The organism is Rhodothermales bacterium (genome assembly GCA_041391505.1).
GTDB lineage: Bacteria > Bacteroidota > Rhodothermia > Rhodothermales > JAHQVL01 > JAWKNW01.
In genome coordinates, this window is the sequence record JAWKNW010000006.1 from 1 (window position 1) to 115,343 (window position 115,343).

The following is a 115,343-nucleotide window of genomic DNA, read 5'->3' on the forward strand; positions in this document are numbered from 1 at the left end:
CCGGCAAGACCCCGAAGGCGCAGCCGTATATCTCGCCGCGCTTCGGGTTTAATTACGATGTGTCGGGCGACAAGACGACGCAGATCCGCGGCGGCGCCGGCGTGTTCCTGGGCCGCGTCCCGTTCGTCTGGCCGGGCGGCATGTTCCTGAACAACGGCACCAACACCGGCGAGGTATCCGCCACGGCCCTGCCGGACGGCGGCGCCATCCCGTTCGTCCCGGATCCGGACAATGCGCTCGACGTGACCGACTTCGGCCGGCAGGCCTCCGAGCTCGTCCCGAGCGGCCGTCTCGAGATCTTCGCGAACGACTTCCGTTACCCGCAGGTCTTCCGGACCAGCCTCGCCGTCGATCACGAAATCGGCGCCGGATGGATCGGGACCCTCGAAGGGCAGTACACGAAAACGCTGAACAACATCGTCGTCACCAACTACAACCGGAAGCCGGCCAGCACTTTCCTGGATGGCCCGGACACGCGACCGGTGTTCGTGAGCAGCGACGTGATCGACAGCCGGTACAGCGCCATCCACTGGGTGGGCAATACGAGCGACGGGTATTCCTTCGACGTCACGGGCCGGCTTCAGAAACAGTTCGGCGACCACTGGTACGCGAGCTTCTCGTACACCTACGGCGATGCCTTCGCCGTGAACGACGGCACGTCCTCCCAGCTCAACTCGCTCTGGCGCTTCGTCGAGAACGTCGATACGGCGAACGATCCGGGGATGGCGCGTTCGGACTTCTCCCTGGGCTCGCGCGTGCTCGCCCTCGTTTCCTACCGGAAGGAATTCCTGAACAACCTGGCCACCACGTTTTCGCTCTACTACGCGGGAGAGTCCGGCCGGCCGTTCTCGTATTCCATCGGCAACAGCTCCCGGCTCGTGAACGAAGGCGGCCGCAACTCGTCCCTCTTCTTCATTCCCGAGAGCGCGAGCGACCTCGTCTTCACCGACTACGACGGCCTCACGCCGGCGCAGCAGGCGTCGCAGCTCGAGACCTTCATCAACAACAACGACTACCTGAGCAGCCATCGCGGCGAATATGCCGACCGCAACGGCGATCGCACGCCGTTCGAATCGATCCTCGACCTCAAGATCGCGCAGGAGTTGTTCGGCAACGTCGCCGGCCGGCGCCAGAAGGTCGAGGTGACGCTGGATATCTTCAACCTCACCAACCTGCTGAACAAGGATTGGGGCCGGCGTTACCTGATCCCGTCGGACGATCGCGGCGACGTCGGGCGGTTTGCGGTGGTTCGGTTCGAGCGGTTCCAGGATGCGGCCAACGGCGACTACACGCCGGTGTACACCTTCCGGAACGGCGACATCACGGATCAGAGCGATCTGTTCAATACCGAGTTGAACGACATCGGGACCTACAGCTCGCGCTGGCAGATTCAGTTCGGCGTCCGCTATACGTTCTGATCGGCGCGAACGACCTTCGCTGAGAACGATGGGAGCCCCGTGGCGGGTGGCGCGTTTACTGCGTCACCCGCCTCGCGGCGCCCCGGAACCCGACCGGCGCGGGGCCGGCTGCTTCACACATTTCGTGGCGTACCACGCTGCGGTTGATGACCGGTTCGGCGACGAAAATCGGTTAAGGGACGCAAAATCCCCCCAAGAATGTCCGATCTATAGCGTATTTACGGGATAGCGCGCCCTTAAAGTATGTGTTATACTTTGCATTGTGATCTATCGGAAACCGGGAGCCTATCTATTATCCCGGGCAGATTCACACCGGGAAGAGATCTCTAGGGGTAGGGTCTCTTCCCATTTTTTTTGTGGCTACTTCACCAGAACGAGCGACCGGCTGTGCGTGCCGCTCCGCGATTGCAGGCGGTAGACGTAGACGCCTCCCGGCAGATCGCCGGCATCGAAGGTGACATCGTAGCGGCCGGCCGGCTGGGTCTGGTCGACGAGCACGCGGACCTCCCTGCCGAGCATGTCGTAGATCGCGAGCCGGACGTGGTCCTGCACGGGCAGGTCGTAGGCGATCCGGGTGGTGGGGTTGAAGGGATTCGGGTAATTGCGATGGAGGGCATAGCGCTGCGGCGCAAGCCGGTCCACGGAAATGACCTGCGAGTAGGTAAAGGCGCCGTCGAAATCGATCTGCTTGAGGCGATACCACAGAACGGACGCCGATGCCGGGGTCTGACGGTCCTCGTACGCGTAGGTCTGCCGCTCCGCGGTGGTGCCGTGGCCTTCGAGGTATCCGATCTGCGCGAAGGTCGACCCGTCGAGCGAGCGCTCGATGGCGAAGCCGGCGTTGTTGGTTTCCGATGCCGTCGCCCAGGTCAGCCGCACCGCACCGGAATCCGGCATGGCCTCGAACCGGGTGAGGGTGACAGGCAGGACGGCATTGTCGACAAAAAAGAGCCGGCTCGGATCGACGATGCGGTACGTCACATGCGGCGAGGACCAGTAGAGGGCGATTTCGGCGCGATCCGTCGTTTCGAGCAGCTCGACCTTGATCGGATAGATGTAGTCGGCCTGGAGGGCCTTGCTGCCCGATGCGAACGAGAAGCCGCCGGCGTTCCAGGAGTCGACGACCAGCTCGTCGCCGATCCACACGCGCGCGCCGTCGTCCGCCGCGACGGTGAAGGTGTAGTTCTCGCTGTGTTCGGGCTGGATGTAGCCCGTCCAGCGGACCGAAAAGTTGTCTTCGGTGAGCCGGTCGATCGGGATGCCGAGCCCCCAGTTGTAGGCGATCTGGGGCTCCATGCGCACTTCGGGCGTGCCGCTGAAGTTTATCCCCTTGAAATACTCCGCCTTGAGGCCGGCGACCGCGTTGCCCGGTACGGGCAGCACGACGATCGGGAAGCCGGTGCGGTCCTGCACTCCGTCGCTGGTCGTGACCGTCACGCTCGGGTTGTAGTAGCCGGCGGCGGCGTAGGTATGCGCGGTGGTCTTGCCCGTGCCGGTTTGCCCATCCCCGAAATCCCAGGCATAACTCACGATAGCGCCGGCGGCGCTGGTCGACGCCGAGGCGTCAAACGCGTACTTGAACGAGGTTTCGGAGGTCGGCACCGCCACAACGCGCGCGGTAGCGCTGGCGCCCGGCGTCTGGCGCTGCACCAGGGCGACCCAGTCGTCCTTGGTCACGGTCGGCGCCGGCCCGAGCGAACGGACGCCGTCGCCCTCGATTTCGGTCACGGAGCCAAAAAAGGGCGCCCCGCCGAGCCGGGGGTCGAACCATCGAACCGTGTAGGTGCCGGGATGGCCCTGCAGATCCAGCGCGACCTGCGCGTTGGCGCGACGCAGATAGACGGCATAGACCTCACCCGGTTTGGCGAATACGAGGTGATTCTCGTCGTCGGTCAGGCCCGTCTGGGGCTTCATGTCGATGAAGGGGAGGTACGTATGGAAGAAGTCGACGGCATGGCGCGTCTGCCGCCAGATCAGCTCATAGGGCCGGAAGTCCTCGGTGATATAATCGTAGTGCGTGAGCGCGTCGTCGCCGAAGAACCACTCGACGCCGGCTCCGCCGCCCATCAGGTTGCCCCATAGGACCTCCTGGCGCACCTTGTCGACGTTGTAATCCTCGCCCCAGGGCCGGATGCCCTTTTTCCAGCCGCAGCACTCGTCCATCATGATGACCCACGGCTTGCCCGCGGCGACGGCGTTGTTGTACCACAGCCGGGTATTGTTGTACACCTTCAGGTCGCCGGCGTAGGCGCCGCCTTCGTGGATCTGGAAGGAGATGCCGGAAAACGTGGGGTAGCCCAGGAGGGGGCCGTAGATGCTTTCGTAATTGACCGTGCCCGGAAACGAGTGCGCCATGACGGGGTGATCGTAGGCGTCGAGTCCGTCGATGAAATCGATGTACGCCTTGCGCTGCGCGTCGGTGTTGCGCCCGTCGAGCAACTCTTCCCCGATATTCCAGATCACGCCGGGATGATAGCCGAAACGCGCCACCATCTCGCGGTAATACAGTTTTCGCTCGCGGCCGAGGTCGCCGTCGTTCAGGAGCAGGTCGTTGTCCACTTCCTGCAGGGCGAGGTGCAGCAGCATCCCCTTGCGCTGCATGTGCGAAAAGACGATATCCCACTGAGCCAGTTTTGAGACGTCGTACCGGTCGAACACGGTCGGGTCGATCCAGGGCCATACGTCTTCATTGCCTTCGTCTTCGCTGTCCCTCAGCCCGAGGTTGACCAGGATAAAAAACGCGCCGTTCACGCCTTCCGAGGAGAGGTAATTGATCGCGCCGATCAGGCCTTTGCCTTTGCCGCCTTTCCAGACCGGATCCCCATCCTCCCAATCGCCAAGATGGGCCTCGTAGCTCTTGATGTAGCTGTCCGCCCCGAGCCCGTAGGTGCCGTCGATGTCGTCATAGGCGAGGAGGTTTTCCGGGCTGTCGGTGCCGGCCTTGAGAAACCAGTCGCCGTTGTCGAAGCGCAGATACGGGGCGCCGACATAACGCAGCATGCCGCGCCCCCTGAAATCGGGCGCCGACTTGTCGGTTTCGCCGATAAAAAACGAGCCGGCGAGCCCGTTGCCCGTGACCGGCGAGCCGGCGGAGGCATCGTCCGCCACGGCGATATCGGGGCCGGTGACGAAGGACACGGTGTACGTCCAGACGCCCGTGAGCGGGGGGGAGAAGTGGGCGAGCCAGGCGGTGCCGGCGGTTGCGCTCGTTTCGCCGGCGTCGCCGTCGGCGGCGAAATAGCCGGGCACGACGTATTTTGTGGCGCCCTGCTGGAAGGTGACATCGACCCGGTAATCGGAAAACGGGTTGAGCGCACCCTCTTCACTGGCCTGCGGGCCGTCTATGCGAAGGGTGACGGGATGCCATCGTTTCATCTCGCCCGTGAGGGTGGCGGCTGATTGCTGGGCCCGGGCGAAACGAGGGGATGCGCTACCGGCGCCGATGAGTACAAACAGGAACAGGCAGGCGCAGCAGCGGAGGAAGTCGAGGGCGCGACGCGGCGCGGCGGGCAAGACCATGCAGGGTTCGATCTGGGGATTGGGGATGCGTTGCAGTGGCAACCGGGAAGGATCGTGTATCGATGGGTCTCGTCAGCCTACAACATAGGCTTTCCGTCCCGCGGGGGCTCGCGCGAGACGGCGCTTCGCGACCAGGAGTTATGGCGCAAAAACGGGTAGAACATACGACGATGGCAGCGAACTGGTTCATTGCCTGGCCGGCGAGCCCCCTCGCCGGGTTTGAGGCGCTATTCGAGGGGGCGCCGGAGGGGATACGCCGGTTTCATCCGGCCGACCTCCACCTGACCGTCGCGTTCCTCGGGCCGGTGGGTGAGGCGCGCGCCCTCGCCGCCTGGGAGGTGGCTTGCGCCGCGCCGGCGTCGCCGGTGACCATCCGGCTGGGGCCCCTCGAACCCTTCGGCCCGCGCCGGCATCCGTCGGCCTATGCCTTCGAGGTGCAGACGGGGAGGCGGGCGCTGGTGGAATGGATGCGCCGGCATCAGGCGGCTATCGTGGATGCGGCGGGCGCCCCGCCGGCGATCCATGAACCCCGTCCGCACCTCACCATCGCGCGGCCGCCACGGCAGGCCGACGCGTCGGTCCGCGCCCGGATCGAGGCCTGGGCCCGGCAGGTCCGTCCGCCGGCCGAACCGATGGTGCTAGACCGCATCGCCCTGTATACATGGGCAGCGGACCGGTCGGTCCGGCTTTTTCAGGAAATGCGGTCGCGCGATCTGCGTGCCGGCTGATGGATAGCGCCGGGTGGATGGGGCGTCGCGCGGTTGCATTTCCTTCCGTATATTGCCGGAAATCGCTCTGCTTTCCGACCCACAAGACACCCCATGCCCACCGTCTGTCGCCGGATACTGGCTTTTGTGCTGGTGCTGTGTTGCGCGCGCGCCGGCATGGCGCAGCAGGAAGAATCGCCGATCCAGGTGTTCGGCTACTTCCAGAATGTCTTCCAGCACGAGGCCTACGAAAAGGCCCCCGACAACAACACGTTCGCCGCGCAGCAGCTCAACCTGTTTTTCCAGAAAGACCTCGCGCCGCGCTTCAGAGCCTTCCTCAGTTTCGAGTTTCTGAACAACTTCTCCTCGAGCGAAAACTGGGGGGCGGCGAACCTCAAGGAAGCCTGGGTGCGCTACGAGGCCGGCGCGCGCTTCAAGATCAAGCTGGGCCTGCAGACGCCCGTCTTCAACCACCTCAACGAGATCAAGACGCGGACGCCCTTGCTGCCCTACATCGTGCGGCCGATTGTCTATGAGACATCGCTCGAAGATGCCATCCGGCTGGATGAGTACGTCCCGGAGCGCGGCTTTCTGCAACTCTACGGCACGCTGCCGCTCGGCGGCCGGCATGCGTTCGACTATGCCGCCTACCTGGGCAACAGCCCGAACATCCGGTCGAATCGCGCGCTCGGCCAGACCGGCGTCGATACCACGACCAACGTGATGGCGGGTGGACGCCTCGGGCTCCGCCTTCGGCTCGGCGGCCCCGAGATCAAGGTGGGCGCTTCGGTCGCCAACGATCGCGTGAACTACTTCCGCGGCGCCGGCACGCTGATCGGCATCAAGGACGACCAGCTGCCCGATTACGACAAGGCCCTGACGATGGTGCCGCGTACCCGGCTGGGGGGCGACCTGGCGGTGTACCTGGGCCGGTATTACCTGGAGACAGAGGGGATCTTCGCCTTCTTCAGCATCGACCGGGACGTGCTCGATCTGAACCGCATGTTCGGCTACGCGACCCTCGGATTCCTGGCCACGGAGCGTCTGGAGCTGTATGTGAGTTACTGGCGGACGGATGAAGACGCCTTGCTGGTGGATCTGCCCACCACGCCGCGCAATTCGCTCGTGCAGCGCGCGACGCTGGACATCCCCACGGCCGGCGCCAAGTTCGCCCTCAACGACCGCGTCATCGCCAAGGCGCAGGTGGCATTCGTGGATCTCCACCATGCCGAAACGCTCGATACCCAGGGATTCGCCGGGCCGACGACGTCGCTCGAGGATCAGCGCTTCACCGTCTTCGCGCTGGGCGTATCCGTGTTTTTCTGATGGCGACCCGCATCCCATATCGTCCCAACGTCGCGTGGCTCGCGCTGGTGGCCGCGGTGCTCCTGGGCGCTGTGGTCCGGCCGGCGACCGGGCAGATCGCCGTCGTCGCGAACAAGTCGGTGCCGGTCGAGTCGCTCGACAAGCACGAGTTGTTGCGGCTGTTCGCCGGCGACATCGAATACTGGGACAACGGCGAGGCCGTCGTCATCGTCGATCTCAGCGCCAAGGGTGAGGTGCGAGACTCGTTCTACGCCTATCTGGGCAAGACGTCGTCGCGGATGCGGTCGATCTGGCTCAAACGGAAGCTGACGGGTGAAGGCGAGCTGCCCCGCACGATGGATTCCGAAGAGGCGCTGCTGGATGCCATCGCCTCGACCCACGGCGCCATCGGTTTTGCAAGCCTCCCGCGCGTCGCGCAGCATCCCGACGTCAAAGTGCTCATCGACTCCATTCCCGTTCAGCAGTAGCCGGCGCCCGCCGGCATCCTGCAGGGGTACCCGACCATGTTTCGACTACGCAATCTGCAGCTGAGCGCCAAACAGTGGGTCGGGTTCGGCGTCATGATGCTTGTGCTCGGCAGCCTCAGCGCCTATGCGATCGTCCAGATGGACCGGCTCCGGGCGGAGATCGACGAGATCAACGCCCGCTCGATTCCCGCTGTCATCGCCCTGTCTTCGATCAATCTGGATGTGTCCACCCTCCGAATCTACCAGCTTCAATACGAACTGCTGGACGATTCGCTCGAACGCAGCCGGCTCTCCGCGCGCATGGCCACGCTGATCGACTCGATCAACGCGAACCGCGATGCGTTCGAACACGTCGCCTACGGCGCCGATCGGCTCGATGTCTTCGACGTCGCGCGGGACAGCCTGTACGCCGAGTTCGATGGGCACTGGGACGATTATCAGGGGCTCTTCATCGCGTTCCTGTTCGGCGGCACCGAGCGCGCCGGCAACCTGCCGGTGCAACTCCTCACCAGCGCCGGCCCGATCTACGACCGCCTCGTCGTCAGCCTCGAGCAGCTGATCGACGTCAACAAGCAGCGCTCGGCGTATGCGGCCCAGCGGGCGCAGAGCAACTTCCAGCGCTCCCGCCGCATCATCGTGGGCGCGCTCATCGCCACCTTCGCCTTTTTTGTCTTTCTCTCCACGGTGCTGTTCCGCTTTGTGACCCTGCCGATCCGGAAGCTCGACGAGGCCGCGCAGGAGGTCGCCCGCGGCCGGCTGGATGTGCAGCTCGCCGTCGACTCGACGGACGAGATCGGGAGCCTGGCCCGCTCCTTCAACCACATGACCGCGTCGCTGGCGGCGGCGCAGCAGCAGCTGGTGGTAAAGGAGAAGCTGGCCTCGCTCGGCCAGTTGACGGCCGGCATCGCGCATGAAATCAAGAACCCCCTCAATTTCGTCAACAACTTCGCGGATCTTTCGAGCGATATCGTCGACGAGCTGGGCCGCGTGATCGACCGCCATGCCCCGGCGCTTCCTGCGGCAGACCGGGAGCAGGCCGAGGAGATGATGAGCGACTTGCGCCTGAACGTGCGCAAGATCGCGGAGCATGGTCGGCGCGCGGATGGCATCGTCAAGAGCATGCTCCTGCACGCGCGGGGCACGCATGGGGAGCGACAGGAAGTCGACCTCAATGGCTTCGTGGAGGAAAACACCACGCTGGCGTATCACGGATTTCGGGCTTCCCATCCCGATGTCTCCGTGCAGATCGAACGCCAGTACGATCCGGATGCCGGCCGGGCAGCGATCGTGCCACAGGATATCGGGCGCGTGTTGATCAACCTGCTGAACAATGCCTTCTACGCCGTGGGCGAGCGCGGCCGAGCGGGGGGCGAGGCCGTGGTGCGGGTGCAGACGCGGGCCGAGGCGGATGGCGTATCGATCACGGTGGCGGACAACGGACCGGGCATCCCGGCCCCGCTGAAGAAGCGCGTTTTCGAGCCGTTTTTTACGACGAAACCCGCCGGCGAAGGCACGGGCCTGGGGCTCTCGCTCAGCTACGACATCGTGACGCACGGACACGGCGGCCGGCTCAGCATGGAGAGCGACGAAGGAGAGGGGGCCACGTTTACCGTCTGGCTGCCGCACTGAGGGGGTAGTCGGCCGGCCCTAGATATAGTCCTCCAGCCAGTCCTCCGGCGGCGTCAGGGTGCCGGACTCGAACCAGTTCGCCACGCACCGTCGGCCGTCGCTCGCCCGCTTCAGGAGCAGCACATGCGTTCCCCAGCGCTCTTTATCGGGCGGCAACCGGCTGAAATCCTTGAGAGGCACCACGCGCAGCACGAGGTAGGATTCGTCCTCGAAATGGATGGTTTCGCCTACCTCGAAAGGAGACTGCATGGGTAACGGAGGGCATGGGCGGGAAAAGGGCGCCTGCGCCGGCGTTCACGGGAACGGGGGCGAGGGCCTGGATGAGCACGCACATGGAAGCACGATCAGCATGCGAGCAAAACGAACGAAGGGGCTCGCCGCAGGAGAGGGAACGGAGTGTCAGCGCTGTCCACGCCGGACAATGTAAGAAAATGCTTATAAATCGGGAAGGTAAAAATTGACCGGAACGCGACCGGTAGGGGGCGGCGCTAGCGGACGACCGTCAGGGTGCGTGTGGCGTCGAAATCGACGCCGGAGAAACCTTCCACGGTGATCCGGTACAGGTACGTGCCGCTGGCGAGGCCGGCTGTCGATAGCGGCAGGGCATACCAGCGCTCGCCCTCCTGGAACGCATCGACGAGTTGCCGCACCTGCTGCCCCGAGGTGGTGTAGAGGGCGAGGCGGACGATGCCTTCGCGCGCCAGGTAATACCGGACCACGGCCTCGCCGGGGGTCGGGTTGGGGAAGGCCTGATGGAGCGCGTAGCCGGCGGGGGCCGATACGGTGACCGTCTGCTCGGAGAGCCGCTGCTCGCGCCCGGTGGAGCTGCGCGCGTACAGCGCGTAGGATACGACGCCGGCTTCCGGCACCGCCGGGTCGCTGGCGCTGAAGTCCGTCGCCTCGCTGCGGGAGAAGATGCGGGTGACCTGGCCTCCGGCATCGCGCTCGATCCAGAACGATTCCACGTCGATGATCTCCGAGAAGGACCCGCTGAGGCGCACGACGCCGTCGGCATCGCTCGAAGCGGACAGCGAGGCGAACGCGATGGGGGCGTTGCCCTGGGCGATGAGGCGGTCGATGTCGGTTCGCATCCCGGGGAGGAGTGCGTAGTTGTTGTCGCCCGGGCAGGAGGTGCTACCCTGGTCGCGATGGCCGAGCAGGTTGGGGGTGGTGACCCGGTAGTTCTCGCTCAGGTACGCAAAGATGGTGATGAGGCTGTCGTACGCCGCCGGCGAGAGCATGTCCTCGCATTCCGGCCCTTCCGCCGGGTGGTAGCACCCCAGCACCGAAACACCGATGTTGCCCGTGTTGGCGTTGCCGACATGGGCGCCCATCGCCAGCTGCGGCGGGCGGTCGAGGTTGGGGCGGTTGTCGAGGAAAGGACGGCCCTGATAGACGCGGCCTTCCTGATCCATGAGAAACTGGTACCCGATGTCGCTCCAGCCTCGCACGTCCTGGTGGAAGATCTGGATGGACCGGAGCTGCGCCAGCCCCTCCTCGTACGTGTAGGCCGAGCAGCAGGCGGCGTGGTGGAAGGACATCCGCGTATACGACGGCCTCGCGAGCGGCTCCGGCGTGCCGATAAACGGCCTGGCGCCCCATGCGGCGCGGTTGATGAGGGTGGGCGGAACGATCTGCCCCGCCACGCCGGCCTCGACGGCCGGCCGGTCATCGGACGGGTTCCGGTCCGCATCGAGGCGGTTGTCGAACGTGCCGGCTTCGAGCAGCTCGACCGGCGTTCCGGCCGGCGACGCGATCCGGATGACGAAGCCGGCGCCGGACCGGTAGACCGCGCTCCGGTAGCCGGCGAGGAAGACGACGTCCCGCGGGCCCCGGAGGAAGGAAAGCGGATGCCATTCGGCTTCGCCGTCGAACCGGATAAACCCGGTCACGTCCTGCGCGTCGCTGTATCCCCGAATCATCACCCCGTTGTAGGCCGACGCCGAGCGGAAGGTGTAGGCGCGTTCATCCGTCTTGCCGGTCGATGTCAAAGACGGCGTCGCGACGTCGACGGGGACGACGGCGAAGTCGTCGAGCGACTGCGCCCGCGCGTCGAGGGCGCTCGCGAGAAAGACGAGCGCGGCCCAGAAGAAAGGAGATGCCAGGGGCATGACCGACCGAATCGGACGTGTTGGTGCAATCCGCAAACCAGTAACCTGCAAAATTGTAATGTGCCAGGCCGTGTCTGAAAAATCGTTCGGGGCGTCCCGGCGCATCCAAAAAACCTCCAAGACAGCGTTGGATCCTGAATTACGTTCAGGATACGGTTCTGTCTGAAAAATCTTTCAGACAGAACCTAACCTAGAATTCCAGATCCACCGTCAACCAGTGGGTCTCTTCGAGCCGGCCGAAGTCGGCATAGGCATAGTCGAACCGAAGCCGCAGGGCGCGGTCCAGTCGCAGGCTGAGGCCGGCCCCGAAGGTCAGCCCCTGCTCGCCGTCGGGCTCGAAGAGGTTGCGATATCCGGTGCGGAGGGCGATCAGATTTCGAAACGAGTATTCTGCGCCGATGTTCATGTACTCGGCATTATCGTTGGGATGGGCCGCGTCGGTCATCAGGATGATGCGGTGATCCGCCGTGGCGATGGCGTCCCACGAGAGCCCGAGCCGGAAGATGAGCGGGAGCGGGTGCTGGTCGGTCAGGTACTGGGCGTTGACGATCTCGACGTTGCCTTCCTGATCGGGTGCGGGGTCCTGGCTGAACAGGATGTCCCGTCCGCTGAGCTGCATCTTGGGGCCGAAGTTGGACATTGAGGCCCCCAGGCGGAGGCGGTCGTAGGGGGTGATGAACAGCAGGCCGATGTCGAAGGCCATGGATGACGCGCTGCTGTGCCAGATGGATTCCTGCACGTACTTGAGCGTGCCGCCCAGTGAAAACCGGTCGGTCAGCGCGCGTCCGTAGGAAAGCTGGAGCGCGAGATTGCGGACGCTGAACTGCTCGCCGGTCCCTTCCGGCTGGGTCGAGGTACGGACCTCCATCTCCCCGGAATCCAGATAGATCAGCGACGCCGCGATCACGCCGGCGCTCCCGAGCGAGGTCCCGAACGCGGCGAAGTTGTAGTCGACGCCGGCGAGGTAGTCGGTGTAGGCGAGTTGGACGGCGCTGCCCTGGAGGTTGGAGAGCCCGGCCGGGTTCCAGTAGAGCGCGGACAGGTCGTTGGCGACCGATACGTAGCTGCCACCCAGCGCGATGGCGCGGGCGCCCACGCCAAGCTTCAGGAACTGGGCGGACGTCGTCCCTTTTTTGGTGATGGTGCTGCGGTCGGGCGAGTCGGTGCCTACCTGCGCCCGAGAGGGCGGGGCGAGGAGGACGAGCAGGGCGCCGGCGACGAGGATAACGGCACGTTTCATAGCGTACGTGGAGATCGTGGGCGGAACCCGTTATTTGATGACGGCGAACTTGCCGATAAACGATCCCTCTTCCGACTCGACGTGGAAAAGGTAGAGGCCGTAGGCGATGTTCATGTTGTCGAGCGTGCGAAGGTCCCAGAAGGCCTTGCCTTCGCTGAGCGCGCCGTCGTGCTCGATGACATCGACGAGTTCGCCGGCCAGCGTGTAGATCCGGATCGTGCACCGCTGCGGCACGTTGGCGAAATAGAGCCGCCGATCCCCGCGATCCGCCCGGTTGATCGGGTTGCGCGGCTCGAACACGTCGGTGGCCACATACGGGTTCGGGACGACATAGATATCTTTCAGCCCCTCCCGCGCCAGCTCGGCGTCGGTGCCGGCGGCCGTGGTCGTGAAGGTGAACGTGTCGCCGGCGGCGAAGGGTTTGTTCGTCCTGAGGAAAAACGTGTCGCCATTGCCGGGCAGGCGGGAGCCGGCGGGGAAGCGGACCTCCCACGTGGCCGTGAGCGCGCCGTTGATGGTCTCGACGAAGATGATCTGCTCCTCAACATCCCAGACATCGTTGTTGTTGAGGTCCGGCACGAAGGCGTCGATCTGCTGGTTGGCCAGCGTGAGGTTGGTGATCCGGAACGGCAGCGGCAGGAGGCTGCTGATCGCGGTGGTCACGGGGTCGTCGGTGAACACGATCTCGTAATCGGACGGCTGGGCCCGGCGCAGCGGCCCCGAGGTGGCCACGCGGGCCGTGAAGGCGATCCCGTCGCCGCCCTGCGACCAGCCGGTCTGCAGGGAGTCGATTTCGAGCGCGTCGTTCTGGACAAACAGGTGGAGCCCGTCGAACACGGTATTCGACTCCTCCGACGCCAGCCGGGTGCTCTGGTACAGCGGGTTGTAGGTGAACGTCGCCGTCAGGTTGCCTGCAACCGAGCCGAGCGTCTGGACGGAGCCGGCCTCGGCGTTGAGGACATAGTCGGTGCCGGCGGTCAGCGCCGTGCCGGCCTCGGTGGTGAGCGTGAAGCTCGCCGGGTCGATGTGCTGCACGCCCAGCCCGTTGGTCTTGCCGGCGGCGGCGGCGACACTCACGGTCTTCGGGCGTTCGTCGGTGACGGTGTAGGCGACGCGGTTGTCGACGGACTCGAACCGCAGGGTGTAGAGGCCTCCGTCCGGCACGGCGAGCGGATCCACGACGCGGAGGCGGATGTCGCCCGTGCCGTTGCCGCTGGCCCGCGTGACCGAGCCGGCGGCCTCGCCGTTGATCACCGGCGGCACGTAGCCGGCGACCAGCGGCCCGGGCACCACGCGCGCGGTGTTTACGTCGAAGATGTAATCGTCCGTCGTCGGGTTGTACGTGATCGTCTTGCTGGTCTCGCTCGGCGGGATGCCGTTGAGGAAGGCCGCGTTATCGACGCCGTCCCAGCCCCGGTCGTAGGCGACGACCGTGTAGTAATAGGTCTGGCCGTTGATGACGTTGTTGGAGTCCACATACGTGTGGAAGAGCCCGGTGTCGTCCCCGAGGTCGTACGACACGCCGCGGTTCTGGAAGGGGATCGGCGACGGGCCGGAGAGGCCGTTCCGGATATCGAACTTGGCCTCCACGCCGATGCTGTTCGTGAGCGGGCGGAACAGGAATTTCGATCCGTTGATGTCGGTGATGGTTTGCTGGTCGCTGAACTCGTGATCCGTGGACCGGTAGATGACGTAGCCCTCGAAATCGGTTTCGCGGGAGAGCGGGTCGACCGAGCGCTCGGCGCGATCGTCCCAGTACAGCGTCACCTTCTGGTCGCCCGGCACGGCGCGCAGGATCGGCTTGTCCGGCGGCTTGGCGAACCGGTAGCCGACGTCGAAGATCTGCTGGACGGTCTCGGCGTTCAGGTTCAGGTCCTCCCGGTTTTCGCCGACGATGAGGGCGATGGAGAATCGTTTGGTTTCGCCGGCGCGGAGCGGAAACGAGCCCGAGCCGTAGAGGAAAACGTAGTCGCCGGCTTCGGCCGGCACCTGGTCGAACCGGCCTGGCGTGACCAGCTCCCACACGCGCTCGTCGTTCGAGATCCGGTTGCCGGCGAAGCCCGGCGAGGCGAACGAGGTGAGGCCGATCTGGTCGCTCTCGTCGATGTCCGTGAACTCGAAATTGGGCTCGCCGGGTTTGGTGATGTCGAACGGGTCGCCGGCCGTCGGGACGCCGTCGCCTTCGCCGATGTCGCCGGTGCCCGGGATGCCGTCGACGCCGACGTCGTCGGTGTCCGGATTCCAGTCGCCGTCGTTGTCGATGCCGTCGGTCCACGACTCATCGACCATCCCGTCGTTGTCGTTATCGATCCCGTCGCCCTGGTACGTCTGCCCGTCGATGATCTCGTTGCCGAGGCCGGGGCTCTCCAGGAATTTGAACCCGAAGTAGCCGGGCGAGCGGCCCGGAATGTCGGAGCGCCCGTCCGCGTCCCAGGCGTAGACCATGTTGCGCGAGCGGTCGAAAAAGGCGAAGTCATCGGGCCAGTCGCCCGGGCCGCCGATGTGCGGATCGCCCCACATCCCGAAGATGACCTTGTCGAGGTCCTTGTCGCTCTTGTTCGTGATCTTGTAGATCAGGAAGATGGCGTCCTCGGCGAGCGGATTGGCCCACTGGTAGATGCGGGTTTCGACTTCCAGGCCGAGGCCCCGGCGGTCCGGGTCGTTCGGGAACGGGGTATAGGCGAATTCGCGGTTGTTGTAGTCGTTCATGAAGTAGATCGCTTCCTTGTCCGCGTTGGAAGCGCCCTGCTGCAGCGCGCCGGGCCAGACGTACTCCTTGAGGTTGGCGTTGAACCACGAGTCGGGCCAGGAATCCGGTTTGCCGTCCAGGTTGCCGTCGCGGGCGTCGCTCGTCGGGATGAACCGCGACGTGGGCTCGACGACGTCGAGGCCGGCGAACGAACCCACCGGTTGCGCGCACGCCAGCGGCTGCCAGCCCCAGAACTCGGTGCCGTCCGGCGACGCTTCGCCGCCGTTGGAGACCAGGCCGTCCGAGACGATATGCATCACGTAGACGGGGTTTCCCTGGCCGTCGAGTACGGGTTGCCCGTTGTCGTCGAGCAGCGGGACGCTTTGCGGATCCTGCCGGCCCTCGTCGATGATCTCGGCCGCGACGAAGGGGCCGAACTCGTAGCCGTAGCCGAGGCCGTTCCAGACGATGTCGGTGATGGTGTTGCCCGGGGCGGAGATCGAGCCGAAATTGAGGATCTGCGTCGTGATGCGGTTGCCATTCATGATGGCATCGCGGCGCGTGGTCAGGTCGTCGCCGCAGGCGAGCTGGACGCCGCGGCGGTAGGGGAGGTTGGTCTGGTAGTCGACCCAGCGCTGCACCTGTTCGGGCTGCCAGTCGTGCTGCCGGCCCGCTTTCAGCTCCTTGCGCGATTGCGCGCCGGCCGGCAACACCAGCGCGGCGGCGAACAGGGCGATGGGGATATATCGAAACATCATCATGCGATCACGTTGGGACACGCGCGGCGTGTCCGCCTTCAGGAGGTCGTTCAAAAAGACAGCGTGGCGCCGACCCGGATCTCGCGGGGCGGGCTGTAAAAATGCGGGCGCGTGTTGTACTCGTCCAGCGTATGGATGCCGGGCTGGCCGTACAGCGGGATCCAGGCCTCGTGCACGCCGCGCTGCCCGTTCAGGCTGTAGGTGGCCCGGCCCGTGTCGTCGAACACGAACCGCTCGTTGAGCCGGTCCAGCACGTTGAAGACTTTGGCGAAGACGCGCAGGTTGCTGCGTCCGAGGGCGAACTCCTTGTACAGGTGGGCGTCGAGGCTGAGCTGCGACGGCTTGCGGCCGCTGTTGGGGAGCTGGTCGATTTTCTGGTCGAGTAGCAGCGGCGTGTAGGGGTAGCCGGTAGAGAACTGCCCGATAAACGAGGCGCCCCAGTTGCCCGGCTTCGTGAGGGAGACGGTGGACGAGAGGATGTGCCGCTGGTCGAAGTCGAGCGGCACGATCTCGAACTCGTTCTCGCGGCCGGAGAGGAAGTTGAAGAAGAAGGCGTCCGGGTCGTTGTTATTGCCTTCGGCGAGCTGGAAGGTGTAGTCCAGCGTGGCCGAGAGCAGGTCGTCGCGGCCCCGCCGGCGCGTGAGGGCGAAGGTCACCCCGCGCACGTTGGCGTAGTCGCGGTTCAGGTAGATGTTGTAGACGTCTTCGCCGGCGATGGTGCTGAAGCGGATCTGCTGCAGCGCCAGATAGTCGCGGATGTCCTTGAAGAAGCCCGTCACGTCGAACGCGAGCTGTTCGCCGATCTGCTGCTGGAGGCCGATCTCGTACTGGACCGTCCGCTCCGGCCGCATGTTCGTGTTGCCATAGACCGGCGCGACGCCGACGGGGAATTCGAATTCGGGGTTCACGTACAGCTGCCGCAAGGGGGGCATCTGCGCGAAGTGGCCGTACGAGAAGTGGATGATGCCCGAGACGGTGATCGGAAACGAGACGCCGACGCGGGGCAGAAACAGATGGGTCTGCTCCGCCTTGCGCCGCTCGCCCTGCGGATCGAGGAGGTTCGGGATGTACTGCCCGTGCGGGTCGAAGAATTCGTAGCGCAGGCCGGCGTTGATGATGAAGTTCTCGAACTCCAGCTTGTCCTGCGCAAAGGCGCTGACCTCGGTCACGCGCTGATCCTTGTAGGCGTCGTGCGAGGGCGTGGACTCGTCGGGCACGGTCGGGCCGTCGCGGTAGAGCACGTTGTCGTTGTAGAGCACGACGAAGTTGCGGCGGTCCAGCCCGTGCAGCTGCACGTCGGCGCCGATCTTGGCCTCGTGGATCAGGCCGATCTGTTTGGTGAGATCGAACTTGCCGCGCAGCGAGCGGGACGTCTCGTTGATGTGCGTCTTCTGGTTGCCGCCCATGAGGAAGTTGATCCCCGGGAAGCCCACCACGGTGCCGTCGCCGATGCCGCCGAGGTCGCGCACGTACCGCGGGTCGTTCGGGTTTTCGTAGACGAACTGCTGGAACTCGTTGGTGGCGTAGGAGAGCGCGAGGCTGTAGAACGTCCGGTCGTCGAGGGTCTGCGTCCAGCTGAACCGGTGGCTGTAGCCGGCCTCCCGGTTGGTCGCCGTGCCGTCGGGCACGTAGCGGTAGAGAAATGTGCTGGCGTTCATCGACTTGAACCGGCTGTAGTCGTAGATGTAGCCGTATTCCACCTTGACGCTCTTGAACGGGCGGAAGGTGAGTTTGGTGATGAAGTTCGAGCTGAGGCTCGGGTTCATCGGGACACGTTCGTCGGGGAGGGCGAGGCCCTGGCCGCCCTGTTCGACGGGGAGGTAGTCCTGCCACGGATGGCCGGCAATCTCGTAGTAGATCGGGGAGACGTTGAAGTTGGCGGAGTCGGACGGCAGGTGCTGCCGGATGCCGAACGCATAGCCTTCGTCGTAGTCGTGCCGGCCGGAGAAAAAGAAGTTGCCGCTGCGCAGGAAGGGGATCGGGCCGCCCAGCGTGCCCTCGAGCGTGTAGATGTCGGCGCCGACGGCCTTGGGCGTGAAAAAGATGTCGTCGTGCCGGGTGACGGTGTCGCCGCCGTAGAGGCTGAACGACCCGTTGACCTTGCGGCCGCCTTCCTTGGTCACGAGGTTGACGATGCCGGACATCGCCTTGCCGTATTCGGCGTTGAAGGCGCCGGAGATCACGGTCATTTCCTGGATGGCGTCGGCCGCAACGTTGGTGGCGAGGCCGTTTGTGTCGAACGGGTCGCCGACGGAGATGCCGTCCACCAGGAAGGCGACCTCATTGCTGCGGCCGCCGCGGATATGGATTTCGCCGCCGGGGCCCTGGTTCACGCCGGCCTGCGTCACGAGCACCCCGAAGAAGCCTTCCACGGGCAGGGCGTCGATCTGCGTGGCGTCGACCGTCTTGCTCGACGCCGTGAGGTCCTTCTGGATCAGGGGCCGCTCGGCCTGAACGATGATCTCTTCGCCCTCGATGACCTCTTCCTGCATCCGCGTGTCGTACCGGGTCGTCTGGCCCGTTGCCACGTTGATGCCTTCCACCCGCTGCGTCTTGTATCCCACATAGGAAAAAACAAGCGTATACACGCCGGGGCGGACGTTGACGATGATGTAGTTGCCGTCGGTGTCGGTCACCGTGCCCTGGGTCGTCCCTTCGAGGGCGACGTTGACGCCGATGAGCGATTCGCCGTTGGTCTGGTCGAGCACCCGGCCGGCGATCTTGCCCTGGCCGAGCGCCGCCGTCGTGAAGAGGAAGCTCAAGAGCGCCATCGGCAGGAAGCCGCGCGCGGATCGGATAAACGCCATTATGCTGTGGCTGACTGTGAGTAGTCGGGATAAAAGCGGGATGCGGGATGCAGGATACGGGATGCAGGATACGGGATGCGGGATGCAGGATGCGGGATGCAGGATACGGCAACGGGCATGCTAGCGACATCCTGCATCCTGCATCTTGCATCCCTTCCGGCCATGCAAGCTCCGCAAACCGTCAAACCAAACTCTGCCTCTCCGGTCAAAAGGTAAAGCCCGTTGTCGCCGAACGGTCGGAATAGGCGACTGAAAGGACACCGAAAAGAAAAGGGAGAGGCCGGCGGGGCCTCTCCCTTTTCAGGCCGGAAAGGTGGCTTACTTCACCAGCACCATCGTGCGGGCCTGGCGGAAGTTGCCGTATTCGAGCGAGTAGATGTAGGAACCGCTCGCGACGCTGTTGCCGGCGTCGCCGGTGCCGTCCCAGACCACCTCGAACGTGCCGGCCGGATAGACCTGGTTGTTGACCAGATTCCGGACGAGCCGGCCCGTCATGTCGTATACCCGGACGCTGATGGCTTTTTCAAGCGGCAGCGTGAAGCTGATCGTCGTCGTCGGGTTGAACGGGTTCGGGTAGTTCGCGTGGAGCTTGTAGTCGCTCGGGATGACGATGCGCTCGTCTTCGATGCTCACCGCGCGGCCATTGCCGGAGAGCACGCGCATAAAGACACGGTCCGGATTTACCTTTGAGGAGCGGATCGTACGCGTGTAGGTCGAGTCAGATGGATTAAAAACCTCGTCGTAGACATACGTGCTATCGTCCACACCCTGGAAACCGATGACGACTTCATTGTAGCCGTCCATGTCGGCATCGCCGAGGTAGGCCAGTTTGGAGACGAACTCCGAACCTTGATCGCCGGTCTCGAGGTACTCCGTGATCACACCGGCCGAATCGCGTACGACGAGATCGAACGCGGAGGAGTCGGCATCGATCGGATCAAAGTATTCGAGCGTCTGGATGGAGTAATTGGCGCCATCCTCGGGATCGCCGCCGTTGAATTCAGCGATGTTGATCCAGCTCGGTGCGTTACCGGCAGAGAAGGAGCCAGCGCCATAGGCGGGTCCGCCCGTGATGACTTCCATCGCGCCGTCGCCATCCAGGTCACCCGACGTGATGCCGAACGACGTCATACCAGGAAGGATGGCCCACGCAACGTTGTCCATCGTCACCTGCATGACATCTTCGCCATCTTCGTAGTTAAACAACAGCACCGAACCGCAAGTAGGGGCCGGGCTGCTGCCTGAATCGATGCACGAGATCGGGTAGAAGATCTCGTCGTCTCCGTTGCCGTCGATGTCGACGACCGTGCCGCCAAAGAAGGCTACGTCATCGCCCGTCGAGGAGGCGTTGAGAAAACCATTCGTAGCGCCGTCAGCCGGAGCGACATAGGTGTCCGCGCCGGTGACCGTCACGTTGGTCAGGTTGAAGGCATTGTAGCTGTGGAGCGAAAGGTCCCACACACCGTCGCCGTTCAGGTCGGCCGGATGAATCGCGTACGGGCTGCCGCCGCCGCGCGCCACGGGATCAAAGTCCTCGGTTGCACGCGAAGAGAGCCGCATCTCGACGGTCCAGGTGTCAAATCCAGAGCCGATATCATCCACCGAGATGACGTACCAGTTGTCGAAGGTATTCGAGCTGCCGTTGTTGCCAAACATCAGTTCTTCCTTACCGTCGCCATCGACATCGGCTACGGCCATCTGTTCGGCGCGCCAGCGATCGGGCAGGTTGTCTCCGAAATTATAGATCGTCGTCGGGGCCGTGCCGAAGTCGTTGTCGCCCTGGTTCTCAAATACGTAGAGACCGACAGGCAGGTCGGCAATGTTCGGGTTGAATTCGCTGAAGTTGCGACCGCTCAAGAACAGGATCTCTCCGAACCCGTCGCCGTCGAGATCGGCGCCGGTGATCACACGGATGTTATTGGTGGTAGCAGTCGAATCCAGCCAGGGTGTAGAGTAAACCAGTTCCCAGGTATCGGCCGACACGTTCTCGATGACATGTACGCGGCCACCGCCGGTGTAGTCGGATACGAGAACTTCATACAGGCCGTCACCGTCCAGGTCGTAGGGACCCGCTACGGAGCGGGCGCCCGAGTGGATGCCTTTGGTGTATCCGGCCGTGAAGTCATCCGAAGTGGGTACATTGAGCAGGAATTCGCTGTCCTGCGCGAGGGCGCTCTGGGAAAAAAGAAAGCCCAGCGCGGCGACGAGCATCAGCTTCGTAACGCGTTTCATCATGATATCTGTGGTTAGGTGATTGCGGACTACATGGCGGTCCGAGGGGCCGGCGAAGTATGCGGAAACAGGCCACGGCGCCCCCGTCGAATCAATTGGGCAGTATACACATCGTGCCCCGGTATGTCAACGCGACGTTAGCGCACGACCGCGAACGCGCGGGTCACGGAGCGGTCGCCGGCTTCGAGGACAAAAAAGTACACGCCGGGCGCATAGCGCGAGGTGTCGAGGGTGAGCTGATGGCTGCCGGCCTGGTGGGCGGCGTCGGAATACCGGTAGCGGACGCGGCCGAGGAGGTCGACCACCGCCACGTTGACCCTCCCCACGCTGCCGACGGCGTAGCGCACTTCAGCCGTCTGCCGGCTGGGGTTCGGGTAAATGCTCTCGATCAGCGCCCAGCGGGGTCCTTCGTTCGCCGTCTCGACCGCCGTGGGCATGCTCGTCGATACTGCCTGGGACGGCATGGATACCATCCCGAGCCGGCTCGTGGCCGCGATCTGGTAGTAGACCTCGTTGTCCGAAGGCACGACGTCGGTGAACGTGGTGACATCGCGGTCCACCACCGCCAGCAGGTCGCGGCCGGCGGTCGGATCGGGTGGGGCGCCGATGCGCCGGAAGAGGGCGTAGGCGCGCAGCGGATCCGCCGCCGCGCCGTCGGATGGATTCCAGGCGAGGTTCGCGGCGCCGTTCTGGATGGAGACGATCCGGAAGCCCTGCGGCGTCGAGGGCGCCGCGGCCTCGAAGCGATGGGCGGACCGCGCCGGCAGCGCCGGCTTCGGGTACTGCTCCCGGTACAGCGATTCGTACTGCATGAGATGGTCGTAGCGGAAGGCCGCGTGCCCCGCGCCGTCGTACGCCCGCGTATTCACGATCTGGGTCACGAGGTCGGAGGCCGGAAAGCGGCCTTCGGCGGCCTTGTAGGGGGCCATGCCGGCGATGATGGGCCGGCCGCCGGATTCACGGACCCACTCGTCGACGAGCACCGTGAAGTCGGGCGTGGGGGTGGTCTGGCCGGCGTCCGGCGCCGTTCCGGTGCTGAAATAGATCTGGGGGGCGAGGTAATCCATCCAGCCGCGCTCCGCCCAGAGCCGGCTCTCCTGGTAAACGTCGAAGTAGGCCCAGAGACCCGGCCAGGCGTCCGCCGGCTGGTAGTTGCCCAGCGGCGCGGCCCCCAGCTTCACCCACGGCTTCGCGGCGGAGACCGCCTCGAAGGCGGACTCGACGAACAGCGTCACGTTGTTGCGGCGCCAGTCGTCGATGTCGGCGAACCCGCGCGGATCGAACTGGAAATTGGACGCGTCGTCCGGCAGGCCGCCCTGGGGATACCGGGCGAAATCGAAATGGACGGCGTCGAGGTCGTAGCCTTCGACCAGTTCCATGACGTTGCCGAGCATCCAGGCGCGGGCCTCGGCGACCGATGGGTCGAGCCAGAGTTCGGAGCCGACCTGCTGGACCCATCCCGGCTGGGCATAGACGACGTGCATCGGATTTTGCACGCCGGCGAAGGCGGTGCGCGTCGTGCTGTCGCCCACGCGGAAGACGTTGATCCAGGCGTGCAGCTCCATGCCGGCGCGGTGCGCGGCGTCGATGGCCACCTGGAGCGGGTCGTATCCCGGGTCGCGTCCGGCGCCCAGGGGCAGCGGGGTCCACGGCAGCCGCGTGCTGGGATATAACGCGTCGCCGCGGGCGATGACCTGGAAATAGAGGGTGTTGATCCCGACCTGCGCCGCCCGCTCGATGAGCGCCTCGAGCGCCGTCTGCTGCTCGGCGGGGGATTGCCCGTTCACCGGCCAGTTGCCGTCGCCGAGAATCGTCGCCAGCCACACCGCGCGCGTCTCGTACAGCGGCTGCGCGGAGGCCGGCGAAGCGGCCACGCCGAGTGCGATGAAGACGAATACAACCGATGCGATCGAAAGCCGCGACATGCAGGAATGTGAGAACCGAAATGATTATTATGCTGTCGTCTCGACCGGATCGTCGCAGGCAGCGACGCGAGGCGGAGCGGTCTTCCCGGGAAGGGATAGAGGCTCACCATCGGTCGATTCACCGCGCACAGGAACGCCATTCCCACGTCTATGTTCGTTCGAAATCTACTCCGGTATCTTCTGGTGTTCGGTATGGCGTTGCCGGCGGCCGCGCAGGCGCCGCTGCTCGGCACGCGTGTACAGCAGATCGTCGCCGAACTGGAGCCCCTGATCGAGCAGGCCCTGATCGACGGGCAGATTCCGTCCGCCACGATCGCGCTCGTCGAGGGGGATCGCATCCTGTGGACGGGGGCGTACGGCTACAGCAACCTGTGGGCGCGCACGCCGGCGGTGCCGAGCACGGTATACCTCATCGGGTCGACGTTCAAGGGCCTGTCCACCGCCGCCCTGTTGCAGCTGCGCGACGCCGGCGCGTTTTCGCTCGACGACCCCGTGCGCAGCTACATCGAGCCGCTCGAAATCGCTGGCGAGGACTTCAAGAACCCGGTCACCTTCCGGCATCTGCTGACGCATACCTCCGGTCTGCCGGTTGCGTTCGACGGCTACCCGGTGTGGGGCGATACGGCTCCGCCGGCGCTGGAGGACTATCTGAAGACGGCCCTGGCCGTCGAGGCGCCGCCGCTCACGCGGGTCGAATACTCCAACCTGGCCTATTCGCTCGTCGCCTACATCATCGAGAAACAGGCCCGCATGCCCTACGGCGCGTACATGCAGCAGCGGATCTTCGACCCCCTGGAGATGACGAGCACGGCCTTTATCCCCACGCCCGAGATGACCGAGCGGCTCGCGATTCCGTACGAGATCGACGAATCCACGAACCGTCCGGCGCCGACAACGCGGCTGAAGGCGTCGGTCTGGCCGGCCGGCATCGTCTACGGCACGGTGGTCGATCAGGCCCACTGGCTCATCGCCAACCTGAACGACGGGGTCTACAAGGGCCGGCAGATCATCGCCAAAAAGTCCCTCGACGAAATGATGACGCGGCAGTACGACCGGTTCAAAGGGCCGGTCGCCGAGCTGTGGGGCACCGCCGAAGCCGGCTACGGACTGACGTGGTGGACCGACCGGCGCGATGGCGAGACGTATTTCGCGCACAGCGGGAGCGTCCCGGGGTACACGGCATTTTTGCAGGGAAACCGCGACCGCCGCATCGGGTTCGCCATCCTCACCAACGGCCATCGCGCCCACCCCTACCTGATCCGCCTGGCCGACGAGGCCATGGCGCTGATGCGCAAGTACCCACCCGAGGCGTCGCCCTCGTCCTCCGATCGATAATCCCCGAAGTCGATTATGATTCACGCCCGCAACCACGTGATCGTTCTCGTGCTCGTCGCCGCCGTCCTGACCATCGGCGTGTACGGCAACCACATGCTGCAGCTCAACGAACTGGCCGAGGCGCATCGCGCCTGGCAGCTGGAGCGCGAGGCGGAGATGCGCGAACTGGATACGAGCTGGCTCGCCCTCGCCGGCCTGTACTGGCTTCCCGAGGGTGAGACGAGCTTCGGCGCCGGAACGGGGGTGGACCTGCGGCTGCGCGACGTCCAGGCACCGGCAAGGCTCGGTCGGTTCGTCCGCAACGGCGAACAGGTGTCGTTCGTGGCCGAGCCCGGCGTCAACGTCACGCTCGACGGCGTGGCCGTGGAACGCGTCGACATGCAAAACGACGCCGGCAGCGACGAGAACTACGCGACGACGCTGACCTTCGGCTCGCTCCAGTGGTGGATCATCGCGCGCGACGGCCGGCTCGGCGTACGCGTCAAGGATCTCGAAAGCGCCACCTGGCGCGCGTTTGCCGGCATTCCGGCGTACGCGTTCGACAGCGCGTGGCGGATCGAAGCCCGCTTCATCCCCTTCAACGCGCCCCAGCCGATGGAATACCCGACGATCCTGGGGACGACACGCACCGAAAACGTCCCCGGCGTCCTCCAGTTCGAGATCGGCGACCAGTCCTTCGAACTCCTCCCGTTCGAACGCCACGAGGGAAAAAGCCTCTGGGTCGTTTTCGCCGACAAGTCGAACGGCGACACGACCTACGAGGGAGGACGCTTCCTGTACGTCGACATGCCGGCCGACGAATCCGGCGAGACCGTCATCGATTTCAACCGCGCCTACAACCCGCCGTGCGCCTTCACGCCCTACTCCACCTGCCCCCAGCCCCTCCCGCAAAATCGCATGCCGATCGGGGTGTATGCGGGCGAGAAGAAGTATGAGTGAGGATGATCGCAGAACGCAAATTGCAGATCGCAAATTGCCCGAGGGTTGTCCAGCGCCCAATGATGCGAATCAGCCGTTGAAACGTTCAGCAAAAAGAAATGTCATCTCGACCGAAACCCCCGCGTACGCGGGGGGAAGCGAAGAGACCTCCTTATGCCAAGCACTGCGCCTTTGAGGATGCGGCAGCGTCGTGATCTCCAAATGACATTCAAAAGCCCATGTTAAGGAGGTCTCTCCGCTCCAATGCCGGCAAGCCGGCGTCTTCGGTCGAGATGACATTATTTTGGGACATTTTGCCCTAATTCAACTACGTATTGGCATCAATGACCAATGTCCAGTGACCGACCCCGTCCGCTGCCCAATGTCCAGTGACCGATGACCCGTGACCGATGTCCAACGCCCCGTACCCCGCGCCCGATGCCCCGTGACCGACGCCCGATAGCCCGCCTATTCATCCTGTTTTGCTGGGCTGCGCTCAGCCTCTTCCTTGCCGGCTGCGCGCAGACGCCGCGGCCGCCCAATGTGGTGTTTATCCTCATCGACGACCTCGGGTGGATGGATCTGGGGGTGCAGGGGAGCTCGTTTTACGAGACGCCGCACATCGATCGGCTGGCCCGTCAGGGCGCGCTGTTCACCCAGGCGTATGCCGCCTCCGGCGTCTGCTCGCCGACGCGCGCGAGCATCCAGACCGGGCGGTACCCGGCGCGGCTGCATATCACGGATTGGATTCCGGGCGAGGGCGACGTGCCCGGGCGGACGTTTATGCAGGTGCAGGACCGCGACGAGCTGCCCCTCGGGGAACGGACCCTGGCCGAGGCGTTCCGCGACGCCGGCTACGCCACCGCCCACATCGGCAAGTGGCATCTCGGCGGCAAGGGGCATCTGCCCACCGACCAGGGGTACGACGTCAACATCGCCGGCAACGACCGGGGGCAGCCGCCGACCTATTTTTATCCCTATGAAAGGGGGGATTACGTCCTGGACGACCTCCGCCTCGGCGGCCACGAGGGCGAATATCTGCCCGATCGGCTCGCCCAGGAAGCGGTAGGCTATATCGAGCAGCACGCCGAGCAGCCGTTTTTCCTGCACCTCGCGTTTTATGAGGTCCATACCCCGCTCGAGGGAAAGCCCGAACTCATCGAGAAATACAAGGGCCGCCAGCCGGCCATCACCGACGACGAACGGTTCTCGCCGCTCGAAGGACGGCGCCGGCTTCGGGAAGTCCAGGATCACCCCACCTACGCCGCGATGGTCGAGTCGATGGATACGGCCGTCGGCGTCGTCCTGGACGCGCTGGACCGCAACGGGTTGACGGACGATACGATCGTGGTGTTCACGTCGGACAACGGCGGGCTGGCGACGGTCGTGAACCCGCCGACGTCCAACAAACCGCTGCGCTGGGGGAAGGGGTGGCTTTACGAAGGCGGCATCCGGGTGCCGCTGCTGGTGCGCTGGCCGGGTCAGGTAACGCCGGCCCGCCTCGCCACGCCGGCAATGAGCACGGACTTCTATCCGACGCTGCTGGATATGGCCGGCATCCGCGAGAACCGCGCGGTCGACGGCGTCAGCCTATGGCCGGCGCTGCAGGGAGGCGACCTCCCCGAACGCCCGCTATTCTGGTACTACCCGCACTACCACACGTCGGGCAGCCGGCCGACTGCGGCCGTGCGTCAGGGGCCGTACAAGCTCTTCGCCTACCTGGAAGACGGCCGACGCGAACTGTACAACCTGGATCTGGATATCGGCGAGTCGACGGACCTCGCGGCCGTGCAGCCGGAGCGGGTGGCCGCGATGGACCGGATGCTGCAGGACTGGCTCGCCGGCGTCGGTGCGCAGCCCCCGCAGGCCATGCCGGACAGTCTGGCGTCGCAGGACGGGCCATGAGACACGGCTGAGACCCGGCGCCGGACCTTCGTAACGCCAGCCCGTGCGTCAGCCGGCGTACCGGGCGGATTCATAGAGGGCCAGGATGGCCGCCACGTTGCCGCGGCTTTCCTCGATCGACACGCGGGGCGGCTTGCCTTCGAGCACGGCGTCGGTGAGGTCCTCGATTTCGTCGAGGTACAGGTGGTTGCCGTCGACCTGGATGCGGAGTTCGTCGTTGCCGTTGGTCAGGTAGATATGGCTCTGCCGCTCGGGTTTGAAGGCCATCGGCACGAAAAGCCGGCCGTCGCTGCCGGCGATCTCCATCTCCATTCGAAACTGCGTCCGGAAGCCGCAATCGAACTGCACGAGCACGTCGCCCGGGAAGCGGAGCATCGCGGCGAACGATACGTCGATCCCGGAATCGCCCAGCACCTGCCGGCCGATGATTTCTTCGGGCTCGCTCCCCAGCATGAAGCGGGCGAAGCTCAGCGGGTAGCATCCGACATCCCAGAGGCTGCCACCGCCCAGTTCGGGGTTCCAGCGCACGTCGTTCGGCCGGTTGAGCGGAAACGTGAACGCCCCGCGGATCGTGTGCACCTCGCCGATGGCGCCCTTGTCGACCAGCTTCTTGAGCTGGAGCGTCCGCATGTGGTGACGATACATGAATCCCTCGGCCAGGATCACGCCGGCCGCCTGCGCGGCATCGCTCATGGCGTCGATTTCCTCGACGGTGAGGGCGAGCGGCTTTTCGCAGAGGATGTGTTTGCCCGCCTGGGCCGCCTGGATGACCCATTCGGCGTGCAACCGGTTCGGGAGCGGGATGTAGACGACGTCGATGTCGGGGTCGTCCAGCATCGCCTCGTAGCTTCCGTACGCCTGCGGGATCTGCCATTCGTCGGCGTACGCCTGGGCCCGCGCGAGGTCCCGGCTCGCCACGCCGCGCAGCGTATTCCGGGTGGAGAGTCGGAGGGGAGGAATGATGGAACGGTTGATACGGGCCGTGCCCAGAAGGCCCCAGTTCAGAATCGACATAGCAGCATCCGGCGGTGGGTTGATGGGAGTCATCGCATGATACTGCAACGAATCGCATGCAACAAGGCGGAATCGGATCGAAGACCACGGTTCATGGTTGGTACGTTGCGCGCTATATTTCGCGCACATCCGGATTACCCGCATTGCCGCGCTCTTGACCTTTCCAACCCGACATACCCTGTCCCGGCGCTTCGCCGACCCTGACCTCGAGGCTGCGTTTCGGGACGACTATGCCCGGCAGTCGCTCGGCGAAGTGCGCGTGGCCCTGTTGATCGGTGCGTTCGTGTACGGACCCCTCTTCGCCTACCTCGACTGGGTGCAGGCGACGAACGCGTTGTGGGGGATCTGGGGGATCCGGCTGGGCGTGTGCGTGCTGGCCGCCGGCGTCTACTTCGCCTCGTACAGGCCCTTTTTTATCCGCTGGATGCAGGAGATCCTCAGTGCCGTGCTGTTTCTCGCCGGCGCCGGGCTGATGGCGATGATCCTGCTCGATACCTCGCCCCGGGCCTACATCGACGGCCCGGTGCTCCTCGTGCTGCCGGGGTATGTGCTGATGCGCATCCGCTTCGCACCCGCCACGCTCGTCGGGTTCGCGCTGCTGCTGGTGTATCTGCTCATCATCTACCTCAAGGAGCAGCTGCCGTTCGACACCCGGGTCGGGAGCGCCCTCTTCCTGCTGGCCGCCAACCTGATCGGCATGACGGCCGGCTACGCGATGGAAACGTACGCCCGCCGCGACTTCTGGCAGATGCGCCTGCTCGACGCCGAGCGCCGTGAAAAAGCCGACCTGCTCGACGTGAAGACTCGCTTTTTCTCGAACATCTCCCACGAAATCCGCACCCCCCTCACCCTGATCCTCGGCCCGCTGGACGACCTGCTCGCCCGGACGGAGCTGCCCGCCGATACCCGATCCTTGCTCGAGACGATGAGGCGCAACGGGAAACGGTTGCTCGGGCTGATGAACCAGCTGCTCGACCTCTCCCGGCTCGACGCCGGCCGGATGCCGGTGCGCGTGCGCGAGGCAGACCTCGTCGCGCACCTGCGCGACCTGACGCGCAGCTTCGCGCCAATGGCCGAACGCGGCGGATTGACGCTGACGTTCGATGCGAACGCGTCCGAACTCCCCGGTGTCTTCGACGCCGAAAAGCTCGATGTGATCGTGTCGAACCTCCTGGCCAACGCCATCCACTACACGCCGGCCGGCGGGACGATCCGCCTCCGCCTCGCGCAGGAGGGGGCGGCGTTCGTCGTGGAGGTGCGCGACTCCGGGGCCGGCATCCCCGAGGCCGACCTCCCGCACATCTTCGACCGGTTCCACCGCGTCGAACACGCCGCCGCGACCCATCCGGGCGCAGGTATCGGCCTGGCCCCCACGCGCGCCCTCGTGGAACGCCTGCACGGGACGATCGCGGCGGAGAGCACGGTCGGGTTCGGCAGCGTGTTCACGGTCCGGCTCCCCGTGCGCCTCGAAGGCGAGCCCGAGGCGGCCGGCGGCCGGCCCGTCGCCGCGGCCCCCATGCCGGACGAAACGACGGGAGCGGAGGACACCCCGCGCGCCGGAACGAAGCAGGGCGTCGCCCTGGTCGTCGAAGACAATGCGGACGTGCGCGCCTACGTGCGTCAGTGTCTGGAGGCGGACTGGACCGTCGCGGAGGCTGGAGACGGGGCGGGCGGGCTCGAACTCGCCCGCCGGCTCGTGCCCGACGTCATCGTCACCGACCTCATGATGCCTGGCATCGACGGCATGGCCCTGTGCCGCGCACTGCGGGAGGACGAGGTGCTGGATCATGTCCCGATCCTGGCGCTCACGGCCCGGGCGGATGCGGCGAGCGAACGCGCCGGCTTCGAGGCCGGGTTCGACGACTATCTCGTCAAGCCGTTTGATGCGACGTCGCTGCGGGCGCGGGTCAACGGGGTCGTTGCCCGGTACCGCCGGCTGCGGTCGACCTTCAGCGAACATCTCACGATCGGCCCCTCGCATATCGAGGTCCCTTCGGCCGAGCGCGCCTTTCTCGATCGCTGGCGTGAGGTGCTGGATGCGCGCATCGCCGAGTCGGAGCTTTCCGTGGGCGATCTCGCCGATGCGATGGGGATGAGCGTCCGTCAACTCCAGCGCAAGATCACGATGCTGACGGGCCAGTCTCCGAATGCCGCCCTGCGCACGTACCGGCTCGAACGGGCGCGCGACCTGCTCGCGCAGGGCGCCGGCACGGTATCGGAAGTGGCGTATGCCGTGGGCTTCGCCTCGCCGTCGTATTTCACGAAATGCTACCGGGAGGCGTTCGGTTCGGCTCCGACCCGCGAAGCCAACGAGGCGGCGGATTGATCGCGCAGTCGGTCGCCGCCGGCGTTTAGGCCGTGAACCAGAGCATGAGGGTTGCCAGCGCCAGCGCGGCGTCGACAAGGACCAGATACTGGAGGAGGCGCACGGAGGATCGTTTCGTCGTCATGGGATGAATCTCCCGGGGGAACGCTGGGGGGATATGAAATCAGGCGTCGAACCGCGCCGGGGAGCTGCGCTTACGATTCGGTTATATGTGGTTGAAATAAAGTGCGTATACTGGGCGAGGCCTGCCGTCTTATGCTGGTTTGGCCTGTAGGGGAATTCCTGTCAAAAAAACGTGCGACCCATGTCCATCCGTGCTGCAACGCTGCTGCTGGCGATCCTGGGAGCCTCGCTGACGCGTTGTGCGACCGAAGAACCGACCCGCTGGTGGAAAGGCAACCTCCACACGCATTCGTTGTGGAGCGACGGCGACGACTATCCCGAGATGATCGTAGGCTGGTATCGGGATCGCGATTACGACTTCATCGCCCTGTCCGACCATAACGTGATTGCGGAGGGGGAACGCTGGATCGATGTGGACGCCAGCCGTGGGGGGCGGCCGGCATTCGACCGGTACCTCGCGGCGTACGGCGACACCTGGGTCGAGCAGCGGACGAGCGGCGACACGCTGTTTGCCCGGCTGCGCACGCTGGCGGAATACCGGCCGCTTTTCGAGGCGGCGGACAGCTTTCTGGTCATCAAGTCGGAAGAGCTGACCGACGGGTATGACGGGAAACCCGTCCATATCAACGTCACCAACATCCACACGCGCATCGCGCCGCAGCGCGGCGGATCGTTGCGCCAGGTGATGCAGCGCAACGTCGACGCCGTACGCCGGCAGCGGGACTCGACCGGCGTCCCCATGTTTCCCCATATCAACCACCCGAATTTTGGCTGGGCGATGACGGCGGAAGACCTGCTGACGCTGCACGGCGAACGCTTCTTCGAGGTGTACAACGGCCATCCGGCCGTCCATAACGAAGGCGACTCGCTGCGACCGGGCACGGAGCGGATGTGGGACATCATCAACACCCGCCGGCTCCTGAACGGCGATCCGCTCATGCTGGGCATGGCGGTGGACGACAGCCACAATTATCTGGAGATGGGCCCGGAAAACAGCAATCCGGGTCGCGCGTGGGTGATGGTGAAGGCGGATACCCTGTCGGCCGAGGCGCTCGTCGACGCGATGGAAGCCGGCGCGTTTTACGGCACGACGGGCGTCCTGCTGAACGAGGTCCGCGCGGACCGGCGCGGCCTCTCGATCGACATCCGGCCCGAGGCGGGTGTGACGTACACGACCTATTTCTACGGCACGCCGGTCGCCCACGATACGACCAGTGCCCCGGTACAACTCCCCGACGGAGCCTACGTGACGCGTCGCTACAGCAACGAGATCGGGCAATTGCTCGGGCAGTCAACAGAGCTGACGCCGCATTATACCTTCACCGGCAACGAGTTGTACGTCCGCGCTCGCGTGGTGTCGTCGAAGCCGAAGACCAATCCGTACCGGGCCGGCGAGACCGAGACGGCCTGGACGCAGCCCGTCGTGCCGGCGTCGTTCTAGGGGCAGGGCCATCGCATGCTCTTCAAACGTGAGCATCTCCCGGTCTGGGAGTATGGGAGGTTTTGCGGTAAAAATGCCCCCATGCACCCAAACTCCCATACGCTTCTCATGGCCACGGCAAGGATGCGATTGCCCTGGTTCTGGGGGTTATTTGGTTCTGTCTGAAAAATCTTTCAGACAGAAACGTATCCTGAACGGGATTCAGGATCCAACGCTGTATCTGGGGTTCGAGCGACGCTCGGGCAAGTCCCGAACGGTGTTTCAGGCGCGGCCTGGACGTGTTTAGCGCCGCGTGAAGGCGCGCCAGGTCCAGTACGCCACGAGGCCGAGGAGGGCGACGCGGAGACCGACGCCGGCTTCGACGGGGAGCGACAGGAAGGCGGCGGTGGCGGGCGCGGCGTACCAGTAGTAGATGCCGGCTGCGGCAGCGGCCAGCCCGGTGAGCATCCGGGAGGCGGACACCTTGAACATCCCGTAGATGGCCGCGGTGACCACGTAGCTGGCGGCCGCCGCGCCCAGCACGTCGAAATACACCGCCGGCGCAGCGCCGATGGGTCCGTTCTCCGTCAGGAAGTAGCCCAGCACGAACCCGGGAAAGGCGCCGGCGAAGACGCCGTAGGGTGACGCGATCCAGCGTGTGGCGCGGCCGTGCGCCCCGATAGCCTGCTGCAAGGCTTTGCGCGGGGCGACGTCCAGGCAGCCCTTCGGGACGCAGCGCACGCACGACGCGCAGCGCGTGTCTTTCATCGCGATCAGGGGGTGCTGTCCGTACAGTTTCTCGACCGGGAGCACCGGGCAGAACGTGTTGCAAAAGCCGGCCTTCTGCTGATAAAACGCGCCGAGCAACAAGGCCACCAGGCCGACGACCAGGATGACGATGCCGAGCGCGTCGCCGTGCTCGTTGAAGAGAAAACGCCGCGCCGGGACCAGAACGAGCAGCAGGACGATTCCCGTCGCCCCCAGCATCCGCTGCAGATGCGCCGGCATCACGCGGGAGGCCGCCAGGCCGTTGGGAAGCATATTGAGCGTCGCGAGCGGGCACAACGCGCGCCAGATGAGGGGAGAGAGCAGAAAGGTGGCAGGCAGGATCGGGATCAGCACGTTCCATAAAATCCCGAGCGCCAGCGCGGGCGACGTGAACAGGCCCACCACCAGCATGCCCGTCACGACCAGACCGAGCCCCTGCGCGAGCCGCCAGCCGGCGGACAGCGATTGCGTGGACGTTCGCAGAGCGATGTTCATCGGATCAGGGTCAAACGCTTGAGCGAAATGGGGCGACCGCGGAATATACGGCGCCCCCGACCCGCAATGTTGCGAGGCCAGTCCCTACATGACCCCCTGCCACGATAGGGGGAGGCCAGGCCGGACCTGCGCCCCTTATTCGTCCGTCACGCACCCATGGGAGGCGTCGCTCACGTTCTTGATGTATTTGTAGAGCGTGCCGCGTGTGGCCGGCAGCGGAGGGGCCGACCATCCGGCGCGCCGGCCCGTCATCTCCGCATCGGACACCGCCACCGAGATCGACTTGCCGTCGGCGTCGATCGTGATGAGGTCGCCGTCGCGCAGCAGGGCGATGGGGCCGCCTTCCTGGGCTTCCGGCACCACGTGGCCGATGATGAAGCCGTGGCTGCCGCCGCTGAACCGGCCGTCGGTGATGAGGGCGACGCTGCTGCCCAGGCCGGCCCCCATCAGGGCGGATGTCGGCGTGAGCATCTCGGGCATGCCCGGTCCGCCTTTCGGCCCTTCGTAGCGAATGACCACGACGTCGCCGGCCTTGATCACGCCGTTTTCCAGCCCGCGCAGCATCGCCTCCTCGCGGTCGAACACGCGCGCCGGGCCGGAGAAAACGAGGCCTTCCTTGCCCGTGATCTTGCCGACGGCGCCGCCGGGCGCGAGGTTGCCGCGGAGGATATAGATGTGGCCGTTGGCCTTGATCGGGTTGTCGAGCGAGCGGATGATCGGCTGGCCGGCGGGCAGTGGGGCGGCGGCTTCCAGGTTTTCGCCGATCGTCTTGCCGGTGACCGTCATCGCGTCGCCGTGGAGCATCCCCTCTGCCAGCAGCATCTTCATCACCGCCGGCACCCCGCCGATGTCGTTCAGGTCCTGCATGACGTATTTGCCGCTCGGCTTGAGGTCCGCCAGGAAGGGCGTTTCGTCGGACAGGCGCTGCATGTCCTCCAGCGTCCACGCGATGTCGAACGAGCGCGCCATCGCGAGGAGGTGCAGGACGGCGTTGGTCGACCCGCCGAGGACGAGCACGACCCGCATCGCGTTCTCGAACGAGGCGCGGCTGACGATCTTGCGGGGCGTCAGACCCTGTTCGAGCATCGCCTTGATGGCCTCGCCGGCCGCGCGGCATTCGTCTTTTTTTCGGGGATCGATGGCGGGCAGGCTCGAACTGAACGGCAGGCTCAGGCCCATCGCCTCGATAGCGGAGGCCATCGTGTTGGCCGTGTACATCCCGCCGCAGGCGCCCGGGCCCGGGATGGAGCAGCGGACGATCTGCTGGCGTTCGCCCTCGTCGATCTTGCCGGCGAGGAATTCCCCGTAGCTCTGGAACGCGCTCACGATATCCAGCTTGTCTCCTTTTTTGGAGAAACCGGGCTGGATGGTGCCGCCGTAGATCATGAGCGCGGGGCGGTCGAGCCGGCCCATGGCCATGACGCAGCCCGGCATGTTCTTGTCGCACCCCGGAATCGTGATCAGCGCATCGTACCACTGGCCGCCCATGATCGTCTCGATCGAATCGGCGATGAGGTCGCGCGACTGGAGGCTGTAGGACATCCCGTCCGTCCCCATCGAGATCCCGTCCGACACCCCGACGGTGTTGAACCGCATGCCGATCAGGCCGGCGGCCTCGACCCCTTCCCGCACCGCGCCGGCGAGGTCCAACAGGTGCATGTTGCAGGGGTTGCCTTCGAACCAGACCGACGCGATGCCCACCTGGGCTTTTTTCATGTCGGACTCTTTCAGCCCCGTGGCGTAGAGCATGGCCTGCGAGGCGCCCTGGGACTTCGGTTCGGTGATGGTCTTGCTGTAGCGGTTCAGATCAGGCATGGGCAGGGATGGCAAAATGTAAATTTCAAAATGCAAAACGGGATGGCCTGTCAAACAGGGAAATCGCATTCGCGACAAGAAGAGCGGATCGTGTGGGAGTTTGGGGGTGATTACTTCCGGGTAAACACCCACACTCCCATCCATCCACACAGGGAGTTGCTCGCGCCTGGAGAGAATACGATTGCCCTGGCCCGTCAAACTACACGATGGCGCCGAATTAGAGTACAGGCTCAGGGAATATTCATCTATCCATTTGATACCAGCTTTTTTTATATTCGATTGATCTTATCAATGCCCACCCTGAACGGAATCCACCCCACTGGCATGAAAACGACGCGCCTTCTCGTCCTCCTCTCGTTCGTTCTCGCGGCCGGCTGCCAGCCGACCATGCAGGATATGCCCGAAGCGGCGCAGGCCCAGGCCCTGCCCCCGAAAACCGTAGGCAGCATCGAACGCGCGGATCCGCGCATCGACGCCCTGATCCCTGTCGGCGCGGAGGTCGAAGTGCTCGAAGAGGGCTTCGACTGGTCGGAAGGCCCCGTCTGGGTGCCGTCGATGAACGCGGTGCTGTTTTCGGACATCCCGCGCAATACGATCCACAGCTGGAGCGAATCGGACGGGCTGGGCGTGTTTTTGCGGCCGGCCGGCTACAACCGGGACAACCCGCAGGGCAAGGAACTGGGGACCAACGGGCTTTTCCTGGACGCGAGCGGCAATCTCCTGGCGTCGAATCACGGTTTCCGCGGCATCACGCGGCTCAACCAGGATAATTACACGTGGACGGTGCTCGTCGATCGCTACCAGGGCAAGCGCCTGAACAGCCCGAACGACCTCGTGCTTCGCGGCAACGGCGACATCTACTTCACCGACCCGTCGTACGGGCTGGAAGGGTGGGAGAAAAGCCCGGACCGCGAACTCGACTTCAACGGCGTCTATCACCTCACGCCCGCCGGCAAGCTGACCCTTCTCACGAAGGAGTTCAAAAACCCGAACGGCATCGGGCTCTCGCCGGACCAGTCGATCCTCTACGTCGCCCAGTCCAACGGACAGGAACCCGTGATCCGCGCCTACGACATCCAGGCGGACGGGTCGATCGCCAACGGACGCGTCTTTTTCGACGCCACGGAGCTGAACGCGCAGACCGGCCGCCGGGGCGGATTCGACGGTTTCGTGGTCGATGCCGCCGGCAACATCTTTACGTCGGGACCGGGCGGCGTGCTCGTGCTGACGCCCGCCGGCGAATACCTCGGCACCATTCTCACCGGCCAGGCCACCGCGAACGCGACGTTCGGCGGCGCGAACGGCTCGGAGCTTTTCATCACGGCCGACATGCTGCTGCTCCGCGTGCGCACGAGCACGAAAGGGATCGGTTTTTAATCGCACGACCTGACACCTCAACCGGAACGCCCTATGCGCGCATCCCGCAACACCCTGCCCGCCGTGCTGGCGGTAGCGCTTTTCCTGTTCGTATCCCTGGGCGCCACGGCGCCGCGCGACGACTACAAAACCCTGGAAGTGGGGCAGGCGGCGCCACCGTTCAGCCTCCCCGGCGTGGACGGCAAGACCTACACGCTGGACAGCTTCCGGAGCGCCGAGCTGCTGCTGGTCATCTTTACGTGCAACCATTGCCCGACGGCCCAGGCGTACGAGGATCGCATCAAGACGCTCGTGACGGACTACGGCAGCCGGGGTGTCGCCGTCGTCGCCATCTCCCCGAACGACCCGTCCGCGGTGCGTCTCGATGAGCTGGGGTACACGGACCTGAGCGATACCTTCGAGGAAATGCAGCTGCGGGCCGAGGACAAGGGCTACAACTTCCCGTATCTGTACGACGGCGAAACGCAATCCGTGTCCAAGGCCTACGGCCCGGTCGCCACGCCACACGCCTTCCTGTTCGACAAGAACCGTACGCTCCAATACGTCGGCCGCATCGACGACGAAGAGCGCATCGGCAAGGCGAAGAAACACGATCTGCGCGAGGCGCTGGATGCGATGCTGGCCGGCAAGCCGGTGCCCAACGCGACAACCAAGACATTCGGCTGCTCGGTCAAATGGGCCGACAAGAGCGGCTCGGTGGAACGCGCGCTGGCGCGGTGGCAGGCGGAGCCGGTATCCGTCGAGCCCATCAACATCGAAGGCGTCCGGGAGCTGGCCCGGAACGACACCGACAAGCTGCGGGTCATCAACGTCTGGGCCACCTGGTGCGGCCCCTGCGTGACCGAAATGCCGGAGTTTGTCGACATCAACCGCATGTACCGCGGGCGCAAGTTCGAGCTGATCACGCTCAGCATCGACGGCCCGGGGGTCGAGGCGGACGTGCTGGCGACGCTGCAGCGCAACCATGTGTCCACGAAGAACTACTACTTCGGCCAGGAAGAGGCCTACGACCTCATCGAGGCGCTCGATCCCGCGTGGCAGGGACCCATTCCGTACACGATCCTGATCAAGCCGGGCGGGGAGGTCGCGTTCCGGCAGGTGAGCACGATCGACCCGCTCGAACTCAAGCGGGAGATCGTGAAGCAGATCGGTCGCTACTACGATTGATGATACTACGATTGATGTTTTGCCGTGTAGCCCGTACACTGATTAGTCCCTGATACATCCAGACAGCCAACGCTATCATGAAAGCCCATGCACACACGCGCCGGTCGGCCATAAAAAAAATCGCCGGCGCCGCTGCCATCGTCTCCACAACCGGATTCAGCTCCGAATACGACCGCCAGAAGGCGTTCACCCTGAAGGGCAATATCAATCATTCGGTGGCGCGGTGGTGCTTCCGGGACTTCTCGGTGGCGGACCTCGCGAAAAACGCGAAGGAGATGGGGATCACGTCGGTCGAGATTCTCGCCCCCAGCGACTTCGGGCCGCTGCTCGAACTCGGGATGACCTGCGAGATGTCCACCGGCCCCGGCTCGATCAGCGAAAACATCAACAACCCGAAGCTGCACGACGAGCTCGTCGCCGGCTACCTGACCCGCATCGATGAAGTGGCCGACGCCGGCTTCAAGAAGCTGATCATGTTCTCGGGCAACCGCGCCGGCATGGACGACTATGTCGGCATGCGCAACTGCGCCACCGCCATCAAGCGGATCGTGGGACATGCCGAAAAACGCGGCGTCCTGCTCTGCATGGAACTGCTCAACAGCAAGGTCAACCACCGGGACTACATGTGCGACCACACCGAATGGGGCGTCGCGCTGGTTGATATGGTCGGGTCGGACCACTTCAAGCTGCTGTACGATATCTACCACATGCAGATCATGGAAGGCGATATCATCCGCAATATCCAGGACTATCACGACTATTTCGGCCACTACCACACGGCCGGCAACCCGGGCCGCAACGAGCTCGACGATACGCAGGAAATCTATTACCCGGCGATCATGCGAGCCATCGTCGAGACCGGGTACGAAGGCTACGTCGCGCACGAATTCGTGCCGACCCGCGACCCGATGACCTCGCTGCGGCAGGCCGTCGAAGTCTGCGATGTCTGATTCGGGATCCGGATCCCTGGACCTGACGTAGGGATGGGGTGCGTCATCCCGCGCAACGGCGCGGGGCGACGCACCCTTTTTACTTCAACCTGACGCTATCGCTCATGCAAGATTACGCCTATTCCCGCTCCACGCCGGTTGCCCAGGTCGGCGTCGACGAGCGTGCCGACTTCATCATGCGGACGTATGTCCACCTCTTTGCCGCCATGCTGGGTTTTGCCCTGATCGAAGTCGCCCTGTTCAAGACGGGGCTGGCCGCGACCATAGCGACGGCGATGCTGAGCGTCAACTGGCTGCTCGTGCTCGGCGGCTTCATGATCGTGGGATGGTTCGCGAGCCGTACGGCCATGCAGGCGCAATCTACCGCGTCGCAGTACGGCGCCCTCGCGGCCTTCGTGGCCGCCGAAGCGGTGCTGTTCGTGCCGATGCTCTACATCGCCGACCTCACGGCGCCCGGCGTCATCAACAGCGCGGCGATCGTCACGCTCCTCGGCTTCGCCGGCCTGACGGCCGTCGCCATCACCACCCGAAAGGACTTCTCGTTTCTCGGCGGCATCCTGCGCTGGGGTTTTATCGTCGCCCTCGTACTGATCGTGGCCGGCGTCTTGTTCGGTTTTGAACTGGGGACGTTTTTCTCCGTGGGGATGGTCGCCCTCGCCGGCGGGGCGGTGTTGTACGACACGTCCAACGTGCTGCATCACTATCCCCAGGATCGCCACGTCGCGGCGGCGCTCTCGCTGTTCGCCTCGGTGGCCCTGATGTTCTGGTACATCCTGCGCCTGTTCATGTCGCGCCGCTGACATCGAAACGGGGCATGCTAGCACCGCATTCGGTAAGGGTGAGTCCGTGCCCGGGCTCACCCTTTTTTTGTTTTCGCCCACGTGTAACGATCCCCGCGGCCCCGAGACCCATCGATGCCCCGCCGCTCACGCATCCACGCCGGCATGTCCCGTATCGCGCTCCTCTTCCTCGTTCTCTTCGCCGCGCGCGGCCTCGCTGCGCAGCAAGCGCCCGAACTGCGGGGGTGGGCGACCAACACGCAGAAGCGCTCGATCGAATGGGGCGAACTGATGTCGGGCGGACCGCCGAAAGACGGCATTCCGGCCATCGACACGCCGCGCTTCGTCTCCCAGGAAGCGGCCTCGGCATGGATCGAACCGCAGGAGCCGGTGATCGCCGTCGCCATCGACGGGCAGGCGAGGGCCTATCCGCTCCAGATCCTCACGTGGCACGAGATCGTGAACGACGAACTCGCCGGCGTGCCCGTGGCGGTCACCTTCTGCCCGCTGTGTTATGCCGCCGTCGCCTACGATCGGCGCGTGGGAGACCGGACCTACCGGTTCGGGGTATCGGGGATGCTGCGGTACTCGGACATGATCATGTTCGACCGCGAAACCGAGTCCTTCTGGCAGCAGCTCACAGGGGAAGGCATCGTGGGGGACCTGACCGGCGCGCACCTGACGCCCATTCCCGCGCAGATCGTCTCGTTCAAGCAGTTCCGGGCCAGTTATCCCACCGGCGACGTCCTCTCGCGCGAGACGGGGCATCAGCGCGACTACGGCCGGAATCCCTACGCCGGCTACGACGACATCGACCAGCGTCCGTTTTTATACCGGGGCCCGGACGACCCGCGCCTCAGACCGATGGAGAAGGTGGTGACCGTGCACATCGGCGACGCGTTTCAGGCCTATCCCTACGGCATCACGCGTAAAGCCGGCGTCATCAACGACACCGTCGAGGACGTCGCGCTGGTGGTATTCCACGGGAAAGGGGCCGTTTCCGCGCTCGATGCGTCGTCCATCGCCGATTCGCGGGAGGTGGGGACGACGGGGTGTTCAACCGCGCGATCGATGGGCGGGTGTTGACGTTTCGCTACGAGCGGGACCGGTTCGTCGACAACGAAACCGGGAGCGTCTGGACCGTCACGGGGCGCGCGGTGCAGGGCGCGCTGGCCGGCGCGCAGCTCGAGGCGGTGCCGCACGGCAATTATTTCGCGTTCGCCTGGTTCGCCTTTCGCCCTGATACCCGCGTCTACGCGCCGTGAGGTGTCATCGGGTGACGATAAACGCGGCGCGGACCTCCTCGCTTTCCGCGTAGCCGTACCGGATGGCGCGGGCGCGCACGATGGTCGTACCGATCGGCAGCGCGATGGGGTGGCTGTAGAGCAGCCATCGCGTGGGTTGGCTGTCGCCCAGAGCGTACGCGATCGAGGCGCCCTGGGTCGGGCTCTGCATCATGAGCAGGACCGGGGCCGTGAAGACCCCGCCGGCCGGCGTCGCTTCCGGGGCGATAAAATTCGCCGCGTTCGGGATGAACGCCGGCGGTTGCGTCCGAGGCTGGACGCCCCCGGGCCACATCTGCGCCACCATGATCTCTTCCGAGACCTCGCCGAGGTCGCCCGTCGTCGTGCGCCAGGTATCGAGGGCGGACCTCAGCCGGGCCTTTACGGCGCCATAGGCCGGATCGTCCGCGAGGTTGCGGATCTCGTGGGGTCGGCCTCCGTGTCGTACAGCTCCTCGGGCGGTCTGGATGAGCGAAACCACAGCTTTTGCGCCCCGGTCAGGCGGTTCTCCGCATGGAAGCGCAGGAGCAGCTTCATGGTCTCGTTCCGGTTTTCGTAGGGGAGGAACTGGACGTAGGGGAGGTCGGGGTAAAAGTTCTGGATGTACTTGAACCGGCGATCGCGCACGGCGCGCACCCGGTCGTAGGCCTCGTCGTGCCGGTCGCGCGCGGCGAAGACCACATCGCGTGCCGGCGTGTTGGTGCGGCCGAGGAAGGGCCGGCCCTGCAGGTGCACGGGCAGCGGGACGCCGGCGATCGCCAGCACCGTCGGCGCCAGATCGATCGCGCTGACGAGCTGGTCGTCGACGCCGCCGCCGGCGAGCCGGCCCGGCCAGCGGACGATCAGCGGAATGTGGAGGCCGGAATCGTAGAGCCAGCGTTTGGCGCGCGGCATGCCGTCGCCGTGGTCGCTCCAGAACATCACGATGGTGTTGTTCGCGAGCCCTTCGGCGCGGAGGTCGTCCAGGATCATCCCCACCCAGTCGTCCATCGCCGCGATGTTGTCGTACATCCGCGCCAGATCCTCCCGGACGACCGGCTCGTCGGGGTAGTAGGGCGGTACCGTGACGAGCGCGGTGTCGGTGACGATCGGCTGGCCGTCGCGGGGCCACACCCGCGACTCGTGCGTGCCGGTGTAGTTGAACACGCTGAAGAACGGCTGGTCCTGGTTGGGGCGGTTGCGCCAGTGGGCGGCCGGCCCGGATTCATCCCACGCCGTCAGCGGCTGCCGCTGGTCGCCGATGGGCGCAAACTGATAGTCCGTTTTTGCATTGTTCGTCGTGTAGTAGCCGGCGGCGCGCAGGTACTCGGTGAAGGCCTTGACATGGGGGGGCGGTACGGCCGAGTAGGGCGTGGGCAGCCCCTCCGCTTCGTGCGACGTGCGGTGATGGTGCGTGCCGATCGTCGTCTGGTACATCCCCGTGATGATCGCGGAGCGGCTGGGGGCGCAGACGGCGGCGGTGGTGAACACGCGCGTATAGCGCACGCCTTCGTTGGCCAGGCGGTCGAGGTTCGGAGTCCGGGCCACGGCGTCGCCGTAGGCGCCGAGATGTGGACTCATGTCCTCGACCGATATCCAGACGATATTCGGCTGCTGGGCCTGGGCGGTGAACGATACCGTCAGACACAGCGCGGCCAGCGCGAGCGTCCGATGGAGACGCCGGCGGGTCGCACGGGTCAGGTTGCGCATGGGCTGGGTGGAGGCCGGCCGGCGTCAGGCCGAAACGGCGGCGTGTGGGCGAGGCGCCGCGTCGGGAACGTCGTTTCCGCGCGGCACGAAGGATTGAATACCGGTAATGGCGCGGCCGAGGATCAGGCCGTGGATGTCGTAGGTGCCTTCGTAGGTGTTGACCGTCTCCAGGTTCACCATGTGGTGGATCACCCGGAAGTCGCCCGTGATGCCGTTGCCGCCGAGCATGTCGCGCGCGTTGCGCGCGATGTCGAGCGCCTTCCCGCAGTTATTGCGTTTGGCCAGCGAGATCATCGGCGGCGCGGCGCGGCCGGCGTCCTTGAGCGTGCCGAGGCGCCAGGCGAGCAGCTGCATCTGCGTGATGTCCGTGGCCATGTTGGCCAGCTTCGTCTGGATCAGCTGCATCGAGGCGAGCGGGTAGCCGAACTGCTCGCGCTCGGAGACATAGGCGCGGGCCCGGTGATAGCAGTTCTCCGCGGCGCCGACGACGCCCCACGAGATGCCGTACCGCGCATTGTTCAGGCAGGAGAAGGGGCCTTTCAGACCGCGGATCTCGGGAAACACGTTGGCGTCCGGCACGAAGCAGTCGTGCAGCACGATTTCGCCCGTGATCGAGGCCCGGATCGACATCTTGTTGTGGATCTTCGGCGCCGTGAAGCCGGCGAAGCCTTTTTCGACCAGGAAACCGCGGATGACCGGCTCGCTGTCGCCGGCCTCGCGCGCCTTGGCCCACACCACCGCCACGTCGGCGATGGGCGAGTTGGTGATCCAGGTCTTCGAGCCGTTGAGCACCCAGCCCCCGTCGACCTTTTTGGCGTGGGTCTTCATCGAGCCCGGGTCGGACCCATGGTCCGGCTCCGTGAGCCCGAAGCAGCCGATGAGCGCCCCCGTGGCCAGGCCCGGCAGGAAGCGCTGACGCTGTTCCTCGGTGCCGAATGCGTGGATGGGGTACATGACGAGCGACGACTGGACCGACGCAAACGAACGGTATCCGGAATCCACCCGCTCCAGCTCGCGCGCGATGAGACCGTAGGCCGTGTAGCTCGCGCCGGCGCCGCCGTATTCCGGCGGGATCGTCGCCCCGAGCAGGCCCCGCTCGCCGAGTTCGCGGGCGATTTCAGGATGGAAAACCTCGTGCTGGTTGCCTTCGAGCGCCCGGGGCTCGAGATGCTGCTGGGCGTATTCGCGCGCCGCCTCCATGATCATGCGGTCCTCTTCCGAGAGCATCTCTTCGAAGAGGAACATGTCATCGATATTAAAAGCCTTTGAGGACATGGTATATGAACGCGTAGCTGCGTGATGTCGGGTGAGGGAATGCGCCTCTAATGTACGTACGCCCCCCGTCGTTCCCTAGGTCCGCGTGGCAGGAAATGCAGGGATTGGACGCGCGCGAAGATGTGCCGGTGCCGGCCGGCTCAGGCGTTGCTCTGCGAAAGCTCGCTGGCGAGGCGCGCGACACGGAGCCGGCTCGCGTGTTCGATCTCCTGGTTCAGCTTCGAGCGCGAAAGGGGCAGCGGAAGCACGCCGTCGAAGCCCAGCGCCCGGCAGCGTTCGACCTCCTCGGGCCAGGTATGCACGGAGAGGGCGAGGACGTAGGGCGCCGGATGGCCGGACTCCGAGGGCCGGTTGAGCTGGGTGCAGGCGCTGCCGCTCGTATGGGCGAGCCGCAATTCGACGAGGATGAGGTCGTAGGCCTTGCGCTCCAGGCTGTCGCGCAGCCCCTGGCAGGAGCTGGCCACGTCGGGGTGGTACCCGAGCGTTTCCAGGATGCGCGCGATCATGCTCAGATGCGTCGCGTTGCTGTCGGCGATGAGGATGTTGAGCGGGTAGATGTCCGCCATCTGCGCGGCGTGAATGGCGCACGCCGACGCCGGCGGGCAAAGCAGGTCGGACAGCGCCTCCGTGAGTGCGCCCCGGCTGATGGGATGGCTCACCAGCTTGTACTGCTGCATCTCGGGCACCGCCTTGCGGGTCCCGTGCGGCACGAGCAGCATGGACGGCACCGTGTCCGGCAACAGCTCGCGCAGCGGCTTGTGCGGCGTCCCCGTGGCGCGGATGGCCCGGTAGTCGACGACCAGCAGGTCAATGGCGTCCCGGGCGATACGCTCCTCGAGGTCGGTCAACTCGGTCGTGGTATCGACCGTGAGCCCGTAGTGCGCGAGCCGGTCGCCCACGAGGTCGGCCATGACGGGGTTCGGGTCGACGACCAGCACACGCTGGCCGGCGATGCCGAGCGGCGTCGGCTCCGGCGATACCTCCTCGGCCTCGCGGGCCACCACGGTGAAGCTGAAGGTCGACCCTTCGTGCAGCCGGCTCTCGACCTCGATCTGTCCCCCCATTAACTCGCACAACTTCTTGCTCAGCGCGAGGCCGAGGCCCGTGCCGCCGAATCGCCGCGTCGTGGAGGAGTCGACCTGGCTGTAGGACTTGAAGAGTCGGTCGAGACGGTCTGGCGGGATGCCGATCCCTGAATCCCGCACCGAGATTTTAAGCTCGTTGCCGGCTTCGGTCTGGCCAGTACGCTGGTATTCGACGATCACCTGGCCGGCTTCGGTGAACTTGATGGCGTTGTTGACCAGGTTGAGCACGATCTGCCGGAGGCGCGTCGGGTCGCCGACGACCCATTCCGGGGCGTCCGGGGCGATGCGCAGTCCGAGGCCGAGTTCCTTTTTGTCCGCCGTGAACGAGAGGGTGTCGAGCGCTTCCTCGATGCAGGTGATGATATTGAAGGGGATGGCTTCGACGGCCATCTCGCCGGCCTCGATCTTCGAGAAATCGAGGATCTCGTTGATGATCGTGATGAGACTCTCGCCGCTGGTCCTGATCGTCTCCACATACTCCTTCTGCTCGGCGGACAGCTCGGTGTCGGAGAGCAGGCTCGCCATCCCGATCACCCCGTTCATCGGCGTGCGGATCTCGTGGCTCATGTTCGCCAGGAACGAGGTCTTCGCCTGGTTGGCCTCCTCGGCGTGGAGTTTCGATTCGAGGAGTTCGCGTGTGCGTTCCTCCACCTGCTGCTCGAAAAAGTCGCGCGCCTGGCGCAGCTCCCGGGTTTTGCGCTCGAGTTCGGAGGCGAGCTGATCCTTCTCGCGCACGAGCATCTGCATGGGCTGCAGCACCATCATGAGGTCGGGCAGCGAGTCGTGCGGCGCGAAGAGGCTCAGCTTGAGGTTGAATTTCTGGAAGTCCCCCCGTTCGTTCAGAATCGGCGAGCCGATCAGGAAAAGCAGGTTGGCATCCTCGTCGTGGAGGACCTGGTAGCGGAAGGAGAGGGGGACCGAGCGGGACGTAAGCACCAGCGCGGCATTCGTGGCCTGCCGCAGGTTGTCGAACAGCAGCGGGATCTTCGGGCGCTGAATCTCGAAGAGGGCGGTGAGCGAACTGCCGGTGCGTATCGGTTCGATCACGCTGGCGAGCGAAGGGCCATACTGAACGATGGACAACTTCTGGTCGACAACGAGATGAAACGGAAAGGCCCTACCGAAGAGGTGGTATGCGAGCGTGTGCACTGGTCACCCGGGAAAAGTGATGAGACCCGCTTCAGGCGCGATGGTACGCCGGCGACGTCGACGCGCCCGCCGATTCGGCCGGCGCGAAGGTCACGTGGAATTCGTCGTGCCCGTCGCCTTCCCCGTACACGGCCGTCTGCTCGACGGTGCAGTGGACGGAGAGCATCTTGCCGAGGCCGCGGACCAGCCCGGCCACCATCGGCGCGAGGAGTCCGCCGCGGCTGGACACGTAGTGCAGGGTGAGCGACTCGTCCGTCACGTCGGTGCACCAGAAGGACGGGGGTTGCAGCTCGGTAAAGGACTGCCCGATGCGCGTATGCATGTTGTCCAGGTTCATCAGGATCTCGGGCAACGTATCGCCGGCCATCTGGAGCAGGTGCCCGTAGTCGCTCCGCATGGCGAATCCGATCCAGTATTCGCCGATCGCTTCGAGCAGGGCGGGCACGGTGCGGCCCGTCGCCTGGGATGCCGCGACGACCAGGGAGACGGATACGTCGTCCGGGTACTGATCCATGCTGATGAATTCAGGCGCGTCGAATCCCGCTTCCGCCTTGATCTGCTGCCACGCAGGTTTTCCAAACGACGTTTCGATGTATTCCCGAATCGCCTTGTTTACCATGCCATACATAGGAAAGCCTCCTCGCCGGGTTGATGAATGCGCCGCACAGGTTGCCTTCTGGTATCGGCGCGGGGGGCAAGTCGCTTAAAGAACCCTGGATTTTGAAAACACCGCGAGGCCGGCGGCGGCGGGTCGGATTTTGCGCCTCGAACCGCTATTTTCCCGGGCACGCTCATCCGGGCCCGTCCGCTGCGGCGCCCATGCTCCTTGATCCTCATACATGCGCATACTGCTCATCGGAAATGGCGGCCGCGAACACGCCATGGCCTGGAAGCTGGCTTCAAGTCCGCTCTGCGAAACCCTGTTTATCGCCCCGGGCAACCCGGGCACCGAATCGGTCGGCACCAACGTCGACATCCCGGCCACCGACATCGCCCGGCTGGTGGCGTTCGCCCGGCGCGAGGCGATCGATCTCACGGTGGTGGGGCCCGAGCAGCCGCTCGTGATGGGCATCGTCGATGCGTTCGAGGACGCCGGCCTCGTCATCTTCGGTCCCACCGCCGCCGCGGCGCGGCTCGAAGGCAGCAAGGCGTTCGCCAAGGCCTTCATGGAACGGCACCGCATCCCCACGGCCGCCCACCGCACCTTCGCTGCGGCGGCCTACGCCGAGGCGGACGCCTATCTGGAAACGGCCGAGATGCCGGTCGTCCTCAAGGCGAGCGGGCTGGCGGCCGGCAAGGGGGTCATCATCTGCACCACGCGCGAGGAAGCCCGGGGCGCCCTGCGCGACATCGTGCGCGACCATCGCTTCGGCGACGCCGGCGACGAGGTCGTGATCGAGGCGTTTATGCAGGGCGAGGAGGCCAGCCTCTTCGCGGTGAGCGATGGGGACCATTACGTGCTGCTCGCCACCGCACAGGACCACAAGCGGGTGGGGGATGGCGACACCGGGCCGAATACCGGGGGGATGGGCGCCTATGCGCCGGCGCCGATCGTGACGCCGGCCCTGGAGGCCCGCATCCGGCAAGACATCATCGAGCCGACCCTCGCGGGGATGCGCAAGGAAGGCGCGCCGTTCCGGGGGTTCCTGTACGTCGGCTTGATGATCGACGAAGGCCGCGCGCGCGTCGTGGAATACAACTGCCGCCTGGGCGATCCGGAGGCGCAGGTCATCCTCCCGCTGCTGGACGCCGACTTCGCCGCCCTGATCCGGGCCGCGACGGAGGGGGACGTGCGCCGCGTCCCCACCCCGAACGCGGCCGGCGCCGCGGCGTGCGTCATCATGGCGTCGGCGGGCTACCCGGGCGACTACCCGAAACACCTCCCCATCGCGGGCCTCGACGCCGGCGGACAGCTGGCGGATGCGCTCATCTTTCACGCCGGCACAAAACGGGACGCCGACGGGCGGATCGTAACGGCGGGCGGACGCGTACTGGCAGTCACGGGCGCCGGCCCGTCGCTGGAAGACGCGCTGCGACGCGCCTACGCCGGCGTCAAGAAAATCCATTTTGAAGGGGCGCACTATCGAACCGACATTGGCAAAAAAGGGCTGGATCGCCGGGCTTAGCGGTTGCCTGCTGCTGGCGTGCTGGGCCGGTCTGAGCCGGCCGGCGGCGGCGCAGGACCCGCAGCGCATCGCCGCGTTCTCCGACGCCCGCGCCGTCTCGGTCGATCCGGCCGGCGTGCTCTACGTGGTCGAAGGTGCCCGGGAAAGCATCGTCGTCCTGCGTCCGGGCGGCGGAGATCCCGTGCGGCTGGGCGGTCGCGGCTCCGCCGCGGGCCAGTTCGATGGGCTGGCGGACGTCGACCCGACCAACGGCCTCATCCTCGTCGCCGCCGACGCGGGCAACGGCCGGCTGCAGCGCTTCTCCTCCGAATTCCTCTTCCTCGAATCGATGCCCGTCGAGGCGACCGACCGGCAGGATCGCGATGCCGGCAACTTCGCCTCCTACCGCAAACAGCAGCAGGACGACGCGCGCGGACAGGGACGCCCCATCGCGGTGCGCACCAGCCATGCGGAAGAGACGTTCGTCCTGGATGCCGACCGGGGCGTGGTGCTGAAATGGGATCGGGAGCGCAACTTCGAGCGGGTGATCGGGGGATACGACGCCGGCGACGGCGCCCTGCTCGATCCCATCGCGCTGACGCTGGATCAGGAGAGCGGCACCCTCCTCGTGCTCGACGCCGGCCACGGCGCCGTCATGTCGTACGACCTGCTGGGGGGATTTGCCGGCGCGCGCCCGCTCGGCGAGGCGGCCGATGCCGTGTCCATCGACGCCCGGGGCGGCATCGTCTGGATCGCTCGGCCCGACCGGCTGGCTCGCCTCGACGCCGGAGCCTCCTTCGAGGCGGCGCCTCGCCTCGTGCTGGACGGCCCCATCGTCGATCTCGCGGCGGTGCCGGGCGGGGTGTACATCCTCACGCGCCGCACCCTCTACCGGCTGCCGACTCCCTGACGCGAGTCGGTCTCGCGCGTTTCCTTGCCGTCGATCATGATGCCGCTGCGCCCGCTATTGCTTCTGTGCTTGATCGGATGGGGTCTCGCCATGCCGGCCGCCGCGCAGCGGGCGCAGGGCCCCATCGGCGCGCACCGGGATTCGCTCCGCCTCGAACGCCTCGAACCCGTCACGCTGCGCCCGTATGTCGTGAATGGCACGGAGCGGCTCTACTGGAATGGCGCGCTGCTGGATTCGACCGCCTACACCCTCGCGTATACGCCCGGCATCCTTCGGCTCGACAGCATCCGCGTGCGGCCGCCCGGGACGCTGGTCGTATCCTACAATACCTTTCCTTTCCGCTTTCAGGACGTCTACCGCGACGCCGTCCTGGCCGACAGCCTGCCCGGCGCCGCCGCGCAGGCCGACACGCTCCGCGGCCCGCCGGCCGCAGGAGCGGCCGCCTCCCGCGACCCCTTCGGGACGCCGGGGTTGCAGCGCAGCGGGTCGATCACGCGCGGCATCGTCGCCGGCAACAACCGGGACATCAGCGTGGAGTCGGGCCTGCGCATGCAGCTCTCCGGCGAAATCGTCGACGGGGTTCAGGTGCAGGCCGTTTTGACGGACGCGAACACCCCGATCCAGCCCGAAGGCACCACCCAGCGGCTGAACGAATTCGACAAGGTATTCATCGGCATCACGTCGAAAACGGGCGAGGTGCAGCTGGGCGATTTTAACCTCGACTACAGCCATTCCGAGTTCGCCCAGCTCTCGCGGAAGCTCCAGGGCGTGCACGTCGCCGGCGAGGCCGGCGGCCGCAACCGGCTGCGCGTCGACGCCGCCGGCGCCGCGGCGCGCGGGCTGTTTCGGTCGCAGGACATCCCGCCCATCGACGGCGTCCAGGGCCCCTATCGCCTGGAGGGGGAGGCCGGGGAGCAGTTCATTATCGTCATCGCCGGCTCGGAGTCGGTATTCATGGATGGCGCGCTGCTGACCCGCGGCGAGACGAACGATTACGTGATCGATTACGCCACCGGAGAAATCACCTTCACCCCGAACCGGATCGTCACTTCCGAGCGGCGCATCACCGTCGAGTTTCAGTATTCGACGAACCAGTTCAGCCGCACGCTCGTCGCATCCGCCGCCGAGGCGCGTCTGTTTCCGGACGCCGCCGGCCTGCCGCGCGCGTCGGTCGGCGTGACGTTCATGCGCGAGGCGGACGGCGACGTGTTCAACGACGAATTCGGCCTTTCGCGTCAGGATTCCCTCCGGCTCATCCAGGCCGGCGACGGCCAGGCGCAGCGCAGCGGGGCCGACCCGGTGGTCTACGACCCGGAGGCGCCGTATGTCCAGTACCGCCAGGAAGCCGTCGTCAACGCGTCGGGCGCGATCGATACGATCTTCGTCGCCGTCGAGGCGCGCCCGCCCGACTCGGTGCAGGTGTATCGGGTGCGCTTCACCCGCGTGGGGACGGGCCAGGGCCGCTACGCGCGGGTGGGGCGCGGCGTCAATGGGCTGCTGTACGAGTACCGGGGCCCCGGTCTCGGCGAATACGAGCCTGTCTTGATCCTCCCGAAACCGAAAAACCAGAACCTGCTCGCGTTCCAGTCGCGCCTCGAGCCCTTCCGCGGCGTCGAGGTGTTTGGCGAGTGGGCACGTTCGTTTTTCGATCAGAACCGGCTTTCCGGGGTCGATGCGGTGGACGATGTGGGCCAGGCCTATGTCGCCGGCGGGCGCATCAATCGCATCCCGGTGGATTTCGGCGCGCGCGAGCGGGGCAGCGTTTTCGCGGAGTACAAACGCCGGCTCGTGGGCCATCAGTTCACCTCGTTCAACCGGATCCGGCCCGTCGAATACGGCCGGCGCTGGAATCTCGGGGCGCGCACGTTCAGCGCGGAGACCGAGCTGGCGGCGTTCGGCGGCGACGAGGTGACCGACGAGGCGGCGGTCGAGGTGCGGGTCACGCCGACGTCCTTCGTGCGCGGCGAAGCCGGCTGGCTTACGCTCGGGGAGGCCTTCAAGAGCCGGCGCCTGCTGGGTCAGGCCGGCCTCACGGAGTCGAGCGGGCCGCAGGCCGACTACCGGCTGGAGGCGATCGTGAGTTCAAACGCCCTCGCCTCGGAGGAGGGGGAGTGGTTCCGGCAGCGGGGGCGGCTGGCGCAGCCGGTGTTCGGGAAACGATTCACGCCGTACATCGAGCTGGAGCAGGAGCGACGCCGGCAGCGGGTGGCCGGCACCGACAGCCTCACCCGCGCATCGCTCGCCTTTCTCGAGGTGCGCCCCGGCCTCGCGTGGGCGGCCGAGCGGCTCCAGGCCGGCGCCAGCGTGGCCGTGCGTGCTGAAGAAGAATGGGCCGCCGGCGCGTTGCAGGACGCGGCCACGGCGACGACCTATCAAACCCAGTTCAACTGGGAAGCGTCCGACCGGCTTACCACCGAAGGCAGCCTCGGGTACCGCGTGCGTCGCTTTACCGACTACTTCCGGACGCAGGAGCGGCGGGAAGACAACGAGTCGCTCATCCTCCGATCCACCACCCAGTTCACGACGCCGAAGCGCGTGGTGGATGTCAACCTGCGCTACGAAGCTGCCACCGAGCGGACGCCGACGCTCCAGGAAATCTACATCCGCACCGGACCCGAGCTGGGGCAGTTCGTCTGGGAAGACACGAACCAGGACGGCGCGATCCAGATCGACGAGTTCCTCCCCGAGCGCACTCCGAACGAGGGGACGTACGTGCTGACGTATGTGCCGTCGGACAGCCTGTCGTCGGTCATCGGGGTCGGCGCGCGGCTGCGGTTGCGGCTGGATCCGGCGAAGGCGTGGCGCCGCGCCGGTGCGGCGTGGCAGCGCGCGCTGGCGCAGGTGAGCACGCAGACGACGATCGACCTCTCCGAGAAGAGCCGGGACCCGGATCTGGCTCGGATCTACCTGATGGATCTGAGCCGCTACCGAAGCCCGGAGCATACCGTCAACGGCCGGCTCCGCATCGCGCAGGACATCTATCTCTTCCGGGCAAACCCGCGTTTCGGGCTGGATGTCCGCTTCAACCAGACGCGGGGCCTCTCCGAACTGGCGGCCGGCGAAGAGACGCGGTTTCTCAATAGTTGGAGCCTGGAAGGCCGGTCGCGGTTGTCGGACCGATGGGCCGTCAAGCTGGCCGGCGCCCTGGAGACCAACCGGCTGGGCAGCGAGGCCTTCGCTTCGCGCCGCTACAACATCGAAAGTATCCGGCTCGAGCCGGAAGTGTCGTTTTCGCCGACGCGGTCGTACACCTTCGTCGCCGGCAGCGTGCTGGCGCGCAAGGAAGACACGCTGCTCGGGCGCAAGGTGAGGATGTGGCGGATCCCGCTGGAGGCGCGGTACGCCGTCGTCCGCAAGTTGCAGCTCACGACGCGCGGCGAGGTCTCGCTCATCCAGCTCGACGGCGAGGCCGTAGGGCTCGCGCAGTTCGAGCTGACCGACGGCCGCGGCGCCGGCACGTCGCTGCTATGGGGCCTCCAGGGCGATTATACCCTCTCGCGCTACCTCCGCCTCTCCTTCTCCTACGACGGCCGCGCCCCCGCCGGCGCCCCCACGTTGCACACGATGCGGGTGCAGATGAGCGCGTTGTTTTGATGGGAGGGTCTTCGGGTGTTACCCGAAGAGGTCACTGGACATTGGTCACTGGACATTGGTCACTGGACATTGGTCACTGGATATCTAATGCTGACACCATTCCAATGACCAGTGACCAGTGACTTTTTTGTCCATGACCAGTGACTTTTTTTGCTCATGACCAGTGACTTTATTGCCCAATGACCAGTCACTGATGACCCGTGACCAATGGCCGCGAGCGCAGCGAGCCCTGACCCATCTTTTACCCCTCCGGATGCTCCGGCAGGGCGAATTCGTCGTATTGTTCGCGGTAGATGGCGATGCCGGCGGTGCGGAGCTTGGCTTCGAGGTTCTCGTAGCCGCGGTCGAGGTGGTAGACGCGCAGGACGTGCGTTTCGCCCTTCGCGATGAGGCCGGCGAGGACGAGCGACACGCTCGCCCGCAGGTCGCTGCTCATCACCTGGGCGCCCTTGAGCTGCTGGCCCCCCTTGATGGTGACCGTGTTGCCCTCGACGCGGGCACGCAGTCCCATGCGCTCGAGTTCGGGGATGTGTTTGAACCGGTCGAAGTAGATCGTGTCGGTAACGCGCGACGTGCCGGCGGCTTTTGCCATGAGGACGGTCCACTGTGCCTGGAGATCGGTGGGAAAACCGGGGTAGATGGCCGTCTCGATATCGATGGGGTGGATGACCTCCGGGGTCCATACGACCAGTTCGTTGTCGCCGTACTCGACACGCACGCCGGCCTCCGCCAGGGCCTCCTTGAAGGCGTCGCCGAGGTGGCGGTGTTCGGCGTTGAGGATGCGCACCGACCCGCCGGCCGGGCCGGTGACGGCCGCGGCGATCATGAACGTGCCCAGCTCGATGCGGTCCGGGCAGTTGGTGATGGCGGCGGGGTGGAGCGTGTCGACCCCTTCGATCTCTATCGTGCGGGTGCCCAGGCCGGCGATCTTCGCGCCCATCTGCTGGAGCGCCTCGCCAAAGACGATGACGTCCGGCTCGCTCGCCGCGTTTTCGATGCGCGACGATCCGGTGGCGCGCACGGCGGCGAGCAGCAGGTTGATCGTGGCGCCGACGCTGGAAGGTTCGAGCCGGAAGGTGCCGCCGGGCAGCCGGCCGTGTGGCGCCCGGGCGATGACGTAGCCCTGTTCCAGGTCGATCTCGGCGCCGAGCGCCTTGATGCCCTCGATGTGGAGATCGACCGGTCTCGGCCCCCAGGCGCAGCCGCCGGGCAGCGAGACACGTGCCGTGCCGAACCGGCCGAGCAGGGCGCCGAGCATGTAAAACGAGGCCCGCATCTTCTTCACCAGCTCGTACGGGGCTTCGGGAAAGCTGACGTCTTCGGCGTGCACGACCAGTGGGCCGGCGTCGGGGATCTCGACTTTCGCGCCCGTGAATTCGAGGATCTGCGCCAGGGTGCGCACATCGCGCACGTGCGGCACGTTGGCGATGGTGCTCGTGCCCTCGGGCAGCAGCGCGCCGGTGAGCAGCGCGAGCGCCGTGTTTTTGGATCCGCCCACCGTCAGGCTGCCCTGCAGCGTCCGTCCTCCCGTGATGACCAGTTTTTCCATGTAGCTCGCGATATGAGATGCGTTGACGTCGCTTGAAACACCAACGGCGCTTTTCGTTTCAAGATCGGAGCGTGGATCACGCTACGCCTCGCCCGCCCGAATCGTTATTCGCCAATCGCTGATCAAATGCCCAACTACCTGGACAACGCCGCCACCACGCCGCTCGATCCGGCCGTGCTCGAGGCGATGATGCCGTTCCTCCGGGAGTCGTACGGCAACGCGTCTTCCGTCCATGCGCTTGGCCGTCGGGCGCGTTTTGCGGTCGAGGAAAGCCGCGAAACGGTGGCCGGCCTTCTGGGGGCCGAGCCGTCGGAGATCGTTTTCACCAGCGGCGCGACCGAGGCAAACAATCTGGCGATCAAAGGGGCGCTCGGGCGCCGCGAGGGGGGATTGCTGACGGCGCTGACCGAGCACGAAGCAGTGCTGACGCCGGCTCGTACGCTCCGGGATGCCGGACGCGCGGTGCGCTTTATCGAGCCATCCAACGGGGGCGGCGTAGCGCTGGACGCGGTGGCAAACGCCCTGGCCGGCGATATCGCACTCGTTTCCCTGATGCACGTCAACAACGAAACCGGCGTCGTCAATCCCATCGCCGAGATCGCCGCGTCCTGCCGGGCCCGCGGTATCCTGGTGCATACCGACGCGGTGCAGTCCGCCGGCCACTTCGCCCCGCGGGTCGCCGATCTGGGCGTGGATATGATGAGCGTCTCGGCCCACAAGTTTTACGGCCCGAAAGGCGTGGGATGCCTGTACGTGAGGGGCGGGACGGAGCTGTCCGGGCTGGTGGAGGGCGGTTCGCAGGAGCGCCGCCGGCGGGGCGGGACGGAGAACGTCGCGGCCATCGTCGGACTCGCCCGGGCGATGCAGCGGGCCTATGCGGGCCATGTCGAGCAGGGGCAGCGCCTCACCGGGTTGCGTAACCGGTTGCTGGAAGGGCTGGAGGCGCGGCTGGCCGGCGCGTTTATCGTCAATACGCCGCTCGGCCACGCGGCGCCGCACATCCTGAACATCGCATTTCGTCCGCATGAGGGCAAGCCGATCGACGGCGAGATGCTGCTGCTGAACATGGATATGGCCGGCATCGCGGTTTCCTCCGGGTCGGCCTGCACCAGCGGCGCCATCGAGCCGAGCCACGTCCTGCTCGCGATGGGCGTCCCGCGTGAAACGGCGGCCGCCTCCGTCCGCTTCTCGCTGGGCCGCGCCACGACGGAAGCATCGATCGACCATACGGTGGCGATGCTGAAGCAGATCATCGACCGGATGCGGCGCTGAGCGTCATCCCCAACCCGATCGGGGATCCAAACGGCATCCGAGAGCAGCAGCATGGTTCAGGCCGACGTGCTGGCTGTTTCAGGTTTCATTAGTATACCGCATGATAAAGTCTCCCATCGCCATAGGATGAAAACACAGCATGCAGTTGCCATTCAATGCGCCCAATCTATAGAGGAAATTCCACAAGCGAGATGGGTGCGATTGTTCGGCTATTTGCGATCTACCCAAGCGATGTGCAGCATCTGTATCTCACCTGGAGTCCCGCCGGCGAATAAGGGCGCTTCCGTGCCTGTGTGAATCTCGAGTAGCATCGGCTCACCCCGGTTTTCGATGCGCTTTGACGGGCCGCCATCTACCTTTTCGAAGTGCGCTTCATACGAGCGAACAAGTGCGTGCTGGCTGTCGATCCAGCCAATGAATTCGCGGTTCTTGAATGATTTCTCTACACCGTCCCGCAAATTTTTCAGCCAAAGGTACCGGCCGGTGTAGCTCGTTGAATCAGGATCACCAAACTCACCGGGATTATTCGATGCGGCTCCATAGACGATCAACTCGTCGATGGTGGCGGCGATCCAGTGCGCATCCGGGGAGAATGCCGCGTTGATCGGCGCGTGCTCTTCCGCCTGGTCGATATTGTGGTACCGCTCGTATTCGCTGAATAGCGTGATGTTGGCATCCGAAGCCAGGGAATAGAGAATGAGGTCATTGCTAGAATAATTGATTCCCGCGCAGCAGGTATCATCGACCGGTGTGTGCGCGATCAGCGAGTCGTTAGGGGCCACGTCCAATATGATGTCCACCTTGCCTGGAATAGGCCGCGTCAAGCCAGATACCACGTTGACTGCCCAGAGCCCACTCATCGCATCATGCCCCATCTGATGATCTTCCTGCACCTCTTGGACATACAGCCATTCAGGATTTGCTCGGGACCACCCCGTCACTCTTCGCACAATTTGCTGGTCGGCATCGTAGCCATCCGTGCGCAACGTGTCAATGCGGATGGTCTTGAAGCTATTCGTTGACGTATCCAAAATGCCGAGTGAAAACTGTACGATCTGGGTTTCGGGATAACCGGATGAGGAGCCGGGAAGCAAGTCGATGGTGTCGTTGAAATAGCGCACGACATACCGGCCATCGGGCGAGAGCACGAAGGGAGGGTAGCTGGCCAGGGTATCTCTTTGTAATCGCCACCCTTGCTCGTCCCAGATCACGTGTCCGAAGGTAAAATCCCGCGATGAAAAGCTGGACATGACCCCGTTGTGCCAGACATAGAGATGGTCAGCATGATCACCCTCGCGAGCAACGTATGCTACGGTTCCGACCGCGCTGACCTGTACGCGCGATGCTTGCGCATGGCCGGTGTGGGCATCAGAGAAGAGCAGTACGTGCTGGCCTGTTTGCGGGTCGACGCGAATGACACGGCCGTCGGCGAGGTACACGATCACGTGTACCTCACCGTTTGCGGCGGACGCCTCTGACAGGCTTGCGATCCCTATTGTGACGACAAATAAGATCAGGGTCATGGTCTGTGTCCACATGGGTGTCACCGGGGCCAGGTTGTAGCGAGGTAGCGTTCGGGCTGCAGACTTGGGCGCCGACATCGAGCCCGAGGAGGAGGCCGCTGCACGAACTGCGCGCTATGCAGTGGGAGTTGTCTGCCGCAATCGCTGGCATAGGGGAGTCGACAGGGCGTGTACAGGAGGATGAGGAGGAGGTTTCGCGACCTGAACGCGATCGTCCGTTTCAATGTGCGGGGTTTTGTCGCCGGCCTACGATCGAGGCCGTCTTCCACCGCCGAATCCCGTAGGTCGGGTTAGGTCCACCCAGGGACCGTAACCCGACGAATAATTATTGTCGCGATGTGGTTGGATGACGTCGGGTTACGCTTCCACCGCCGAATCCCGTAGGTCGGGTCAGGTCCACCCAGAGACCGTAACCCGGCGAATAATTATTGTCGTGATGTGGTTGGATGGCGTCGGGGTACCTTTACCGCCGAATCCGTAGGTCGGGTCAGGTTCACCCAGGGACGTAACCCGACGAATAATTAGGCCTGCTGTCGCGATGTGGTTGGATGACGTCGGGTTACGCTTCCACCGCTGAATCCTGGGTAGGTCGGGTCAGGTCCACCCAGAGACCGTAACCCGACGAATAATTATGGTCGCGATGTGGTTGGATGATGTCGGGATACGCTTCCACCGCCGAATCCCGTAGGTCGGGTCAGGTCCACCCAGAGACCGTGACCCGACGAATATTTATTGTCGCGATGTGGTTGGATGACGTCGGGTTACGCTGCGCTAACCCGACCTACGGGACGCTGCCGCATGGCATCCGGGATCGCCTGGGCCGGCCCTGCGTTTGGTGATGTCCCAAACCCAACCTCGCATGTCCCCATCCGCCCTCATTGTCTTCGCCAAGGTCCCGGAGCCCGGCAAGGTGAAGACGCGCCTCACCGAACTGCTCACGCCGACGCAGGCGGCCGAGCTGTATACGGCGTTTCTGGCCGACGCGCTCGCGCAGTACGCCGCGCTGGACGTCGACGTCCGCCTCTATCTTCCGCCATCAGATAAAACGATGCCGGCCGGCGTCGTGCCGGAGCCGGTCAGCCGGCAGGCGCAGGTCGGGGCCGACCTCGGGGCGCGGATGGGCCATGCCTTTCTGGAGACGTTCATGGCCGGATACAAGAAGGCGGTCATCATCGGGACCGACCACCCGACGCTCCCGTCGCCCTTCATCGACGAGGCGTTTCGCATCCTCGACGATCCCTACGCCATCTCGATCGGGCCGAGCGAGGACGGGGGGTACTACCTGCTCGGGATGAACGAATTTTATCCGCACCTCTTCGAAGGGATGACCTACAGTCACGACCAGGTGTTCATGCAAACCCTGGAACGCGCCGGCGAGACCGGCGCCGAGGTGACCGTATTGCCGCCCTGGTTTGACGTGGACACCCCCGACGAACTCGTCCGCCTCGCGCGCGAGCTGCCCGATGCCGATCCGGAGGCGCTGCCGCGGACGCGCGAGGTACTGGGGCGCCTGGCAAAGGCGTATGCCGCGTTGAGGGGATAGGAGGCTCGGGCCATGGGCCAATGGGAAGGTGGGTGAGTGGCGAGGAGGCGAACCAAATTCCGGGCTGTAGCGTTTGCCATTTCGCACCTCAGAAAAGCGCTTCCAGAATCAACCGGATTATTCCGATGCAGGAGACCGTACCGCCCATTGTTTCCCCAGTAGGGCAGTGGAAAACCCTCGAGCAGTTCATCATCGAGCAGGAGCAGAGCCTGCCGCATTCGACCGGCGCGTTTTCGCGGCTGATCCGGGATATCAGCCTGGCGGCGAAGATCGTGAACCGCGAAATCAACAAGGCCGGCCTGGTCGACCTCGGCGGCAGCTCCGGCGTGGTGAACGTCCAGGGCGAGACGCAGCAGAAGCTCGACGCCATGGCCCACAACGAACTGGTGCGCGCCCTCCGGCGGGGCGGGGAGTGCTGTCTGATCGGGTCGGAGGAGTACGCCGATCCGATCGTGCTCGACACCCCGAACGGGGAGAGCGGCGAGTACATGGTGCTGTTCGACCCGCTCGACGGGTCGTCCAACATCGAGGTGAACGTGTCGGTGGGCACGATCTTCAGCATCTACCACCTCCCCCCGGGCATTCCGCCGTCGCTCGAGGCGGCGCTGCGGCCCGGGACCGAGCAGGTGGCCGCCGGCTACGTCATCTACGGCTCCTCCACGATGTTCGTCTACACGACCGGGCGCGGCGTGAACGGATTTACGCTCGACCAGAGCATCGGCGAGTTTTTCCTGTCGCATCCGGACATCCGCATCCCGGATACCGGGCGCATCTATTCGATCAACGAGGGCTACTACCACGCGTTTGAGCCCGGATTGCGGCGCTACATCAAGTGGATGCAGGAAGAGGACGCCTCTACCGGCCGGCCCTACACGACCCGGTACATCGGATCCTACATCTCGGATTTCCACCGCAACCTGCTCAAGGGCGGCATCTTCATCTACCCGCTGACGGCCAAGAATCCCGGGGGGAAGCTGCGGCTCATGTATGAGGTGAACCCGACCGCGTTTATCGTCGAGCAGGCCGGCGGCCTCGCGACGGACGGCTACGACCGGGTCATGGAGCGCGTCCCCCGGTCGCTGCACGAGCGGTGTCCGCTCTACATCGGCAGCCGCGAGATGGTCGAGCGGGCGCGGATGTTTCTGGAAGGGGGATGATTAGCGATTAGCGATCAAGGAATTGCGATTTGCGACGGAGGCGTGGCGATTAGCGATCAAGGAATTGCGATGGGTGAGGTGGGGATAAACGCAGGGCCATCGCATGCTCGCCGTGGCCGCGAGAAGCGTCTGGGAGTTTGGGTGCATGGGGGCACTTCTTACCGCAAAACCTCCTATACCCCCATACCGGGAGATGCTCACGTTTGAAGAGCATGCGATGGCCCTGGGGATAAACGATCGGGAATTCCATATACGCCGGTCAATTCGTAATCTCCCCCCTCACAACTCCTTGTTCGCTAATCGCTAATCACCACTCTCATGCGTGTCTTGCTTGTGCTTCTGCTCCTCGCGTCCTGCGGTCAGCCCGCCGAGAAGGCGGGGGATGCCGGCGCGATCCGCGTCGGTGTCACGGTCCTGACGATGACGCATCCGTTTTTTCTCGATCTGGTGGATGCGCTCCAGCAGGAGGCGGATGCCAACGGCATCGAGGTGATGCTGGTCTCGGGCGAATTCGATATCGCGAAGCAGCAAAACCAGATCGCCGATTTCATCGTGCAGGGCGTCGACGCGCTGATCGTCACGCCGACCGACTCCCGCGCCATCGGAACCTCGATCGCGGAGGCCAATCGCGCCGGCATCCCCGTGTTCACGGCCGACATTGCGGCGCTGGCCGAGGGCGTGGACGTAGTGGGGCATGTGGGGATCGACAATTACGACGGGGGCAAAAAAGCCGGCCGCGCGATTGTCGAGATGCTGCGCGGGCAGGGGCGCGTCGGCATCGTGGATCATCCCGAGGTGGAATCGGTGATCGAGCGGACGCGGGGATTCCGGGACGCCATCGCCGAGGCCAATGCGGCGGACGCGGCGGTCGAGATCGTTTCCGTGCTTCCGGGCAGCGGCTCCATGGACAAGGCGTTTAAAGCCACCGAGGACATGCTCCAGGCGCATCCCGACCTCGACGCGATCTTCGGCATCAACGACGAGACGGCGCTCGGCGCGCTGGCGGCCATCGAAAAAGCCGGCAAGGCCGGACGCGTGCAGGTCGTCGGCTTCGGCGGCAAGAAGGAGGCTATCGAGGCGGTGGACCGGGGCGCGCTCTACGCCGATGTGATCACGTACCCCCGCGAGATCGGCCGGCTTTCCATTCAGGCCGTCGTGGCCTACGCCCGGGGCGAATCCGTGCCCGCCGTGCAGTTGATCCCGACCGAACTCTACACGCGGACGTCGAATTGAAGCGGTATTTCATGCGGCGTGAAACGCCAAATGCCGGCCCGGCAACGATTTACGCCGGCGGGGAAGCCCTTCCAGACCGCCTCGAATGTTAAGAAAGGATGAAGTCTTGTGTCTTTTGATGAAAAGTTTGATGGCACGGGCTGTCAATAAATCTGGTAGGGCGAAACGAAGGATCGTAAAAAGTTAGGGTCAGGAGGGGAATTGCATAGAAAAGTTTACTGGAAGCGGTACCGCTCGAACGCGCGGCGTAGTAGTTTTGCAAGATTGCCGATGTTTGTCGGGATTGCGCGTCTCTGAGCCGTTCACGTTATTAGATCTATCACTTCCTTCCAACGAGCCGCGCAGACACCAGCGAAACAGGACGTGCAGAACCCCAGCTACCATATGAACTCCCGACGGACCCAGGTTCAGGTTGCTGTTGCTCGTTTCCCGCTGCATGTACAGGGCTCGTCCGTAATCGTGAAGGGGATTGATAGCCTTGGTCTGGCCAAGATTATTTTGCTAATCGGGCTAGCCATTATTCTCGATCTACTTATTCTAGGCTAGATCGCACGTCAATCCCTGGGCACTTCCAAAGCAGCGTACTCGCACACCGCATCGGATCTGGGGATTGGCGAAACCTCAGAAAAGAGATGCACACCATGCTGAAGGACGCTTCCACGAAGGTTACCCAGCCTGAGGGTGATGGCGCAACCGAGTCCACGATGTTGCCGACCCCGAGTTCCGTAATGTCCGGCGCGGAGATTTTCGTCCGCTCGCTAGAGGCGGAAGGTGTACGCTATGTCTTCGGATATCCGGGTGGGGCTGTCATCAAGGTGTACGATGAAATCGCGCGCCTGAACCCGAGCTTCAAGCATATTCTGGTCAAACACGAGCAGGGCGGCACGCACATGGCGGCCGGCTATGCGAAGGTGACCGGCAAGGCCGGCACCGTCCTCGTGACCAGCGGCCCCGGCGCCACCAACTGCGTCACGGGCATCGCCGACGCCTACATGGATTCGGTGCCGATGGTGGTCTTTACCGGCCAGGTGCCGACGCAGCTGATCGGCAACGACGCCTTCCAGGAATGCGATATCATCGGCATCACGCGGAGCATCACGAAACACAGCTACCAGGTGCGCGACGTGCGCGACCTGGCCCGGACCATCCGCGAGGCCTATCATATCGCTGAAACGGGCCGGCCCGGCCCCGTCGTCGTCGACCTGCCGAAAGACGTCCTGGCGGCCAACACCACCTTCCAATATCCGGAGCATGTCGCCATCCGCGGGTACAATGCACACGTTCCCGTTGCGATGAAACAGGTCGAGACGGCCGCCGCGATGATTATGGCATCGGAGCGGCCGTTGCTGTATGTGGGCGGCGGCACGCTGAACGCCCGCGCGGCGGACCTGCTCACCGAGTTCGCCCGCAAGACGAACATCCCGGTCACGACGACCCTCCACGGCCTGAGCGCCTTCCCGGAAACGGACCCGCTGTCGCTCGGCATGCTGGGCATGCACGGCACGTGGTACGCCAACCAGGCCGTCCAGAACTGCGACCTCATCTTTTCGGTGGGCGCGCGCTTCGACGACCGCGTGACGGGCAAGCTCGACAGCTGGGCGCCGCACGCCAAGGTGATCCATATCGACATCGATCCCTCGTGCATCTCGAAAAACGTCCCGGTCGATTGCCCGATCCTCGGCGACGTGAAGGAGGTGCTCCAGAAAATGATGCCGCTGGTGTCGAAGAAAGACACCGGCGCCTGGTTGAGCCGGATCGCGACGTGGCGCGCGGAATGCCCGCTCGAATACGAAAAGGACGGGCTGCTGCGGGCGCAGGGCGTCATCCAGAAGCTGCGCGAGACGTCGGCCGGCGACGCCGTGGTCGTCACGGACGTCGGGCAGCACCAGATGTGGACGGCCCAGTACTTCCAGTTCGTGCGCCCGTATTCGCACATCACGTCGGGCGGCCTCGGCACGATGGGCTTCGGCCTGCCTGCGGCCATCGGCGCGGCGTTCGGGATGCGCGAGAAGGGGATCGACGCCCCGGTGATCTCCATCAGCGGCGACGGCGGCTTCGCCATGAACGCCCAGGAGATGGCCATCGCGTCGGCGCACGCCCTTCCGGTCAAGATCATCGTCATCAACAACCAGTTCCTCGGCATGGTGCGCCAGTGGCAGGAGCTCTTCCACGAGAACCGCTACAGCCACACGGACCTCGCGCCGACGAACCCGGACTTCGTCCTGCTCGCCGAGGCCTACCACGTGAAGGGCCTTCGTGCCGGCGACCCCGCGTCGCTCGACCAGGCGATCGCGACGGCGTGGTCCATCACCGATGCGCCCGTGCTCATCGAGTGCCAGGTCCAGAAGGAAGAAATGGTATTCCCGATGGTGCCGGCCGGCGCGGCCACCGGCGAGATGATCACGAAACGGTACCGGAACGAAGACGCGCTCTGAGCCGCCGTCCGTTCCGACCCCACATGTTATTCCGGAGACTCGTATGAGCCAGGCAACCCTTACACCCCAGCAGATTTACCGCAAGAAAGCCGCCGGCGAGCCGGTGCAGGCGGACGAATCGCTGCAGCTGCGCCGCCACATCTTCAGCGTGCTGCTGGAGAATTCCATCGGCGCCCTCAACCGCGTCGTGAACCTGTTCTATCAGCGCGGCTTCGACCTCGAGAGCGTCGTGGTGGGCATCAGCGACGACCCGTCGCTCTACCGCGTCACGCTCGTGACGAACGGAACGCCGCGCAAGATCGACCAGGTGCTGCGCCACCTCAATAACCTCGTGGACACGGTGCAGGTCGAAGACCTCACCGACCAGGAATATGTCGAACGCGAACTCTGCCTGCTCAAGATCCGCTACAACGAGCGGAATCGCAGCCAGATCATGGACATCAACGACATCTTCCGGGGCAAGGTGATCGACATCACCCACGAGACGATGACGTACGAACTGACCGGGCCGGCGACCAAGATCAATGCCTTTATCGGCATGATGCAGCCGTTCGGGATCGAAGAACTCCACCGAAGTGGCCGGGTCGCGATGCGTCGCGCGCTCATCCACGGAAGCTGACACCCTCACCCACCGTATCTACGTAGCTCAACATGGGATTGAACGTTCATTACGATGCCGACCAGAGCATCATCCAGGGGAAAAAAGTCGCGGTCATCGGCTATGGCAGCCAGGGACACGCGCATGCGCTGAACCTCACGGACAGTGGGGTAGAGGTCGTCGTCGGATTGCGTCCGGGATCGAAATCGGCCGAGAAGGCGGCGGAGAAAGGCCTGCGCGTCATGTCGGTGGGTGACGCCACGAAATGGGCCGACGTCGTGATGGTCCTCGTGCCGGACCAGCACCACAAAAAGGTATTCAATACGGATATCGCCCCGAACCTCAGCGCCGGCAAGGCGCTCGGCGTCGGGCACGGCTTCAGCGTGCTGTACGGCGAGATCAACCCCCCGGCCGGCGTCGACGTGTTCATGGTCGCGCCGAAGTCGCCCGGCCACCTCGTCCGCCGCGTGTACACCGAAGGCGCCGGCGTGCCCTGCCTCGTGGCCGTCGCCCAGGATCCCTCCGGCAACGCGCTCCGCCTCGCGCTCAGCTACGCGGCCGCCATCGGCGGCGCGAAGGCCGGCGTGATCGAGACGACGTTCAAGGACGAGACCGAGACGGACCTCTTCGGCGAACAGGCCGTGCTTTGCGGCGGCTCCGAGGCGCTCATCAAGGCGGGCTTCGAGACGCTGACGGAAGCCGGCTACCCGCCTGAACTGGCCTATTTCGAGGTGCTGCACGAGCTGAAGCTGATCGTCGACCTCTATTACGAGGGCGGCCTGGCCTACATGAACTACTCGATCAGCGACACGGCGGAATACGGCAACTACTCGCGCGGCCCCCGCGTGGTCGGGCCGGCCGTGAAGACGGAGATGAAGAAGATCCTCGGCGAGATCCAGTCGGGCCAGTTCGCCCGCGAATGGATCGCCGAATGCGATGCCGGCTGGCCGAACTTCGGCAACCTGCGCAAGGCCTCGCACGATCATCCGATCGAGGTCGTGGGCAAGAAGCTGCGCTCGATGATGAGCTGGCTGCGCCCGAAGAAGTCGGCCGATACCGCCGATTCCCCCGTCGTCGTCGAGTCGTAGGCCGATGGCAGCTGCAAAAACCTATCGCATCGTAACCCTGCCCGGCGACGGCATTGGGCCCGACGTGCTCCGCGAAGCCATGCGGGTGCTCGGGGCCGTGGCGAAGCCGGCAGGGTTCGCGATCGAAGAAACGACGCACCTCGTGGGCGGCGCCGCCATCGACGGCGCGGGGAATCCGTTCCCCGACGCCACCCGCGCGGCCTGCCTCGCGGCGGATGCCGTGATGCTGGGGGCGGTCGGTGGGCCGGCCTGGGATCACCATACCGGCGCGATGCGCCCCGAAAGCGGCCTGCTCGCCCTGCGCAAGGCGCTCGGCGCGTATGCCAACCTGCGCCCGGTGGCCGTGCCGGAAGCCCTCGTGGCGGCATCGCCGCTGCGGCCGGAGGTGGTGCGCGGGACGGACATGCTCATCGTGCGCGAGCTGACCGGCGGCATCTACTTCGGCGAGCCCCGCGGCCGCGAGGTGAAGGACGGCCGGCGCTCGGCGCACAACACGATGGTGTACGACGAGCACGAAATCGCCCGCATCGCGACGATCGCCTTCGAGTGGGCGCGTCGCCGGCGGGGGAAGGTGACGCTGGTGGACAAGGCCAACGTGCTGGTCGTGTCGCAGCTCTGGCGGGAAGTCGTCCCCGAAGTGCACAAGGCATCGTTCAGCGACATCGAACTCGATACGCTGTATGTCGACAACGCCGCGATGCAGATCGTGCTGCGCCCCGCGCAGTTCGATGTCGTGCTGACCGGCAACCTGTTTGGCGACATCCTCTCGGATCTCGCCGCCACCTTGCCCGGATCGCTGGGCATGCTGCCCTCCGCGAGCCTGGGCAGCGGCATCGGGCTCTTCGAGCCGGTGCACGGCAGCGCGCCGGATATCGCCGGCCAGAACAAAGCCAACCCGCTCGCCGCCATCCTGAGCGCCGCCATGCTCCTCGACGCGCTCGGAGAGGCGACCGCCGCCGAAGCGGTTCGCGCGGCGGTGGACGACACGCTCGCCGAGGGCCTGCGGACGGGCGATCTCTGGCGCGAGGGCTTTACCCGCGTCGGCACCACGGAAATGGGCGAACGCGTCGCCACCCTGGCGCGCAAACGCCTGGAACATGTACCTATCGGTTAACGCAGGCTCAAGACCGAGAGGGCAAGTAAATCCCGACTTCTATGAGCGACCGCATCATCATCTTCGACACCACGCTCCGCGACGGCGAGCAGGCACCCGGCGCCTCCATGACGCTGGAAGAAAAAATGAACATCGCCCGCAAACTGGCCGAGCTACGGGTTGATGTCATCGAAGCGGGTTTTCCGATCTCGTCGCCGCAGGACTTCGAGTCGGTGGCCGAGATCGCCGCAGCCATCGAAGGTCCGACGATCTGCGCGCTGGCCCGGGCGACCGAAGCGGACGTCCGTGCGGCCGGTGAGGCGCTCACGAGCGGGAAGAATACCCGGATCCACACCTTCATCGCGACGAGCGACATCCACCTGGATGCCAAGTTCAGCCATCCCCGGTTCGGGAAGACGATCGAGGAGAAGCGGAAGACGATCATCAAGATGGCCGTCGACGCCGTCACGCAGGCGCGGACGTACACCGACAACGTCGAGTTCAGCGCCGAAGACGCCGGCCGGTCCGACCTCGGCTACCTGTGCGAGATCGTGCAGGCGGTGGTCGACGCCGGCGCCACGACGATCAACCTGCCCGATACGACGGGCTACTGCATCCCGAGCGAATACGCCGCCATCTTCAAGGCGGTGGCCGCCGGCATCAAGAACCCGGAGCAGGTGATTTTCTCGACGCACTGCCACGACGACCTCGGGCTGGCGACGGCCAACTCGCTGGCCGGCGTGCTGGCCGGCGCCCGGCAGATCGAATGCACGCTGAACGGCATCGGCGAACGGGCCGGCAACGCGCCGCTCGAAGAGGTGGTGATGGCGATCCACGTGCGCTCGAAGAAGTTCGGGCTGCACACGAACATCGAGACCACGAGCCTCATGTCCGCCAGCAAGCTGGTGCAGGTCGCCTCGGGCTTCCCCGTGCCGCCGAACAAGGCGATCGTCGGGAAAAACGCGTTCAGCCACGAGGCGGGCATCCACCAGCACGGCGTGCTCCGCCGGCGCGACACGTACGAGATCATGAAGGCGGAGGATGTGGGTCAGGTGGCCGAGCAGATCCGCCTCGGCCGGCACTCGGGCCGGCACGGCTTCTTCAGCCGGCTGGAGAAGATGGGCTACGCCGTCGCCGAGAACCAGAAGGAAGAACTCTACGAGCGCTTCCTGGCGCTGGCCGACCAGAAAAAAGAGGTGTTCGAGGAAGATCTGCACCTGCTCGTCGAGAAAAAGCCGACAGTAGGCAAGGTGGATTATATCCTCGAAGAGATGCGCGTCGTGGTGGATGGCAAGAACGAGCCGGTCGCCGAGGTGACGATCAAGCATCGCCGGGGCGGCGTCGTCCGCAAGGAGCGGGCCACCGGCGACGGCCCGGTGAACGCGCTCTACCGCGCCATCAACTACGCCGTGGGCACCGCGCATGAGCTCGAAAGCTACACGATTCGGTCGGTTTCCGAGGGTTCGGACGCGATCGGGGAGGTGCGGGTGCTGACGAGCCTCGGCGAAGTACGCTTCCACGGTTTCGCCCGGAGCACCGATGTGCTCAAGGCCTCCGCCGAAGCCTACATCGCATCCCTGAACAAGCTCGCCGCCCACCAGGCCGAACAGGAAAACGTCAGTTTTGTGTCGGACGGCATCATCAGCTCGTTCGAGGGAGACCCGGCGTAATTGCAACATGAAAAAGGCAGATCGCAAATCGGATCGAAGTGATCACGCCGTGCGATTTTACGAATTACGATGTACGATTTGAGATAACAGCCATGACCATTACAGAGAAGATTCTGGCCCGCAACGCGGGCAAGGAGTGGGTCGTGCCCGGAGAGAACATCTGGGTCGAGGTGGATGTGCTGATGACGCACGACGTGTGTGGGCCGCCCACCATCGGCATCTTCAAGCGCGAGTTCGGGCAGGATGCGAAGGTGTTCGATCCCGACAAGCTGGTCATATTCCCGGACCACTACATCTTTACCTCCGACAAACACGCGAACCGCAACGTGGACATCCTCCGCGAATTCGCGAAGGAGCACAACCTGCCGCACTACTACGACGTGGGGACGGATCGCTATAAGGGCGTCTGCCACATCGCGCTCGCGGAAGAAGGGTTCAACCTGCCGGGCAAGGTGCTGATCGGGACCGACAGCCACACCTGCACCTCGGGCGCCTTCGGCATGTTCTCGACGGGGGTGGGCAACACCGACGCCGCCCTCATCATGGGGACGGGCAAGATCTGGCTGAAGGTGCCGGAGACGATGAAGTTCGTCTTCGAAGGCAGCCTCCCGCCGTACCTGATGGCGAAGGACCTGATCCTGGCGATCATCGGCGACATCGGGTGCGATGGCGCCACGTACCGGGCGATGGAGTTCGACGGCGAGGCCGTGTTCGACCTGTCGATGGAGGAGCGGATGACGCTCACCAACATGGCCATCGAGGCCGGCGGCAAGAGCGGCATCATCGCGCCGGATGAAAAGACGTTCGAGCATGTCCGCGCCCGCACGAACCGCACGTTCGATCCGGTTTACTCCGATCCCGATGCGAAATACCACTCCGTCCGCGTCTACGACGCGAGCACGATGGAGCCGATGGTGGCCAAGCCGCACAGCCCGGACAACAAGGCGAAGGTGAGCGAGGTCTCGGGCGAGAAGCTCGACCGCGCCTACATCGGCAGCTGCACCGGCGGCAAGCTGGGCGACTTCGAGGCGGCCGCGCGGATCCTGAAGGGCGAGCGCGTCGCGATCGACACGTACATCGTGCCGGCGACGACGGAAGTCGCCAACGCGCTCCACACCACGACGATCGACGGCGTCTCGCTGCACGACATCTTCCGGGATTCGGGCTGCAAGATCGGCCCGTCGAGCTGCGCGGCCTGCCTGGGCGGTCCGATCGACACCTTCGGGCGGACGCACGGCCAGGAAGTGGTCATCAGCACCACAAACCGCAACTTCCCGGGCCGCATGGGCTCGAAATCGTCGGCCGTGTACCTGGCGTCTCCGCTCACCGTGGCGGCGTCGGCGCTCTCCGGCCTCATCACCGATCCCCGCGAGGTGCTGGTATGAAACCCATTATTCAGGGCAAGGCCTACGTCGTAGGAGACGCGATCGACACGGATCAGATGATCCCCGCGGAGCATCTGGTCTACAGCCTCAGCGACCCCGAGGAGCGCAAGCTCTACGGCCGGTATGCGATGAGCGGCGTGCCGGCGGGCAAGCAGGGGCTGCCGTACGGCAACATCCCCTTCACGGCGCCCGACGCCCACGAGAGCGTCTACACGATCATCATCGGCGGCTCGAATTTCGGCTGCGGATCGTCCCGCGAGCATGCGCCCTTCGCGCTGCAGCAGGCCGGCTGCGAGGCCGTCATCGCCGAGAGCTTCGCGCGCATTTTCTACCGCAACGCCGTCGACGGCGGCTTCGTGGTGCCGTTCGAGACGCGCCAGAAGCTCAACGAGGTGATCAAGACGGGAGACGAGCTCTCGCTCGACACCGCGCTGGGCAAACTGACCAACCACACGACAGGCGAAGAATACCTGCTCAACCCCCTCGGCGAGGTCGCCGAGATCCTGCGGGCCGGCAACGTATTCGAATATGCCCGTCGCGCCGGCCTGATGGCATCCCGCTGACGGCCGGCCGCACCACCCGAACCCGCACGATCATGGCCACACACGTTGAGTTGTTCGATACTACCCTGAGGGATGGTACCCAGGGCGAGCACGTCGCGCTCTCCGCGCGCGACAAGCTGCGTATTGCGAAACGATTGGACGCGCTGGGGATCGACATTATCGAGGGCGGGTGGCCCGGCTCGAATCCGAAAGACCAGGCCTTTTTCGATCTGGCGAAGGACGTATCCTGGCAACACGCGCGCCTCTGTGCGTTCGGGTCCACGCGCCGGTTCTCCAACCCGCCGGAGCAGGACGCAAACCTCCTCGCGCTGCTGGCCGCCGAGACGCCCGTCGTCTCGATCTTCGGGAAGAGCTGGACGCTCCACGCCGAGGTGGCGCTGGGCGTGACCCTCGAGCAGAACCTGGAACTGATCCGGTCGTCGGTGGCGTTTCTGAAGGCGCACGGCAAATACGTCGTGTACGACGCCGAGCACTTCTTCGACGGGTACAAGGACAACGAGGCCTACGCGCTCGAAACGCTCCGCGCCGCGGCCGGCGCTGGCGCCGACGTGCTGGTGCTCTGCGACACGAACGGCGGCACGATGCCGCACGAAGTGTTCGACATCGTCAGCCACGTCTGCGGCGCGTTCACGCTGCCCATCGGCATCCACACGCACAACGACGGCGCCTGCGCGGCGGCCAACACGCTGATGGCGGTCCGCGCCGGCGCGCGGCACGTGCAGGGCACCATCAACGGCATCGGCGAGCGGTGCGGGAATGCGGATCTGTGCGCCGTGATCGCCAGCCTCCAGCTCAAGATGGGCTACAGCTGCATCGAGCCCGAGCAGCTGGCGACGCTGGCGGACCTGAGCCATTTCGTGAACGAGGTGGCCAACCTCGACCCCGTCGACCGCGCGCCGTACGTCGGCCACAGCGCCTTCGCCCACAAGGGCGGCGTGCACGTGTCGGCGGTGATGAAGGATCCGCGCGCGTACGAACACATCGCGCCCGACCTCGTCGGCAACCGCCGGCGGGTGCTCGTCTCCGACCTCTCGGGGCAGAGCAACGTCCGCTACAAGGCCGACGAACTGGGCATCCACATAGAAGACAAGGAGCAGGCCGGGCGCGCCGTTCAGCGCATCAAAGAACTCGAACATCTGGGGTACGAGTTCGAAGGGGCCGAGGCGTCGTTCGAGCTGCTTCTGCGGACGATCCAGGGCGTGAACACCGACTACTTCGGGCTCGAACGCCTGCGCGTCCGCAACGAAAAGGACGGCGACGGGGCGGCCCACTCGGAAGCCACGCTCGTCCTGAACGTGGGCGGCTGCCGGACGCTCAACGTGGCGGAGGGTGTGGGGCCCGTCGATGCCATGTCGAACGCCGTGCGCGAGGCCCTGCGCGGGTTCTACCCGCAGCTCCAGTACGTGCGCCTGTCCGACTACAAGGTGCGCGTGCTCACCCCGGAAGACGGCACCGGCGCCAAGGTCCGCGTGCTCGTCGAACATCACGACAACCACCGCAGCTGGCACACCGTCGGTGTGTCCGAAAACATCCTCGAAGCCAGCTGGCAGGCCCTTTTCGACGGGATCTGTTACCACCTGCTGGCGACAGGCACCCCTCCGCACGTCCGCGCGACGGACGCCCCCATCGAGCCTGCGGCGTCGCGTCCGACGCTGGCAGTGCCCCACACGACGATGTAGCGCCGCGTGTGGCCGGCTTCGCGCCGGCTCCAACCCTCCTTTCCCGCGGCACGACCTTCCGCCCCGCATGGCTAAGACACCAACGGTGCGGTCAGGATACGAACCTTCTGGCCTGGGCTCCGGCCCGCGAATGGATACCTGTATCCCACCGGTTTTGACGTTGAACCCGATACGACTGAACCTGGAATGCCATGACAAACGACCACCAGACTCCCTCTGAAGGCCTTTATCACCCGGATTTCGAGCACGACGCGTGCGGTGTAGGCTTCATCTGTACGCTGCGCGGCGAGGGAACGCACGATGTGGTGGATCGCGCGCTGACGATGCTCTGCAACCTCGATCACCGCGGCGCCAGCGGCTGTGACGAGGCCACCGGCGACGGATCCGGCATCCTCACCCAGATCCCGCACGCGTTCCTGACGGCGGCATGCCGCGAAGCCGGCTTTGACCTCCCGGCGCTGGGCGCCTATGGCGCCGGCGCGGTCTTCCTCCCGAAAGACGAGGAAAAACGGCGGTATCTGATGCAGCTCGTGGAATCGGTCATCCGGGACGAAAAACTCCAGTTCCTGGGGTGGCGCCAGGTGCCGACGGAGAACAGCTCGATCGGGCGCACCGCGCTGGAACGCGAACCTTCCATCTGGCAGCTCTTTATCGGGAAGGGCGATGACGAGATGCTCGGGGATGCGTTCGAACGCCGGCTCTTCATCCTGCGCAAGGTCCTCGAACACGCGATCCGCAAAACCCCGTCCGACGGCGCCAACGGGTTTTACATCTGCAGCCTGTCGAGCCGCACGATCGTGTACAAGGGGATGCTGACGACGCACCAGCTGCGCGACTATTTCCCCGACCTGGCCAGCCCGCTTTTCACCAGCCGGCTCGCGCTCGTGCACTCCCGGTTCAGCACGAACACGATGCCCCAGTGGGCGCTCGCGCAGCCCTTCCGCACCATCTGCCACAACGGCGAGATCAACACGCTCCGGGGCAACACGAACTGGATGAACGCGCGGCAGGCGCATTTCCAGTCGCCCCTGTTCGGCAGCGACATCGCCAAGCTGCTTCCGCTCCTGGAAGAAGGCACCAGCGACTCCGCCGTGTTCGACAACGCGGTGGAGATGCTCCGCTTCAGCGGCCGGCCGCTGCCGCATGCCATGATGATGATGGTCCCGGAAGCCTGGGAGCACCACGAGTCCATGTCGGATGAAAAACGGGCGTTTTACGATTACCACAGCTGCCTGATGGAGCCGTGGGACGGGCCGGCAACGATCCCCTTCACCGACGGCCGCTACATCGGCGCCGTGCTCGACCGTAACGGGCTGCGTCCGTCCCGCTACTCGGTCACCCGCGACGGCCTCGTCGTGATGTCGTCGGAGACCGGCGTCGTCGAGATCGATCCGGCGGATGTCGTCCAGAAAGGCCGCCTCCAGCCGGGCCGCATGTTTCTGATCGATCTGGATGAAGGCCGCATCATTTCGGACGACGAGATCAAGCACCAGATCGCCTCGTCGCAGCCGTACGGGTTCTGGCTCTCCGAGAACCTGAAGCGGGTCGAGGACCTCGGGCCGTTCGACGCGCCGTCGAGCGCCGTGGCGCCGGAGGCGCTGCACGCCCAGCAGCAGGTGTTCGGCTACACGAGCGAGGACATGCGCATGCTGATCCCGCCGATGATGCTGACGGGCAAGGAAGCCCTTGGTTCGATGGGCGACGATACGCCGCTGGCGGTGCTCTCCGAAAATCCGCGCATGCTGTACGACTACTTCCGGCAGCTCTTCGCGCAGGTCACCAACCCGCCGCTCGACGCGATCCGCGAGGAGATCGTGACCTCGATGTTCACGAACCTCGGGGCGCAGGAAAACGTGCTGGACGAGGGCCCGGCGCACTGCCGGCAGCTCCGGCTCTCCGGCCCGATCGTCTCCAACGAAGCGCTGGCGCGCATCGCGGCGCTCGATGAGCCCGGCTTCCAGGTCGCCCGGCTGTCGACGCTGTTTCCCGTCGACAAAGGGGGCGAAGGGCTCCAGGCCGCGCTCGACACGCTCTGCCGGCAGGCGGCCACGGCGATCGACGAAGGCAACACGCTGCTCATCCTTTCGGACCGGGGCGTCGACGCCGAGCTGGCGCCGATACCCGCGCTCCTGGCCATCGGCGCCGTGCATCATCACCTGATCCGGACCGGCCGGCGCACCCGCTGCAGCCTGCTCATCGAGAGCGGCGAGCCGCGCGAAGTGCACCATTTCTGTCTCCTGATCGGCTATGGCGCGGATGTCGTCAACCCCTACCTCGTGCTCGACGCGATCCCCTCGCTGCTCGACGCCGTGCAGGGCGAGGCGCCGGCGCGGGTCGAAGCCGAAGAGAACTACATCCACGCCGTCGAAAAGGGCGTGCTGAAGGTCATGTCGAAGATGGGCATCTCGACGCTGCAGAGCTATCGCGGCGCCCAGATCTTCGAGGCGGTCGGCATCGGTCGCGACGTCATCGACGCGTATTTCACGAAGACGCCGTCGCGCATCGGCGGCATCTCGCTGGACATCATCGCGGAAGAAGTGCGGATGCGACACGCGCGCGCCTACCAGACGGCGCAGCACGTCTCCCTGGCCTCGTTGAACGTCGGCGGCCGCTACCAGTGGCGCCGGAACGGCGAGCATCACCACTTCAATCCGCATACGATCGCCCGGCTCCAGCAGGCCGTTCGCCAGAGCGATCCGAAGTCGTTCAGCGAGTTTTCGCGTATCGCGAACGAAGAGGCGCGGGCGCACGGCTCCCTCCGCGGCCTGCTCCGGCTGCGCGACGGACAAACCCCGATTCCGATCGAGGAGGTCGAGCCCTGGACCGAAATCGTCAAGCGGTTCAAGACCGGCGCCATGTCGTACGGTTCGATCAGCTCCGAGACGCACGAGACCCTCGCCGTGGCGATGAACCGTCTCGGGGGGCGCAGCAACACCGGCGAGGGGGGCGAACACCCGTCGCGCTACGACCGCTCCAGCCCCAACCGCAGCCGCATCAAGCAGGTCGCCTCGGGTCGGTTCGGCGTGACGATGGCCTACCTGGCCAGCGCCGACGAGATTCAGATCAAGATGGCCCAGGGCGCGAAGCCGGGCGAAGGCGGGCAGCTTCCGGGCGAGAAAGTCTACCCGTGGATCGCGCAGGTGCGTCACTCGACGCCCTACGTCGGTCTCATCTCCCCGCCGCCGCACCACGACATCTACTCGATCGAGGACCTCGCGCAGCTGATCTTCGACCTCAAGAACGCCAACCCGCAGGCCCGCATCAGCGTCAAGCTGGTTTCGGAAGTCGGGGTGGGCACCATCGCCGCCGGCGTGGCCAAGGGCAAGGCCGACGTCATCCTCATCAGCGGATCCGACGGCGGCACCGGCGCCTCGCCGCAAACGTCGATCGCGCACGCCGGCCTTCCGTGGGAGCTCGGCCTGTCCGAGACGCACCAGACGCTCGTCCGCAACGGGCTGCGCAGCCGTGTCAAGGTGGAGTGCGACGGACAGCTCAAGACGGGCTGGGATGTCGCCGTCGCCGCCCTCCTGGGCGCCGAGGAATTCGGCTTCGCCACGGCGCCGCTCGTCGCGATGGGCTGCATCATGATGCGCAAGTGCCACCTGAATACATGCCCGGTGGGCATCGCCACGCAGGACCCCGAGCTGCGCGCCAAGTTCAAGGGCGAGCCGGAGCACGTCATCAACTTCTTCCATTTCGTCGCCGAGGAAGTGCGTGCCATCATGGCCAGCCTGGGCATCCGGACGCTGGACGAGATGGTCGGCCGCGTCGAACTGCTCGAGCAGGACATCCCGGCCAGCCGCTGGAAGGCGTCGAGCCTCGATCTGACGCCGGTGCTCACGCACCTGCATGTGCCGGACATGCTCGCGGCGTTCCAGTCCGAGGGACAGGACCACGGCATCGATCGGGTGAAGGACAACGAACTGATCGCGCGCGCCGCCGCCACGCTCGAAACGGGTGAAAAAACCACGTTCTCGCTCGATATCGAGAACACGGATCGCGCCTTCGGGACGATGCTCAGCCACGCGATCGTGCGCCGGCACGGGCCGAACGGCCTGCCCGACGGGACGCTGACGATCCATACGCGCGGCTCGGCGGGACAGAGCTTCGGCGCCTTCTCGGTGGCGGGTCTCACGATGCGGGTCGAGGGGGATGCGAACGACTACTTCGGCAAGGGCCTCTCCGGCGCGCGCCTCATCGTCTACCCGCCGGCCACCGCCCCGTTTGCGGCCGAGGACAACATCCTCATCGGCAACGTCGCGCTCTACGGCGCCACGAGCGGCGAGGTGTTTGTGCGCGGCCGGGCCGGCGAGCGCTTCGCGGTTCGAAACAGCGGCGTCCGCGCCGTCGTCGAGGGCATCGGCGACCACGGGTGCGAATACATGACGGGCGGCCGCGTGGTGGTGCTCGGTACGACCGGGCGCAACTTCGGCGCCGGCATGAGCGGCGGCATCGCCTACGTGTACGATGCGGACGGCGTCTTCGCCGCCCGGAACTGCAACATGGAGATGGTGGATCTGGAGCCGGTCGAGACGGAAGCCGATCAGGCTGAACTCCGCGCGATGATCGAGCGCCATGCAGACTACACCGGAAGCGCCCTGGCGGGCCGGATGCTCGCCGACTGGGATGCCGTGCTGCCCCGGTTCGTGAAAGTGATGCCGGTCGAGTACAAGCGCGCGCTCAAGCGGATGGAGACGGCCGAGCAGGCCCCGGAGGCATCCCGGCATGTTGCCGCATAACCCCTGTGAAGATGGTGTACCTCATGACCAAAAAGAACGACGACAAGGCCAGAGGCTTTCTTACGTACAAGCGGGAAATGCCGGCGCGCCGCCCGGTGAACGAACGGATCCGTGACAGCGGCGAAGTCTACATGCCGTTCCCCGAGGAGAAGCTGAAGTCGCAGGCGACCCGCTGCATGGATTGCGGCGTGCCGTTCTGCCAGGCCGGATGTCCGCTCGGGAATCGCATCCCGGACTGGAACCACTTCGTCCACGAGGGGCGCTGGCGCGAGGCGTACGATCTGCTGCGCTCCACGAACAACTTCCCCGAGTTCACGGGGCGCATCTGTCCCGCCCCCTGCGAGTCGGCCTGCGTGCTGGGCGTCATCGACGCGCCGGTGACGATCGAGCAGATCGAGCGGGAGACGATCGAACGGGCGTTCAAGGAGGGGTGGGTGGATCCCGGTGCGCCGGCGATCCGTACCGGCAAACATGTAGCCGTTATTGGATCGGGACCTTCCGGACTCGCGGCGGCCGACCAGCTGAACCGGGCCGGCCACTGGGTCACCGTGTTCGAGCGGGATGACCGCCCGGGTGGCTTGCTCCAGTACGGCATCCCCGACTTCAAGCTGGAAAAGCATGTCGTCGAGCGGCGCATCGGCGTCATGGAGCAGGCCGGCATCACGTTCAAGACCGGCGTCCACATCGGCGTCGATACCGATCGGGAGACGCTGAGCGCGTTCGACGCCGTCGTGCTGTGCATCGGAGCGACGAAACCGCGGGATCTGCCGATCCCGGGGCGCGACGCGCACGGTATCCATTATGCCTGGAATTATCTCTGGCAGCAGAACAAACGCGTCGCCGGCCATCCGCTCGACGAGGTCGAGCCCATCATCGCGACGGACAAGCACGTCATCGTGATCGGCGGGGGCGATACGGGGAGCGATTGCATCGGCACGGCGAATCGGCAGGGGGCGAAGACGATCACCCAGTTCGAGGTGTTGCCGATGCCTCCGGAAAACCGGCCGGTGCATCAGCCCTGGCCTTTTTATCCGATGATCCTCCGCTCGAGCAGCTCGCACGAGGAGGGGGCGGAACGGCACTGGTCGGTCATGACCAAGGCCTTCGAGACGGAAAACGGCCGCGTGGTCGCGCTGCACACCGTCAAGGTCGAAGTGAAGACCGGCGACGACGGCCGTCCGCGGTTTGTGGAGGTGGAAGGATCGGAGGTTCGCTGGCCGGCGGATCTGGTGCTGCTGGCCATCGGCTACACGGGTCCGGAGCCGGGCGGCGTGGTCGAGCAGCTCGGAGTGCCGCTGGATGCCCGCGGGGCGATCCAGACAGACGGGCACTACCACACGCCGGTGCCGGGTGTTTTCGCGGCCGGCGACGGCCGGCGCGGACAGTCGCTGGTCGTATGGGCCATCTCGGAAGGCCGCGAGGCCGCGCGGGCGGTCGACATCTATCTCATGGGCGAAAGCCGCCTGCCCACGAAGGGGCGCGGCGATCTTCCGTTCGTGCGGTGACGCCGGAGGCGGGTCCGCGAGGCCGAGAACTATCGGGCGCTGAACTCGTTTAGGTCGTCCTTTTCCAGCAGCTCGGAGGATTTTCGTGGAACAGGCGTATTCACATCCCGTGGACGTGCGCGCATTGGATACACCCATTACCGTCTTCGGGCCGGCCTCGCTCTCCAACCTCGGGCCCGGCTTCGATACGCTCGGGCTCGGCCTGCAGGCAGACGGCCTCGGCGACACTGTCGAGGCCTGGCTGACTGACGAGCCGGGTATCCGCGTTTCGATCGACCCGGACGGATTCGGCGCGGATCTCACGCTGGATCCGGCGCGCAATACCGCGGCGGTTGCGGCGCGCGCCGTCCTGGACCGCGTCGGGCAATCGCTCGGCATGCACCTGCGTATCCGCAAGGGATTTGCGCCCGGATCGGGTATCGGCAGCTCGGCGGCGAGCGCCGTGTCCGGCGCCTGGGCGGCCAATGTGTTGTGCGGCAGCGTGTGCGCGCGTGAGGACCTGGTGGAGGCCGTGCTGGAGGGCGAGTCGCTCGCGTCGGGCAGCCGGCATGGCGACAACGTGTTGCCGGCCCTGTTCGGAGGGCTGGTGCTGGTCTCCTCAGCCGACCCGACGCAGTACCGCCGTATCGCCCTGCCGGACGACCTCTGGATCGCCGTTATCTTGCCCGAGGTGCAGATCCTGACCCGCGAGGCCCGGGCGATCCTGCCGAAGGAGGTGCCGCTGCGGAGCGCCGTCAATAACGCATCCGCGCTGGCGTTCATGATCGACGCGTTTCGCGCGGGCGACTGGGAGGCGGTGGGCCACTGGATGATGCAGGATCGCATCGTGGAGCCCGTCCGGGCGACGCTGTTGCCGTGTTACGAAGCCGTTCGCCGCGCTGCGATGGAGGCCGGGGCGTTCGGTTGCGCCCTCACGGGATCGGGCCCCGCCATGTTTGCCATAGGGGACACGGCCGAACGCGCGGATGCCGTGCGCGAGGCCATGGAGTCCGCCAGCCGGCGCCAGGGCATCGGCGTGTCGGGTTTCGTGTGCCGGCCCCACCCTGTAGGCGTGTGCAGGATGTGATGGCGACCCGCTTTGTCAGCACACGCGGCGGGAGCGCCGCGGGCGTATCGTTCGAGGAGGCCCTGCTGCAGGGCATCGCGTCCGATGGCGGACTGTTCGTGCCGGCCGGCATCCCCGTGATCCCGAAAGCGCTCTGGACCGATGCCGCCACGCTCGACGCGCTCGCCATTCCGGTGCTCGACCGCTGGATCGGCGACGAGTTCGAACCGGGCGCGCTCGCCTCGATTCTCCGCGAGGCCCTCGATTTTCCCGTGCCGCTGGTGCCGGCCGGCGGGGGCGTCTACGGCGAAGAGACCTATGTGCTCGAACTCTTCCACGGACCGACGCTCTCGTTCAAGGACGTCGGCGCGCGCACGATGGCGCGCTTGATGGCCTACTTTCTCGCCCGGCGCGGCCGCCGGCTGACGATCCTCGTCGCCACCTCCGGGGATACCGGGAGCGCCGTGGCCGACGGGTTTGCGGGGCTGGACGCCATCGACGTCGTCCTCCTTTACCCCAGGGGGCGCGTGAGTCCGATCCAGGAACTTCAGCTCATCCACAAACGCCCGGGCGTCCGCGCGCTGGCCATCGAAGGGACATTCGACGACTGCCAGCGGCTCGTCAAACAGGCGTTTCTCGATCCGGAGCTCGCTTCGTTGCCGCTGTCATCGGCCAATTCGATCAACATCGGTCGCCTGCTCCCCCAGATGCTCTATTACCTGTGGGGCGCCGCACAGGGCGCCTGGTCGACGCCGCCGTCGTTCTGCGTCCCGAGCGGCAATCTGGGAAATCTGTCCGCCGGCGTGCTCGCCCATCTCAGCGGCATGCCCGTGCGGCGGTTCGTCGCCGCGCACAACGAAAACGACTTTTTCCCCCGGTACCTCGCCGGCGAGGAGGCCGCGTTCGGGCCCTCCGTCACGACCCCCTCGAGCGCGATGGATGTGGGCGCCCCGAGCAATTTCGAGCGCCTCGACTGGCTGCTGGACGCGGAGCGGATGAGGCGTCTCATCCGGGGCGAGCGGGTGGACAACGCCGCGACGCTGGAGGCGATGCGGGCCGTGCGCGACGAGACGGGTTATCTCGCGGATCCCCATACGGCCGTCGGCTTCGAAGCCGTCCGCCGCCAGCGCGCTGCCGGCGACGTTTCGCCGTTCGTCGTGCTCTCCACGGCCCATCCCGCCAAGTTTGTCGAGATCGTGGAAGAGGCCCTCGGCTTCGCGCCCGACATGCCGGCCCGGCTCGCCGCGTACCGGGATGCCGAAACGGATGTCCTCGCGATGCCGGCGGACTACCCGATCTTCCGCCAATTCCTGCGCGACGCCTCGCCCGGGTCATGAGGATACCCGACGAAAACCTGGCGTTTCCCGGTTTTTCGCCGGAGGCCTTCGCCATCCTCGCCCGGCTCAAGGCCGAGCCGCACATCGACCGGTACCGGATCGAAAAGCCCGCCATCGATCGGTACCTCAAGGCGCCTTTCGCCCTCCTTCGCGACGACCTGGTCGTGCACTGGGTCTTGCCCGGTGCGCACGATCTCGAAACCGAGCGCAATGTGTTCAGTCGCCTGTTGAAAAACGATTTTGGCGCCGGCGGTTGTCATCACCATTTCTGGATGGCCTTCTACCGACCCGGGCGCACCCGGCTGCGCGATCTGCAGCTTGCGTGCAGCATGCATCCGGATCGGTTTACGACCGGGGTTTATATCGGCCGGCAGGCCGGCGAGCCGTTCGACGACGCGCTGCGCCACATCTACGCGGCGCCCCGTGAAGCGCTCGATCGGCTGAACGCGATCCTCGCCGCCCCGGGTTGGGAGTTGCGTGGGGAAGGGGGACAGGGGGTAGCGTTCGTCGTCCCATCCGGGCAGCACATCGAGGCGCTGCCCGACACGCCGCGCCGGCTTCAGGGGCTGTGGCTGCGACGCGCCTGGCCCGCCGACGCCGCCCTCGATGCCGGGCCGCATCTGGTCGATGCCGTCGTCGAGGCGTTCGATACCCTGGCGCCGTGGTACCGTTTGACGGCGCGAGGCCGCTGAAATACCGGCGGCCTGTCAGGCGCATCCCTACATGCGCCAAAGCATGACAGGGACTGGTGGTCATAAACCCTGTTATTTAATTGTCACGAAAATGTAGTTTTGACACGCTACACAGACCCATGCATGCCCCTGCCCGGCCTCGATTACGGAATAGTTTTTGAACTGTCGTACGCAGGCTGTAGGAAATCCCCTCGCACACTGCGGCCGCTGAAGCCCCTCTCAGGTCCGTTTCCTCGTTCATAGTTCCCATGTGGGTGCGATTCCATCGATTCATGCATACTGTTACCGCCGTACCATACCCTCGCTTTCCGTCTCGAATTGGATTTCTTTCCCGCTATTTCTGTCACATTCTGGTCGTCATGGCGCTCCTGGGCGCTGCCGCTTCGCCTGCGCTGGCTGGTGATGTCGAGGGCGAGCTCCGGGTGTGGCATCGGGTAAGCGTCACATTCGATGGACCGCAGACGAGTGAAGATGCGGCGGTCAATCCGTTTACGGATTACCGGTTGCAAGTAACCTTCACGCATGGCGCCACGGGAACGACCTACGTGGTGCCGGGCTTCTACGCCGCCGATGGCAATGCGGGCGAAACGAGCGCGACGTCCGGCGCCACATGGCGGGTCTACTTTGTGCCGGATCAGGAGGGGACGTGGACCTACACCGCGTCGTTCCGTACCGGCTCGTTCGTGGCGGTCAGCGACGACCCCAACGCCGGCGCCTCGACCTCGTTCGACGGCGCCTCCGGGTCGTTCACGGTCGATGCGACCAATAAATCCGGCGTCGACTACCGCGGCAAGGGGATGCTGCGCTATGTCGGCGGCCATCACCTCCAGTTCGCCGGCGACGGAAGCTATTTCCTCAAAACCGGCGCCGATACGCCGGAGAACCTCCTCGCCTATGCCGATTTCGACGGCACCTACGACACCGCCTGCAACGGCGACCCGATCAACGATTCCATCCACACGTTCGGTCCGCATGTCAAGCACTGGACCAGCGGCGATCCGTCGTGGAAGAGCGGGAAGGGTAAAGGGCTGATCGGCGGCATCAACTACCTGAGCAGCGCCGGCGTGAATAGCGTCTATTTTCTTACGTACAACATCGACGGCGGCGACGGCTGCGACGTCTGGCCGTGGAAGTCGGATCAGGTCCGGGACCGGTTCGACGTGAGCAAGCTGGCGCAATGGGAGCAGGTCTTCGCGCACATGGACGCCAAGGGGGTCCAGCTTCACGTGATTCTCAGCGAGCGCCAGAACGCGAAGGCCATCGGCCCGATCGGCGGTGCGGACAACAGCGGGCTCAACGACATCCGCAAGCTGTACTACCGCGAACTCGTGGCGCGTTTCGGTCACCACCTCGCGCTCCAGTGGAATCTGGGTGAGGAAAATCCAAGCTCCGACCCGCAGAAACGGGAATTCGCCGGCTATATCCGTTCGGTCGATCCCTACGACCACCCGATCACGGTGCATACCTCCGATGGCTCCGCGTTCGAGTTTTACGATGCCCTTTTCGGCGATCCATCGTTCGAGGCGACCTCGCTTCAGGCTATCGGCACGGATTATAACGCCCTCGCCATCCACCACCGCAGCCAGAGCGCCCAGTACGGACGCAAATGGGCCGTTTACGGTGACGAACAGGCTCCGAACGCCGGCAACGAACGCGCCGACGAGTTGCGCAAGGGACCCCTGTGGGGCAATCTCATGGGCGGCGGCGCCGGCGTGGAATGGTATACGGCCTTCGACCTCGCGCTGGAAGACTGGTCGCGCTTCTACATCCTGTGGAATCAGATGGGCTATGCCCGCTCCTTCTTCGAGCAGTACCTGCCGTTCCAGGATATGGAGCCCGCCAACGACATGACGGTCAATATCGATGATTACGTGCTCGCGAAGGCGGGTGACGTGTACGCCGTCTACCTCCCGAGCGGGGGGACCGCCCTGCTGGACCTGGCCGGCGTCGGCGGCGCCTACGATGTGTTGTGGTACAACCCGCGCACCGGGGGCGAATTGAAGAAAGGCACGGTAGCCAGCGTGGCCGGCGGCGCGCTCGCCACCCTCGGCCTGCCGCCGTCGGAAACGAGCAACGACTGGGTGGCGATTGTGCAGTCGACCGACGCGCCGTCGAATCTACCGCCCACCGCTTCCTTTACGTATTCAATCTCCGGAAACAATGCGTTCGAGGTAGCCTTCGACGCCTCCAAGTCCGACGACCCGGATGGATCGATTGCCGACTACAGCTGGACGTTCGGCGACGCGACCACCGGAACGGGCGAGAAGCCGAGCCACGTGTATGCCCAGGGCGGCATCTACGAAGTATCGCTGACGGTGACGGACGACAAGGGGGCTACCGCCACCGCGCTGGCCAACGTATCGGTGTCCGGTTCCACGGAGCTGAACACGGTCACGATTTCGGCGGTGACGCCGACTGCGGCGGAGCCGGGCGGGGAAGGCAACAACGGCAAGTTCCAGATCGTCCGGGTAGGCGACCTGTCCGAGTCGCTCACCGTTTCGTTCGCGATCGGGGGGACGGCGACGATGGGCGAGGACTACGAGACGTTGGATGAGTTCGTGACCCTGTCTCCGGGCGACGATGTCTCCAATTTTGCGATTCGTCCGCTGGACGACGCCGACTTTGAAGGGACGGAGACGGTGGTCGTCACCCTCACCGCCGGCGCCGGTTACCAGATCGATCCGTCCGGTCCCGATGCCCTACTCGAACTTCTGGATAACGATGCGGCCCTCGATCTTGCGCCGATCTACCGGGTCAACGCCGGCGGCAGCGCCGAAAGCGACGCCGTGCTCGTCTGGGACCGCGATACGAAAAACAAGCCGTCCGAGTACGTGAACGCCGATACGGGCGACAACGCCGTCAACCGCTATCACTTCGGGGGCGTCAACAACACCGACGCGCCCAGCGCGATCTACCAGCGGACGCGATTCGATCCGGCCGGCGGCGCCGAGATGCAGTGGGACTTCCCGGTCGACAAGTCGGGTCTCTACGATGTGCGGCTCTATTTCGCCGATACCGACAACGCCACCAGGGATCCCGGTTCGCGCGTTTTCGATGTGACGATCGAAGGCACGCTGGTGCTCGACAACTACGATGTCGTGGCCGACGTCGGTTTCGACACGGCGGTGATGAAACGTTTCGTCGTCGATGTCAGCGATGGCAATATCGATATCGATTTTGGCCATGAGGTCGACCAGCCCTTCATCAGCGCCATTGAAATCCTGCCCACGGCCGGCACGAGCCCCGGGTCCGGGATCACCGGCGACCGCGTCGTGCTCAGCCGCGCGTACGAGCAGGCTACGGATGCCGAATGGGAGCTTTATGGCGTCCCGGTCGCCACGACGTCGACCGGCATGCTGCTCGCCGAGGACGCGCAGGAAGCGCTGTCTTACGTGGGGACCTCGTACCAGGACGTGACGGCGCTGGTCGCCGGCGTGGGCTACTGGATGCGCTCCGAGGAAGATCACGTCCGCCGGCTCGACGGGTTGCGGATGGATTCGGTCCGTGTCGCCGTGCGCCCCGGATGGAATCTGATCGCCGGCCCCTCCTGCAGCATGGATGTCGCGGCCATCGACGGCAGCGAACTGCTGGTGCCGGGGACGCTCTACTCGTATCGCGGTGAGCTCGGCTATTACCCCATGCACCGGATCGAGCAGGGCCTGGGTTACTGGGTGATGGCCCACACGGGCGGCGAACTCCGCATGCGGTGCCAGACGCTCTCCATCGCCGACGAGGCCGCCGACCCGGCGGCCGCGCTCGACGCGTTCGGACGGGTATCGTTCCGCGATGCGAACGGCGCGGCGCAAGCCCTGTATTTCGATGCCGACATGCCGGCCGGCGATCTGGATCGTTTTGCCCTGCCCCCGCAGCCGCCGGGCGACGTCTTCGACGTGCGTTTTGCCAGCCAGCGGTGGGTAACGCCCGAACGGGGCGGGCTGGTGCAGGTTCGGAGCAGCGCGTTCCCGCTGGAGATCCAGCTGGACCGGCTTCCGGCCGCCGGCGCCAACTATGTGGTCACCCTGATGAAAAAGGGGCAGCCCGTGGAGGACCTTCATCTCAGCGCCGGGCAACCCGTCCTGATCGATGACTTCACGGTCGAGGCCCTCAAGATTCAACCCGCCGACCAGTGGGCGGCGACGCTGCCCGTCGCGTTCTCGGTGGAAGGCAACTACCCGAATCCGTTTGCCGACGCAACCTCCATCGTGATGGACCTGCCCGAGGGCGGCGCCGTCACGGTCGACGTGTTCGACATGCTGGGGCGACGCGTCGTGAGCCTGCCGGCGCAGACGCTGCCCGCGGGGCGCGGCCGGCGCATCGCCATCGAGGCGGCCGGGCTCGCATCGGGCGTGTACCTGTACCGCGTCGAGGCGCGGATGGATAGCCGAACCGAAACCTTCTCCGGGAAGATGATTCTTCGTCGCTGATGCGGCGCGGACGGGCGTTTACCGCTTCTTCCATGCAGAAATGATAATAGGCCGGCCCCGTTCGCGTGGGCCGGCCTTTTTTTGCCGCGCGGTTTCCGCACCTTTCAGATCTTTGTAGGGACTAGTGCGTGAAACGCGGGTCCTGCGGCGTTTGCGTGCCGCGGGTGCCCGTGTGTGTTTTCGTTTTACCAACGTTACCCTTGAGGTACAGTATGCAAAAAACGCTACCCATTGTGGCTGCGCTCCTGCTTGTCGCCGTATGCTGCGCAGGCCCGGTCCAGGCGCAATTTATGGCCAACGTCGGACTCACCAGCGAGTCCGTGATGCCGGAAAGCAGCCAGAGCCATGGCTCGCTCAGCCAGTACGCGGCGATCGCCATGCTGCCCACGCTGAATTATGCACAGACGCATGGCATGCCGGCCCTCGCCGAGTCCATGCAGGACATGCAGTACATCGGCTTTGGCCTCGCCTACGGTTCGGAGGTCGAGAAGCTCGGTCTCCAGCTCATGTACCTCTACTTCATCAGCGCCAAGCTGGGCCTGGGTGGCGACATCACCTTCTTCCTGCCGGATAAATTCAACGGGTTCGGCATCGAGACGAAGGCAAACTGGATCGCGTTCAACGTCCTTGCCCGGTACATCCTCTACCAGACGGCCACGCTCCACGCCTACGCCATGGGTGGCCTGAATCTCTCGGTAGCCCGCGTCAAGGTGGAAGGGCTGGGGCAGTCCCAGAGCAGCTCCGACTCCGAACTGGGTCTCAACGTCGGGGGCGGTCTGGCCTACGCGCTGGGCTTTGCCGCGCTGTACGCCGAACTGTCGTATGTGATCGGCAATGCGGATCAGCTGGTGCTGGCCGCCGGCTTGCGCTTCGCGCTGGGCGGCCGGTAAACGACGCCGACGACGTGTGTATCGGATGCCTGCCCGCGCAAACGGGCAGGCATCTTTTTTTGTGTTCGACCGAAGCGGTCTCGCGGGTGGCGTGTTTATCCGGGAGTCTCTAGTTTACACGCTCCTCACGTGATCCCCGTCGCCATGGCAACCGATACCGCTGCACCGATTCCTTTCGACGCGTCGCGCTGGCCGGCCGGGCAGCGCGAGGCCGTATCGGTCCTCCAGGCATGGCGCGCGTCCGTCGAGACGCATACCGCCCGTGCCCTGCGTGATTCCGCGGCCTGCGTCGCGGCGGAAGAGGCGCTGCTTCAGGGGCGGATTCCCGAGGGGATCGATGAGCGGGCCTACCTCGCCGCCAGGGCCGCCTGCGAGGCCCACGGGGTACCCGTCGAATGGCTGGCCCGGCAGGTGCGAGCCGCCTGGGCTTTCGGCGGACCGGCCGCGTTTCCGGACTGGGAGGCGCTGCAGGGTTTCGCCGACGACTGGGCCGGCTCCTACGGCGTCATCCTCGCGCGGCTGGCCGGGGCGACCGGGCGCTGGCAGGAGCCGTCGGCGCGTTCGCTCGCGACCGGTTTTTTTATCGTCGGCCGGCTGCTGACCTTGCCGGCGGATGCGGCGGCGGGGCGCATCTTCATCGCCGCGTCGGACCTCGAGAAAGGGGGTGTGTCGGTCGAGGCGCTCCGGGAGGGGCGGCCGGACGAAGCCCTGCGCCGCGTCCTCTGGAAACAGCTGATCCGGGCGCGGGACGCCTTCGCGCAGGGGCAGGAGCTGATCCGGGATCTGTCGCGGCCCTATCGCGGCGAACTGAAGCGCACCTGGCTCGGTGCGCTCGCCGTGCTCGATGAGGTGGAACGCCGCAAATTCGACCTCTGGACGCGCCCGATAACCCTCACCCCCATCCAGCGTTTCCAGCTGCGCATCCAGGCGATCATCGGGAAGGGCGCGTCCAGAAAGCGGTGAGCGCGGCCCCGGGTGTACGGGGGCCGACTGTAAATCAATCGTCAAGACGGAACGGACCGGCTTTTCGATCCCGATGCTTTCGTATCTTTGGCGCGCCTCCTTGCGGCACGGCCGCATCCCTCACGCTTTGTCCAGACAGCAAGTTACATGACCACCTATAAAGACGCCGGCGTCAACATCGATGAAGGCGAAGAGGCGGTGCGCCGCATGAAGCCCCTCGTGCGGGAGACCTTCATTCCGGGCGTACTCACGGATATCGGGAGCTTCGGAGCCTTTTTTCAGCCCGACTTCAGCGGCATGACCGAGCCCGTGCTCGTTTCGTCGGTGGACGGCGTCGGCACGAAGCTCAAGGTGGCGTTCATGACCGGCCGGCACGACACGGTCGGGCAGGACCTCGTCAACCACTGCGTGAACGACATCGCGGTCTGCGGCGCCAGGCCGCTGTATTTCCTGGACTACTTCTCGATCGGCCGGCTCTCGGCGGACGTCGCCGTCGATGTCGTGCGCGGGTTCGCGACGGCCTGCAAGGAGAACGGGTGCGCGCTGATCGGCGGCGAGACGGCCGAAATGCCCGATATCTACGATGCCGGCGAATACGACCTGGCCGGCATGATCGTCGGCGTTGTCGACAAGGCCCGGATCATCGACGGTGCGTCGATACAGGCCGGCGACGTGCTGATCGGCCTGCCGTCGACGGGGCTCCATACGAACGGTTATTCCCTGGCGCGCAAGGTCCTTTTCGGGCGCTTCGCGGTCGACGACCGGCCGGCGGAGCTGGGCGGGGCGTCGATCGGCGAGGCGCTGCTCGCCGTGCACCGGTCCTACCTCCAGGTCATCCAGCGCCTGCATGGCGAAGGCCTGCTCAAGGGGCTCGTTCACATCACCGGCGGCGGCATCCCCGGCAACTCCGCGCGCATCATGCCGGAAGGCCGGGTGATCGAGGTCGACTACAGCGCCTGGCGCCGGCCGGCCCTGTTCGACCTGATCCAGCGGCTCGGGAATGTGCCCGAGGACGACATGCGCCGCACGTTCAACCTGGGGATCGGACTCATCGCCGTCGTCGCGCCCTCCGACGAGCGCGCGGTGGTTGAGACGCTCCGTGCACTGGGCGAATCGCCGGTCGTCATCGGCGGCGTCCGTTGAACAGTCGGCCCGCTCGGCCGTATCAACACCTGCCTGACGCGCGCCCACCGCGGCCGTCAGAAACCGGCACTACCCCACGATCATGGTATCCCTCGTTCTTATCCTTGGGCTCAGTTACCTCGCCGGCTCGATACCGGGCAGCCTCTGGGTCGGCCAATGGATCTATGGCGTCGACCTGCGCGCGCACGGCAGCGGGAATCCCGGTGCGACGAACGCGTTTCGCGTGCTCGGCTGGAAGGCGGGTCTGCTTGCCACCCTCGTCGACATGGGCAAGGGCGTACTCGCCGCCGGCCTGATCGCGGGGCTCCGGATCGGGGCCCTGCCGGATTTCCTGGCCGACCACGCGTTGTTTCTCCGGCTCGGAGCCGGCCTGGCGGCCGTGATCGGGCACATGTATCCCGTGTTCGCCGGCTTCAAGGGCGGCAAGGGCGTCAACACGGCGGCCGGCATCCTGCTCGCGATCACCCCGTGGAATTTTGTCATCGTCCTCGCCACCTTCGCCTTCGTCCTGTGGCGGACGAAATACGTGTCGCTCTCGTCGATGACGGGCGCCGCCGCGTACCCCGTCTCGCTGCTCGTCATGCGGTATGGGCTGGGATGGACCGAAATCGGCACGCCGCTGATCGTTTTTGGGGCCGTGCTGGCGCTGGGCGTGCTGGCGCATACGTCCAACATAAAACGGTTGCTCAAGGGGACCGAAAACAAGATACGCTGGGTTTAGCGCCCACGGTGCCGGCCGATAGCCAGGCGAGGTAGCTCATCGAAGATCGGATCGACATAGCGGGAGATCGCCGGGTGGTGGCCGTCATCGGCGCCGGCAGCTGGGGAACGGCGCTGGCGATCAGTCTGGCCGCCGCCGGCCATGCCGTGCGGATCTGGGCGCGCCGGCCCGAACTGGCGGAAGAGATGACGGATACGCGGCGGAATCGGTTTTACCTCCGGGATGCGCGCCTCCCCGACTCGATCGTGGTCTCGGCGGATGCCGAACGGGTGGTCGCCGGCGCTGACGTCTGGGTTTTCGCCGTCCCGTCGCAGTCGCAGCGCAGCGTCGCCGCGCGCTTCGCGCCGTGGGCCGGCGACGTGCGGGAGGTGGTCTCGGTGGCCAAGGGCATCGAGAACGATACGCTCCTGCTCTCGACGCAGGTGCTCGAACAGGCCCTGCCCGATGTGCCTCCCGATCGCATCGGCGTGCTGTACGGCCCGAGCCACGCTGAGGAAGTAGCCCAGGGGTTGCCGGCGGCGGTCGTGGCCTCGGCCGCCTCGCTGGAGACGGCGCGTGCCATCCAGCGGCTGTTCATGACGCGAAGCCTCCGCGTGTACGTCAATACCGATGTGATCGGCGTGCAAATCGCCGGCTCGGCCAAAAACGTGATGGCGATCGCGGCCGGCATCAGCGACGGCGTGGGCTATGGAGACAACGCCAAGGCCGCGCTCGTGACGCGCGGGATCGCCGAGATGCGGCGTCTCGGGCAGGCGATGGGCGCCGCGATGAGCACCTTTTCCGGCCTCGCCGGCATCGGCGACCTCGTGGTTACGTGCATGAGCGGACTGAGCCGAAACCGGTATGTCGGCGAGCAGATCGGCGAGGGCCGCGGGCTGAAGGACATCGAGGCCGACATGCAGATGGTGGCCGAAGGGGTCCGCACGACGGAGTCCGTGGTGGCGCTCGCCCGCCGGCACGGCATCGAGATGCCCATCTGCGAGTCGGTGCACGCGATCCTGTTCGAGGGCAAAAAACCGCAGGAAGCCGTGAACGCGTTGATGACGCGCTCCGCCAAACACGAGGAGTGGCTGGGGCTGGATGACGAGAGCGCGATGGAGCCGGACGCATAGGATCGGCTTCGGCGCACCATTTTGACAGGATACACCCAAGCATCGGGCTTCGGTATGACGATAGACGAACTGGGCCGGCTGGTCGCCCTCGGCGAGAGCGCCACCCTGGAATTCAAAACGCGCGTGCCCCGGCCCGAGCGCATCGCGAAGGAAGTCATCGCCTTTGCCAATACGCACGGCGGGCGCCTGTTGCTGGGGGTCGATGACGACGGATCGCTGCGCGGCGTGCGCGACTCCGAGGAGGAGGAGTTTGCCCTCCGGGAGGCGTTGGAGGAATACTGCGCGCCGGCGGTGGCCTACTCGATCGAACGCATCTCGCTCAACAAGAAGCGGAACGTCATCCTCGTCAGCATCCCCCAGAGCGAGCTGCGCCCGCATTACCTCATCGATCCGGCCCAGCCCGACGTCAAGACGGCCTACGTCCGGATCGAAGACATGAGCGTCGAGGCGAGCAAGGAAAGCGTGCGGCTCATGCGGGCAAAAAATAACGGCGAAAACGTGATGTTCGAATTTGGCGACAAGGAAAAGGTGCTCATGCGCTATCTTGAGAACTACGGCCGGATCACCGTCGCCCAGTTCGCCAATCTCGTCAACATCCCGAAGAAACGCGCCTCGCAGACGCTCGTGCTCATGGCCCGCGCCAACGTGCTGCGCCTGCACGCGCATCCCGAGAGCGATTATTTCACACTGGCCTACAACCTCAACGGATAGTCGCTCGGGGCTGTTGGCCCGCATCCCAGCATACCGCATCCTGCATCTTGCATCCCGTATCCCAGCATCTTGCATCCCAGCATCTTGCATCCCGCATCTTGCATCCCGCATCCCAGCATCCCGCATCTATTCCCCAGGATGCGCCCGCTAGTTAACACGTAATCCGCAATGCGCATATTGCACATTACTTACACATATTTCTATATTGATCCCCTGGATCAATGATCGGCAACTCGGGTTTGTGATTCCTTTTCGCTCAGGCGGGTGGTTTCTTTGATCGTTGTGTGAGATCGGCTATGCCAGTAGTAGACGTCATTCCATTGCACGAGACCGCGCGGGAGCGGTATCTCAATTATGCGCTCTCGGTGATCACGAGCCGCGCGTTACCCGACATTCGCGACGGCCTCAAACCCGTGCACCGGCGCATCCTGTACGCGATGTACGCGAACCTGCGGCTGTACCCGGACGCGCGGTTCCGGAAGAGCGCCACGGTGGTGGGCGAGGTGATGGGTAAGTATCACCCGCACGGCGACAGCGCGATTTATGAGGCGATGGTGCGCATGGCGCAGCCGTTTTCGCTGCGTTACCCGCTGGTGGACGGCCACGGCAACTTCGGCTCGCTCGACGGCGACAGTCCGGCCGCGATGCGGTATACCGAGGCGAAGCTGCGCCCCATGGCTGTCGAGGTGCTCGAGGAGATCCGGAAGCAGACGGTCAACTTCCGGCCGAACTACGACGGGACGCTCTCCGAGCCGGTGGTGCTGCCGGCGCGGGTGCCGAACCTGCTCGTCAACGGATCGAGCGGCATCGCGGTGGGCATGGCCACGAACATTCCGCCGCACAACCTCACCGAGGTGATCGATGCGCTGATCTACATGATCGGGTCGCCGAACCCGCGCGTCGAAACCCTGGTCACCAAGTTCGTCCAGGCGCCCGACTTCCCGACGGGCGGGCGCATCCTGAACACGCGGGACGAGCTGATCGCCATCTACCAGAACGGCGAGGGGACGATCGATCTGCGGGGCGAATACCTGGTCGAGGGAAAGAAACAGATCATCGTCCACTCGATCCCTTACGGGCTCACCAAGGGGGATCTGATCGAGAAGATCGCCGAGCACGTGGCGGCCGACCGCGTGCCGCAGATCGTGGACGTGCGCGACGAATCGACGGACGACGTCCGTATCGTGCTCGAACTCAAGCGCGGCGCGGACCCCGAGGCCGCGATGGCCTACCTCTTCAAGCACACGCCGCTGCAGACGCGTTTTCACGTCAACATGACGTGCCTCGTGCCGACGCACAACCCGGATGTGTGCGCGCCGCAGAAGGTCGACCTCGTCACGGCGCTGCGGGCGTTCCTGGATTTCCGGATGGAGGTCGTCACCCGCCGGCTCCAGTACGAACTCGAACAGCTCGAGAAACGCATCCATATCCTGCGCGGGTTTGAGATCATCTTCGACGCGCTCGACGAGGCGATCAAGATCATCCGGGCCTCGACCGACAAGCCCGACGCCGCCCAGCGCCTCATGCACCGGTTCCGCCTGGACGAGGTGCAGACGGACGCCATCCTGGAAACCAAGCTTTACAAACTGTCCAGCCTTGAGATCGAGGCCATCCGCACCGAACTCGAGGAGAAGGAGCGCATGGCGGCCGAGATCCGCGCCCTGCTCGCCGATGAGGAGGCGCGCTGGCGGGTGATCAAGAACGAGCTGAAACAGATCAAGGATGCCTACGGGGACGCACGGCGCACCGTGGTCGCCGGCCCGGACGAAGGGCTTACGTATTCGGAAGAAGACTATATCGTCGCCGAAAACGTATATGTGATCGTGACGCGCGACGGCTGGGTGAAACGGCAGAAATCCTACACCGACCTCGCCAGCATACGCGTCCGCGAAGGGGACGAGGTCGGCTGGGCCATCCACGGCTCCACGCGCGCCACGGTGGCGTTTTTGACCACCTTCGGCAAGGTCTACACCACGCGCATCGACCAACTCGCCAATACGACGGGCTACGGCGAGCCCATTCAGAAGCTGTTCGATTTTTCGGACAAGGAGACGATCGTCGGCGTCATCGTCTGCGACGAGCGGCTGCTGCCCAAACCGCTGGCCCAGCCGGATCCCGAGCCGGGGCTGTTCGAGACCAACGGCGAAGAACACGTGGACGGCCCGTTCATCGTGAGCGTCTCGCGCACGGGGCTGTCGGTGCGCATTCCGCTGGACGGGTATGTGGAAGCGTCCACGCGCTCGGGGCGCCTCTTCATGCGACTGGCCAAGGGCGACATCGTGCTGGGCGCCGAACTGGCGAGCGGGGACGAAAACGTCTGCCTCGCCAGCAAGCAGGGCCAGGCGCTGATTTTCCCCGTGCAGCAAATTCCCGTCGTGCGGAGCGCCGCGAAGGGCGTGATCGCGATGCGCCTCAACAAGGGCGACGAAGTGTTCGGGTATGTCCTGTCCGATTCCGCCCGGAAAGGCCTCACGGTCGAGACCAGCCGGGGCCGGCAGGAGACCGTGCGCACGACCAAATTCAAGGTCAGCAACCGCGGCTTGAAGGGCTCCGCCATCATCAACCGCGGCCATCTGACGAAGGTCTTCCTCGAACCGGTGGAAATCCGGATGAACGGAACGGAGTAATCGCACGATGCAACGCGCAAACGGCAACATGAACGCTGCGTCGGAGCGTGGCTGTCCGGCAGGCCGGGATGGCATCGCTGTGCGATTTGCGACATCAGATTTACGATACACATGGCAGAAGTGACCGCATCCTATACCGGCAAAGACATCCAGGTCCTCGAAGGGCTGGAGCCGGTTCGCAAGCGTCCGGGGATGTACATCGGCGGGACCGGCAAGGCCGGTCTGCATCATCTCGTGTGGGAAATCGTCGACAACGCGGTCGACGAGGCCACGAACGGCTTTGCGTCGCTGATCGAGGTGATCCTGCACGAAGACGGGAAGAGCGTCACGGTGACCGATAACGGCCGCGGCATCCCGGTCGACATCCATCCGAAGAAAAAAGTCCCGACCCTGGAGGTGATCCTCACCACCCTGCACGCCGGCGGCAAGTTCGACGGCACCAGCTACATCACATCCGGCGGTCTGCACGGCGTGGGCTCCTCGGTCGTGAACGCGCTCTCGGAAGAGCTGATCGCCACGATCAAGCGGGACGGGAAGCAACACACGCAAACGTACCAGCGCGGGGTGCCGGTCACGAAGCTCAAGACGCTGACCGGTACGGTGCGCGGCACCGGGACGTCGATCTTCTTTCGTCCGGACGCGGACATCTTCGAGTCCGTCATCTTCGACCCCCAGTGGATCGGCGAACAGCTCGAAATCAAGACGTACCTGAACGGGAATCTGAAGATTCTCTTCAAGGACGACGTGAACGGCAAGAAGTACGAGTACCACCACGAGGGCGGCATCGCCGAATATCTGCAGAAGGTGGTGAAGGACGAGGCGGCCCGCGTCGTCCATGCCGACGCGCTGTTCATCAAGCAAAACGAGCTCGTTGGCGGCCAGCGTGCCGAGATCTCGATCCAGTGGACCGAGGCGCCGAAGGAGCGGATCGACGCGTTTGTGAACGGCATCCCCACGCGGGACGGCGGCACGCACGTCCAGGGCTTAAAGGACGCGGTCCGCTCGGCCGTGCGCGCCTACATGGAGACGCACGACCTGCTCCCGAAGAAGCTGGAGTTGACGGCGGACGACATCCGCGAGGGGATGATCGCCGTGATCAACCTGTTCATGGTGGATCCGCAGTTTCAGGGGCAGACGAAAGACAAGCTCAACAACCCCGAGGCCCGCGCGCTCCTGATGAATGCGGTGCGCCTCGAACTCGAACAATACCTGAACGCGCATCCGACGACGGGCGAAGCCATCGCGGTCCGGGTGATCCAGGCGGCGAAGGCGCGTCTCGCGAGCCGCGCCGCGGCGAGCAGCGTGCGGAGCAAGACGAGCCTTTCGCAGCGGCTCACGCTACCCGGGAAGCTGGCGGATTGCTCGAGCTCGGAGGCGTCGGACAGCGAGCTGTTCATCGTCGAGGGCGACTCCGCCGGCGGTTCCGCCAAGCAGGGGCGGGACCGCAAGACGCAGGCGGTGCTGCCGCTCCGCGGCAAGGTGCTCAACGCCGAACAGGCCACGCTGAGCAAGGTCACGGAGAATAAGGAGCTGTCGAACATCGTACAGGCCCTGGGTTGCGGGATCGGCGACAAGATGGATCTGGCGCGGCTCCGGTATCACAAGGTCATCCTGCTGATGGATGCCGATTCCGACGGCCACCATATCGCGACGCTGCTGCTGACGTTTTTCTACCGCTACATGCGTCCGCTCATCGAAGAAGGGTACGTCTACATCGCGCAGCCCCCGCTTTTCCGGCTCGATGCCGGGAAGGAGACCTACTGGGCGCTCGACGAGGCCGACAAGGAGCGGATCACGAAAAAGATCAAGTCGGGCCGCAAGAACATCAACATCGAGATTCAGCGCTTCAAGGGGCTGGGCGAGATGATGCCTAAAACACTGCACGAAACGACGCTGGACCCGGAGAAACGCCGGCTCCTCCAGGTCACCATCCCGGACGCGGAGCGCGTGGCCACCGAGAACACGATTACCGAGTTGATGGGTAAGGATTCGGGGGCGCGCTACACGTTTATCATGGAGCATGCCGCGGAGGTCGAGGACCTCGACGTCTGATCGTGCGCATGCGGGGAACGCATGAACGTTGACACCCACATCGTGGCCGGCACGCTCGTGGTCCGGCTGCAGGGTGACTGGCCACTCGAGGGGGCGCTGCCGCAGGCGGGGCCGCTGCTGGATGCGTCCATGCGCGCGGGCGACGTCCGCTCGGTGGCGTTCGACGCGTCGGGCCTGGGTGTGTGGGGCAGCGGGCTGCTGTATTTTCTCAACGATCTCCAGGCGCGCTGCGAGGCGGACGGCCTCGCGTTCGACGCATCCGGTCTCCCGACGCAGATAACCCGGCTCGTCGCCCTCGCGCGCAGCGTGCCCGAGTCGTCGCAGACGCCGGCGAAACGCCCGGCCACCCTCATCGCGCAACTGGGCGAGCGCGGGATGCGCGCCGGCCGGGATGTGCTCGCCTTCATCCGGTTCATGGGCGAGGCGGCGTTGAGTGTGCTGCGGCTGCTCACGGGGCGCATCCGTTTCCAGTGGCGCGACTTCTGGCGGATCGTCCAGCGCAACAGCTCCGGGGCACTGGCCATCGTGGGGCTGATCGCCTTTCTGGTCGGCCTGATCGTCTCCTTCCTCGGCGCGGTCGTCCTGCGTCGCTTCGGGGCGGATTACTACGTATCTTACCTCCTCAGCTATGGGATGCTGCGCGAACTCGGCGCCCTGATGACGGCGATCATCATGGCCGGCCGCACCGGCGCCGCCTTCGCCGCCGAACTGGGCAGCATGAAGATTACCGAGGAGATCGACGCGCTGCGCACGCTTGGCATCGACCCGTTCGATTTTCTGGTCCTGCCGCGGTTGATGGGGGTGTTTTTTATGATGCCGCTGCTGACGGTCTATGCCGACTTCATTGGCCTCGCCGCCGGCATGCTCGTCTCCGAAACCATGCTGGATGTCACCACCACCCAGTTTCTGACGGGGCTTCTCGAACCGCTCACCATGACCGACGCGCTGCTGGGGATCTTCAAGGGGACCGTCTTCGGCGCCATCATCGGCCTGGCCGGCTGCCTGCGGGGCCTGCAAACGGGAAATGACGCGAGCGCGGTCGGGGAAGCGACGACCTCCGCGGTCGTCACCGGGATCACGCTGATCATTCTGGCGAACGCCTGCATCGACTGGGCGGCCGCCGTTCTGGAGATATGACGATGCCCGAAGAGTTACCCGCGATAGACGTGCGAAACCTGACGATGGCGTACGGCTCGTTCGTCGTCATGCGCGACCTGCAGTTCAGCATCCGGCGCGGGGAAATCTTCGTGATCATGGGCGGGAGCGGGTGCGGCAAGAGCACCCTGCTCAAACACATGATCGGGCTAAACCGCCCGCATTTCGGGCACATCAAATACGGGCGCGACGACCTGTGGGCCTGCAACGACGAGGAGCGCCGGCGCATGCTGCGCCGCATCGGTGTGCTCTATCAGTACGGGGCGCTGTGGAGCGGACTGACGCTGGCCGAAAACGTGGCGCTGCCCCTGCATGAATACACGAAGCTTAGGAAGGAGGAAATCGCCGGCCTGGCGTCGCTCAAACTCGCGCTGAGCGGGTTGCGCGGGTTCGACGCCTTTTATCCTTCCCAGATCAGCGGCGGCATGCGGAAACGCGCCGCCCTCGCGAGGGCGCTGGCGCTGGATCCCGAGATGCTGTTCTTCGACGAGCCCTCGTCGGGGCTCGATCCGGTATCGGCGAGCCGGCTCGATGAGCTGATCGTCCAGTTGCGCGACAGCCTCGGCGCCACGATTGTCGTCGTAAGCCACGATCTGGACAGTATTTTCACCATCGCCGACCGGGCCGTGTATCTCGATATCGAGGAGCGCACGATGACCGCGCTGGGCAATCCGCACGACCTGCTGCATCATCCGCCCAACGAATCCGTCGCACGCTTCCTGACCCGGGGTGGCGTCAAAGGGCGCGAAGCCAGAGGATCGTGAAAGGAGGGACCGCTTATGGGTAGTCGTATCAATCCTACAGCCATCGGGCTCTTCATCGTCGGCGCGATCGCCCTGGCGATGTATGGCGTTGCGACGCTGGCCTCGAACACCTTCAGGGTGCGCGAGCAGTTCACGAGTTCGTTTAACGAGTCGGTCAACGGGCTCGATGTCGGCGCCGTGGTCAAATGCCAGGGGGTGCCGATCGGGCAGGTGGTCGATTTGCAGCTGCGCATCGACCTGGATGAGGAGACGTTCCAGGTGCCGGTGCTTTATGAAATCGACCTCGAACGGCTTGTCACCGTCGTCGGCCCCGGCGTCGACTGGGCCGATCCCGACGTGCTGCAGCGCCACATCGAACAGGGGCTGCGGGCGCAGCTTCAGATGGAGAGCTTCGTCACCGGCAAGCTCTACATCGAGCTTTCGTATATGGCCAATCCGCCACCGCTCGGACCGGACCGGCCGCGCCACGGGCATCTCGAAATCCCGACCGTGCTGTCCCCGCTGGCCGAGCTGGGTGAAGAGGCGACCGGGCTCGTCGCCGGCCTGAGATCGTTCGACGTCTCTACCATCAATCAAAACCTGGTCACCCTGCTCGTGAAGGCCAACCAGAAGCTGGCGGAGCTGGATGTGGCGGCGATCAACGCCTCGTTCGTCCGGTCCGCCGGCGCCGTGGAAGAGCTGGCGCGGGCGCCCGAGCTGCGCCAGAGCATCGAGGCGTTGCCCGAGCTGGCCGAGCGCCTCGGCCGGGGCCTCGAAGAGGCCGAGCGGCTGCTGCAGCACATCGATACCTCGGTGGAGCCGCTGGCAGCGCAGCTGGAAGACACGGGGAAAGAGCTGGCGCTGGCGCTGGCCAGCTTTCGCGAGGCCCTGGACTCGTCGAAGGCGGCGCTGTCCACCGATACCGGGCTGGGATACCAGATGCAACAGGCCATGACGAGCATGACCGAAGCCGCCGAGGCGCTCCAGACGCTGGCGCGGGCGCTCGAGCGGAACCCCGGTATGCTCGTCCGCGGCAAACAACCACCGGATCAAACGCCATGAGAGGACGGAAAACACGACGCCATGCGCCGGCGATGCTCACGCTGCTGCTCGCGTTGACGGGCTGCGTGAATCTGGATCCGCCGGCGAACCCGACGCGCTATTACGTGCTGGGCCGCACCGAACTGGGCCAGAAACAGCGGACCGAGACGCCGACGCTGGGCGGATACCGCATCGGGATCCGGCGGGCGCAGGTGGCGGAGTACCTCGATACCCCGCTGATCGTCACCCGGCTTGGGACCAACGAAGTGGCATTCGCCGAGTACCACCGCTGGGGCGAGGATGTGGGGCGGGGCATCGAGCGGGCACTCGCGACCTACCTCATCGCCGACCCCTCCGTGCGCCGGGCGGACGTCGTGCCCTGGCCGGCGGGCGTCACCCCTGCCTATGTCGTCCAGATCAACGTCGAACGCTTCGAGGGGGAGGCGGTCGGGCAGGATGGGGACGCCAAAAACCCGTATGCCGCGCTGGGCTACGCGCGCTTTCTGGCGACGTGGGAGATCCTGGATGAGGACGACCTCCTGCTGCGCCGCGGCACCATCGATTTCACGCAGGACAAGTGGCTCGTCGGGAATCATCAGCAACTCGTCACGTTCCTGGATCTCGGCGTCGAGCAGCTGAGCAAAGACCTGCTTCGGGCCATCCGGGAACTGGCGCGGTGAACGGCGCCTTGCATCGATCCGCCCGGAACCCGTATCCTGCACCCCGCATCCTGTATCCCGCATCCCGCATCCCCATGCCCGACCCCATGCCTCCAGCCGAAGAAACGCGCCACACCTGGTCGCACATTCCCGCCGAACCGCTTACCGATCTGCTGACCCGGAAAATGATCTGGGGGGATCGCATCATGCTCGCGCACATCGACATGAAAAAGGGCTCGCGGGTCCCTACGCACCGGCACGACAACGAACAGTTCAGCTACATCCTGTCGGGCGCCCTGAAGTTCTGGGTCGGGGAGGAGGAACGCGAGGTCGTCGTCCGCGCCGGCGAGGTGCTGCACCTGCCTTCGAACCTGCCTCACGGCGCGATCGCGCTGGAGGACTCCCTCAGCCTGGACGTCTTCAGTCCGCCCCGGCAGGACTGGATCGACGGCACCGACGACTACCTGCGCCACCAGAAATGAGCGCCTTGCGGCCGCCCGAGATGCTGGAAACGGTGCGTCTTCGCCTCCGGCCGGCCGCGGTAGCCGACGCGCCATTCGTGTTCAACGGCTACGGGAGCGACCCGGACGTCGCCCGGTATATGATGTGGCCCCGGCAGAGCCGCATCGAGGACGCCGTCGGGTTTCTCCAGCGATGCGAGGCCGTCTGGCAGGCCGGCACGTCGTTTCCCTGGCTCGTTGAACGCCGGCAGGACGGCGAACCGCTCGGTATGATCGAGATGCGCATCGACGGGTTCAAGGCGAACATCGGGTATGTCTTCGCGCGTTCGTACTGGGGGAACGGCTATGCCACCGAGGCCGCTACGGCCCTGCGAGACTGGGCGCTCGCGCAGCCGGCGATTTATCGCTTCTGGGCGTATTGCGATACCGACAACGCGGCGTCGGCTCGTGTGATGGAGAAGGTGGGCATGAAAAAGGAAGGCGTGCTGCGCCGGTGGGTCATCCACCCGAACGTCAGCGCCGCGCCGCGCGATGCGTTGTGTTATGCGATCGTGAAAGAGGCCGGCGCACTTTGAATTCCAGCGCACATTCCAGACATTAGGCAGACACCCAAACCCCAAAACGTTCGACGCAGCATGAAACGACGCGATTTCGTCCAGCTCTCGGCCGCCGGCCTCGCCACGGGCCTTTTCGCCCCCGCGGCTCTTGCCACCCCAGCCTCCCTGAACCGGCCGGCGCTGCTCGGCTGGCTCCGCGACGCCGAGGAGGTGCGCCGCATCGGCCGCCGGTATCTCGAACTGCATCCGACGGAATCGAGCGCGGCCGGGCTCGAAAACGCGATCGGACGCGCGCTCCGGAGCACCGACATCGATACCCACACCCGCGATGAGTTCGCGCGCAGCGAGACGGTGCAGGTCAACGGATGGATCCTGGCCCGCACCGAAGCCCGCCAGTGCGCCCTGTACGCCCTCGCCGGGTGACGCTCTAGTCATCCCCAGCCGCCCTGCTGGTCATCCCCAGCCGCCCTGCTGGTCATCCTCGCGAAAGCGGGGATCCATGCAAATCTGAATGAATGGCTTGGATCCCCAATCGAGTTGGGGATGACAATAGGGCAGGTTGTTCATGCCCTCTAAAGCACCCAATCCGCTCACTTGACATTCCGCCCCGGCATGCATCCCGGGGCACTACCCCTATGCACACCGACGCACGCACCCTGGACGACGGCACCGTCGTCGAAGGCGACATCTGTATCATCGGCGCCGGCGCGGCCGGCATCAGCATGGCGCTGGAATGGAAGGACACACCGCATCGGGTCATCCTGATCGAAGGCGGAGGGTTTCAGGTGGAACCCCGGTACCAGGAGCTGTACGCCGGCGAGAGCGCCGGGCAGACGTATTACCCGCTCCAGGCCGTCCGCCTGAAAGCGTTCGGGGGAACTACCGGCCACTGGGCCGGCTGGTGCTCGCCGTTCGAGCCCATCGATTTTAAGCCCCGCGCCTGGGTGCCGGAGAGCGGCTGGCCTATCGACCGCGCGACCCTCGATCCCTTCTACGCCCGCGCCAACCGGTACGTCGAGATCGGTCCGCCCGAGTGGGATGCCGCCTACTGGGAGGCGCAGGACCCCGACCGCGTCAGCCTCGCGTTCGACCGAAGCCGGGTGTTCACCAAGATGTGGCAGTTCAGCCCGCCGACGCGGTTCGGCGTGCGGTACCGGGACGACATCGTCCAGGCGAACAACATCCACCTGTACACCGACGCGCACGTGACGTCCGTCCGCGCGAACGACGCGGCGTCGGCGGTGGAGGGGCTCACGGTGCAGACCTTCAACGGCAAGACGCTCACGTTCCGGGCGAAGCACTACGTGATGGCCGGCGGCGCCTGGCAGAACGCGCGTCTGCTGCTGGCCTCGAACGACCGCGTGCCGGCGGGGCTGGGCAACCAGAACGACCTTGTCGGGCGCTATTTCATGGAGCACCTGGAGGTGATGTGCGCCGGCATGCTGCTCGTCAATGCGCCGGCGTCCATGAAGATGTACGAGATGAAGTTCTTCCAGACCAAGGCGCGCGGCGAGCTGGCGCTCACCGAGGCGGTCCAGGAGGAGAACGAACTGCTCAACCTCACCGCCACGCTCCATCCCCGCACCCTCGAACCGAAGGACTACCCCTGGCTGATCTCGCGCTACCCGAGTGATGCGCGATTCACGGTCAACCGGCTGGAAGATCTGCAGGACGCGTACGAGGGCGGCAAGCTGGATTCGTCGGATTACCTGTCCGGCCTCCGCGAATTCCAGCTCCAGGCCCGGATGGAGCAGGCGCCCAACCGCGACTCCCGCGTGATGCTGGCGCCGGAGAAAGACGAACTCGGCATGCCGCGCCTCACGCTCGACTGGCGCCTGACGCCGCTCGAAAAACACTCGCTCCGCCGCACCTTCGAGGTCATCGGCGAGGAGGCCGGCAAGGCCGGCCTCGGCCGCGTGCAGCTGCTCGACTGGCTTACCACCGACGACCCGATGTGGACCCCCAACCTCGGCGGCGGCTGGCACCACATGGGCACCACACGCATGCACGACGACCCGAAGCGGGGCGTCGTCGACCGCGACTGCACGGTCCACGGCATGGCCAACCTGCACATCGCCAGCTCGTCGACGTTTACGACCGCCGGCGTTTCCAACCCCACGCTGACTATCATCGCGATGACGATCCGGCTGTCCGATCGGCTCAAGGGGATGATGGGGTGAGCGCCGCGGTGGCCGGTCTTGCTGCATCGGCTGCGCGGTGGATGCGGGATTGGTCTTACCGGCCTGGCTCCCGGGCGGGCGTGTCGTGCGCGGCGCGGCGCGCGGCACTGTAGGCGTCGAAGCCGGCTTGAAGGGCCGGCGGGGCCTGCCGGATATACGCATCGAGCGTCGCATCCCCCGGAAAGCGGCCGGCGTCGTCCAGCAGGGAGGCAAGCTGCGCAGCAACCGCTTCGTCGTATGGCGCCGCGGCATCGAACAGGGCGCGCAGCTCTCCGCCCGTCTCCGCCATGAGGTTCCGCGCGATGGCGTAGGCGCTCGACCAGCGCCCGTCCCCGTCGCTATCGATGCGCACCGCACCCGTCGCCCCGATGACCTGCGGCATCCAGACCGGGCCGGCGGGCAGATAGGGCCTTGCGATGGGCCAGTAGAGACGCCGGACGCCGGGTCCGCGCGCGATCGCGACGAGGTACACATCCTGCGCGAATCGAGGCAACGTCCAGGATCCCGCCCATTTCACGCCGGCGCGATCGCCGTCCGCGATCCGTGCCGTAGAAATCAGGCGCCCGTTGGCGTACAGGTCGACCGTCTCCGCGCGCGTCCATCCCGGACCCAGGACGCGAACCGATACCGAGACCTGGTCGGAGGCCGGCGCGAGGTCGCCGGGGCCGTACCGATCGTTGACCGTGATCTCTGTCAACAGGCCCAGACTGACGAGCACGCGGCCGCGCACGAAGCTGTCCATGGCTGCATCCACATCGATCCGGCCGGCATCCGCATCGTCGACCCGGACGTACGTGCGCCCCTGTCCGACAAAGTGCCGGCCGACATCGTGCGAGTCGCTGGACCCGATCGGGGTCACGCTGTAGCCGCGATTCAGCAGGCCGAACCAGTCGGTGAAGAGCTGCATCACGTCGGTCTGCTGCGCGCTCGAGTTGACCACTTCCATCGCATTGGCCTCGAAGGCCCAGCCATCGACGTTGGCGCCGACCAGGGCGAGGTGACGCCCCGGGTCGAACGGCCGGAAATCGTTGTGCACGTCGCGCCCATGATTAAGGACCGCCACGCGGATACCTGGCGTGGCGAAGACCCCGTCGTAAAGGGCTCTCCAGTCGCTTACACGGTACGGGGGGACGGCCGCGTAGTCCGGGGCCGGGAAGATGTTCACATGGCCCACGGGGGTGGTGACTTCATTGCCGGTAACCGGCGTGAAGTACGCATCGAGGCCCAGGCCGGCGGCGGCAACGCGATAGTCGACAAACTGGTTGTGATCCGTCGCGACGGGCAATTCGATGCCTTCGCCGGCGAGGGTTACCAGGCGCTCTTCGAGCGTCGCATCGCCGTGGCGCGAGAACGACCACGTGTGCACGTGTGTGTCGCTGCTCACGTACCCCGGCGTGGGCACCTCTCTTCGGATCGACAGCGTATGGGCCGCGCGTTTGCCGCGCGACAGGTCTATCGTCACCGAGTCAACCCCGTATTCAAAGCCTCGCCCCGCATAAACCGTGTAGCGGCCGGCAGGCACGCCGAAGGTCGCCTCGCCATTGCCGGTATACACAATGCCGGGCCGAACGGCGAGGAGCGGGCTGGCTGCGGCGTCGACCGTCTGAAGGGCGCCGTCCGCATTCAGGATGGTGATACGTGCCGGGAGCGGCGCGCCGGTGTCGGCGTCCGTCACGCGCAACGCTACATGGGCCTCGGATAACGCGGCGTGCACATCCCGGTCGAGCAGCATGAATTCGCCGATGCGGATGTCGTCCGCCACGTCGTCGATCTGGACGACGCTGAGGGTATTGGCGCCGGCGCGCAACAGACCCGCCGGCACCGGCAGATAGGCCACGAGATCATTTTCATCGACCCGAAGGGCGCTCAGCACGGTGTCGTTGAGCACGATCTGCCAGGATTGCTTTACATCCTGCTGGCGGAAACGGAGCGTGGCGTCCACGGGAGGGGTCTTCGCCTCGAAGGAGAGGGACCAGCTCGCGCCATCCGTCTCGACAGGGAACGACGTCCATTCCGGGATGGGGCCCAGGCGAAGATGAACCATCCGGTCCAGCAGGATACGAGGCTGCGCGCGAGCCGGAAGCGCTGCGCCGGCGAGGAGCACCGTGAGGATGAAAGCGGGCAGGACCGCACTACGCCGGATCATAAGGCTTTTCCGTGTTTTTGCGTCAACATACGATGCCATCCCGTGGCGTTCAAAAAAGGCGCTCCCACCGGCGCCTTTGCGTAAGAATTGGTGAACTGCTCTGCGGGAGGGTAGGTGAGGTTGTAACCAATCCGCATACGGAGGGTATGTGATGAACCTCGAGTATTCACCTCTTCCGATTGTCACCTCATCGATGTTGAGAGCGGCAGGACCGCTATCATGCGTTCGGCGTCGTCTACGTTCAAACCCAAACTTCTGACGGTACTTCGCGAGGGGTACGGTCTTTCAGATTTCGGTCGCGACAGTCTCGCCGGCCTGGTGGTCGGCATCGTCGCGCTGCCCCTCGCCATCGCTTTCGCCATCGCATCCGGCGTGCGCCCCGAGCAGGGGCTGTTCACCGCGATCATCGCCGGCTTCCTGATCTCGGCGCTCGGCGGCAGCCGGGTTCAGATCGGCGGACCGACCGGCGCGTTCGTGATCATCATCGCCGGCGTGGTCGATAAGTTCGGCTACGAGGGCCTCGCCGTCGCGACGATGATGGCCGGCGTCATGCTGGTCGTGATGGGCTTCGCGCGGCTCGGCGCCGTCATCCGGTACATCCCGTATCCCGTCACCGTCGGCTTCACGTCCGGCATCGCGATCATCATCGCACTGGGGCAGGTGCGGGATGCCCTCGGGCTGCAGATGGATCGGGTGCCGGCGGACTCGCTCGACAAGATCCGGGCCTATGCCGAGCACATCGACAGCGTCAGCCTCATCGCCATCGTGCTGGCTGTCGGCACCATCGCCATCATCCAGTTGTGGCCGCTCGTCACGAAACGCATCCCCGGCCCGCTCATCGCCCTCATCGTCACCACCCTCGCGGTGCAGCTGTTCGACCTGCCCGTCGAGACGATCGGAGGCCGCTTCGGCGCGGTGCCCAATGCGCTGCCAAAGCCGGCGATACCGGACTTCGACTGGTCGACGATCAGCGAGCTGACCTCGCCGGCCATCGCCATCGCGCTGCTGGCCGGCATCGAGTCGCTCCTCAGCGCCATGGTGGCGGACGGCATGACGGGCGGCCGGCACCGATCGAACACCGAACTCATCGCCCAGGGCATCGCCAACATCGTCTCGCCGCTTTTCGGCGGGATTCCGGCTACCGGCGCCATCGCGCGCACGGCGACGAACATCCGCAACGGCGGGCGGTCGCCGATCTCGGGGATCGTGCATGCCTTCACCCTGCTGGTCATCCTGCTCGCGGCCGGGCCGCTGGCGGTGATGATCCCGATGGCCACACTCGCCGGCATCCTGCTCGTGGTCGCCTACAACATGAGCGAATGGCACGCCTTCGTGCGCCTCCTGAGCGGGCCGCGCAGCGATGTGCTGGTGCTGCTGTCGACGTTCCTGCTGACGGTCTTCGTGGATCTCACGGTGGCGATCCAGGTCGGCGTGGTGCTGGCGGCGCTGCTGCTGATACGCCGGCTGGCCGAGGTAACGGAGATCAACACCGCCCGTGAGTTGCTGGAATACGACGAGGACGGCGAGACGCCGGCCGGCCCCATCGCCGTTCCGGAGGGCGTCGAGGTGTTCGAGATCAACGGGTCGTTGTGTTTCGGCGCCGCGAGCAAGTTCACCGAGACGGCGTCATCGCTGCAGTCCCCTCCGCGCGCCGTGATCCTGCGGATGCGGCACGTCATGGCGATCGACGCCACCGGGCTGCAGGCGGTGGAGGCGGTGTGGTCCCGTTTCAGCCGGGAGGGCACCCTGCTGCTGATCAGCGGCATCCGTTCGCAACCGCTGGAGGCAATGCGGCGAAGCGGGCTGATCAAGCGGATCGGCGACGAAAATGTCTATTCCCAGTTCGCGGACGCGCTCGCGCGGGTCCGGGCGGATCTGGAAGGCGGTGACGGGGCTGGGGGCGCCGCGCCCGGCGTCGGCGCGTTCGGCAACGCGGCCGAGCGCTCCTGAGCGGAGGGTGGATCGGGGCCGGTCATTCGCGTTGGCTGCATTTGGTATCATCTGTCGCAAAGGGAAGAAACCCTGAATGCCTTCCGGATCAACCCCGTCTAACCGATGGATAACGATGCTTTTGCCGCGCTCGATGCCTGTTTCGAAGCCCGTGGCCTCAGCGCCCGGCCGACGCCCCTCAATACGGGGCGCACCTGGCAAGGCGTGATCGACGGACGCAACGTCGTCATCGTCTGCTCCCGACGCTCCCGCACGAAATACCACGGGGCCGACCTCCGAAGCCGCGTCTATGCGGGCCACGAATGCTCGATGGAGGTATCGACGCCCCTCCAGACCCGCCTCACGGCAACGCCGCGATCCATCCACGCGGTCGCCGGCCTGCTCGACCGCTGGCTCGGCCCCAGGATGGGCCTTTTCCCTCTGGATCCCCCTTCGCCCGAACTGGCCCACCTCAACCTCGCCGCCTTCGAGGCGTCGTGGGCGCAGCCGTACCTGCTCGAAGGACGCGTCCAGCGTGTGTTGACCGAGGTGCTGGCGCCGGCGGACGCGCAACAGGCCACCTTCGCGCTCCAGCCGGGTTTCGCGCTGGCGCGGTGCCGGCTCCCGCTCGAAGCGATCACGCCCGCGTTCGCCGAACGCCGGCTCGACGCGCTGCTCGAGGCCGTCGCCCTCGCCGAGGCCATGCCGGCGCCCGAACGGATCGCGACGCCGTCGCGCATCGAAAGCGTCCTGCGGGTGCATCCCTTCCTGATGATCGCGGCCCTCTTCGCGGCGCTGGTCGCCTCTTCGCTGGTGCTGGTGGCCGTACTCCTCGCTATCGCATACGCCGGACTGCAAGGCTATGTCGTTCTCGCCGGCGTCGGCTACTGGCTCTGGCGCCGCAACAAGAAGCAGCGCGCGGCGAAGGCCGACGCCGTCTCGGCCTGACGCGATATCCCGATCTTCCCCGGACGTATGCATCCGGCGCTGTCTGGAAAACGCTGGACCGCGCCGGGTCCCGAATGGAATGGCCGGAGACAAACACACCCCATAACCGACCACTTACCGAATCGCATGGCTACGCAAGACATGGATCCCCAGGAGTCCGCCAAAGTCCTTCGCATCACCGGGCATGCGCTCGTCCTCCTCGGCGCGGCGCTCCTTCTTTTCGGCGTGTACTTCGTGCGCACCGCCAACGAAAGCGCGTCGTGGCCCCGGGCGGAGGGCCGGGTCGACAACCTGCTGGTACGGTGGAGCATCTCGCAATCGGAGCGGGGGCGCGTCAATCCCCATAAGGACTACTATTACGTCGTGAAGTACAGCTACGAGGTCGAGGGCACGTCGTACACCGGTACCCGCTATTCCCTCGGCAACGGCGACCACGCCGAGGGGAAGGATTTCGACACCGAGGAGGAGGCGCGCGCCGCCGGCCAGCAGCGCTTTCCGGTGCGCAGCGCGGTGCCTGTAGCCTACGATCCGGAAGATCCCACCATGGCGGTGTTGCGTGCGGGAGCGAGCGGCGCCACCTACGTGCCGCTCATCCTCGGCGTCCTGTTCCTCGCCGTGGGCCTGGCGCTCCGCCGGGCCTCGGGCTCGTTGCGCCAACGCCAGCCGGCTTCGTGAGCCGTCGCGCTCCCGCCGCCGGCGCAAATCTCATCAAAGAGGGCGATCAAACCCGTCCGGTGACAGGCACCATGTCCGGCCCGATGCGTTAAGACAGGGTTCTTCACGAATCGCTCCGGTCGAATGGACGAACATCCACCGCGTCGCGCGCTTGCCATGACGACGCTCGTCGTGCACGATTACGACGAGGCGATCGCCTATTTCGTAGACGTCATGCGGTTTCGTCTCGTCGAGGATACCCCGCTCGGAGCCGGAAAGCGGTGGGTGGTGGTGCGTCCGGACGCCGGCGGCGCGCTGCTGCTCGCCCGCGCGTCGAGCCCGGAGCAGACCGCGCAGGTCGGGAATCAGACCGGTGGCCGCGTCGCGTATTTTCTGGAAACCAGCGACTTCTGGGACGACTATCGACACATGGAGGCCTGCGGCGTTCGCTTCGCGGAGGCGCCGCGCCGCGAGCCTTACGGGACGGTTGTGGTGTTCTTCGATCTCTATGGAAACAAGTGGGATTTGATCGGGCGACACGCGCGCTGAAGCGGGCGTCACGTCTTCTCCGAAAAGCATGGCCCAACCGGATCGTGACATAACGGCGCTTCTGGCCGACATCCAGTCCGGCGATGAGGCGGCCATCGAAACGCTGTTTCCCTTACTGTACAGCGAACTGCACGAACTGGCCCGGCGCCAGCTTCGCGACGAGCGGGCCGATCACACCCTCAACCCCACGTCGCTCGTCCACGAGGCCTATCTCAAACTCATCGACCAGACGCGCACCAGCTGGGAAAATCGGTCCCATTTTCTGGGTATCGCCGCGATGGTGATGCGGCGCATCCTGATCGACTATGCCCGCCAGCGCCGGGCGGAGCGGCGAGGCGGTGCGTTCGAGAAGGTGACGCTCGTGGATGATAACCTCGCGCGCGCGGCCTCCCTCGGGGAATTGCTGGCGCTGGACGAAGCCCTGACGCGACTGGAGCAGGTCTCCGGGCGGGCCAGCCAGGTGGTGGTGATGCGCTTTTTCGCCGGCCTGCAACAGGAGGAAATCGCCGCCGCGCTGCGGGTCTCGGTGCCCACCGTGCAGCGCGACTGGCAGACGGCTCGCGCGTGGCTGAGCCGCGAACTCGCCGACTCGTGAGGGAGGCCCCATGACCGCAGATCGCTGGGACACCATACAGGCGCTGTATCTGGATGCGCTGGATCGCCCCGCGGCGGATCGCGCCAGCTTTCTCCGGGCGGCGTGTGGCCCGGATGACGCGTTGTACCGCGAGGTGTCGTCGCTGCTGGACGTTGACCTGAATCCGTTATTGGATGGCCGAGCGACCGATGTGGTGGACTGGATGCCGGCGGGGGCCGGGCCGGGGGATGTGATCGACCGCTACCGGCTGATCGAGCGGGTCGGGGAAGGGGGGATGGGGATCGTGTTTCGCGCCGAACGGGCCGACGGGATGTACCAGCAGGAGGTGGCCGTAAAACTCGTCAAGCCCGGCATGGATACCGAGGCGGTCCTGGCGCGTTTTCGCGCCGAGCGCCAGATCCTCGCCGGCCTGCGCCATCCCGGCGTGGCACGCCTGCTGGATGGCGGCGTGTATCAGGGCCGGCCGTACCTCGTCGTCGAATACATCGACGGCGAACCCATTGCCGACTATTGCGACCGGCGCCGGCTGCCGATCGAGGCGCGGCTCGCCCTGTTCGAGCAGGTCTGCGACGCCGTGGCCTACGCCCATCGCAACCTGGTTGTCCATCGCGATCTCAAACCGTCCAATATTCTGGTAGTCGAGGACGCGCTCGGCGCCCGGCAGGTCAAGCTGCTCGACTTCGGGATCGCCCGCTTGATCCGGGGCGATGGCGGCTCGCCGGTGGAGACGCGGACCCATGCCGGCCTGCGCCTCCTCACGCCGGCGTATGCGGCGCCCGAGCAGCTCACCGGCGCTCCGGTGACCACGGCGACCGATGTCTACGGCCTCGGCGTGGTGCTCTACGAACTGCTGACCGGCTCGCGGCCCGTCGAGCCGGAGGGGCTCGATCTGCTGGCGCTGGAACGCGCCGTGCTGGAACAGGCGCCGGCGGCCCCGAGCGCCGCGGCATCCGGCGAGAAGGCGGCGGCGCGCGGCCACACGCCGGATCGCCTGAAGCGGCGGCTGGCCGGCGACCTCGATACCATCGTCCTCAAGGCGTTGCGCAAGGAGCCCGAGCGCCGCTACGTGTCCGCCCAGGGCTTGCTGGACGATATCGTGCGCCATCGCCAGAACCTGCCCGTGCTGGCCCGGCCGGACAGCCTCGGGTACAAGCTGCACACGTTCGTGCGCCGGCATCGGGCCGGCGTCGGGGCCACGCTCGTCGGCTTCGTCGTGGTGACGGTGCTGCTGGCGGTCGCCTTCAACCGCGTGACGGCGGAACGCGACCGTGCTCGCCAGGAAGCCGCAAAAGCAGAAGCCGTCGCCACCTTCATGCAGGACATCTTTTCCGTGGCCGACCCGCTAGAAACCAGCGGCCAGACCATCACGGCGCGCGAGTTGCTCGACCGGGGCGCCGAGCGCATCGCGACGGAGCTGGCCGACCAGCCGGCGGTGAAAGCCCAACTCGCACATGTCATCGGGACCGTCTACAAAAGCCTGGGTTTGTTCGAGGATGCGGAGCGGCAGCTCGACAGCGCACTCGCGCTCCGCAGACGGCTCAACGGCCCCGAGGACCCGGAGGCCGCGCAGACCCTCGATGAACTCGGCCTGTTGTACGAGCGCCTCGGTGCCTACCACCGTGCGGCCGAAGCGCATCGGGAGGCCGTCGCGATCCTGCGCCGGCACGCGGACGATCATCCGCTCGCGCTCGCCAATGCGTTGCATAGCCTCGCCTTTTTGCAGCTCCGTTTGGGGCAGCTGGCGGCGGGTGAGCAGCTGATCCAGGAATCGCTCGCCATCAAACGCCGGCTCTTCGAGGCTCCACATGCCGAGATCGCGTACAGCCTCAACATCCTTGGCGATATCTACAACCAGCAAGGCCGGCACGAAGAGGCTGAAGCCGTGCACCTCGAAGTGCTCGCCATGCGGCGCGAGCTCTTCGGCAACGAGCACCTCGACGTGGCGACCACGCTGCACAACCTGGCCGCCACCCTGCGCGATGCCCGCCGCTTCGAGGAGTCGGAAGGGTATTACCGCGAGGCGCTGCGCATCCGCCGCAAGATCAATCCGAACGATCATCTCGAAATCGCCAACACGATCAGTCAGCTCGGCTATGTGGTGGGCATGCAGGGACGGTTCGACGAAGCGCAGCGCCTGCACGAGGAAGCCCTGGAGGTCGAGAACCGGCGTTTCCCGGGCGACCATCCCCAGAAGGCAAGCTTTCTGATCCGCAGGGGGCATGTGGTGATGGAGGCCGGCGATCCGGCCGGCGCGGCGGCCTTGTACCGGGCCGGACTCACCATGCATGCCAACGCCGCCGGGGATCGCCATCCCAACCGGATGCGCTGGCAACTCTACCTCGCCGCGGCCCTCGGCGCTACCGGCGCGTATCCGGAAGCCGATAGCCTGGTGGCCGACAGCCGCGCGCGCTGCGCGAGCCCCGATGCGGGCGCCCCCGGCTGCGAAACGCTGATCCAGGCCGCCTCGGAGCGGCTCGATGCGCTCCGCCGGCCCGGAAAATAGGCCCCGACGGCATCTCCCTGAAAAAAAGTGAAGGGTGTCTGATCTGATTGCGGGCCAAAGTGCGCGTTTCGGATAAAGACCCACTATCCGAAAACGCACGATCCCGATCTTGATATGCCGATGCACACATCCTTATCCTCATGCTACAGGTTCTTCCTGCCGCTAGGCCTGGTCCTGGCGATGATGCTCTTCCCCTCCGAGAGCCTGGCCCAGGTCTCGACGGCTTCGTCGAACATGGCCTGTCCCGCCGGCGTCGAGCCGGCACGCGACCTCGATGGCGACTGCGTCGATGACGACCTCGAACGCCTCGGGTACGACCGCGACCTGAATGCCTGTACGCCCGGCCCCGGCGTAAACGGGTGTTTCGTGACCGACCCGACAGCGTGGTCGAGCGACGGCGATCCGTACAGCGACTTCCAGGAGGCGACGGGCGTCAACATGGATAATACCATCGAGCCCCCGTTCAACAACCCCCTCGTTGCCGCGATGCCGAAGATCGAGGTGCGGATGCTGCGGTATCGGTTTACGCCGAAAGGCACGATCACCGATTCGCAGGGGCGGGAAGTCACCACGTCCAGCACGCTCGAATTCAGCCTGGAGACCACCGTCAGCACCTCGGTCACGGTCGGCACCGAGGCCAGCGCGAGCCTCACCGACTTCGGGGTGTCGCAAAGCGTCGAGACCGAGACGAGCTTTTCGGTGACGGCCGGCTTCTCGTCCAGCCAGACGCGCGGCGAGTCGCTCAACTGGGAAACGGCGACCACGGTGGAATCGGACAACGCGGCGTCGCTGGCGTTCGATATCGTGGCGCGCAACGCCGGCAGCGCCACCGCGCTCGACGTGCTGCCGACGTTCAATCTCTTTCTCGGCAACGATCCTCTGGGGACGATCCGTCCGGAACAGCCGTTTCCCTCCAACCTGCGGCCGGGAGAGACGTCGGATTTCATCACCATCGATCGCCGGCAGGCCGGCAATTCGACGGAGGAGATCACGCTTTCGCTTGAGGAGCTGCGCGACATCCAGCGCGGCACGCCGCTTCGCATCGAGGTCGTCGGGCTGGACGCCGGCATCTCGCGCTGGCGCCCGGAAGACAGCAACTGGGCCTGCCCCGAGCCGTGCCGGTGGGAAGAATTTCAGGACCAGATCGACGCCCGCACGCTGCGGCTCCTGGTCGATTTTGGGTATGGCGGCGACCCCAACGAAATCCCGCCCCGCGAATTTGCCGGCAACCCGTTCGAATACCGGATCTATACCGGTTCGCCGAGCACGCGGCCCCGCTTCACGCTGCGGAATGTGCTCCAGTTTATCGGATACGACGTGCAGCCAGCTGGCGACGGCCTCCTTATCGAAGGACGCGAATATCCCCGCGGCTGGTACATGACATCCGGACCCGAAAAAGGGGGATCCAATCGGGATAGCACGTTTCTGGATTACTGGGATGCCGTCGGACATCCCAACGAAATCATCGACATGGAGATGCCACGCGGCGTGGCGCTGCTGATGGCGAGCCCGGATCCGGAGACGGCCGGCCCGGTCATCGCCGGCGATCTGATCTATCCGTCGATGCGCCAGCTTCGGCTTTCGGCCACCCCGAAAGGCGGCATCCCCGTAGAAGGCGGCGAGGCGCACCTCTTTGCGGCCGATGGTTCCGAGACGGTCGTGCCGCTGCGCCGGGCGGGCTCCAGCAGCTTCTTCGTGACGCCCGATTCGCTGCTCAAGGCGATCGCGCCGGGCCCGTCGTACGTGGTCATGCGCGATGTGCTGGGGTACGAGCGGACCCTAGGGCCGGGCCTTACGCCGTCGATCCCGATTGCATCCGACTGCGGGCAGACGTCGCCGCGGTACTGGCTGAGCCCCAAATGGACCGCCACGAACGGCGTCACGACGCTGTTTGTCGGGAACGACCTCAGCAAGCCGGCGACCGGCTTCTGCTTCAACACGACCGGGCGGGCCGATTACTGGTATCCGCAGACGAACGACATGGGTTTATCCGATGTGCTCGGCGTCGCCGTGCTCGACGTCGAACGACGCGTGGCGGTCGGGGAGGGCGCGCTGCTCTACTCCGATAACGGCGGCCAGTCCTGGCAGCGCGCTGCGCTCGATCCGGCCGATGCGACGACGTTCCACGCGGTCGCCTTTCGGGAGGGCACGGATACCGGCATCGCCGTCGGAGACGGTTCGGTGTTCATGCGGACGACCGACGGCGGGCGTACCTGGAGCCGTGCCACGGTCACCGGTCCCGACGACACCTTCCTCGATGTGGATTACGCGGGCGACGGCATCTGGTACGCGGTCGCCGGCACGCGCATCCGGCGCTCGACGGACGATGGGCTGACCTGGTCCGCCGCCTCGCTCCTCGTGTTCGACAACGACGGCAATCCGGTCGAACGCCCCGACGTCGGCAACCTCAATGCGGTATCCTTCATCTCGGCGACGACGGGCCTGGTGGGCGACGGGATGATGGCGGACGGGTTCGGCCGCGTTTACCGGACGGACGACGGCGGGGAGACCTGGAAAGAGGCGATGGTCTTTACCAACCTGAGTGACATCACCTATGACGGCGATGACGCGTGGTATGTGGTGGGCCGCAACGTCATTTACCGGCTCGGGCTGTCGTCCGGCGATCGGAATCGGGTCGTCTACTCCGCTGCGGGGAGCGCCCTGTTCCTCGCCGCCGATTTTGTATCCCCGCTGGTCGGCTTCGCACAGACGGAGGCCGGCCCGGTCTACCGGACGGACGACGGGGGTGAAACGTGGGCTTCGCCCTTCGGCGGGTATCCCACCCCGAGTCATCCCGGGGCGAACTTCATGCGCGACATCGCGATGTACGACGCGAACTACGGGGCCTCCGTGGGCACCGACGGCGTAATCGGCGCCACCGATTCGGGCGGCGGCGTGCCGACGCGTACCGTCGTCACGGCGGTGGAAGAGGAGGACGATGGGCGGGAGCTGCCGGCGGAGATCGCGCTCGACCAGAACTATCCCAATCCGTTTAATCCCGTGACCACGATCGCCTATCAGATCGGTCAGGCCGGCCCGGTGAGACTGGAGATCTTCGATATGCTGGGGCGCAGCGCCGGCGTGCTGGTGGACGAAGCGCAAGCGGCCGGCTCGTACCGCGTCACGTTCGACGCCTCGGGCCTCGCGAGCGGCGTCTACCTCTACCGCATCCAGGCAGGGGCCGTGTCGAGCGTAAAACGGATGGTGCTCCTGCGCTGATCGGTTGCCGTCAGTTGACGGTCACCCGGACCGGCTCGGCCCAATCCTGCCAGAGCCGGTCCAGGAGGCCGGCGTCGGGCGGTCCGTCGCTCACGACGAAGCGATACGCCGCATCGAACGGCGCATCGGGCGTGATCGCCCACTCGCCGGCCTGCGACGGCGCCCAGTTGAAAAACGGCTCCGTGGGGTGGATGCGCATGGGCTCGGGCGCCCTGAAATTGTCCGGATGCGCCAGCATGCCGATCCCGGCGAGCTGACCGTCGACGTAGCCGCCCATATGGCACCAGCGGGCATGCGTCGCATGGCCGTTGCTGCGGTCGAGCCCCTCGGAGGTCAGAAAAAACGCGTTCTCTTCCCCGTCCCACTGCCGGTGACCCCGTACACCGAGGCCGCCATAGCGGTATTCGGGGAGCGTGAGGATCGAGTCGGTCGCTGTGGTCTGGTGCATGCGGACTTCGAGCAGCCGGTAGGGATGTTCGCCGTCGTCCACATGGAACACGCGCACGTCCCAGGTCTCGTCCAGCGCCGGCCGGCGCGTTCCGGAGGTCAGGTCGATGTACTGATTCCGCGCCCGCGCGCCGCCAAACACCGGGCCGTCCCACGTTTCATCCAGGGCGACGGGCTCGACGGTGCCCTTGCGGTCGCCCATGTTCCAGAAATCCGGGGTGCGCCCCTCAAACACGGTGTTCGTCCACGCCGCCCAGATGCCGTGGTGATGGAGATGATTCGGCGGATAATCGTCCACCACCAGCACACCCGACGGGGTAAAAAGCGGGTAGATGTAGCCGCCCCGGATGAAGACCGGATCGAAGCCGGGATCCGGCAAGGGCGTGGGCCGGCTCTGGTAGGTTAAAATGGGTCCCTGTGCGTCCGAAAACGCAATGGCGCCCTCCGTTTCCTGTTTGGCGATGCCGGCGGCCGGAGAAGCGGACGCGCGGAGGGTCA

At 65.4% G+C, this 115,343-nt stretch carries 80 protein-coding genes (1 of these 80 running past the window's edge); 60 read left to right on the plus strand and 20 right to left on the minus strand.

From position 1 onward, the window contains the following. Positions 1-1,418 (plus strand): hypothetical protein (locus R2834_07890; GenBank protein MEZ4700233.1); only part of this gene is annotated, 1,418 nt, incomplete at its 5' end. Between the two features lie 360 nt (positions 1,419-1,778). Here R2834_07890 and R2834_07895 read toward each other — a convergent pair. After that, the gene (locus tag R2834_07895) at positions 1,779-4,937 is read right to left on the minus strand and encodes a PA14 domain-containing protein (GenBank protein ID MEZ4700234.1); all 3,159 of its coding nucleotides are present in this window, start codon (positions 4,935-4,937) and stop codon (positions 1,779-1,781) included. Between the two features lie 170 nt (positions 4,938-5,107). Here R2834_07895 and R2834_07900 point away from each other — a divergent pair, with 170 nt between their 5' ends. The 4 genes from R2834_07900 to R2834_07915 all read left to right on the plus strand — a co-directional run bounded on the left by R2834_07900 (position 5,108) and on the right by R2834_07915 (position 9,066). Then, positions 5,108-5,665, plus strand: coding sequence for a 2'-5' RNA ligase family protein (locus R2834_07900; protein ID MEZ4700235.1), 558 nt, complete (start codon positions 5,108-5,110; stop codon positions 5,663-5,665). 93 nt (positions 5,666-5,758) lie between these two features. Continuing rightward, on the plus strand, positions 5,759-6,970 hold the full coding sequence (locus R2834_07905; protein MEZ4700236.1) for a hypothetical protein: 1,212 nt from the start codon (positions 5,759-5,761) through the stop codon (positions 6,968-6,970). Then, complete coding sequence (locus tag R2834_07910) at positions 6,970-7,437, plus strand: hypothetical protein (protein MEZ4700237.1); 468 nt, start codon at positions 6,970-6,972, stop codon at positions 7,435-7,437. Before R2834_07905 ends, R2834_07910 begins: the two co-directional genes overlap by 1 nt. Before the next feature lie 36 nt (positions 7,438-7,473). Next, on the plus strand, positions 7,474-9,066 hold the full coding sequence (locus R2834_07915) for an ATP-binding protein (GenBank protein MEZ4700238.1): 1,593 nt from the start codon (positions 7,474-7,476) through the stop codon (positions 9,064-9,066). An 18-nt stretch (positions 9,067-9,084) separates the two neighbouring features. Here R2834_07915 and R2834_07920 read toward each other — a convergent pair whose 3' ends face one another. The 7 genes from R2834_07920 to R2834_07950 all read right to left on the minus strand — a co-directional run bounded on the left by R2834_07920 (position 9,085) and on the right by R2834_07950 (position 22,828). After that, entirely contained in the window at positions 9,085-9,315 is a 231-nt protein-coding gene (locus R2834_07920) for a hypothetical protein (GenBank protein ID MEZ4700239.1), read from the minus strand. Between the two features lie 239 nt (positions 9,316-9,554). Beyond that, positions 9,555-11,177 carry an N-acetylmuramoyl-L-alanine amidase gene (locus R2834_07925; GenBank protein ID MEZ4700240.1) on the minus strand — a complete coding sequence of 541 codons (1,623 nt, stop codon included), beginning with the start codon at positions 11,175-11,177 and terminating at the stop codon, positions 9,555-9,557. A gap of 190 nt (positions 11,178-11,367) precedes the next feature. After that, positions 11,368-12,417, minus strand: coding sequence for a PorV/PorQ family protein (locus R2834_07930; protein MEZ4700241.1), 1,050 nt, complete (start codon positions 12,415-12,417; stop codon positions 11,368-11,370). A 30-nt stretch (positions 12,418-12,447) separates the two neighbouring features. Further along, positions 12,448-15,867: a hypothetical protein gene (locus R2834_07935; GenBank protein ID MEZ4700242.1), complete on the minus strand. Its 3,420-nt coding sequence runs from the start codon at positions 15,865-15,867 to the stop codon at positions 12,448-12,450. 47 nt (positions 15,868-15,914) lie between these two features. Then, positions 15,915-18,671, minus strand: coding sequence for a TonB-dependent receptor (locus tag R2834_07940; protein ID MEZ4700243.1), 2,757 nt, complete (start codon positions 18,669-18,671; stop codon positions 15,915-15,917). Positions 18,672-18,989: 318 nt separating this feature from the next. Next, a complete protein-coding gene (locus tag R2834_07945; protein ID MEZ4700244.1) occupies positions 18,990-20,906 on the minus strand; it encodes a FlgD immunoglobulin-like domain containing protein in 1,917 nt (638 codons plus the stop codon). 134 nt (positions 20,907-21,040) lie between these two features. Continuing rightward, positions 21,041-22,828, minus strand: a complete 1,788-nt coding sequence (locus R2834_07950; GenBank protein ID MEZ4700245.1) for a family 10 glycosylhydrolase — start codon at positions 22,826-22,828, stop codon at positions 21,041-21,043. Between the two features lie 150 nt (positions 22,829-22,978). Here R2834_07950 and R2834_07955 point away from each other — a divergent pair, with 150 nt between their 5' ends. From R2834_07955 to R2834_07965, 3 genes are all read left to right on the plus strand, one after another. Further along, complete coding sequence (locus R2834_07955; protein MEZ4700246.1) at positions 22,979-24,163, plus strand: serine hydrolase domain-containing protein; 1,185 nt, start codon at positions 22,979-22,981, stop codon at positions 24,161-24,163. Between the two features lie 15 nt (positions 24,164-24,178). Further along, positions 24,179-25,102, plus strand: a complete 924-nt coding sequence (locus R2834_07960; protein MEZ4700247.1) for a DUF1684 domain-containing protein — start codon at positions 24,179-24,181, stop codon at positions 25,100-25,102. A gap of 417 nt (positions 25,103-25,519) precedes the next feature. Then, complete coding sequence (locus R2834_07965; GenBank protein MEZ4700248.1) at positions 25,520-26,986, plus strand: sulfatase; 1,467 nt, start codon at positions 25,520-25,522, stop codon at positions 26,984-26,986. Between the two features lie 48 nt (positions 26,987-27,034). Here the strand turns inward: R2834_07965 and R2834_07970 are convergent, their stop codons facing one another. After that, on the minus strand, positions 27,035-28,000 hold the full coding sequence (locus R2834_07970) for a Gfo/Idh/MocA family oxidoreductase (protein ID MEZ4700249.1): 966 nt from the start codon (positions 27,998-28,000) through the stop codon (positions 27,035-27,037). A 154-nt stretch (positions 28,001-28,154) separates the two neighbouring features. Between R2834_07970 and R2834_07975 the strand changes: the two genes are divergently transcribed. Continuing rightward, complete coding sequence (locus R2834_07975) at positions 28,155-30,326, plus strand: response regulator (GenBank protein MEZ4700250.1); 2,172 nt, start codon at positions 28,155-28,157, stop codon at positions 30,324-30,326. A 304-nt stretch (positions 30,327-30,630) separates the two neighbouring features. Further along, positions 30,631-31,890 carry a hypothetical protein gene (locus R2834_07980; GenBank protein ID MEZ4700251.1) on the plus strand — a complete coding sequence of 420 codons (1,260 nt, stop codon included), beginning with the start codon at positions 30,631-30,633 and terminating at the stop codon, positions 31,888-31,890. A gap of 282 nt (positions 31,891-32,172) precedes the next feature. On the opposite strand, the gene R2834_07985 is transcribed toward R2834_07980, so the two are convergent. Both R2834_07985 and ilvD read right to left on the minus strand, forming a co-directional pair. Then, the gene (locus R2834_07985; GenBank protein MEZ4700252.1) at positions 32,173-33,132 is read right to left on the minus strand and encodes a hypothetical protein; all 960 of its coding nucleotides are present in this window, start codon (positions 33,130-33,132) and stop codon (positions 32,173-32,175) included. A gap of 135 nt (positions 33,133-33,267) precedes the next feature. Then, positions 33,268-34,947 carry a dihydroxy-acid dehydratase gene (gene ilvD / locus R2834_07990; protein ID MEZ4700253.1) on the minus strand — a complete coding sequence of 560 codons (1,680 nt, stop codon included), beginning with the start codon at positions 34,945-34,947 and terminating at the stop codon, positions 33,268-33,270. Between the two features lie 324 nt (positions 34,948-35,271). Here ilvD and R2834_07995 point away from each other — a divergent pair, with 324 nt between their 5' ends. The 6 genes from R2834_07995 (at position 35,272) to R2834_08020 (ending at position 40,485) form a co-directional block, all read left to right on the plus strand. Further along, positions 35,272-36,324 carry an SMP-30/gluconolactonase/LRE family protein gene (locus tag R2834_07995; protein MEZ4700254.1) on the plus strand — a complete coding sequence of 351 codons (1,053 nt, stop codon included), beginning with the start codon at positions 35,272-35,274 and terminating at the stop codon, positions 36,322-36,324. 33 nt (positions 36,325-36,357) lie between these two features. Next, positions 36,358-37,491: a redoxin domain-containing protein gene (locus R2834_08000; GenBank protein ID MEZ4700255.1), complete on the plus strand. Its 1,134-nt coding sequence runs from the start codon at positions 36,358-36,360 to the stop codon at positions 37,489-37,491. A gap of 77 nt (positions 37,492-37,568) precedes the next feature. Next, positions 37,569-38,441, plus strand: a complete 873-nt coding sequence (locus R2834_08005; GenBank protein ID MEZ4700256.1) for a TIM barrel protein — start codon at positions 37,569-37,571, stop codon at positions 38,439-38,441. Between the two features lie 104 nt (positions 38,442-38,545). Beyond that, a complete protein-coding gene (locus R2834_08010) occupies positions 38,546-39,241 on the plus strand; it encodes a Bax inhibitor-1 family protein (protein ID MEZ4700257.1) in 696 nt (231 codons plus the stop codon). Positions 39,242-39,355: 114 nt separating this feature from the next. After that, positions 39,356-40,306: a DUF3179 domain-containing protein gene (locus R2834_08015; GenBank protein MEZ4700258.1), complete on the plus strand. Its 951-nt coding sequence runs from the start codon at positions 39,356-39,358 to the stop codon at positions 40,304-40,306. Next, complete coding sequence (locus R2834_08020; GenBank protein MEZ4700259.1) at positions 40,303-40,485, plus strand: DUF3179 domain-containing (seleno)protein; 183 nt, start codon at positions 40,303-40,305, stop codon at positions 40,483-40,485. The genes R2834_08015 and R2834_08020 overlap by 4 nt, the downstream gene beginning before the upstream one ends. A gap of 4 nt (positions 40,486-40,489) precedes the next feature. Here R2834_08020 and R2834_08025 read toward each other — a convergent pair whose 3' ends face one another. The 5 genes from R2834_08025 to R2834_08045 form a co-directional block, all read right to left on the minus strand. After that, the gene (locus R2834_08025; protein MEZ4700260.1) at positions 40,490-40,984 is read right to left on the minus strand and encodes an FN3 associated domain-containing protein; all 495 of its coding nucleotides are present in this window, start codon (positions 40,982-40,984) and stop codon (positions 40,490-40,492) included. After that, positions 40,885-42,192 (minus strand): sulfatase, encoded by a 1,308-nt coding sequence (locus R2834_08030; GenBank protein ID MEZ4700261.1) that lies wholly within the window; start codon positions 42,190-42,192, stop codon positions 40,885-40,887. Before R2834_08030 ends, R2834_08025 begins: the two co-directional genes overlap by 100 nt. Positions 42,193-42,216: 24 nt before the next feature. Then, positions 42,217-43,467 (minus strand): acyl-CoA dehydrogenase, encoded by a 1,251-nt coding sequence (locus tag R2834_08035; protein MEZ4700262.1) that lies wholly within the window; start codon positions 43,465-43,467, stop codon positions 42,217-42,219. A gap of 140 nt (positions 43,468-43,607) precedes the next feature. Beyond that, entirely contained in the window at positions 43,608-45,701 is a 2,094-nt protein-coding gene (locus R2834_08040; protein MEZ4700263.1) for an ATP-binding protein, read from the minus strand. A gap of 31 nt (positions 45,702-45,732) precedes the next feature. Then, complete coding sequence (locus tag R2834_08045) at positions 45,733-46,329, minus strand: heme NO-binding domain-containing protein (GenBank protein ID MEZ4700264.1); 597 nt, start codon at positions 46,327-46,329, stop codon at positions 45,733-45,735. Between the two features lie 211 nt (positions 46,330-46,540). Between R2834_08045 and purD the strand changes: the two genes are divergently transcribed. Genes purD through R2834_08060 form a run of 3 tightly spaced genes read left to right on the plus strand, consistent with a single transcriptional unit; the run spans position 46,541 to position 52,310 of the window. Then, positions 46,541-47,827, plus strand: coding sequence for a phosphoribosylamine--glycine ligase (purD, locus tag R2834_08050; protein MEZ4700265.1), 1,287 nt, complete (start codon positions 46,541-46,543; stop codon positions 47,825-47,827). Continuing rightward, a complete protein-coding gene (locus tag R2834_08055) occupies positions 47,796-48,716 on the plus strand; it encodes a hypothetical protein (protein MEZ4700266.1) in 921 nt (306 codons plus the stop codon). The genes purD and R2834_08055 overlap by 32 nt, the downstream gene beginning before the upstream one ends. A gap of 36 nt (positions 48,717-48,752) precedes the next feature. Beyond that, positions 48,753-52,310 (plus strand): hypothetical protein, encoded by a 3,558-nt coding sequence (locus R2834_08060; protein MEZ4700267.1) that lies wholly within the window; start codon positions 48,753-48,755, stop codon positions 52,308-52,310. A gap of 241 nt (positions 52,311-52,551) precedes the next feature. Here R2834_08060 and murA read toward each other — a convergent pair whose 3' ends face one another. After that, complete coding sequence (gene murA / locus R2834_08065; protein MEZ4700268.1) at positions 52,552-53,859, minus strand: UDP-N-acetylglucosamine 1-carboxyvinyltransferase; 1,308 nt, start codon at positions 53,857-53,859, stop codon at positions 52,552-52,554. 126 nt (positions 53,860-53,985) lie between these two features. On the opposite strand from murA, the gene R2834_08070 reads away from it, so the two are divergent. After that, a complete protein-coding gene (locus tag R2834_08070; GenBank protein MEZ4700269.1) occupies positions 53,986-55,131 on the plus strand; it encodes a cysteine desulfurase family protein in 1,146 nt (381 codons plus the stop codon). 209 nt (positions 55,132-55,340) lie between these two features. Here the strand turns inward: R2834_08070 and R2834_08075 are convergent, their stop codons facing one another. After that, positions 55,341-56,654: a hypothetical protein gene (locus R2834_08075; protein ID MEZ4700270.1), complete on the minus strand. Its 1,314-nt coding sequence runs from the start codon at positions 56,652-56,654 to the stop codon at positions 55,341-55,343. An 859-nt stretch (positions 56,655-57,513) separates the two neighbouring features. Between R2834_08075 and R2834_08080 the strand changes: the two genes are divergently transcribed. The 33 genes from R2834_08080 to R2834_08240 all read left to right on the plus strand — a co-directional run bounded on the left by R2834_08080 (position 57,514) and on the right by R2834_08240 (position 101,855). After that, positions 57,514-58,197 carry a TIGR04282 family arsenosugar biosynthesis glycosyltransferase gene (locus tag R2834_08080; protein ID MEZ4700271.1) on the plus strand — a complete coding sequence of 228 codons (684 nt, stop codon included), beginning with the start codon at positions 57,514-57,516 and terminating at the stop codon, positions 58,195-58,197. 125 nt (positions 58,198-58,322) lie between these two features. After that, complete coding sequence (gene fbp, locus R2834_08085) at positions 58,323-59,354, plus strand: class 1 fructose-bisphosphatase (protein ID MEZ4700272.1); 1,032 nt, start codon at positions 58,323-58,325, stop codon at positions 59,352-59,354. A 318-nt stretch (positions 59,355-59,672) separates the two neighbouring features. Continuing rightward, positions 59,673-60,587 carry a substrate-binding domain-containing protein gene (locus R2834_08090; protein ID MEZ4700273.1) on the plus strand — a complete coding sequence of 305 codons (915 nt, stop codon included), beginning with the start codon at positions 59,673-59,675 and terminating at the stop codon, positions 60,585-60,587. A 704-nt stretch (positions 60,588-61,291) separates the two neighbouring features. After that, positions 61,292-63,022 (plus strand): biosynthetic-type acetolactate synthase large subunit, encoded by a 1,731-nt coding sequence (ilvB, locus tag R2834_08095; GenBank protein MEZ4700274.1) that lies wholly within the window; start codon positions 61,292-61,294, stop codon positions 63,020-63,022. A 43-nt stretch (positions 63,023-63,065) separates the two neighbouring features. Further along, positions 63,066-63,641, plus strand: a complete 576-nt coding sequence (gene ilvN, locus R2834_08100) for an acetolactate synthase small subunit (GenBank protein MEZ4700275.1) — start codon at positions 63,066-63,068, stop codon at positions 63,639-63,641. A gap of 38 nt (positions 63,642-63,679) precedes the next feature. Further along, positions 63,680-64,708, plus strand: a complete 1,029-nt coding sequence (ilvC, locus tag R2834_08105; protein MEZ4700276.1) for a ketol-acid reductoisomerase — start codon at positions 63,680-63,682, stop codon at positions 64,706-64,708. 4 nt (positions 64,709-64,712) lie between these two features. Then, on the plus strand, positions 64,713-65,822 hold the full coding sequence (gene leuB, locus R2834_08110; GenBank protein MEZ4700277.1) for a 3-isopropylmalate dehydrogenase: 1,110 nt from the start codon (positions 64,713-64,715) through the stop codon (positions 65,820-65,822). A 41-nt stretch (positions 65,823-65,863) separates the two neighbouring features. Beyond that, on the plus strand, positions 65,864-67,471 hold the full coding sequence (locus tag R2834_08115) for a 2-isopropylmalate synthase (protein ID MEZ4700278.1): 1,608 nt from the start codon (positions 65,864-65,866) through the stop codon (positions 67,469-67,471). A gap of 92 nt (positions 67,472-67,563) precedes the next feature. After that, positions 67,564-68,856 carry a 3-isopropylmalate dehydratase large subunit gene (locus R2834_08120; protein MEZ4700279.1) on the plus strand — a complete coding sequence of 431 codons (1,293 nt, stop codon included), beginning with the start codon at positions 67,564-67,566 and terminating at the stop codon, positions 68,854-68,856. Continuing rightward, positions 68,853-69,419 carry a 3-isopropylmalate dehydratase gene (locus R2834_08125; GenBank protein ID MEZ4700280.1) on the plus strand — a complete coding sequence of 189 codons (567 nt, stop codon included), beginning with the start codon at positions 68,853-68,855 and terminating at the stop codon, positions 69,417-69,419. The genes R2834_08120 and R2834_08125 overlap by 4 nt, the downstream gene beginning before the upstream one ends. Positions 69,420-69,451: 32 nt before the next feature. Beyond that, positions 69,452-71,098, plus strand: coding sequence for a citramalate synthase (gene cimA / locus R2834_08130; protein ID MEZ4700281.1), 1,647 nt, complete (start codon positions 69,452-69,454; stop codon positions 71,096-71,098). Between the two features lie 191 nt (positions 71,099-71,289). Next, the gene (gltB, locus tag R2834_08135; protein MEZ4700282.1) at positions 71,290-75,837 is read left to right on the plus strand and encodes a glutamate synthase large subunit; all 4,548 of its coding nucleotides are present in this window, start codon (positions 71,290-71,292) and stop codon (positions 75,835-75,837) included. Between the two features lie 23 nt (positions 75,838-75,860). Further along, positions 75,861-77,342: a glutamate synthase subunit beta gene (locus tag R2834_08140; protein MEZ4700283.1), complete on the plus strand. Its 1,482-nt coding sequence runs from the start codon at positions 75,861-75,863 to the stop codon at positions 77,340-77,342. Between the two features lie 115 nt (positions 77,343-77,457). Further along, positions 77,458-78,408 (plus strand): homoserine kinase, encoded by a 951-nt coding sequence (locus R2834_08145; protein ID MEZ4700284.1) that lies wholly within the window; start codon positions 77,458-77,460, stop codon positions 78,406-78,408. Continuing rightward, entirely contained in the window at positions 78,408-79,724 is a 1,317-nt protein-coding gene (gene thrC / locus R2834_08150; GenBank protein MEZ4700285.1) for a threonine synthase, read from the plus strand. Before R2834_08145 ends, thrC begins: the two co-directional genes overlap by 1 nt. Next, complete coding sequence (locus R2834_08155) at positions 79,721-80,416, plus strand: hypothetical protein (protein MEZ4700286.1); 696 nt, start codon at positions 79,721-79,723, stop codon at positions 80,414-80,416. The genes thrC and R2834_08155 overlap by 4 nt, the downstream gene beginning before the upstream one ends. A 359-nt stretch (positions 80,417-80,775) precedes the next feature. Next, on the plus strand, positions 80,776-84,840 hold the full coding sequence (locus R2834_08160; GenBank protein ID MEZ4700287.1) for a malectin domain-containing carbohydrate-binding protein: 4,065 nt from the start codon (positions 80,776-80,778) through the stop codon (positions 84,838-84,840). A 212-nt stretch (positions 84,841-85,052) separates the two neighbouring features. Continuing rightward, a complete protein-coding gene (locus R2834_08165) occupies positions 85,053-85,730 on the plus strand; it encodes a hypothetical protein (protein ID MEZ4700288.1) in 678 nt (225 codons plus the stop codon). A 144-nt stretch (positions 85,731-85,874) separates the two neighbouring features. Further along, entirely contained in the window at positions 85,875-86,693 is an 819-nt protein-coding gene (locus R2834_08170; protein ID MEZ4700289.1) for a squalene/phytoene synthase family protein, read from the plus strand. A gap of 147 nt (positions 86,694-86,840) precedes the next feature. After that, on the plus strand, positions 86,841-87,836 hold the full coding sequence (gene purM, locus R2834_08175) for a phosphoribosylformylglycinamidine cyclo-ligase (GenBank protein MEZ4700290.1): 996 nt from the start codon (positions 86,841-86,843) through the stop codon (positions 87,834-87,836). Positions 87,837-87,918: 82 nt separating this feature from the next. Beyond that, entirely contained in the window at positions 87,919-88,557 is a 639-nt protein-coding gene (gene plsY / locus R2834_08180; GenBank protein MEZ4700291.1) for a glycerol-3-phosphate 1-O-acyltransferase PlsY, read from the plus strand. Positions 88,558-88,631: 74 nt separating this feature from the next. Continuing rightward, positions 88,632-89,669, plus strand: a complete 1,038-nt coding sequence (locus R2834_08185; GenBank protein MEZ4700292.1) for an NAD(P)H-dependent glycerol-3-phosphate dehydrogenase — start codon at positions 88,632-88,634, stop codon at positions 89,667-89,669. Positions 89,670-89,723: 54 nt separating this feature from the next. After that, positions 89,724-90,380, plus strand: coding sequence for an ATP-binding protein (locus R2834_08190; protein ID MEZ4700293.1), 657 nt, complete (start codon positions 89,724-89,726; stop codon positions 90,378-90,380). A gap of 296 nt (positions 90,381-90,676) precedes the next feature. Next, positions 90,677-93,007: a DNA topoisomerase IV subunit A gene (locus tag R2834_08195; protein MEZ4700294.1), complete on the plus strand. Its 2,331-nt coding sequence runs from the start codon at positions 90,677-90,679 to the stop codon at positions 93,005-93,007. A 111-nt stretch (positions 93,008-93,118) separates the two neighbouring features. Continuing rightward, positions 93,119-95,059: a DNA topoisomerase IV subunit B gene (locus tag R2834_08200; GenBank protein MEZ4700295.1), complete on the plus strand. Its 1,941-nt coding sequence runs from the start codon at positions 93,119-93,121 to the stop codon at positions 95,057-95,059. Positions 95,060-95,080: 21 nt separating this feature from the next. Then, positions 95,081-96,196, plus strand: coding sequence for an ABC transporter permease (locus R2834_08205; protein ID MEZ4700296.1), 1,116 nt, complete (start codon positions 95,081-95,083; stop codon positions 96,194-96,196). Positions 96,197-96,198: 2 nt separating this feature from the next. Beyond that, entirely contained in the window at positions 96,199-96,978 is a 780-nt protein-coding gene (locus tag R2834_08210) for an ATP-binding cassette domain-containing protein (GenBank protein ID MEZ4700297.1), read from the plus strand. 15 nt (positions 96,979-96,993) lie between these two features. Then, positions 96,994-98,019 carry an MlaD family protein gene (locus R2834_08215; GenBank protein ID MEZ4700298.1) on the plus strand — a complete coding sequence of 342 codons (1,026 nt, stop codon included), beginning with the start codon at positions 96,994-96,996 and terminating at the stop codon, positions 98,017-98,019. Further along, positions 98,016-98,678 (plus strand): PqiC family protein, encoded by a 663-nt coding sequence (locus R2834_08220; GenBank protein ID MEZ4700299.1) that lies wholly within the window; start codon positions 98,016-98,018, stop codon positions 98,676-98,678. Before R2834_08215 ends, R2834_08220 begins: the two co-directional genes overlap by 4 nt. Positions 98,679-98,764: 86 nt before the next feature. Further along, positions 98,765-99,139 (plus strand): cupin domain-containing protein, encoded by a 375-nt coding sequence (locus R2834_08225; protein MEZ4700300.1) that lies wholly within the window; start codon positions 98,765-98,767, stop codon positions 99,137-99,139. Beyond that, positions 99,136-99,693: a GNAT family N-acetyltransferase gene (locus R2834_08230; protein MEZ4700301.1), complete on the plus strand. Its 558-nt coding sequence runs from the start codon at positions 99,136-99,138 to the stop codon at positions 99,691-99,693. Before R2834_08225 ends, R2834_08230 begins: the two co-directional genes overlap by 4 nt. A gap of 60 nt (positions 99,694-99,753) precedes the next feature. Continuing rightward, complete coding sequence (locus R2834_08235) at positions 99,754-100,098, plus strand: hypothetical protein (protein MEZ4700302.1); 345 nt, start codon at positions 99,754-99,756, stop codon at positions 100,096-100,098. A gap of 212 nt (positions 100,099-100,310) precedes the next feature. Further along, positions 100,311-101,855: a GMC family oxidoreductase gene (locus R2834_08240; protein MEZ4700303.1), complete on the plus strand. Its 1,545-nt coding sequence runs from the start codon at positions 100,311-100,313 to the stop codon at positions 101,853-101,855. Between the two features lie 55 nt (positions 101,856-101,910). On the opposite strand, the gene R2834_08245 is transcribed toward R2834_08240, so the two are convergent. Continuing rightward, positions 101,911-104,001 (minus strand): CehA/McbA family metallohydrolase, encoded by a 2,091-nt coding sequence (locus tag R2834_08245; GenBank protein MEZ4700304.1) that lies wholly within the window; start codon positions 103,999-104,001, stop codon positions 101,911-101,913. A gap of 219 nt (positions 104,002-104,220) precedes the next feature. Here R2834_08245 and R2834_08250 point away from each other — a divergent pair, with 219 nt between their 5' ends. From R2834_08250 to R2834_08280, 7 genes are all read left to right on the plus strand, one after another. Next, entirely contained in the window at positions 104,221-105,951 is a 1,731-nt protein-coding gene (locus R2834_08250; GenBank protein ID MEZ4700305.1) for a SulP family inorganic anion transporter, read from the plus strand. Between the two features lie 105 nt (positions 105,952-106,056). Continuing rightward, the gene (locus R2834_08255) at positions 106,057-106,878 is read left to right on the plus strand and encodes a hypothetical protein (protein ID MEZ4700306.1); all 822 of its coding nucleotides are present in this window, start codon (positions 106,057-106,059) and stop codon (positions 106,876-106,878) included. A 126-nt stretch (positions 106,879-107,004) separates the two neighbouring features. Next, positions 107,005-107,553: a DUF3592 domain-containing protein gene (locus R2834_08260; protein ID MEZ4700307.1), complete on the plus strand. Its 549-nt coding sequence runs from the start codon at positions 107,005-107,007 to the stop codon at positions 107,551-107,553. Positions 107,554-107,676: 123 nt separating this feature from the next. Continuing rightward, positions 107,677-108,081 (plus strand): VOC family protein, encoded by a 405-nt coding sequence (locus R2834_08265; GenBank protein MEZ4700308.1) that lies wholly within the window; start codon positions 107,677-107,679, stop codon positions 108,079-108,081. Positions 108,082-108,109: 28 nt separating this feature from the next. Continuing rightward, positions 108,110-108,676, plus strand: coding sequence for a sigma-70 family RNA polymerase sigma factor (locus tag R2834_08270; protein ID MEZ4700309.1), 567 nt, complete (start codon positions 108,110-108,112; stop codon positions 108,674-108,676). Positions 108,677-108,686: 10 nt separating this feature from the next. Then, positions 108,687-111,179 carry a serine/threonine-protein kinase gene (locus R2834_08275; protein MEZ4700310.1) on the plus strand — a complete coding sequence of 831 codons (2,493 nt, stop codon included), beginning with the start codon at positions 108,687-108,689 and terminating at the stop codon, positions 111,177-111,179. 180 nt (positions 111,180-111,359) lie between these two features. After that, positions 111,360-114,398 carry a binary toxin-like calcium binding domain-containing protein gene (locus R2834_08280; protein MEZ4700311.1) on the plus strand — a complete coding sequence of 1,013 codons (3,039 nt, stop codon included), beginning with the start codon at positions 111,360-111,362 and terminating at the stop codon, positions 114,396-114,398. A 10-nt stretch (positions 114,399-114,408) separates the two neighbouring features. Here R2834_08280 and R2834_08285 read toward each other — a convergent pair whose 3' ends face one another. Beyond that, on the minus strand, positions 114,409-115,343 hold the 3' portion of the coding sequence (locus tag R2834_08285) for a PmoA family protein (GenBank protein MEZ4700312.1). The gene runs 265 nt beyond the window's last position; the window shows 935 of its 1,200 coding nt (coding positions 266-1,200); its start codon lies beyond the right edge, outside the window; its stop codon occupies positions 114,409-114,411.

Excerpts from the sequence above, each read along its gene's own strand:
- R2834_07895 (MEZ4700234.1), bottom strand. The coding sequence starts at position 4,937 with ATGGTCTTGCCCGCCGCGCCGCGTCGCGCCCTCGACTTCCTCCGCTGC.
- R2834_07900 (MEZ4700235.1), top strand. The coding sequence starts at position 5,108 with ATGGCAGCGAACTGGTTCATTGCCTGGCCGGCGAGCCCCCTCGCCGGG.
- R2834_07905 (MEZ4700236.1), top strand. The coding sequence starts at position 5,759 with ATGCCCACCGTCTGTCGCCGGATACTGGCTTTTGTGCTGGTGCTGTGT.
- R2834_07910 (MEZ4700237.1), top strand. The coding sequence starts at position 6,970 with ATGGCGACCCGCATCCCATATCGTCCCAACGTCGCGTGGCTCGCGCTG.
- R2834_07915 (MEZ4700238.1), top strand. The coding sequence starts at position 7,474 with ATGTTTCGACTACGCAATCTGCAGCTGAGCGCCAAACAGTGGGTCGGG.
- R2834_07920 (MEZ4700239.1), bottom strand. The coding sequence starts at position 9,315 with ATGCAGTCTCCTTTCGAGGTAGGCGAAACCATCCATTTCGAGGACGAA.
- R2834_07925 (MEZ4700240.1), bottom strand. The coding sequence starts at position 11,177 with ATGCCCCTGGCATCTCCTTTCTTCTGGGCCGCGCTCGTCTTTCTCGCG.
- R2834_07930 (MEZ4700241.1), bottom strand. The coding sequence starts at position 12,417 with ATGAAACGTGCCGTTATCCTCGTCGCCGGCGCCCTGCTCGTCCTCCTC.
- R2834_07935 (MEZ4700242.1), bottom strand. The coding sequence starts at position 15,867 with ATGATGATGTTTCGATATATCCCCATCGCCCTGTTCGCCGCCGCGCTG.
- R2834_07940 (MEZ4700243.1), bottom strand. The coding sequence starts at position 18,671 with ATGGCGTTTATCCGATCCGCGCGCGGCTTCCTGCCGATGGCGCTCTTG.
- R2834_07945 (MEZ4700244.1), bottom strand. The coding sequence starts at position 20,906 with ATGATGAAACGCGTTACGAAGCTGATGCTCGTCGCCGCGCTGGGCTTT.
- R2834_07950 (MEZ4700245.1), bottom strand. The coding sequence starts at position 22,828 with ATGTCGCGGCTTTCGATCGCATCGGTTGTATTCGTCTTCATCGCACTC.
- R2834_07955 (MEZ4700246.1), top strand. The coding sequence starts at position 22,979 with ATGTTCGTTCGAAATCTACTCCGGTATCTTCTGGTGTTCGGTATGGCG.
- R2834_07960 (MEZ4700247.1), top strand. The coding sequence starts at position 24,179 with ATGATTCACGCCCGCAACCACGTGATCGTTCTCGTGCTCGTCGCCGCC.
- R2834_07965 (MEZ4700248.1), top strand. The coding sequence starts at position 25,520 with ATGCCCCGTGACCGACGCCCGATAGCCCGCCTATTCATCCTGTTTTGC.
- R2834_07970 (MEZ4700249.1), bottom strand. The coding sequence starts at position 28,000 with ATGTCGATTCTGAACTGGGGCCTTCTGGGCACGGCCCGTATCAACCGT.
- R2834_07980 (MEZ4700251.1), top strand. The coding sequence starts at position 30,631 with ATGTCCATCCGTGCTGCAACGCTGCTGCTGGCGATCCTGGGAGCCTCG.
- R2834_07985 (MEZ4700252.1), bottom strand. The coding sequence starts at position 33,132 with ATGAACATCGCTCTGCGAACGTCCACGCAATCGCTGTCCGCCGGCTGG.
- ilvD (MEZ4700253.1), bottom strand. The coding sequence starts at position 34,947 with ATGCCTGATCTGAACCGCTACAGCAAGACCATCACCGAACCGAAGTCC.
- R2834_07995 (MEZ4700254.1), top strand. The coding sequence starts at position 35,272 with ATGAAAACGACGCGCCTTCTCGTCCTCCTCTCGTTCGTTCTCGCGGCC.
- R2834_08000 (MEZ4700255.1), top strand. The coding sequence starts at position 36,358 with ATGCGCGCATCCCGCAACACCCTGCCCGCCGTGCTGGCGGTAGCGCTT.
- R2834_08005 (MEZ4700256.1), top strand. The coding sequence starts at position 37,569 with ATGAAAGCCCATGCACACACGCGCCGGTCGGCCATAAAAAAAATCGCC.
- R2834_08010 (MEZ4700257.1), top strand. The coding sequence starts at position 38,546 with ATGCAAGATTACGCCTATTCCCGCTCCACGCCGGTTGCCCAGGTCGGC.
- R2834_08015 (MEZ4700258.1), top strand. The coding sequence starts at position 39,356 with ATGCCCCGCCGCTCACGCATCCACGCCGGCATGTCCCGTATCGCGCTC.
- R2834_08030 (MEZ4700261.1), bottom strand. The coding sequence starts at position 42,192 with ATGCGCAACCTGACCCGTGCGACCCGCCGGCGTCTCCATCGGACGCTC.
- R2834_08035 (MEZ4700262.1), bottom strand. The coding sequence starts at position 43,467 with ATGTCCTCAAAGGCTTTTAATATCGATGACATGTTCCTCTTCGAAGAG.
- R2834_08045 (MEZ4700264.1), bottom strand. The coding sequence starts at position 46,329 with ATGTATGGCATGGTAAACAAGGCGATTCGGGAATACATCGAAACGTCG.
- purD (MEZ4700265.1), top strand. The coding sequence starts at position 46,541 with ATGCGCATACTGCTCATCGGAAATGGCGGCCGCGAACACGCCATGGCC.
- R2834_08060 (MEZ4700267.1), top strand. The coding sequence starts at position 48,753 with ATGATGCCGCTGCGCCCGCTATTGCTTCTGTGCTTGATCGGATGGGGT.
- murA (MEZ4700268.1), bottom strand. The coding sequence starts at position 53,859 with ATGGAAAAACTGGTCATCACGGGAGGACGGACGCTGCAGGGCAGCCTG.
- R2834_08070 (MEZ4700269.1), top strand. The coding sequence starts at position 53,986 with ATGCCCAACTACCTGGACAACGCCGCCACCACGCCGCTCGATCCGGCC.
- R2834_08075 (MEZ4700270.1), bottom strand. The coding sequence starts at position 56,654 with ATGACCCTGATCTTATTTGTCGTCACAATAGGGATCGCAAGCCTGTCA.
- R2834_08080 (MEZ4700271.1), top strand. The coding sequence starts at position 57,514 with ATGTCCCCATCCGCCCTCATTGTCTTCGCCAAGGTCCCGGAGCCCGGC.
- fbp (MEZ4700272.1), top strand. The coding sequence starts at position 58,323 with ATGCAGGAGACCGTACCGCCCATTGTTTCCCCAGTAGGGCAGTGGAAA.
- R2834_08090 (MEZ4700273.1), top strand. The coding sequence starts at position 59,673 with ATGCGTGTCTTGCTTGTGCTTCTGCTCCTCGCGTCCTGCGGTCAGCCC.
- ilvB (MEZ4700274.1), top strand. The coding sequence starts at position 61,292 with ATGTTGCCGACCCCGAGTTCCGTAATGTCCGGCGCGGAGATTTTCGTC.
- ilvN (MEZ4700275.1), top strand. The coding sequence starts at position 63,066 with ATGAGCCAGGCAACCCTTACACCCCAGCAGATTTACCGCAAGAAAGCC.
- leuB (MEZ4700277.1), top strand. The coding sequence starts at position 64,713 with ATGGCAGCTGCAAAAACCTATCGCATCGTAACCCTGCCCGGCGACGGC.
- R2834_08115 (MEZ4700278.1), top strand. The coding sequence starts at position 65,864 with ATGAGCGACCGCATCATCATCTTCGACACCACGCTCCGCGACGGCGAG.
- R2834_08120 (MEZ4700279.1), top strand. The coding sequence starts at position 67,564 with ATGACCATTACAGAGAAGATTCTGGCCCGCAACGCGGGCAAGGAGTGG.
- R2834_08125 (MEZ4700280.1), top strand. The coding sequence starts at position 68,853 with ATGAAACCCATTATTCAGGGCAAGGCCTACGTCGTAGGAGACGCGATC.
- cimA (MEZ4700281.1), top strand. The coding sequence starts at position 69,452 with ATGGCCACACACGTTGAGTTGTTCGATACTACCCTGAGGGATGGTACC.
- gltB (MEZ4700282.1), top strand. The coding sequence starts at position 71,290 with ATGACAAACGACCACCAGACTCCCTCTGAAGGCCTTTATCACCCGGAT.
- R2834_08140 (MEZ4700283.1), top strand. The coding sequence starts at position 75,861 with ATGACCAAAAAGAACGACGACAAGGCCAGAGGCTTTCTTACGTACAAG.
- thrC (MEZ4700285.1), top strand. The coding sequence starts at position 78,408 with ATGGCGACCCGCTTTGTCAGCACACGCGGCGGGAGCGCCGCGGGCGTA.
- R2834_08155 (MEZ4700286.1), top strand. The coding sequence starts at position 79,721 with ATGAGGATACCCGACGAAAACCTGGCGTTTCCCGGTTTTTCGCCGGAG.
- R2834_08160 (MEZ4700287.1), top strand. The coding sequence starts at position 80,776 with ATGGCGCTCCTGGGCGCTGCCGCTTCGCCTGCGCTGGCTGGTGATGTC.
- R2834_08165 (MEZ4700288.1), top strand. The coding sequence starts at position 85,053 with ATGCAAAAAACGCTACCCATTGTGGCTGCGCTCCTGCTTGTCGCCGTA.
- R2834_08170 (MEZ4700289.1), top strand. The coding sequence starts at position 85,875 with ATGGCAACCGATACCGCTGCACCGATTCCTTTCGACGCGTCGCGCTGG.
- purM (MEZ4700290.1), top strand. The coding sequence starts at position 86,841 with ATGACCACCTATAAAGACGCCGGCGTCAACATCGATGAAGGCGAAGAG.
- plsY (MEZ4700291.1), top strand. The coding sequence starts at position 87,919 with ATGGTATCCCTCGTTCTTATCCTTGGGCTCAGTTACCTCGCCGGCTCG.
- R2834_08190 (MEZ4700293.1), top strand. The coding sequence starts at position 89,724 with ATGACGATAGACGAACTGGGCCGGCTGGTCGCCCTCGGCGAGAGCGCC.
- R2834_08195 (MEZ4700294.1), top strand. The coding sequence starts at position 90,677 with ATGCCAGTAGTAGACGTCATTCCATTGCACGAGACCGCGCGGGAGCGG.
- R2834_08200 (MEZ4700295.1), top strand. The coding sequence starts at position 93,119 with ATGGCAGAAGTGACCGCATCCTATACCGGCAAAGACATCCAGGTCCTC.
- R2834_08205 (MEZ4700296.1), top strand. The coding sequence starts at position 95,081 with ATGAACGTTGACACCCACATCGTGGCCGGCACGCTCGTGGTCCGGCTG.
- R2834_08210 (MEZ4700297.1), top strand. The coding sequence starts at position 96,199 with ATGCCCGAAGAGTTACCCGCGATAGACGTGCGAAACCTGACGATGGCG.
- R2834_08215 (MEZ4700298.1), top strand. The coding sequence starts at position 96,994 with ATGGGTAGTCGTATCAATCCTACAGCCATCGGGCTCTTCATCGTCGGC.
- R2834_08220 (MEZ4700299.1), top strand. The coding sequence starts at position 98,016 with ATGAGAGGACGGAAAACACGACGCCATGCGCCGGCGATGCTCACGCTG.
- R2834_08225 (MEZ4700300.1), top strand. The coding sequence starts at position 98,765 with ATGCCTCCAGCCGAAGAAACGCGCCACACCTGGTCGCACATTCCCGCC.
- R2834_08230 (MEZ4700301.1), top strand. The coding sequence starts at position 99,136 with ATGAGCGCCTTGCGGCCGCCCGAGATGCTGGAAACGGTGCGTCTTCGC.
- R2834_08235 (MEZ4700302.1), top strand. The coding sequence starts at position 99,754 with ATGAAACGACGCGATTTCGTCCAGCTCTCGGCCGCCGGCCTCGCCACG.
- R2834_08240 (MEZ4700303.1), top strand. The coding sequence starts at position 100,311 with ATGCACACCGACGCACGCACCCTGGACGACGGCACCGTCGTCGAAGGC.
- R2834_08245 (MEZ4700304.1), bottom strand. The coding sequence starts at position 104,001 with ATGATCCGGCGTAGTGCGGTCCTGCCCGCTTTCATCCTCACGGTGCTC.
- R2834_08250 (MEZ4700305.1), top strand. The coding sequence starts at position 104,221 with ATGCGTTCGGCGTCGTCTACGTTCAAACCCAAACTTCTGACGGTACTT.
- R2834_08255 (MEZ4700306.1), top strand. The coding sequence starts at position 106,057 with ATGGATAACGATGCTTTTGCCGCGCTCGATGCCTGTTTCGAAGCCCGT.
- R2834_08260 (MEZ4700307.1), top strand. The coding sequence starts at position 107,005 with ATGGCTACGCAAGACATGGATCCCCAGGAGTCCGCCAAAGTCCTTCGC.
- R2834_08265 (MEZ4700308.1), top strand. The coding sequence starts at position 107,677 with ATGGACGAACATCCACCGCGTCGCGCGCTTGCCATGACGACGCTCGTC.
- R2834_08270 (MEZ4700309.1), top strand. The coding sequence starts at position 108,110 with ATGGCCCAACCGGATCGTGACATAACGGCGCTTCTGGCCGACATCCAG.
- R2834_08275 (MEZ4700310.1), top strand. The coding sequence starts at position 108,687 with ATGACCGCAGATCGCTGGGACACCATACAGGCGCTGTATCTGGATGCG.
- R2834_08280 (MEZ4700311.1), top strand. The coding sequence starts at position 111,360 with ATGATGCTCTTCCCCTCCGAGAGCCTGGCCCAGGTCTCGACGGCTTCG.